Annotated in this window: 95 protein-coding genes (2 of these 95 only partly in view); 22 read left to right on the forward strand and 73 right to left on the reverse strand. The window is 54.5% G+C overall.

Annotated features, from left to right (window positions below; all coding sequences use genetic code 11):
• Positions 1-3179, reverse strand: partial view of an Ig-like domain-containing protein gene (locus tag V2154_RS13855; protein WP_353502746.1) — the start only. The gene continues 8074 nt to the left of window position 1, outside the view; only the first 3179 of its 11253 coding nucleotides appear in the window; the start codon lies at positions 3177-3179; the stop codon falls past the left edge of the window.
• Between the two features lie 678 nt (positions 3180-3857).
• On the opposite strand from V2154_RS13855, the gene V2154_RS13860 reads away from it, so the two are divergent.
• Genes V2154_RS13860 through rcsB form a run of 3 tightly spaced genes read left to right on the forward strand, consistent with a single transcriptional unit; the run spans position 3858 to position 8403 of the window.
• Complete coding sequence (locus V2154_RS13860) at positions 3858-5033, forward strand: MFS transporter (protein ID WP_353502747.1); 1176 nt, start codon at positions 3858-3860, stop codon at positions 5031-5033.
• 21 nt (positions 5034-5054) lie between these two features.
• Positions 5055-7748, forward strand: a complete 2694-nt coding sequence (gene rcsD, locus V2154_RS13865; RefSeq protein WP_353502748.1) for a phosphotransferase RcsD — start codon at positions 5055-5057, stop codon at positions 7746-7748.
• A 4-nt stretch (positions 7749-7752) separates the two neighbouring features.
• Positions 7753-8403, forward strand: coding sequence for a response regulator transcription factor RcsB (gene rcsB, locus V2154_RS13870; protein ID WP_034791695.1), 651 nt, complete (start codon positions 7753-7755; stop codon positions 8401-8403).
• 99 nt (positions 8404-8502) lie between these two features.
• On the opposite strand, the gene rcsC is transcribed toward rcsB, so the two are convergent.
• The gene (gene rcsC, locus V2154_RS13875; RefSeq protein ID WP_353502749.1) at positions 8503-11376 is read right to left on the reverse strand and encodes a two-component system sensor histidine kinase RcsC; all 2874 of its coding nucleotides are present in this window, start codon (positions 11374-11376) and stop codon (positions 8503-8505) included.
• Between the two features lie 133 nt (positions 11377-11509).
• Positions 11510-14185, reverse strand: a complete 2676-nt coding sequence (gene gyrA / locus V2154_RS13880) for a DNA topoisomerase (ATP-hydrolyzing) subunit A (protein ID WP_353502750.1) — start codon at positions 14183-14185, stop codon at positions 11510-11512.
• A gap of 281 nt (positions 14186-14466) precedes the next feature.
• On the opposite strand from gyrA, the gene ubiG reads away from it, so the two are divergent.
• The 4 genes from ubiG to yfaE all read left to right on the forward strand — a co-directional run bounded on the left by ubiG (position 14467) and on the right by yfaE (position 19443).
• Complete coding sequence (ubiG, locus tag V2154_RS13885; protein WP_353502751.1) at positions 14467-15204, forward strand: bifunctional 2-polyprenyl-6-hydroxyphenol methylase/3-demethylubiquinol 3-O-methyltransferase UbiG; 738 nt, start codon at positions 14467-14469, stop codon at positions 15202-15204.
• Between the two features lie 490 nt (positions 15205-15694).
• Complete coding sequence (gene nrdA, locus V2154_RS13890; RefSeq protein WP_353502752.1) at positions 15695-17977, forward strand: class 1a ribonucleoside-diphosphate reductase subunit alpha; 2283 nt, start codon at positions 15695-15697, stop codon at positions 17975-17977.
• 73 nt (positions 17978-18050) lie between these two features.
• Positions 18051-19181, forward strand: coding sequence for a class Ia ribonucleoside-diphosphate reductase subunit beta (nrdB, locus tag V2154_RS13895; protein ID WP_100935749.1), 1131 nt, complete (start codon positions 18051-18053; stop codon positions 19179-19181).
• Position 19182: 1 nt separating this feature from the next.
• On the forward strand, positions 19183-19443 hold the full coding sequence (gene yfaE, locus V2154_RS13900; protein WP_353502753.1) for a class I ribonucleotide reductase maintenance protein YfaE: 261 nt from the start codon (positions 19183-19185) through the stop codon (positions 19441-19443).
• Positions 19444-20187: 744 nt separating this feature from the next.
• Here yfaE and V2154_RS13905 read toward each other — a convergent pair.
• Positions 20188-21393 (reverse strand): nicotinamide mononucleotide deamidase-related protein YfaY, encoded by a 1206-nt coding sequence (locus V2154_RS13905; RefSeq protein WP_353502754.1) that lies wholly within the window; start codon positions 21391-21393, stop codon positions 20188-20190.
• A gap of 378 nt (positions 21394-21771) precedes the next feature.
• Positions 21772-22317 (reverse strand): YfaZ family outer membrane protein, encoded by a 546-nt coding sequence (locus V2154_RS13910; protein WP_353502755.1) that lies wholly within the window; start codon positions 22315-22317, stop codon positions 21772-21774.
• Positions 22318-22663: 346 nt separating this feature from the next.
• Here V2154_RS13910 and V2154_RS13915 point away from each other — a divergent pair, with 346 nt between their 5' ends.
• On the forward strand, positions 22664-24097 hold the full coding sequence (locus tag V2154_RS13915) for a catalase (protein ID WP_353502756.1): 1434 nt from the start codon (positions 22664-22666) through the stop codon (positions 24095-24097).
• A gap of 94 nt (positions 24098-24191) precedes the next feature.
• Here V2154_RS13915 and menE read toward each other — a convergent pair whose 3' ends face one another.
• From menE to lrhA, 22 genes are all read right to left on the reverse strand, one after another.
• A complete protein-coding gene (gene menE / locus V2154_RS13920) occupies positions 24192-25562 on the reverse strand; it encodes an o-succinylbenzoate--CoA ligase (RefSeq protein ID WP_353502757.1) in 1371 nt (456 codons plus the stop codon).
• A complete protein-coding gene (gene menC / locus V2154_RS13925) occupies positions 25550-26527 on the reverse strand; it encodes an o-succinylbenzoate synthase (RefSeq protein ID WP_353502758.1) in 978 nt (325 codons plus the stop codon). The genes menE and menC overlap by 13 nt, the downstream gene beginning before the upstream one ends.
• The gene (menB, locus tag V2154_RS13930; protein ID WP_034791738.1) at positions 26527-27384 is read right to left on the reverse strand and encodes a 1,4-dihydroxy-2-naphthoyl-CoA synthase; all 858 of its coding nucleotides are present in this window, start codon (positions 27382-27384) and stop codon (positions 26527-26529) included. Before menB ends, menC begins: the two co-directional genes overlap by 1 nt.
• Positions 27371-28165, reverse strand: a complete 795-nt coding sequence (gene menH, locus V2154_RS13935; RefSeq protein WP_353502759.1) for a 2-succinyl-6-hydroxy-2,4-cyclohexadiene-1-carboxylate synthase — start codon at positions 28163-28165, stop codon at positions 27371-27373. The genes menB and menH overlap by 14 nt, the downstream gene beginning before the upstream one ends.
• Positions 28165-29850: a 2-succinyl-5-enolpyruvyl-6-hydroxy-3-cyclohexene-1-carboxylic-acid synthase gene (gene menD / locus V2154_RS13940; RefSeq protein WP_353502760.1), complete on the reverse strand. Its 1686-nt coding sequence runs from the start codon at positions 29848-29850 to the stop codon at positions 28165-28167. Before menD ends, menH begins: the two co-directional genes overlap by 1 nt.
• A 23-nt stretch (positions 29851-29873) precedes the next feature.
• A complete protein-coding gene (gene menF, locus V2154_RS13945) occupies positions 29874-31247 on the reverse strand; it encodes an isochorismate synthase MenF (protein ID WP_353502761.1) in 1374 nt (457 codons plus the stop codon).
• 241 nt (positions 31248-31488) lie between these two features.
• Positions 31489-31797 (reverse strand): stress response protein ElaB, encoded by a 309-nt coding sequence (gene elaB, locus V2154_RS13950; protein WP_034791744.1) that lies wholly within the window; start codon positions 31795-31797, stop codon positions 31489-31491.
• A gap of 103 nt (positions 31798-31900) precedes the next feature.
• Positions 31901-32428 carry a DUF1097 domain-containing protein gene (locus V2154_RS13955; RefSeq protein ID WP_353502762.1) on the reverse strand — a complete coding sequence of 176 codons (528 nt, stop codon included), beginning with the start codon at positions 32426-32428 and terminating at the stop codon, positions 31901-31903.
• 217 nt (positions 32429-32645) lie between these two features.
• The gene (gene nuoN / locus V2154_RS13960) at positions 32646-34106 is read right to left on the reverse strand and encodes an NADH-quinone oxidoreductase subunit NuoN (RefSeq protein WP_353502763.1); all 1461 of its coding nucleotides are present in this window, start codon (positions 34104-34106) and stop codon (positions 32646-32648) included.
• Positions 34107-34112: 6 nt separating this feature from the next.
• On the reverse strand, positions 34113-35642 hold the full coding sequence (gene nuoM / locus V2154_RS13965; RefSeq protein WP_353502764.1) for an NADH-quinone oxidoreductase subunit M: 1530 nt from the start codon (positions 35640-35642) through the stop codon (positions 34113-34115).
• Positions 35643-35679: 37 nt separating this feature from the next.
• The gene (nuoL, locus tag V2154_RS13970; RefSeq protein ID WP_154146993.1) at positions 35680-37527 is read right to left on the reverse strand and encodes an NADH-quinone oxidoreductase subunit L; all 1848 of its coding nucleotides are present in this window, start codon (positions 37525-37527) and stop codon (positions 35680-35682) included.
• On the reverse strand, positions 37524-37826 hold the full coding sequence (gene nuoK / locus V2154_RS13975; RefSeq protein WP_004936014.1) for an NADH-quinone oxidoreductase subunit NuoK: 303 nt from the start codon (positions 37824-37826) through the stop codon (positions 37524-37526). Before nuoK ends, nuoL begins: the two co-directional genes overlap by 4 nt.
• A complete protein-coding gene (nuoJ, locus tag V2154_RS13980; protein WP_353502765.1) occupies positions 37823-38380 on the reverse strand; it encodes an NADH-quinone oxidoreductase subunit J in 558 nt (185 codons plus the stop codon). The genes nuoK and nuoJ overlap by 4 nt, the downstream gene beginning before the upstream one ends.
• A 12-nt stretch (positions 38381-38392) precedes the next feature.
• On the reverse strand, positions 38393-38935 hold the full coding sequence (nuoI, locus tag V2154_RS13985; RefSeq protein ID WP_034791754.1) for an NADH-quinone oxidoreductase subunit NuoI: 543 nt from the start codon (positions 38933-38935) through the stop codon (positions 38393-38395).
• A gap of 14 nt (positions 38936-38949) precedes the next feature.
• Positions 38950-39927 carry an NADH-quinone oxidoreductase subunit NuoH gene (gene nuoH / locus V2154_RS13990; protein ID WP_034791755.1) on the reverse strand — a complete coding sequence of 326 codons (978 nt, stop codon included), beginning with the start codon at positions 39925-39927 and terminating at the stop codon, positions 38950-38952.
• Positions 39924-42650 (reverse strand): NADH-quinone oxidoreductase subunit NuoG, encoded by a 2727-nt coding sequence (nuoG, locus tag V2154_RS13995; RefSeq protein ID WP_353502766.1) that lies wholly within the window; start codon positions 42648-42650, stop codon positions 39924-39926. The genes nuoH and nuoG overlap by 4 nt, the downstream gene beginning before the upstream one ends.
• Before the next feature lie 143 nt (positions 42651-42793).
• Complete coding sequence (gene nuoF, locus V2154_RS14000) at positions 42794-44164, reverse strand: NADH-quinone oxidoreductase subunit NuoF (protein ID WP_353502767.1); 1371 nt, start codon at positions 44162-44164, stop codon at positions 42794-42796.
• The gene (gene nuoE, locus V2154_RS14005) at positions 44161-44700 is read right to left on the reverse strand and encodes an NADH-quinone oxidoreductase subunit NuoE (RefSeq protein WP_154146995.1); all 540 of its coding nucleotides are present in this window, start codon (positions 44698-44700) and stop codon (positions 44161-44163) included. Before nuoE ends, nuoF begins: the two co-directional genes overlap by 4 nt.
• A gap of 2 nt (positions 44701-44702) precedes the next feature.
• Positions 44703-46502: an NADH-quinone oxidoreductase subunit C/D gene (gene nuoC, locus V2154_RS14010; protein ID WP_034791759.1), complete on the reverse strand. Its 1800-nt coding sequence runs from the start codon at positions 46500-46502 to the stop codon at positions 44703-44705.
• Between the two features lie 90 nt (positions 46503-46592).
• A complete protein-coding gene (locus V2154_RS14015) occupies positions 46593-47267 on the reverse strand; it encodes a NuoB/complex I 20 kDa subunit family protein (protein WP_140470293.1) in 675 nt (224 codons plus the stop codon).
• A 19-nt stretch (positions 47268-47286) separates the two neighbouring features.
• The gene (locus V2154_RS14020) at positions 47287-47724 is read right to left on the reverse strand and encodes an NADH-quinone oxidoreductase subunit A (protein ID WP_034791762.1); all 438 of its coding nucleotides are present in this window, start codon (positions 47722-47724) and stop codon (positions 47287-47289) included.
• 709 nt (positions 47725-48433) lie between these two features.
• Positions 48434-49378 carry a transcriptional regulator LrhA gene (gene lrhA / locus V2154_RS14025; protein WP_353502768.1) on the reverse strand — a complete coding sequence of 315 codons (945 nt, stop codon included), beginning with the start codon at positions 49376-49378 and terminating at the stop codon, positions 48434-48436.
• A gap of 982 nt (positions 49379-50360) precedes the next feature.
• Between lrhA and V2154_RS14030 the strand changes: the two genes are divergently transcribed.
• Both V2154_RS14030 and yfbR read left to right on the forward strand, forming a co-directional pair.
• A complete protein-coding gene (locus tag V2154_RS14030; protein WP_353502769.1) occupies positions 50361-51575 on the forward strand; it encodes a pyridoxal phosphate-dependent aminotransferase in 1215 nt (404 codons plus the stop codon).
• A gap of 130 nt (positions 51576-51705) precedes the next feature.
• Entirely contained in the window at positions 51706-52305 is a 600-nt protein-coding gene (gene yfbR, locus V2154_RS14035) for a 5'-deoxynucleotidase (RefSeq protein ID WP_353502770.1), read from the forward strand.
• Positions 52306-52309: 4 nt separating this feature from the next.
• Here the strand turns inward: yfbR and V2154_RS14040 are convergent, their stop codons facing one another.
• The 4 genes from V2154_RS14040 to yfbV all read right to left on the reverse strand — a co-directional run bounded on the left by V2154_RS14040 (position 52310) and on the right by yfbV (position 56148).
• Complete coding sequence (locus tag V2154_RS14040; RefSeq protein WP_353502771.1) at positions 52310-54142, reverse strand: SLC13 family permease; 1833 nt, start codon at positions 54140-54142, stop codon at positions 52310-52312.
• A gap of 133 nt (positions 54143-54275) precedes the next feature.
• A complete protein-coding gene (locus tag V2154_RS14045; RefSeq protein WP_353502772.1) occupies positions 54276-54929 on the reverse strand; it encodes a sugar phosphatase in 654 nt (217 codons plus the stop codon).
• Positions 54930-55002: 73 nt separating this feature from the next.
• On the reverse strand, positions 55003-55497 hold the full coding sequence (locus tag V2154_RS14050; protein WP_353502773.1) for a YfbU family protein: 495 nt from the start codon (positions 55495-55497) through the stop codon (positions 55003-55005).
• Positions 55498-55692: 195 nt separating this feature from the next.
• Positions 55693-56148 (reverse strand): terminus macrodomain insulation protein YfbV, encoded by a 456-nt coding sequence (yfbV, locus tag V2154_RS14055; RefSeq protein WP_353502774.1) that lies wholly within the window; start codon positions 56146-56148, stop codon positions 55693-55695.
• Positions 56149-56619: 471 nt separating this feature from the next.
• Between yfbV and ackA the strand changes: the two genes are divergently transcribed.
• Both ackA and pta read left to right on the forward strand, forming a co-directional pair.
• Positions 56620-57822 (forward strand): acetate kinase, encoded by a 1203-nt coding sequence (ackA, locus tag V2154_RS14060; RefSeq protein WP_353502775.1) that lies wholly within the window; start codon positions 56620-56622, stop codon positions 57820-57822.
• Between the two features lie 157 nt (positions 57823-57979).
• Positions 57980-60121 carry a phosphate acetyltransferase gene (pta, locus tag V2154_RS14065; RefSeq protein WP_353504000.1) on the forward strand — a complete coding sequence of 714 codons (2142 nt, stop codon included), beginning with the start codon at positions 57980-57982 and terminating at the stop codon, positions 60119-60121.
• A 64-nt stretch (positions 60122-60185) separates the two neighbouring features.
• Here the strand turns inward: pta and V2154_RS14070 are convergent, their stop codons facing one another.
• The 5 genes from V2154_RS14070 to V2154_RS14090 all read right to left on the reverse strand — a co-directional run bounded on the left by V2154_RS14070 (position 60186) and on the right by V2154_RS14090 (position 64307).
• Complete coding sequence (locus V2154_RS14070) at positions 60186-61139, reverse strand: transketolase family protein (protein ID WP_034791782.1); 954 nt, start codon at positions 61137-61139, stop codon at positions 60186-60188.
• Positions 61132-61965, reverse strand: a complete 834-nt coding sequence (locus tag V2154_RS14075) for a transketolase (RefSeq protein WP_353502776.1) — start codon at positions 61963-61965, stop codon at positions 61132-61134. Before V2154_RS14075 ends, V2154_RS14070 begins: the two co-directional genes overlap by 8 nt.
• 101 nt (positions 61966-62066) lie before the next feature.
• Positions 62067-63443 carry a PTS ascorbate transporter subunit IIC gene (locus V2154_RS14080; RefSeq protein ID WP_034791785.1) on the reverse strand — a complete coding sequence of 459 codons (1377 nt, stop codon included), beginning with the start codon at positions 63441-63443 and terminating at the stop codon, positions 62067-62069.
• Positions 63444-63476: 33 nt separating this feature from the next.
• Positions 63477-63755 carry a PTS sugar transporter subunit IIB gene (locus V2154_RS14085; RefSeq protein WP_353502777.1) on the reverse strand — a complete coding sequence of 93 codons (279 nt, stop codon included), beginning with the start codon at positions 63753-63755 and terminating at the stop codon, positions 63477-63479.
• Between the two features lie 108 nt (positions 63756-63863).
• Positions 63864-64307, reverse strand: coding sequence for a PTS sugar transporter subunit IIA (locus tag V2154_RS14090; RefSeq protein ID WP_353502778.1), 444 nt, complete (start codon positions 64305-64307; stop codon positions 63864-63866).
• A gap of 395 nt (positions 64308-64702) precedes the next feature.
• On the opposite strand from V2154_RS14090, the gene V2154_RS14095 reads away from it, so the two are divergent.
• Positions 64703-65719, forward strand: coding sequence for a LacI family DNA-binding transcriptional regulator (locus V2154_RS14095; protein WP_353502779.1), 1017 nt, complete (start codon positions 64703-64705; stop codon positions 65717-65719).
• Positions 65720-65785: 66 nt separating this feature from the next.
• Here V2154_RS14095 and yfcD read toward each other — a convergent pair whose 3' ends face one another.
• On the reverse strand, positions 65786-66427 hold the full coding sequence (yfcD, locus tag V2154_RS14100) for an NUDIX hydrolase YfcD (RefSeq protein ID WP_353502780.1): 642 nt from the start codon (positions 66425-66427) through the stop codon (positions 65786-65788).
• A 292-nt stretch (positions 66428-66719) separates the two neighbouring features.
• On the opposite strand from yfcD, the gene yfcG reads away from it, so the two are divergent.
• Positions 66720-67349, forward strand: coding sequence for a GSH-dependent disulfide bond oxidoreductase (gene yfcG / locus V2154_RS14105; RefSeq protein WP_353502781.1), 630 nt, complete (start codon positions 66720-66722; stop codon positions 67347-67349).
• Between the two features lie 185 nt (positions 67350-67534).
• Complete coding sequence (locus V2154_RS14110; RefSeq protein ID WP_353502782.1) at positions 67535-68434, forward strand: TIGR01777 family oxidoreductase; 900 nt, start codon at positions 67535-67537, stop codon at positions 68432-68434.
• A gap of 684 nt (positions 68435-69118) precedes the next feature.
• Here V2154_RS14110 and V2154_RS14115 read toward each other — a convergent pair.
• A complete protein-coding gene (locus V2154_RS14115; protein ID WP_353502783.1) occupies positions 69119-70714 on the reverse strand; it encodes an ABC transporter substrate-binding protein in 1596 nt (531 codons plus the stop codon).
• A 137-nt stretch (positions 70715-70851) separates the two neighbouring features.
• Here V2154_RS14115 and pepT point away from each other — a divergent pair, with 137 nt between their 5' ends.
• Positions 70852-72084 (forward strand): peptidase T, encoded by a 1233-nt coding sequence (gene pepT, locus V2154_RS14120; protein WP_100935735.1) that lies wholly within the window; start codon positions 70852-70854, stop codon positions 72082-72084.
• Between the two features lie 68 nt (positions 72085-72152).
• Here pepT and hisP read toward each other — a convergent pair whose 3' ends face one another.
• The 15 genes from hisP to V2154_RS14195 all read right to left on the reverse strand — a co-directional run bounded on the left by hisP (position 72153) and on the right by V2154_RS14195 (position 86716).
• Positions 72153-72926, reverse strand: coding sequence for a histidine ABC transporter ATP-binding protein HisP (gene hisP / locus V2154_RS14125; protein WP_353502784.1), 774 nt, complete (start codon positions 72924-72926; stop codon positions 72153-72155).
• A gap of 27 nt (positions 72927-72953) precedes the next feature.
• On the reverse strand, positions 72954-73667 hold the full coding sequence (locus V2154_RS14130; protein WP_034791809.1) for an ABC transporter permease: 714 nt from the start codon (positions 73665-73667) through the stop codon (positions 72954-72956).
• Positions 73664-74350: a histidine ABC transporter permease HisQ gene (locus tag V2154_RS14135; protein WP_034791811.1), complete on the reverse strand. Its 687-nt coding sequence runs from the start codon at positions 74348-74350 to the stop codon at positions 73664-73666. Before V2154_RS14135 ends, V2154_RS14130 begins: the two co-directional genes overlap by 4 nt.
• A 166-nt stretch (positions 74351-74516) precedes the next feature.
• The gene (argT, locus tag V2154_RS14140; protein WP_353502785.1) at positions 74517-75299 is read right to left on the reverse strand and encodes a lysine/arginine/ornithine ABC transporter substrate-binding protein ArgT; all 783 of its coding nucleotides are present in this window, start codon (positions 75297-75299) and stop codon (positions 74517-74519) included.
• 338 nt (positions 75300-75637) lie between these two features.
• Entirely contained in the window at positions 75638-76210 is a 573-nt protein-coding gene (locus V2154_RS14145; protein WP_353502786.1) for a UbiX family flavin prenyltransferase, read from the reverse strand.
• A 139-nt stretch (positions 76211-76349) separates the two neighbouring features.
• Positions 76350-77867: an amidophosphoribosyltransferase gene (gene purF / locus V2154_RS14150; RefSeq protein WP_034791819.1), complete on the reverse strand. Its 1518-nt coding sequence runs from the start codon at positions 77865-77867 to the stop codon at positions 76350-76352.
• 31 nt (positions 77868-77898) lie between these two features.
• Entirely contained in the window at positions 77899-78390 is a 492-nt protein-coding gene (cvpA, locus tag V2154_RS14155) for a colicin V production protein (RefSeq protein WP_034791821.1), read from the reverse strand.
• A 270-nt stretch (positions 78391-78660) separates the two neighbouring features.
• Positions 78661-79479, reverse strand: coding sequence for a cell division protein DedD (gene dedD, locus V2154_RS14160; protein WP_353502787.1), 819 nt, complete (start codon positions 79477-79479; stop codon positions 78661-78663).
• Positions 79472-80743 (reverse strand): bifunctional tetrahydrofolate synthase/dihydrofolate synthase, encoded by a 1272-nt coding sequence (folC, locus tag V2154_RS14165; RefSeq protein WP_353502788.1) that lies wholly within the window; start codon positions 80741-80743, stop codon positions 79472-79474. The genes dedD and folC overlap by 8 nt, the downstream gene beginning before the upstream one ends.
• Positions 80744-80901: 158 nt before the next feature.
• Positions 80902-81819 (reverse strand): acetyl-CoA carboxylase, carboxyltransferase subunit beta, encoded by a 918-nt coding sequence (gene accD / locus V2154_RS14170; protein ID WP_034791827.1) that lies wholly within the window; start codon positions 81817-81819, stop codon positions 80902-80904.
• Between the two features lie 254 nt (positions 81820-82073).
• On the reverse strand, positions 82074-82742 hold the full coding sequence (locus V2154_RS14175; RefSeq protein WP_034791829.1) for a DedA family protein: 669 nt from the start codon (positions 82740-82742) through the stop codon (positions 82074-82076).
• A 59-nt stretch (positions 82743-82801) separates the two neighbouring features.
• A complete protein-coding gene (truA, locus tag V2154_RS14180) occupies positions 82802-83617 on the reverse strand; it encodes a tRNA pseudouridine(38-40) synthase TruA (protein ID WP_353502789.1) in 816 nt (271 codons plus the stop codon).
• Positions 83617-84627, reverse strand: a complete 1011-nt coding sequence (locus V2154_RS14185) for an aspartate-semialdehyde dehydrogenase (RefSeq protein WP_353502790.1) — start codon at positions 84625-84627, stop codon at positions 83617-83619. The genes truA and V2154_RS14185 overlap by 1 nt, the downstream gene beginning before the upstream one ends.
• Before the next feature lie 84 nt (positions 84628-84711).
• Positions 84712-85839 carry a 4-phosphoerythronate dehydrogenase PdxB gene (pdxB, locus tag V2154_RS14190; RefSeq protein ID WP_353502791.1) on the reverse strand — a complete coding sequence of 376 codons (1128 nt, stop codon included), beginning with the start codon at positions 85837-85839 and terminating at the stop codon, positions 84712-84714.
• A 100-nt stretch (positions 85840-85939) separates the two neighbouring features.
• The gene (locus tag V2154_RS14195; RefSeq protein WP_353502792.1) at positions 85940-86716 is read right to left on the reverse strand and encodes a helix-turn-helix domain-containing protein; all 777 of its coding nucleotides are present in this window, start codon (positions 86714-86716) and stop codon (positions 85940-85942) included.
• A gap of 142 nt (positions 86717-86858) precedes the next feature.
• Between V2154_RS14195 and V2154_RS14200 the strand changes: the two genes are divergently transcribed.
• Both V2154_RS14200 and flk read left to right on the forward strand, forming a co-directional pair.
• Positions 86859-87767, forward strand: a complete 909-nt coding sequence (locus tag V2154_RS14200) for a DMT family transporter (protein WP_353502793.1) — start codon at positions 86859-86861, stop codon at positions 87765-87767.
• 208 nt (positions 87768-87975) lie between these two features.
• On the forward strand, positions 87976-89022 hold the full coding sequence (gene flk / locus V2154_RS14205) for a flagella biosynthesis regulator Flk (protein ID WP_353502794.1): 1047 nt from the start codon (positions 87976-87978) through the stop codon (positions 89020-89022).
• Between the two features lie 12 nt (positions 89023-89034).
• On the opposite strand, the gene V2154_RS14210 is transcribed toward flk, so the two are convergent.
• Positions 89035-89502 carry a rhodanese-like domain-containing protein gene (locus V2154_RS14210; protein ID WP_353502795.1) on the reverse strand — a complete coding sequence of 156 codons (468 nt, stop codon included), beginning with the start codon at positions 89500-89502 and terminating at the stop codon, positions 89035-89037.
• 125 nt (positions 89503-89627) lie between these two features.
• Here V2154_RS14210 and pdxR point away from each other — a divergent pair, with 125 nt between their 5' ends.
• Positions 89628-91109: a MocR-like pyridoxine biosynthesis transcription factor PdxR gene (gene pdxR / locus V2154_RS14215; protein WP_353502796.1), complete on the forward strand. Its 1482-nt coding sequence runs from the start codon at positions 89628-89630 to the stop codon at positions 91107-91109.
• On the opposite strand, the gene V2154_RS14220 is transcribed toward pdxR, so the two are convergent.
• From V2154_RS14220 to fabB, 4 genes are all read right to left on the reverse strand, one after another.
• Positions 91092-92213, reverse strand: a complete 1122-nt coding sequence (locus V2154_RS14220) for an SLC13 family permease (protein WP_353502797.1) — start codon at positions 92211-92213, stop codon at positions 91092-91094. The genes pdxR and V2154_RS14220 overlap by 18 nt on opposite strands.
• Before the next feature lie 214 nt (positions 92214-92427).
• A complete protein-coding gene (locus V2154_RS14225; RefSeq protein ID WP_353502798.1) occupies positions 92428-93888 on the reverse strand; it encodes a PepSY-associated TM helix domain-containing protein in 1461 nt (486 codons plus the stop codon).
• A gap of 93 nt (positions 93889-93981) precedes the next feature.
• Positions 93982-94422, reverse strand: coding sequence for a DUF2946 domain-containing protein (locus V2154_RS14230; protein ID WP_437342006.1), 441 nt, complete (start codon positions 94420-94422; stop codon positions 93982-93984).
• A gap of 229 nt (positions 94423-94651) precedes the next feature.
• Positions 94652-95872, reverse strand: coding sequence for a beta-ketoacyl-ACP synthase I (gene fabB, locus V2154_RS14235; protein WP_034791854.1), 1221 nt, complete (start codon positions 95870-95872; stop codon positions 94652-94654).
• A gap of 169 nt (positions 95873-96041) precedes the next feature.
• On the opposite strand from fabB, the gene mnmC reads away from it, so the two are divergent.
• Entirely contained in the window at positions 96042-98078 is a 2037-nt protein-coding gene (mnmC, locus tag V2154_RS14240) for a bifunctional tRNA (5-methylaminomethyl-2-thiouridine)(34)-methyltransferase MnmC2/FAD-dependent 5-carboxymethylaminomethyl-2-thiouridine(34) oxidoreductase MnmC1 (protein ID WP_353502800.1), read from the forward strand.
• Positions 98079-98129: 51 nt separating this feature from the next.
• Here mnmC and V2154_RS14245 read toward each other — a convergent pair whose 3' ends face one another.
• The 6 genes from V2154_RS14245 to prmB all read right to left on the reverse strand — a co-directional run bounded on the left by V2154_RS14245 (position 98130) and on the right by prmB (position 102928).
• A complete protein-coding gene (locus V2154_RS14245) occupies positions 98130-98414 on the reverse strand; it encodes a YfcL family protein (RefSeq protein ID WP_353502801.1) in 285 nt (94 codons plus the stop codon).
• A 32-nt stretch (positions 98415-98446) separates the two neighbouring features.
• Positions 98447-99004 (reverse strand): elongation factor P hydroxylase, encoded by a 558-nt coding sequence (locus V2154_RS14250; protein WP_353502802.1) that lies wholly within the window; start codon positions 99002-99004, stop codon positions 98447-98449.
• Positions 99005-99111: 107 nt separating this feature from the next.
• Positions 99112-99912 carry a sulfite exporter TauE/SafE family protein gene (locus V2154_RS14255; RefSeq protein WP_353502803.1) on the reverse strand — a complete coding sequence of 267 codons (801 nt, stop codon included), beginning with the start codon at positions 99910-99912 and terminating at the stop codon, positions 99112-99114.
• Between the two features lie 46 nt (positions 99913-99958).
• Positions 99959-100813 carry a penicillin-insensitive murein endopeptidase gene (mepA, locus tag V2154_RS14260; RefSeq protein WP_353502804.1) on the reverse strand — a complete coding sequence of 285 codons (855 nt, stop codon included), beginning with the start codon at positions 100811-100813 and terminating at the stop codon, positions 99959-99961.
• Positions 100814-100838: 25 nt separating this feature from the next.
• Positions 100839-101924: a chorismate synthase gene (gene aroC, locus V2154_RS14265; protein WP_353502805.1), complete on the reverse strand. Its 1086-nt coding sequence runs from the start codon at positions 101922-101924 to the stop codon at positions 100839-100841.
• A gap of 71 nt (positions 101925-101995) precedes the next feature.
• The gene (gene prmB, locus V2154_RS14270) at positions 101996-102928 is read right to left on the reverse strand and encodes a 50S ribosomal protein L3 N(5)-glutamine methyltransferase (RefSeq protein WP_353502806.1); all 933 of its coding nucleotides are present in this window, start codon (positions 102926-102928) and stop codon (positions 101996-101998) included.
• Positions 102929-103143: 215 nt separating this feature from the next.
• Between prmB and smrB the strand changes: the two genes are divergently transcribed.
• Positions 103144-103689, forward strand: coding sequence for an endonuclease SmrB (gene smrB, locus V2154_RS14275; RefSeq protein ID WP_353502807.1), 546 nt, complete (start codon positions 103144-103146; stop codon positions 103687-103689).
• A gap of 78 nt (positions 103690-103767) precedes the next feature.
• Here smrB and sixA read toward each other — a convergent pair whose 3' ends face one another.
• From sixA to V2154_RS14295, 4 genes are all read right to left on the reverse strand, one after another.
• On the reverse strand, positions 103768-104250 hold the full coding sequence (sixA, locus tag V2154_RS14280) for a phosphohistidine phosphatase SixA (protein ID WP_353502808.1): 483 nt from the start codon (positions 104248-104250) through the stop codon (positions 103768-103770).
• Between the two features lie 505 nt (positions 104251-104755).
• Complete coding sequence (gene fadJ / locus V2154_RS14285; RefSeq protein ID WP_353502809.1) at positions 104756-106906, reverse strand: fatty acid oxidation complex subunit alpha FadJ; 2151 nt, start codon at positions 106904-106906, stop codon at positions 104756-104758.
• Positions 106903-108216, reverse strand: coding sequence for an acetyl-CoA C-acyltransferase FadI (gene fadI / locus V2154_RS14290; RefSeq protein ID WP_353502810.1), 1314 nt, complete (start codon positions 108214-108216; stop codon positions 106903-106905). The genes fadJ and fadI overlap by 4 nt, the downstream gene beginning before the upstream one ends.
• Before the next feature lie 157 nt (positions 108217-108373).
• Complete coding sequence (locus tag V2154_RS14295) at positions 108374-108706, reverse strand: YfcZ/YiiS family protein (RefSeq protein WP_353502811.1); 333 nt, start codon at positions 108704-108706, stop codon at positions 108374-108376.
• A gap of 415 nt (positions 108707-109121) precedes the next feature.
• Here V2154_RS14295 and fadL point away from each other — a divergent pair, with 415 nt between their 5' ends.
• Positions 109122-110399: a long-chain fatty acid transporter FadL gene (fadL, locus tag V2154_RS14300; RefSeq protein WP_353502812.1), complete on the forward strand. Its 1278-nt coding sequence runs from the start codon at positions 109122-109124 to the stop codon at positions 110397-110399.
• 90 nt (positions 110400-110489) lie between these two features.
• Here fadL and mlaA read toward each other — a convergent pair whose 3' ends face one another.
• The 5 genes in view from mlaA to V2154_RS14325 are tightly spaced (at most 32 nt apart) and all read right to left on the reverse strand, a layout consistent with a single transcriptional unit that may run on beyond the window.
• Positions 110490-111254, reverse strand: coding sequence for a phospholipid-binding lipoprotein MlaA (gene mlaA / locus V2154_RS14305; RefSeq protein ID WP_353502813.1), 765 nt, complete (start codon positions 111252-111254; stop codon positions 110490-110492).
• Positions 111255-111286: 32 nt separating this feature from the next.
• Positions 111287-112498, reverse strand: coding sequence for a c-type cytochrome biogenesis protein CcmI (ccmI, locus tag V2154_RS14310; protein ID WP_353502814.1), 1212 nt, complete (start codon positions 112496-112498; stop codon positions 111287-111289).
• Positions 112495-113019: a cytochrome c-type biogenesis protein gene (locus V2154_RS14315; RefSeq protein ID WP_353502815.1), complete on the reverse strand. Its 525-nt coding sequence runs from the start codon at positions 113017-113019 to the stop codon at positions 112495-112497. Before V2154_RS14315 ends, ccmI begins: the two co-directional genes overlap by 4 nt.
• On the reverse strand, positions 113016-113567 hold the full coding sequence (locus V2154_RS14320; RefSeq protein ID WP_353502816.1) for a DsbE family thiol:disulfide interchange protein: 552 nt from the start codon (positions 113565-113567) through the stop codon (positions 113016-113018). The genes V2154_RS14315 and V2154_RS14320 overlap by 4 nt, the downstream gene beginning before the upstream one ends.
• Positions 113564-115343, reverse strand: the 3' portion of a protein-coding gene (locus tag V2154_RS14325) for a heme lyase CcmF/NrfE family subunit (RefSeq protein ID WP_353502817.1). Its footprint extends 194 nt past the window's final position; 1780 of the gene's 1974 nt are visible here — the last part of the coding sequence; its start codon lies off the right edge, out of view — the gene reads right to left on this strand; its stop codon occupies positions 113564-113566. Before V2154_RS14325 ends, V2154_RS14320 begins: the two co-directional genes overlap by 4 nt.

A 115343-nucleotide genomic window follows, 5' to 3' on the forward strand; every position in this document is an offset into this window, starting at 1 on the left:
CTGTCACTGACCGTCACGGCAAAGTCTGCCGGGCCATTGCCTGCATCGGACAGCGCCGAAGCTGGAATAGTCACGCTCCACGTGCCGTCTGCCCCCACGATACCGGTGTAGGTTTTGCCATCAAAAGTGACAGTAACCGTGTTGCCCGCCTCGACGTTTGTGGTGCTACCGGTCAGCTTCTGGTCAATCTGAATTTCTGCGCCGTCCACGATGTCATTGCCCGCAAAGGCGTTAACAGTCAGCGAAGGCTGAAGCGCCGGATCGGCGGCGACGTGAACGGTGTCAGTGGTGACGGTAGTGTTGCCCGCGGCGTCAGTCAGCGTAGCGGTGATAGTAATATCACCATTTATCCCGGTCAGCGTGCCGGCTGGCAGGTCAAAGGTCCATTTACCGTCTTCGCCAACAATGACGTTATGCGGCTCACCGTTTACATTGAGAACCAGCGTGCGGCCGGCTTCAGAAGCCGATGCCGTACCAGTAATGGTGATAACGCCAGCGGCTTCATTGAATGAAATTTTATTGTCAACGGCCACAGGATCGATAGTGACGTTTGGCGCAAGGGTATCCACATCGACCGCAATTGGGGTGCTAATACCGCTAGAGTTACCGGCAGCGTCTTTCACTTCGGTGGTCAGGCTGTGCGGGCCTTCGGCCAATGGCGTCGTTGGGGTATAAGACCAGTTACCCGTGCCATCAACGGTCACGGTTGCCAAGACGGTATCGCCATCACGAATAGTGACCGAACTGTTCGGCTCGGCCTTGCCGCTCAGGGTTGGCGTGGTGTCGTTTGTCGCGCCGGTGATTGGCAAATCATCGTTATTCACCAGTTTAACGTCGGTCGCAGCACCCGGCGCCGCGGTATCAATTTCCACAGCAATTGGAGCACTGATGCCGCTGGAGTTACCGGCCGCATCGCGCACTTCGGTGGTCAGTCCGTGTGGGCCTTCCGACAGCGGATCTTGCAGCGTAACGCTCCAGTTACCATTTTCATCAGCAATGGCGCTGCCCACGATGGTGTTCCCGTCGCGCACAATGACTTTGCTGCCCGCTTCGGCTTTGCCGCTAACGGTTGGCGTGGTGTCATTGGTGATGCCATCCACCGGCAGGCCGTCTCCATTAAGGATTTTCACCGCCGTGGCCGGCTCAGGATCGATAGTATCGATATTCACCACGATAGGGGTGCTAACGCCGCTGGTGTTGCCTGCGGCATCGGTGACTTCAGTGGTGATGCTGTGTGGGCCTTCGGACAGCGGCTGATCCAGAGTCAAACTCCAGTTGCCACTGCCATCAGCTTGTACGGTGCCAAGTACGGTGTCGCCATCACGAATAGTGACGATGCTGCCCGATTCGGCTTTACCGCTGATGGTTGGCTGGGTGTCATTGGTGCTGCCGTTAGTGCCGATCGGCGTGTTTTCACCATCGGTTATCTGCACGTCGGTGGCTGGCGAAGGCGAGCTGGCATCCACGACAACAGCAATTGGGGTAGTTGGCGGGCTAGCGTTACCCGCAGGGTCAGTAACCACCACGGTCAGGCTGTGATCGCCATCGCCCAGTGGTGGATTCGGTGTGAAGGTCCAGTTGCCGTTGCCATCCACCGGCGCGGTGCCAATCACCGTGCCACCGTCGCTGACGGTAACGGTGCTGCCCGGCTCGGCTTTACCACTCAGAGTTGGGGTGTTGTCGTTGGTGGTGCCGGTGATTGGCTCGTTGGCGTCATTGACCAGCGTGACGTCAGTTGCCGCACCCGGCGCGGTGGTGTCAATCTCAACCGCGATAGGTGCACTCACGCCGCTAGAGTTGCCCGCAGGATCCGTCACCTGCGTCGTAATGTTGTGAGTACCCTCGCTCAGCGGCTGGGTTGGCGTAACGCTCCAGTTGCCATTGCCGTCGACCACGGCGGTACCAATCACTGTATTACCGTCGCGAACGGTAACGGTACTGCCCGCTTCAGCCTTACCGGTAATGGTCGGCGTGGTGTCGTTTGTCGCGCCATTGATCGGCTGGTTAGCATCGTTAACCAACGTCACATCCGTCGCCTCGCCAGGCGCGGTGGTGTCGATAACCACCACGATCGGCGTACTCGGGGTACTGGTATTTCCGGCTGGGTCAGTGACTACGGCGGTCAGACTGTGGTCGCCATCGCCCAGTGGCGGGTTAGGTGTGAAGGTCCAGTTGCCGCTGCCATCCACCGGCGCGGTGCCGATCACCGTGCCGCCATCGCTGACGGTCACCGTGCTGCCCGGCTCGGCTTTACCACTGAGGGTTGGGGTACTGTCGTTGGTGGTGCCAGTGATAGGTTGGTTGGCATCGTTGACCAGCGTCACGTCAGTCGCCACACCCGGCGCGGTGGTGTCAACGCCAATGGTCACGCCCTTGGTGACGGTTTGCCCGTTGGAGCCGGTTACGCTGACGTTGGCCACATAGGTGCCGTCCGCCAGACCTTGCAGGTCGCCCGCGGGCAGAGTGATGCTCCATGAGCCATCTGCCGCCGTGGTGGTGGTGTAAGTTTTGCCATTGAGGCTCAAGGTCACGGTCTGCCCGGCGGTGACGTTAGCCGTCGTGCCGCTAAACACCTGTGAGCTACCGACTTCGGCTTTATTCAAAACATTATCGCCGGCGAAGGTTGCCAGCGTTAGGGTAGGAGCTGGGTTCGAACCGCCAGGCTGTCCTGGCTCTCCGCCATTGTTGCTACTGCCGCCACCGCCGCCACCGCCGCTACTCGCAGCAATGGCAATGCCCGCGCCTAATGCCACGACGCCAAGCACTGCGCCGAGAATGGCCGGATCGAAGTTGGAGCCGTCGAGGAGCAGCGCGCCGACGTCTGGCACAGTTTCATAACCCGGCACCACCGCCACGGCAGAGCCGGGAGCAACGCCGGTATCGACGAAGGTGGCATGTTCAATCGGGTGCACGCCGTCATCAAAGATCAGCTCGCTGTGGTGGCCTTTGCCATCGGTGGTGAAGAAGCCTTGATAGCGAACGGTGCTGCCATCCTGCATGTGCAGGATAAGATCGTTCCCCGCGCGCTCGTAGCTCGCAACCGCCGCGCGCGTAGCATGGACACGTACAATGCTGAGTTGGTTGAGATTGACGGTCTGGCTGGCGCCGGACACTTGGGAAATTACGCTGCCGTTAGTACGGGAAAGTACGTCGACGATGACATTGCCTTGTTGAGCCATGCTGTGTGCCCCTTAAACCCAGAGTAAGTAAATACGCACCACAAAAGTTCCTTTTCGACAGGGTCAAAAAGCGAACTGCGGTGAATTTTAAGATCATGAAAACAATGATTTACTTTCCAACTGGCGTGGGGTGCTGCATGTAAATCCAACAAAAAGGCAATAATATTTCCTGTTTTTCACAGGTTTTTTTAGAAAAAAGTCAGGCTTGAATTTGCCTTAACTCCAATAAGTTATATGCATGATTTAACCCAAATACATTAAAAAATTGTTATCAATACGATAAGAAAAATGAATCGAAACATTTTGAAATATAAGTTTGACGGCGTTATTTTTGTCGTCTACGCCATAGAATTTGACTTTAATTACTTGATGATCAAGAAATTTGACTTAAGAGAGAGTTTTAAGGATGTGCTACATTTTTGCTTAGTTAAGCTTTTTTCATCTTAAAAAAGCATAACTAAAACTTAACGATTGTGTGATCGACACTAAAATTTCACATTTTATTTACACAGCAAAAGCAGACAAATAGGATTATTGGTAGTAACACGATAAAAACTGGGCTGCTAAAATATGCCGCCTGAATTCAAAGGTTCAGTTGCCACCTTGTGTCGGGTATGTGATAAAGCACAGTCCTGTAACGCTTTTTTGTTTTCTTTATCTCAACGGACGTTCGATATCATGCCCAGCCACGACTGCCAACCAGCCTCTGCGCCGTCAGATTCTGCCCCTCTTCCCGGTGTTGCTCAGCAACACGCCACGCGGATCATTTTCTTCTTGTCTGGTTTTGCGATGGCGGCGTGGGCGCCATTGGTGCCTTTTGCCAAATTACGCTTAGATATCAGCGACGGGACGCTGGGTTTGCTGCTGCTGTGCATTGGTGCAGGTTCAACATTTTCCATGCCGTTGACCGGCTTTCTCACCGGTCGTTTAGGCTGTAAAAATGTTATTTTGCTTGCTGCAACAATGCTTTGCCTAGACCTGCCTTTCCTTACTCTGGCCGACGGCGTGGGCACAATGGCATTAGCGCTGCTGGTGTTTGGTGCCGCGATTGGCATGGTGGATGTGGCGATGAACGTGCACGCCGTGGTGGTAGAAAAAGCCAGCGGCCGCGCAATGATGTCGGGTTTTCACGGATTTTTCAGCCTGGGTAGTATTTTTGGCGCGCTGGCGGTGACACTTCTTCTGTACTTCGGACTGACGCCTTTTCAATCAATTTTACTTGTGGTCGCGCTGATGATTGTGGCGCTTATTCCCACCACGCCGCACTTCTGGCAGCACACCCGCAATAGCAGTGACGAACCGATGTTCGTCTTGCCGCGCGGCTGGGTGATTTTCCTTGGTCTGCTGTGCTTTGTGATGTTCATGACCGAAGGCGCCATGCTCGACTGGAGCGCGCTGTTCCTCGCCACTGAGCGCGGCGTCAGTAATCATCAGGCAGGAATTGGCTATGCTGTTTTCTCTGTCGCCATGACGGTGGGCCGCCTGACGGGAGATCGCATTATCAGCATCTTGGGACGGTTCAAGGTCCTGCTGCTGGGCAGCCTGTGCGCCAGCCTCGGCGTTATCCTGCTGGTCAACGTGGAAAGCTTGTGGGCTGCGGGAATTGGATTCATTATGACGGGGTTTGGCGCCTCTAATTTAGTGCCTATAATGTTCAGCGCAGCGGGCAATCAAACCTCCATGCCAGCGAATTTGGCGATTGCTTCTGTGACAACGCTTGGCTATGCCGGTATTCTTGCTGGCCCAGCCTTAATTGGTTTTATTGCTCAACTCAGCAGCTTATCGGTTGCACTAAGTTGCGTAGCCGTCTCGCTGCTGCTGGTTACAGCCAGCGCGCGCGCCGTGACTCGATAATCAAGGAAAAGCGTCACCCCTATGCCAAGTAAATATTTGTCGCTGACGTCGACTAACATTACGCGTTTTTTCTGGTTGTTCATCCTACTGCTGGCCATGGGCCTGGGGATGTATGGTTATAATTACACCAACGCCTATTTGCGAGATAAAGAGAGAACGCTGCAAACTACGGCAGAATTGATGCAAAAACGCATCGATCACTACCGTTATATGACTTACCAGATTTACGACGACTTTACCGGCACGGCCCTGACACCTGAAGCCACCGCCGGGCAGGAAGTGCGTCTGCGTCAGGACATGTACTTCATCAATAAGCCGCATAAAAAAACTGATGCGCTGATTTTTGGTACTCATGACAGCTCAACCCTCGACCTGACTCTCAAGATCTCCTCTTACCTTGACGATCAGTGGGGAGCCAAGAGCCAGCCCTATTCTATGTACTATCTGAATGGCCAGGATAACAGCATGATCCTGATCACCACTCAACAGCTACAGCAGCAGGATTCGCGCCTTAAAGAGAATTACTTCACTAATACTCTGCAAGCGCGCCGCGCCGAGATGCTCCAGCAGGCCAACACGCTGGATGAGCGCGAGAGTTACTCCAATCTGCGCCATTCGCGTCTGGCGAATGAGGCTTTCTTCTCACTGCGCACCACCTTTAACAACCCCGGCCATTTGGCGACGGTGATTGCTTTTGATCTGCCGATGACGGATCTCATCCCGCTGTCGATGGCGCGCGATAACTTCCAAATAACCAATAGCAGCGACGCCGTCAATGAAGGGGATCCGGAGCAAAGCACCGACACCAGCGGCAGTATTGCGCTGCAGGGTTGGTCGGTGAACTTCGCCGCGCCGCTGAGCAACTCGCCGCTGATCCTGACCTATCACGTGCCGGTGGTTAGCATCATCGTGGATTTGACCCGCAACAACTTCTGGCTGGTGTTGATCAATCTGCTGCTGCTGGCGCTGGCGATGACCGGCATCTACTTTATTCGCCACCAGTACATTCGCCCGAGCGAGAATATGGCGGCTCAGTTGCACACCCAGCAGGCACTCAATCAGGAAATTATCTCCAGCTTGCCGATTGGCTTACTGGTTTATAATTTCAGCAATCACAGCGTGGTGGTGAGCAATAAAATTGCCGACCAGCTGCTGCCGCACCTCAGCCTGAACAAAATTGCCAATATGGCCGAGCAGCACCACGGGGTGATCCAAGCCACTGTGAACAACGAAGTTTATGAAATTCGCATGCTGCGCAGCCAAATCTCGCCAGAGACTTATCTGTTCTTGCTGCATGACCAAGATAAAGAAGTGATGGTAAACAAGACGCTGCAACAGGCGCGCCGCGAGTTCGATAAGAACCTGCAGGCTCGCAAATTGATGCTGCATAACTTGGGTATTGAGCTGAATCAGCCGCTGAATGAGTTGAATGACTTAGTGCAGTCGCTGAGTGAAAGTCAGGACGACCGCGAGCGCCAAACCCTGCACGGCCGCCTGTTGAATGAGTCACGCAACGCGCTAACGCTGGTGGATAACATCACCCTGCTCACCCGCCTTGAGACACAGGACTGGCAGCCGTCGCATCAATCTTATGGCCTTTCGGCGCTGGTCGATGAACTTTTGCTGCAGGCGCTGCCTAAGGTTAATCAAAAGGGATTGATGATCCTCAATCACTACCATCCTGAACCTGATTTAAATTTACTGGGTGATGGTCAGGCCTTGAAGAAGGTGCTGTCGCTGCTGATTGATTACGCCATCGTCACCACCTCGGTGGGCAAAATCACCTTAACCACCGAGCATGATACTGAGCATCCGGGGCAGCTGATTTTCCACATCACTGATACCGGCAGCGGCATCTCTAAGGAAGAGTTGAGTAACCTGAATTATCCGTTCCTGAGTCAAACCATGGTCGATCGCTTTAACCACGGCTCGGGGCTGACCTTCTTCCTGTGCAATCAGTTGTGCAAGAAGCTGGGCGGCCAGTTGGAAATTCGCAGCAAGATTGATATCGGCACGCGCTACACCGTGCGTATCAAGCAGACGCTGGAAGAACAAGAAGATCAGGCAGCAGACGAAAAGCTGCTGGATGACGTGACGTTGCTGCTGGATATCACGTCTGAGGAAGTTCGCGGGATTGTGACGCGCGCGATGAATGCTTACGGTGCAGTGTGTATCGTGGCGGACGAGCGTCAGGTGACGCGCGAGTATGACGTTTTGCTGACAGATAACCCGCAAAACAGTGACAAATATACCCTGCTGCTGACCAGCGATGAAGCCGGTTTCCAGCAGTTGGAGAAGCATTATATCCGCGTCAATTACAACATCAGCAGTGCGCTGATCGACGCAACCCTACTGTTAATCGAACAGCAGTTTGCTGAATCTGATGACAGTATTTCATCCGAAGAACCCGGTGAAGACTCTCTCGAGTTTTATGAAAAACAGCTAAAATCAAGCGATTACTACCAGCTGTTTGTCGAGACAGTACCGGAAGACCTAGATAAACTGTACAATGAAAATGAACGTCGTGATTTTACATCGCTTTCCCAAACCGCGCATCGCCTTAAAGGGGTATTCGCCATGCTGAACTTAACCCCAGGCAAACACCTATGTGAAACGTTAGAACAACATATCGTCGCTGGCGACGTACTGATGATCACTGATAACATTAATCACATTGATTCTTTTGTCTCCAGACTGCTGCAGCAAGGTAGCTAATCACATGAATAATATGAACGTAATTATCGCTGATGACCATCCTATTGTCCTGTTTGGTATTCGTAAGTCACTTGAACAAATTGAATGGGTAAATGTGGTAGGTGAGTTCGAGGATTCTACTGCGCTTATCAATAGCCTGAGCAAATTGGATGCTCATGTTCTGATCACCGACCTGTCTATGCCAGGCGATAAGTACGGTGATGGCATTACGCTTATCAAATACATTAAGCGCCACTACCCACAATTGTCGATTATCGTCCTGACCATGAACAACAACCCGGCTATTCTTAGCTCGGTGTTGGATCTGGACATCGAGGGTATCGTACTAAAACAAGGCGCGCCGACCGACCTGCCAAAAGCACTGGCTGCTTTGCAGAAAGGGAAGAAATTCACGCCGGACAGCGTCGCCAAGTTGCTGGAAAAAATCAGCGCCAATGGCTACGGTGACAAGCGTCTTTCGCCGAAAGAGAGCGAAGTTCTGCGCCTGTTCGCAGAAGGTTTCCTGGTCACTGAGATTGCGAAGAAGCTTAACCGCAGTATCAAAACCATCAGTAGCCAGAAGAAATCCGCCATGCTGAAACTGGGCGTAGAGAACGATATCGCCCTGCTGAACTATCTCTCATCGGTGAGTTCTCAGCCGGTTGATAAAGAGTAAGTTCAATCAGTAATTGCAAGCTTCACGTATGAAAAAGGCACCCTTGAGGTGCCTTTTTTAATGCCTATTTTACCACTTTCGTGGTGCCCACGCGGGTAGCTAGACCTTAGTGTCACGCTGTCGGCGTACCGATTTGCTGTAGTAAGCCAGCGTATCGCGCAGGGTTTCCAGCGTAACAGGCTTCGACAGGCAGTTATCCATCCCAGCCTCCAGACAGCGCTGGCGCTGCTCGGCCAAGGCGTTGGCCGTCACGCCAATCACCGGCAAGGTGTAACCCAGCTCGCGCAGCTTCTGCGTCAGGCCATAACCGTCCAGCTTCGGCATGTTAACGTCGCTAAGCACGATATCAATTTGGTGGACGTTCATCGCATCCAGCGCATCCAGACCGTCATTGGCGGTGACCACCTGATAACCCATAGAACTGAGCTGATCGGCCAGCAAACGGCGGTTGATTGGATGGTCATCGACCACCAGCAGGTTGATATCGCTGTTGTCTTGGGTAGTCAGTGCGCCCAGAGCTGGCAGGTTCAATCCGCCCTCTTCCGACTCATCTTCCAACTGATAAATCCGGTTGAGCAACGCCGTCACTTCCAGCGGCGTCGAGGTGCTGTGCACCCAGTAGCCCGGGCGCGTTTCCAGCGGCAGTCCAATATGGTCGATGCTAAATTCAATCTGCGCGGCCAGCTCGCCGTTGTACATCAACAGGGTATCGGTGATGAGCACGTCTTCAGCCTGAAGAATGCAGTCAGGCTGCCAGCGCTGGACATTTGCTCCTTGATGGCGCAACAGCTGGGTCAGGTAGCTTTCGAGATGCGCGTTACGGATTTCCAGCCACAGGTTTTTACCCTGCCACGCATCAAGCGGCTTTTCACATGGGAAAGTGGCGTTATACAGCGGAATTCGCACGGTGAACTGGCTACCCAGCCCTGGCGCAGAGTCTACCGAGATATCGCCATCCATCAGGTTAATCAGCTTCTCACAGATAGCCAGCCCCAGCCCGGTACCCTGGAAGTGACGCTGCACGCCGCTGCCCACCTGGAAGAACGGGTCAAACAGACGGGTGATTTCGCGCTCAGGAATACCACAGCCGGTGTCGCGAACCTGGAACTCCATATAGTTACCACAGGTGCGCGCATGCAGCACGATACAGCCCGTATCGGTGAATTTAATCGCATTATTAAGGATGTTCGACAGCACCTGCTGCAAGCGCACTGGGTCGCCCAAGAACGACATCGGCACGTTGTGCTCGATAAAGCAGTACAGCCCAAGATGCTTCTTCACCACCAACGGCAAATAGTTACCGGCAATATGGGTGATCACTTCGCGGCAAGAGAACTCCTGCGGTTCAATTTTCAGCTGTTCGGACTCAATCTTTGAGAAATCGAGGATATCGCTAATAATTTTCAGCAGCAGCGCCGATGAGTTATTCATCGCGGTGACCAGACGATCAACGCCCTGCGGCAGGCCCTGAGTTTGCAGCAAATCGAGATTACCTATGATGCCGTAGAGCGGCGTACGTAACTCGTGGCTGACGGTCGCCAAGAACATGGATTTAGACTGGCTGGCCTGCTCGGCGGCGTTAGCCATCTCCTGCAATGACTCTTCCATTCTGACGCGCGCACTGACGTCGATCAGCACGCAAATTGCCACGTCTTCATTGCGATAGCGCGAATGCACAAAGCTCAGCTGAATGTTGTTATTGTCTTTGGTGATGACATCGACAAAGTTGACCTGCTGGTCACAGATAATCCGCGTGATGCGCTGGCGGTCTTCCGCCGTCAGCATGTTGATGTAGTTATGCGCCAGCTCGTTACTCAGGATATTCACGCCATCGCTGATACGCAGAATGGAAATCCCCACCGGCGCAGACGCCACTATCTTGTGGTTAAACTGCTCGTGCTCTTCAAGGCGGAAGGCGTTCTGCTCAGCGGGCAGGAAGATTTTCCGCTCGAAAACCCATGCCAGAATAAACAGCAGCAAGGCAGAGAAAATATTCAGCAGAACGGCGTTAAAGATAAGAATTTTAAAGCGTTCAATGACCGTGTTAAACGGCAATGAATAGACCACGCTGAGGCTCGACGGCGATAAGGACTTCTTATAAACCAAATCGTTATAGCCATTCATGTAGCCGAAATAGGTCGCCTCTGACGGGAATCCGCCCAGGATCGAAGGATTACGCCCGCTCTCAGAGAAACTGAGCAAAGGTTCGTTATCGGCATTGAGGATCGTCACCCCCGTGTGCAGCGATGATGGCGTCACCATATCTTCCTGGCGCAGCGTCTGCTGGATGCCCATCAGCGCTTCCAGCTTGTTTCCGACATAAATTGGCGTCAAAACATAGAGATAGCCTAAATCTTTATTTGGGCCGGGTGAAACCCAGTACAGGCTGTTCTCTTTATCCTGATTCTTACCATTGCGGTACTTGAGGATTTTCTCATGCAGCGATTTCAGAACGTTGCTGTTGTCGCGTTCAATGGGTTGGCTGTTGAGGCCGAAATCGACCATACACAGGCTTTCGCCACCGATGAAGAACACCCGGTTGAGATCGTAAGCATCGGAAAAATTGTCTTTCCAATAATGGATCATGTTACCGAGTGAATTGAGCGAATTGCGGTAGCTATCGTTAAGCTGGCTGCAATCAGATTCTGAATAGAGTGGATGATAAGTCGGCTGGATATTCTTACTGCTAATGACACCGTTGATGATGTCGAGGCCGTTCATCGAATCACTAAGGCGCTTTTCGGCCATGTATTTAACATCCCGCATAATATCTGCGGAATTCTTAATGTAACTCTGCGCCTGATCGTAATTGAGATTGTCCTCATCACGGATTTCCGACTCTTTGTTGTGGAAAATATTCAGGACATAGAATGTCGTCAGCAACGCGCCCAGCGACCACAGCATAAACGCCAATACCCTGAACAGGTAACGGGAGATGCGCAGCGTTGTTCTAAAAGAGGTTAAATATTTCAAAGGACTACCATCGACATTGCGGAGTCACCACAGGGCGGAAAACGACAGTTAGAATACACTATTGTCGCAGAGACTAAAAAGGGCACAACCTAAATAGGATGTGCCCTTATGTGCGTTTCAAAGCGACTGAAACTTACTCTTTTTCAGCGTCTTCGTCGTCAGCGTCAACATCATCTTCGACAGCTTCGTCGTCCGATTCTGTTTCATCTGGCAACTCAGCTTCCTGAGCAGCTTCCAGCTCACCTTCAACCGTTGCTACGCCATCCAACTCTTCGTCTTCAACTGGCTCGGCAACGCGTTGCAGACCAACCACGTTCTCATCTTCTGCGGTACGGATAAGCGTCACACCCTGGGTGTTACGGCCTACGGTACTCACTTCAGAAACGCGAGTACGCACCAGCGTGCCTGCATCGGTGATCATCATGATCTGGTCCGCTTCATCAACCTGAATCGCGCCAACAACTGGACCATTACGCTCGCTCACTTTGATGGAGATAACGCCCTGTGTTGCACGAGACTTAGTTGGGTACTGAGCAGACTCGGTACGCTTACCGAAACCATTCTGCGTTACGGTCAGGATACAACCGTCGCCGCGTGGAATGATCAGGGAAACAACGCTATCACCTTCGCCCAGACGAATACCGCGAACACCGGTCGCGGTACGGCCCATCTTACGCACGGCTTCTTCAGAGAAGCGCACCACTTTACCGGCCGCAGAGAACAGCATGACTTCATCTTTACCGTCAGTCAGGTCAACACCAATCAGCTCATCACCCTCGTTAAGGTTGATGGCGATGATGCCAGCGCTGCGTGGGCGGCTGAAATCAGTCAAAGCAGTTTTCTTCACGGTACCGCTGGCAGTTGCCATGAATACGTGACGCCCTTCTTCGTACTCGCGCACTGGAAGGATGGCGGTAATGCGCTCGTTCGGCTCAAGCGGCAACAAGTTGACGATTGGACGACCACGCGCACCACGGCTGGCTTCTGGCAATTGGTACACTTTCATCCAGTACAGACGACCACGGCTGGAGAACATCAGGATCGTGTCGTGTGTATTGGCGACCAGCAGGCGGTCGATGAAATCTTCTTCTTTAATACGTGCAGCAGACTTACCTTTACCACCGCGGCGTTGCGCTTCGTAGTCGGTCAGAGGCTGGTACTTCACATAGCCCTGATGCGACAGCGTCACTACAACGTCTTCCTGATTGATCAGGTCTTCGATGTTGATGTCGGAGGTATTAGCCGTGATTTCAGTACGACGCGGATCGTTGTACTGGTCACGAATCGCTTCCAGCTCTTCACGGATAACTTCCATCAGGCGATCTGGATTTTCCAGAATCAGGATCAGTTCCGCGATTTGCGTCAGCAAGTCTTTGTATTCATCCAGCAGTTTTTCGTGCTCAAGGCCGGTCAGTTTCTGCAAACGCAGATCCAGAATGGCTTGGGCTTGCTGCTCGGTCAGGAAGTATTTCCCGTCGTGAATACCAAATTCTGGCTCCAGCCACTCAGGGCGCGCTGCGTCGTCACCGGCACTTGCCAGCATCGCTGCGACGTTACCCAGATCCCATGAACGGGCAATCAATCCGGCTTTGGCTTCCGCAGGAGACTGGGCTGCGCGGATCAGTTCAATGATAGGATCGATGTTAGCCAGAGCGATGGCCAGTGCTTCGAGGATATGAGCACGGTCACGCGCTTTGCGCAGTTCGAAAATGGTACGGCGCGTCACCACTTCGCGGCGGTGGCGCACAAACGCGGACAGGATCTCTTTCAGGCCCAGAATCTTTGGCTGGCCCTGATGCAGAGCAACCATGTTGATACCGAAAGAAGTCTGCAGCTGCGTCAGAGAGTAGAGGTTGTTCAGAACCACTTCACCGACCGCATCGCGTTTGATTTCAATCACAATGCGCATGCCGTCTTTGTCAGACTCGTCGCGCAGTGCACTGATACCTTCAAGACGTTTTTCCTTCACCAGCTCGGCGATCTTTTCGATCAGACGGGCTTTGTTCACCTGATAAGGGATCTCGTGAACGATGATGGTTTCGCGACCGGTTTTGGCGTCAGCTTCCACTTCCGCGCGGGCACGAATTAGGATCTTGCCACGGCCGGTGCGATAGGCTTCTTCAATACCACGGCGACCATTGATGATGGCGGCGGTAGGGAAGTCAGGCCCTGGGATGTGTTCCATCAGCCCTTCAATGCTGATGTTTTCATCGTCGATATACGCCAGACAGCCGTTGATAACCTCGGTGAGGTTATGTGGCGGGATATTGGTCGCCATACCTACTGCGATACCTGACGCACCGTTAACCAACAGGTTAGGGATACGCGTCGGCATGACCGCAGGGATCTGCTCGGTACCATCGTAGTTCGGCACGAAGTCGACGGTTTCTTTTTCAAGGTCTGCCAACAGTTCGTGGGCAATTTTTGACATGCGAATTTCGGTATAACGCATGGCTGCAGCGGAGTCGCCGTCTACCGAACCAAAGTTACCCTGCCCGTCCACCAGCATATAGCGAAGTGAAAAAGGCTGAGCCATACGAACGATGGTGTCATAGACCGCGGTATCACCATGTGGGTGATATTTACCGATAACGTCACCGACCACACGGGCCGATTTCTTATAGGCTTTATTCCAGTCGTTACCCAGAACGTTCATTGCGAAAAGTACGCGGCGGTGCACCGGTTTCAAACCATCGCGCACATCTGGCAACGCACGCCCGACGATAACGGACATGGCGTAATCCAGGTAAGAGTTTTTCAACTCTTCTTCGATGTTTATCGGTGTGATTTCTCTGGCAAGGTCGCTCATGGAGCTGCTATCCCTCTACTGATTATTCATTGCCGGTGCCTGTATAGGCAAAGGTGTAAAACTATACCACAAAGCTGAGATCTGTGGAAAAGAACCTCCCTATTTCGCGCTATTTTAAATCCAAATTGTCGGCCTGATTCAAACCTTTGGCGCTGTTCCCTCTTCTTTGCACGGCAAACGCCAGCATTTCGCGCAAAGATTCGCCACACAGACAAAACTGAACCTCGGGGGAGGAATATGTATAATCCGCCCTATCAAGCTATAGGGAGTTCATCACGCTCATGAATACAGCATCGACTAATAACACGCAGAATATCGACCACGACGAAATCGCCAAGTTTGAAGCCGTGGCTTCGCGCTGGTGGGATTTGGAAGGCGAATTCAAGCCGCTGCATCGCATTAACCCACTGCGCCTTAACTATATCCTCGAACGCGCCGACGGCCTGTTTGAGAAAAACGTCCTCGACGTCGGCTGCGGCGGCGGCATCCTGAGTGAAAGCATGGCCGTCGCGGGTGCGCATGTAACGGGTCTGGATATGGGCGGTGAGCCTCTGCAGGTTGCTCGTTTGCACGCGTTAGAGAGCGGCGTCAATGTCAGTTATGTTCAGGAAACGGTAGAAGCCCACGCCGAAGCCAACCCACAAAAGTATGATGTGGTGACCTGCATGGAGATGCTCGAGCACGTCCCTGACCCGGCCTCGGTAGTGGCTGCCTGTGCCCGCCTGGTTAAACCAGGTGGCCACGTGTTTTTCTCCACCATTAACCGCAACAACAAAGCCTGGTTAATGGCTATTTTCGGCGCTGAATATGTTCTGAAAATGGTTCCAAAAGGCACGCACGACATTAAGAAATTCATCAAACCGTCCGAGCTGCTGGCGATGGTTGATCGCACTGATTTGGTCGAGCGCGGCATCATGGGCCTGCACTACAACCCGCTAACCGACCATTTCAAACTCGGCAAAAACGTTGATGTGAACTACATGATCCACACCCAAGCCCTGGCCGATGAGAAAAAATAAAGCACAGGTTTAGCCCTGTTGCTGGTATTAACGCGCAGAAAATGGTTTTTAAACCAGATTCTGCGCTTGTAACAAACAGTAAAATCTTAGTTTTTAGCAGTTTGGCGAGAAGTCTGTTAGCTACATCTTTTTTTAGAATAGTTAGCAACACTAATATAGCGTTTTTTCTAATGTTTAAGAAATCGGCAGTCGATCAAGTTTTCAAAAAATATAAGAAAATCGTATTGTAGATATTGACAGTTTAACCGCCCCAGCAACCACGTACACTCCAGCCCCACCCTGATAAATTCTCCCCAACTTATCCACAAAAATGGCCATTTTGTTCACTTGCAAAAGGCACATCCAACCACTATCTTGTCATCAGAAATTAACAAACCCACAATATATAGTGTTTATATCCTGAGCAGCACACAACGCGCAGATTAGACAGATTTCGCTGGGAATCTGCGTTTCGTCAGGCCCTTTATAAACCTCTAAGGTACAGCCCCTAATGAATCAGAGTCTTCTTGTTACTAAACGCGATGGCCGTAAAGAACGCATCAACCTTGATAAAATTCACCGAGTCATCGACTGGGCTGCCGAAGGGCTTCAAAACGTCTCTGTTTCGCAAGTAGAACTCCGTTCCCACATCCAGTTTTACGATGGGATTAAAACCGGCGACATCCACGAAACCATCATTAAAGCGGCTGCGGACCTGATCTCTAAAGATGCCCCGGATTATCAATATCTGGCTGCGCGTCTGGCGGTGTTCCATCTGCGTAAAAAAGCTTACGGCCAATTTGAGCCGCCAAAACTTATCGATCAGGTTAATCGTATGGTCGATATGGGTAAATATGACAAACATCTGCTGGAAGACTACACGGCTGAAGAGTTCGAGCAGATGGACAGTTTTATTGACCACTGGCGTGATATGAATTTCTCCTATGCCGCGGTGAAGCAGCTGGAAGGTAAATACCTGGCGCAAAACCGCGTGACGGGCGAAATTTATGAAAGTGCCCAGTTCCTCTATATTCTGGTCGCCGCCTGCCTGTTCTCTGGCTACCCGCGCGATACCCGTCTGGATTACGTTAAACGTTTCTATGACGCCATTTCGACCTTCAAAATCTCGCTGCCAACGCCAATCATGTCCGGCGTGCGTACCCCTACGCGCCAGTTCAGCTCTTGCGTGCTGATCGAATGTGGCGACAGCCTCGACTCCATCAACGCCACCTCAAGCGCTATCGTGAAATACGTTTCTCAGCGCGCAGGTATCGGGATTAACGCTGGCCGCATTCGCGCGCTAGGTAGCCCAATTCGCGGCGGTGAAGCTTTCCACACCGGCTGTATTCCTTTCTATAAGCACTTCCAGACCGCGGTGAAGTCCTGCTCTCAGGGCGGCGTGCGTGGTGGTGCTGCCACTCTGTTCTACCCAATGTGGCACTTGGAAGTTGAAAGCCTGTTGGTGCTGAAAAACAACCGTGGCGTCGAAGGCAACCGCGTTCGCCACATGGACTACGGCGTACAGATCAACAAGCTGATGTATCAGCGTCTGGTGAAAGGCGGCGACATCACCCTGTTCAGCCCGTCTGACGTCCCTGGCCTGTACGATGCGTTCTTCGCGGACCAAGACGAATTCGAGCGTCTGTACGAAAAATACGAGCAAGACGACAGCATCCGTAAGCAGAAAGTGAAAGCGGTTGAGCTGTTCTCCCTGATGATGCAAGAGCGCGCCTCCACTGGCCGTATCTACATTCAGCACGTTGACCACTGCAACACCCACAGCCCGTTTGACCCGGCTATCGCGCCAGTTCGCCAGTCCAACCTGTGTCTGGAAATCGCCCTGCCAACCAAGCCGCTGGACGATGTTAACGATGAAAACGGTGAAATCGCGCTCTGTACGCTGTCTGCCTTCAACCTCGGCGCAATTAACAGCCTCGACGATTTGGAAGAGCTGGCAACGCTGGCGGTTCGTGCCCTCGACGCCCTGCTCGACTATCAGGATTACCCAATCAAAGCCGCAAACCGTGGCGCGATGGGCCGCCGTACTCTGGGTATTGGCGTCATTAACTTCGCTTACTATCTGGCGAAGAACGGCGTGCGCTACTCCGACGGCAGCGCCAACAACCTGACGCACAAAACCTTCGAAGCCATTCAGTACTACCTGCTGAAAGCCTCTAACAATTTGGCGAAAGAGCAAGGTGCTTGCCCGTGGTTCAACGAAACCACTTATGCACAGGGCATCATGCCTATCGATACCTATAAAAAGGATCTCGATGCCATTTGTAATGAGCCACTGCACTTAGACTGGGACGCGCTGCGTAAAGACATTCAAGAGCACGGCCTGCGTAACTCCACGCTGTCTGCCCTGATGCCGTCTGAGACTTCTTCGCAAATCTCTAACGCCACCAACGGCATTGAGCCACCACGCGGCCACATCAGCATCAAAGCGTCGAAAGACGGGATTCTGCGTCAGGTTGTTCCTGAGTACGAAACCCTGAAAGACCAGTATGAGCTGCTGTGGGATATGCCGAACAACGACGGCTACCTGCAATTGGTGGGTCTGATGCAGAAATTTATCGACCAGGCGATTTCGTCTAACACCAACTACGACCCGGCGCGCTTCCCGAACAGCAAGGTGCCAATGAAACAGTTGCTGAAAGACCTGCTGACCGCCTATAAGTTCGGCGTGAAAACCCTGTACTACCAAAACACTCGTGACGGTGCTGACGACGTGCAGGAAGACATGAAAGCCGAAGCTGCGGACGATTGTGAAAGCGGCGCCTGCAAAATCTAATTGTCTGTTTTTAATTAAATAATTTATATAAAACCCCCGTCAGGGGGTTTTTACTGAGAATTCAGAGGACGTTATGGCCTATAGCACTTTCTCCCAGAACAAAAACAACCAACTTCTTGAGCCGATGTTCTTCGGTCAGTCTGTTAACGTCGCGCGTTTCGACCAGCAGAAGCATGAGATTTTTGAAAAGCTGATCGAAAAGCAGCTCTCCTTCTTCTGGCGTCCTGAAGAGATTGACGTTTCTCGCGACCGTATCGACTTTCAGGCGCTGCCAGAGCACGAGAAGCACATCTTCCTCAGCAACCTGAAATACCAGACCCTGCTGGACTCCATTCAAGGCCGCAGCCCGAACGTTGCGCTGCTGCCACTGATCTCGATTCCGGAACTGGAAACTTGGGTTGAAACCTGGGCGTTCTCTGAAACCATCCACTCGCGCTCTTACACCCACATCATCCGTAACATCGTGAATGATCCGGCGCTGGTGTTTGACGACATCGTCACCAACGAAGAGATCCTCAAGCGCGCCAAAGACATCTCTGGCTACTACGACACGCTGATTGAAATGACCAGCTACTACCACCTGCTGGGCGAAGGTACGCATCAGGTCAACGGTAAAACCGTGGTCGTCAACCTGCGTGAGTTGAAGAAGAAACTCTACGTCTGCCTGATGAGCGTCAACGCGCTGGAAGCCGTGCGTTTCTACGTCAGCTTCGCCTGCTCCTTCGCCTTCGCCGAGCGCGAACTGATGGAAGGTAACGCAAAAATCATCAAGATGATCGCCCGTGACGAAGCCCTGCACCTGACCGGTACTCAGCACGCGCTGAACCTGCTGCGCTCTGGTACTGATGACCCAGAAATGGCAGAAATCGCCAAAGAGTGCGAGCAAGAGTGCCACGACCTGTTCGTGCTGGCCGCGCAACAAGAGAAAGATTGGGCAGAATATCTGTTCCGCGACGGCTCTATGATTGGCCTGAACAAAGACATTCTGTGCCAGTACGTCGAGTACATCACCAACATCCGTATGCAAGCGGTTGGCCTGACTGCGCCATTCAAAACGCGCACTAACCCAATCCCATGGATCAACGCATGGCTGGTGTCTGACAACGTGCAGGTTGCGCCACAAGAAGTGGAAGTTAGCTCTTACCTGGTCGGTCAGATTGATTCAGAAATGAATGCTGACGATTTGAGCGATTTCGAGTTCTAAGATGAGTCAGCCAACCGTAACGCTTTCAGCCAACGGTAAGCGGCTGGCCTGTCTGGCCGGCCACAAAAACCTGCTGGAAGTGTTCGAACATCACGAAGTGCAAGTGGAATACCAATGCAGGGAAGGCTACTGCGGCTCCTGCCGCATGCGGCTGGTCAGCGGTGAAGTCACCTACAGTGAGAAACCCCTGGCATTCCTGCTGGAAGGCGACGTCCTGCCCTGTTGTTGCCTGCCGGTGGGGGACGTCGAACTGGAGTTTTGATGTGGGGGTGTGCGGCCCCCACTTGGCCGCTTTAAATTCAACTTCAACTTCAAGACCTTGCGTTGCCACGCAAACTGGCCCAAAGGGTTTTAAACGAAACCCTTTGGAATCCTGCGTTTTTTTGCTGCTGTAAGATCGAGGCTACGCAGGGTTGGAATGGACATGTTTCAGCAGCTACTGTGTTCGTCGCGAAGTGCCGCCGCTTAGGCGGTTCCCTCGCTGCGGGATTACAACCCGCGTAAAAAGACACGCGGTTTTCCACCTCTTGCTCGGCGTCACTTCTGAACGCGGCTTTCTGGCATTTCAACCGTGCCGTTTCATGTGGTTTTTGCTTTTGATTTTATCCCTCCCCTTTCAGGAGGGGAGGCTAGGTGGGGTGTGGGGTTGGCTGCATTGAGCGCGATGTAAAACCACTCCTCATCCCAGCCTTCTCCTCTGAGAGGAGAAGGAGCAGAGCAGCACTCCACTGAAACGGCACGGTCTAAATGCCTCAAAACCGCAGTCAAAAATGGCGCTGAGCGAATGGTTCGAGACCAAAGGCTCGAAGCCTGAAGCGAAGGCACCGCCTAAGCGGCGACATTTTGCAGTGGATAACGGAAGTACCTGAAACACGTCCGCCTAGCGAGCGGAGCGCGCAGTATAGAGCCGGGAATTCTCAAGGGGCGCGGCGATAGGCGCCCCTTGAGGCCGGTGTGGCGGCAGCGCACGACCTTGACCTCAAGTTTTCCCTAGCTTTTCTAAAAGCTAGATCTTAGCCACACGCTCCAACCACGGGTAGTCCGCCACCGGATCCCAGCCATTCAGATACCGCCGCAGCATATCCATTGCGACCATCGCGATAGTCTCTTGGCGCAGTGCTAAAGCATGGCGGCTGGCGGTATAGCGGATGGTGAGGCCACTGGTGCCAGCCGGTGTGTGCAGGGCGAGACTCAGCTCCTCGCCGGACATGGCGCCGACGGCTAAAGCCAGCTGAACCTGATTCTTCTCAGCCAGTTGCTGGGCGCGGGCCAGAATGCTCTCCAAAGATTTCTCCGGGGCCGGTTCGGCATCATCAGGCAACAACTCACCCGCCGCCAGTGGCACGTCGGCGCTTTGCAGACGCCAGTTGAGCAGGCCGCCGGTGAAGCTCTCGCTGACCGAAAGACGCAAGCCCTGCTCCAGCAAATGCTCGGCAAGACGCGCCGGCAGGCCGCCAAAACCTTCGAAAATAGTGCTTTCACCCGCCACTTCGCGCACGCGCTCGAAAGCCTTGTGCATCGCCGCTTCTTGCGAACGCGGGCCGGTGACTTTCAGCTCGATGATTGGCGAAGAAGAGCGATAGCCCAGGGTGACACCCTCCGGCAGCACCATCTGATCTAGCTCATTGGCAAGGTCACTTTCACCACGGCCAAAGGTGGTCAAACGCAGACACAGCGGGGCTTCCAGCGATGGGTGCTTCTTGTGTAAACGCGGAACGATTTGCTGCTCCACCATCACTTTGAATTCGGAGGGTACGCCGGGGGTGAAGAAAATCTGACAGCGGTTCAACGTCAGGCTGAATCCACAGGCGGTGCCTACGGGGTTATCCAGCACTTCGGCGTTGGCGGGAATTTGCGCCTGCTTGCGGTTGGACACCGCCATTGGGCGTCCGCGCTGCGCGAAGAAAGCTTCCATGGTGGCAATCCAGTCGGCATCCTCCACCAGCTCGACCCCACAGGCGATAGCCGCCGCCTGTGCGCTTAAATCATCACTGGTCGGCCCCAGACCGCCGTTGACGATCAGCACGTCGGCGATGTGGCTACGCTCTTTCAACACGCTCACCAGCTCATCCAGACTATCGCCAACCGTTTCGCGACTGGTCATCGGCAACCCCTGCTCGAACAGATAGTTCGCCAGCCACGCCGCGTTGCTATCTACTATTTGCCCATGCAGCACTTCTTCGCCCGTACTGAGCATCTCGACCCTAAGCATTCTTTTCTCCTCTTATTTGTCCTTCCACTGTAGAAAGCCTGAAGCCGAAAAACAATTGCCGGGGCACAAAGTGATATTCCAAACGAAAAAAAGCCTGCTATGCGCAGGCTTTTAAATTTAAAGCTGGATATCCCTAAAGATTTCGCTCTGTAACAAGGCGGCAACTGAGCAAATCCCCAGAAGCTTACATCAATAAGTGACTAGGGTGCGCGAAGGCAGCCAACACAGCTACAGCATGAAAGATGACGGGATATATCCCTAAAGATTTCGCTCTGTAACAAGGCGGCAACTGAGCAAATCCCCAGGAGCTTACATCAGTAAGTGACTGGGGTGCGTGAAGGCAGCCAACGCAGTTACAGTGCGAAAGATGACGGGATATTAGAAGTTAACAGCACCGCCGAGATATGCCCCATCCGCCAGGATGTTGTCACGCTTACCGTCTTTATTATCCAGCGCCAGATAGCGGTAACCCACGCTTACCGTCACCAGAGGGATGGCGGTCAAACGAATACCGGCGTCGCCTTCTTTGTAGTTAGAGATGCCGCTAGACAGGGAATCTGGAGAGTAGTAGTAGCTGCCGTACAGGCTGAACAGGCTACCTACTGGCAGCTGCAAGCCACCGCCGACTGCCGCCGCGTAACCTTCGTCGCCCTGTTTAGGATTGGTATACAAACCTTTGCCGCCAACGGTCGCCATGAATGGACCCAGTGGGATGTTGTAACCCAGACCCAGACCAGCTACGTCGCCGTCATCGTCGTTGTGGGTCCAATCGCCGCTCAGCGCGATACCCGGAGTGGTGGTACCGAGGCCCACACCGAAATTGGTGTAATGTTCGCCAATTTCACCGTTGACACTGATGGCGCTGGCAGAGGCCGCGACCAACATCAAACTGGCAGCAGCGCCAGCGACTAAAAGTTTTTTCATTTTCATTCCCGAATGTTCATTAAACGACAGATAAACCATCCCGCGAAGTCTAAAGCAAATCAGCGTCATGCAACAACCTTGAATGTTTTAAACCTCCGTTTTAAATAAAAAAAAATGTAAGAAATAGCCACAAAGTTTATGTGCGTAACGATCCTGATTGAAATGATAACTCCTGCCTATTTGCCCAGTATCAACATCAAGGCTAAAAGATGGGGGTAGAGTTTACTGACCTAAGGAAAGGCAAACTCGCGAAGGGAAGCCGTACCGCAATACCTTTTTGAGGAATGGGCACCGCCCTTTTTAGCTTTAAACACCCACCGATTAATTGACTGGAAGGATCTAACCAATGAGTAAAAGAGGACTTACAACCGCCGCTGGAGCACCGGTTGTAGATAATAATAACGTGATCACCGCAGGCCGCCGTGGCCCCTTGCTGCTACAAGACGTCTGGTTTCTGGAGAAGCTGGCGCATTTTGACCGCGAAGTGATCCCAGAGCGTCGCATGCACGCCAAGGGTTCAGGCGCTTACGGCACCTTTACCGTCACCCATGACATCACTCAATACACCCGCGCTAATATCTTTGCCGAAATCGGTAAGCAAACTCCGATGTTTATCCGTTTCTCCACCGTAGCGGGCGAGCGCGGCGCAGCGGACGCCGAGCGCGATATTCGTGGCTTCTCCATCAAGTTCTATACTGAGCAGGGTAACTGGGATTTGGTTGGCAACAACACCCCTATTTTCTACCTGCGCGACCCGCTGAAATTCCCAGATTTGAATCACGTGGTTAAACGTGACCCGCGCACTAACCTGCGCAATCCGGCTTACAAATGGGACTTCTTCTCCCATCTGCCTGAAGCACTTCACCAACTAACTATTGACGCCAGCGACCGCGGCCTGCCTAGCTCTTATCGCCATATTCACGGTTTTGGTAGTCACACCTTCAGCTTTATCAATGAGCAAAACGAGCGTTTTTGGGTGAAATTCCACTTCCGCTGCCAGCAGGGCATTCAAAACCTGATGGACGACGAAGCGGAGAAACTGGTGGGAAGCGATCGCGAAAGCTCGCAGCGCGACCTGTATGATGCCATTGAGCGCGGCGACTTCCCTCGCTGGAAACTCTTTGTTCAAGTCATGCCCGAAAAAGAAGCTTCCGAGCTACCTTACAACCCATTCGACCTGACCAAAGTTTGGTTACACAGTGACTACCCGCTGATTGAAGTGGGCGAATTTGAGCTGAACCGCAATCCAGAAAACTACTTTGCCGAAGTTGAACAAGTGGCGATGAGTCCGGCCAACGTGGTGCCGGGTATCGGCTTCTCCCCTGACCGTATGCTGCAAGGCCGTCTGTTCTCTTACGGCGACGCGCACCGCTACCGTCTGGGCGTGAACCATCATCAAATCCCAGTTAATGCACCAAAATGCCCGTTCCACAACTACCACCGCGACGGCGCGATGCGCGTTGATGGTAACAGCGGCAACGGCGTGACCTATGAGCCAAACAGCGCAGGTTTGTTCCAAGAGCAGCCGGACTTCAGCGAACCGCCGTTGACTATCGAAGGGGCGGCGGACCACTGGAATCACCGCGAAGATGATGATTACTTCACCCAGCCACGCCTGTTGTTCAACCTGCTGTCTGCAGATGAGCAAGCACGCCTGTGTGGCCGTATCGCCAGTGAGCTGAAACACGCTTCGCCAGACACGCAAAAACGCCAACTCGATCTGTTCTACAAGGTTGATCCGGCCTATAGCGCAGGTGTGGAACAAGGCCTTAAGCCGTAATACCTGACGCTTGGGTTTTAGATAAGCGTCATAAAACAAGGGCCGCCCTGTAATGCAGAGCGGCCCTTTTTATTAGCGATAATGAACTGAAAGCTCAGGCGGTTTGCTGTGAAAGCCACTCCTGAAGATGGCGACGCGAGATTTTAATTCCCCCCTGCGCAATGTCCGCAGGCAGGTCGAAATAGCGCACCGGCTGCTGGAAACGCGCCAGTTTGCCCTCCAGCCATTGGGAGAGCATCTCAAACGGCATCTCTGCTGAGCGATCAATCAGCGCCACCGGCCTCTGGCCAAATTCGGCGTCAGCCATCGGCAACACGAAAGCGCGCTCAACGCGCGGATGCGCCGCCAACACGCGCTCGATGTCCTCGGGCTGAATCCCCTCCCCGCCGCTGAAAAACAGATTATCCAGCCGCCCGGCGACGTGCAGCTCATCGGCCCGCCACGCGCCTCTGTCTCGAGTATGCAACCAGCCGTCGGCGTCGGTGAGCTGAGTCAGCTTGCCCTGCCACCAATAACCGGCTGCCAGACTTTCGCTGCGGATCAGGATTTCATCCTCGACGATCATCACTTCCCGCCCGGCCAGAGGCTCGCCGACGCCCGCCGAACCGTCGGCGCGTTTGGCCGTCACCGTCGACGCCGTTTCCGTCATGCCGTAACCACACCAGCAGCGAACTCCGGCGCGTTCGGCGCGCTGGGTTAACTCGAGGGGAATGTCCGCCCCGCCGAGCAGCACGTCGGTTAACGAGGCGGGCAACTGCTGCTGGTTGAGCAGCCGCCAGAGCTGGGTCGGCACCAGCGAGGCGTGACTGCAGTCTTGCAGCACCTCAGCGAGCGGCCGCTCTTCGGCCACCACCAGCTGGGCACCGGCGGTCAGCCAGCGCCAGACAATGCCCTGCCCGGAGACGTGAAACAGCGGCAGCGAAAGCAGCCAGGCGTTACCCGCGTTGAAAGGAATGAGGCCCAGCACCCCGCGCGCGCTGGCGAGATGCGCCGCGACGCCGTGCGCGGCGGCTTTAGGCAGCCCGCTCGAACCCGAGGTTAACGTCAGGGTGGCAATCCGCTGCGGCGGATAGTTTGGTGTCACCCCGCCATGGCCGTGGAACAGGCTCAGGGCAGGGATTTCAGTGACCAGCGGCTCATCGCTCAGGTCGAGAATAAAGTCGATATCCAACTGGGGTAATAATGGGTCACACAAGGCGGCAGGCAGCTGCGGGTTCAGCGGCAGAAGCCTGGCTCCGGCTTGAATCAGCGCCAGATAGCATAACAGCGCGTTAAGGCTATTTTTGCCACGCAGCGCCACGCCACGGCCTTCGGCCACGCCCTGCTGGACGAAACCGGCACACAGCGAGTCAACGCGCTGCTGCAAGTCTTGCCAGCACCAGGCTTTCCCCGCCGATTTAATGGCAATCGCAAAGGGCGTTTTGCTCGCCCAGGCGTGCCACGGCCACTGGGTCAATTCTGCCATACCACCTCCAGCGCGGATTCATCCAGCAGGGGTTGGTCGGCGTCAGGCCAAGGGCGGACCAGCTGCGACTGGATGAGATCCAGCGTGTCGAGGCCCGGCTGGGTGTCGGGCGTCAGCCACGCGGCCATGCGCGCCAGCTGGGTTAAACCGAGGCTGGACTCAATACTTGAGCTGATCACCGCCTCCAGCCCGGCGCGATGCGCTTTAGCAATCAGTTCGCGGCAGCGCGTCAGGCTGCCAGTCAGGGTCGGCTTGATAATAATCGCCGCCAGCCCCTGTTCGGCGCGAATTTCAAAGCCCGCCTCGCGCACGCTTTCATCCCAGGCAATGGCAATCCCGCTGGCGCGGGCAAACTCGCGCGACTGTTCGCGGGTCTGACAAGGCTCTTCAATAAAGGCGATGCGCGAACGCAGCGCGGGGGCCACGTAACGCGCAAAGGCGTCGGCCTTGGCGGGCGTCCAGCTGCGGTTGGCGTCCAACCGCAAACGCAGGTGCGGCAAGGCTTCGAGCAGCATGCTGACATTCAAACCATCCCCCACCGCCTCGTACAAACCGACTTTCACCTTGGCAATCGGCTGTTGGGCAAGGCGCTGATAAAGCGCGTCTGGGTCGCCGTGACACAGGGGCGCGCAGGCGTAATTCCCCGTCTGCGGCAGTGCGTCGCGCAGTTCGGCATCCGCCATGCTCAGACCAAAGGCCACCGACGGCATGGCATTGAAGGCCGATGCCAGCGCGCCGAGCGAAGCCCCTTGCAGCCACTGGGCCAGCGCGTGCTGCACCGAAGGCTGCGCCTGTTCCACGCTTTCCAGACTAAAGCCCGGCAGCGGCGCAATTTCCCCCCAGCCGCACTTTTCGTCCTGCCACAGCTGCACCAGCAGGCCGTCGCGGGTCTTCAGACGTTGATTTCTCAACACAATGCCCGCCTCCATCGGCAGGCTATAACGGTACAGCGTAGCGCGGCGCATTATGGATTACGCTTGAATTTGCTGAAGTCCGGCTGGCGTTTTTCGTTAAACGCGTTGCGGCCTTCCTGACCTTCGTCGGTCATGTAGAACAGCATGGTGGCGTTACCCGCCAGCTCCTGCAAACCGGCCTGCCCGTCGCAGTCGGCGTTAAGCGCGGCTTTCAGGCAGCGCAGCGCCATTGGGCTGTTTTGTAGGATTTCGCGGCACCAGCGCACGGTCTCTTTTTCCAAATCAGCCAGTGGCACCACGGTGTTGACCAAGCCCATGTCTAGCGCGGCGGCGGCGTCATACTGGCGGCAAAGGAACCAGATTTCGCGCGCCTTTTTCTGGCCGACGATGCGCGCCATATAAGAAGCGCCCCAGCCGCCGTCAAAGGAGCCGACCTTCGGCCCGGTCTGACCGAACACCGCGTTGTCTGCGGCAATGGTCAGGTCACACATCATGTGCAGCACGTGGCCGCCGCCGATGGAGAATCCGGCGACCATCGCCACTACTGGCTTCGGACAGGTACGGATTTGGCGCTGGAAGTCGAGCACGTTCAGGTGGTGAACGCCGCTGGCGTCCTGATAGCCGCCGTAGTCGCCGCGCACTTTCTGATCGCCACCGGCGCAGAAGGCTTTGTCGCCTTCGCCAGTCAGCACAATCACGCCAATGTTGTCGTCATAGCGCGCATCTTCCATCGCGCGGATCATCTCTTTGACGGTCAGCGGGCGGAAAGCGTTGCGCACCTGCGGGCGATTAATGGTGATTTTGGCGATGCCGTCCGCCGACTTGTGATAGCGAATATCTTCGAATTCGCCGCTGCAATCGAGCCACTCAATCGGGGCGTACAGCTCTTTTTCATCAGGATAAATCATGTTCAACTTCCTTTAAGACAGGTGAAGTAATGAATGCCAGCGCCTGACGGGCAAACTCAGTCGGATTCGCGCGATGGGCGTTATGCCCGGCATTGGCGATGGTGCGCAGCGGGAAACCGGCCTGCTGCGCGAGAAGGGTAAATTTCTGATCCAGCGCGCCGCATAGCCATACCACCGGCAGCGTGAGGCGCGACAAGGGCTGGCGCAGGTCGGGCTGCACCGCCAGAGAAGTCGCTCCCAGCATGGTGGCAATCGCCGGACCGTGGTTGCTGGCGCGTAAATCCACCAAGCGCTGGCGCTGGGCGTCGCTCAGGTCGCCAAATACCGGCTGGCGATACCAGAGTTGCAGCACCTGCTCGATGGGCTGGAAGCGAAAACGGGTGATCCACAGCTGGTCGTGATGACGGCGCTGCTGGCGATCGCGCAGGGTTTTCAGACCGGGATTGGCCCCTTCCACCAGCACGCCCCGCAGGCCACGGCTATCGCCATAGCAGGCGTGATAAAGGCTGATTCGCCCACCGAGTGAATAACCGAGCAACCAGTAATCGTCTATACCCAACTGCTGCAAGGTGGCGGTCAGCTGCTGGCTGACGTCGGCAAAACCGGCGGCGGTAATAGAGGCCGAGCGGCCGTGACCGGGCAAATCCACCAGCAAACAAGGCCACTCGCCGAGGTGCGGCAACAGGGATTGCCAATCCTCGCCGCTGCCCAACAGGCCGTGAAGCATAACCAACCAAGGGCGTCCGCTGAGATGAGTATTAACTTGCTGGCAATTGAGCATCAGAGCGCCCCCGCCTCAGCCACCAGCTTGCGCAGCATCGCCGCGCCGTCGCCGCTGGCCACTTTTAGCTCGACCAGCGTCGCGCCTTGGTGCTGCCAGCCGTTTTGCACCGCGTCGGTTAGCTCATCCATAGTGGTCGGGCTGGCGTAGTGCAGGCCGAACATCGCCGCCGCGTGGCTAAACTCCACGTCTTGCGGCATGCAGTAAAAACGCTGGCGCTGCTCCTCTGGCGTCGGCAACAAAGAGAAAATCTGCCCGCCGTTGTTGTTCACCACCACCATCACCGTTGGCGCGGAGCATTGGCGCAGCAGGGCCAGCGCGTTTAAATCGTACAGCGCAGAGAGATCGCCAATCAGGATGAGCGTCGGTTTCTGCGTGGCGCGTTGCACTCCGGCGGCGGTAGAAATCAGCCCGTCGATGCCGCTGGCCCCGCGATTGGCAAACAGTGGATAACCCGCCGGAAGCTGCGCCAGCGAGTCCACCAGCCTGACCACCAGACTGTTGCCGACAAACAGCTGGCCGTTGGCTGGCAGCAAGGCCGGTAAATGGCGCGCCAGAGAAGCTTCGCCAAAATGGCTCGCCAGACGGCTTTCGACCAGAGCCATCACGCGTTGAGAAAGAGAATTTAGCGTCCTGGCCCAAGGCTGTTGAGGCTCGGCGGGGTGCAGCTTCAGCCATTCGCTGACGGCGATTTGGATCCGCCGCCCCTGATGCTGCGCCGGGTCGAGGCGGCCGGGCATGGAGTCTATCAGCCAATATTCCTGCGGCTGGCAGGCGGCCTGCCATTGCAACAGGCGTTTGCCGGTCAGGCTGCCGCCAAACTGAATCACTAATTCCGCCTGAGCCAATGTCTGTCGGGCCTCTGGGTGCGCCAGCCACAGGTCGGCACAGGGCAGCGGGTTGCCGGTTTGCGATTGCACGTCGCTGATTAGCGGCCAGCCGAGGGTTTTAGCCCACCGCGCCAGCTGTTCGCCCTCTTCGGCGGCGATGCGCCCGGCGATAATCACTCCGCGCTTTTGCCGCCACTGCGCCCAGTCGGCTTCAACCGGCTGACGCAGAGTTTGAGGCGTGCGCAGCCAAGGCTGGCAGCCCTGCCACCATTCGCCCAGCGCCTGCGACCAGTCGAGATAGTCATCCCCCTCCTCGCCGTACAGCGGCTCGGCGAACGGACAGTTGATGTGCATGGCACCGTGCTCCAGCGCTGACAGGCCGTTGTCGATAGCCGATACCAGCCAGCGCGCACTGATGTCCGGCGTCGGTCGCGGTAGATTGAGGTTTTGTCGTGGGTGGCTGGCAAACAGTTCTGGCTGGCGAATGGCCTGATTGGCGCCGCAGTCGATAAGCTCCGGCGGGCGATCGGCGGTGAGCATGATCAGCCGTTCGCCGGTCAGCCCGGCTTCGATAATCGCCGGATAGAGATTCGCCACCGCCGTGCCGGAAGTGACAATCACCGCCACCGGCTGGCCGCTGGCCTTGGCTAAGCCGAGGGCGAGATGCCCCAGGCCGCGCTCATCAAAATGGGTGTGGCAAATCAGCTTGGAGTTGCTCGCCGCCGCCAGCGTCAGTGGGGTTGAGCGCGAGCCGGGCGCGATGCAGACGTGCTGCACCTGATGGCGGGTTAAGGCTTCTAATATCAGCGTGGCCCAGCGGCGATTAAACATGGCGGTAGCTTGTGTTGATGGCATGGATTGACTCCGGCGAACCCGATTCAGCCCGCCCTAACGGCAGGCAATTCATGGTACTGCTGTCCGGCGGACTCGGCCGAGTGCGCCCCCTCGTCTAACAGGGTGCGCAGCCCTGCGGCTTTATTTTCTATCTCCTGCCACTCCTGCGCGGCGTCTGAACCGGCGACAATTCCCGCCCCGGCAAACAGCTCGAGCTGGCTGCCTTTCACGGCGGCCGAGCGCAGCGCCACGGTGAATTCGCTGCGCGTCAGGCTGAGATAGCCCGCCGAACCGGCGTACCACTGGCGATCAAAAGGTTCGTGGCGAGCAATAAATTCGCGCGCGGCCTGACGCGGCAAGCCTGCCACGGCGGCGGTGGGTTGCAGGCGTTGCAGGCAGTCGGCGTCGTCAGCTTTCGCCAGCACGGCCTGAATGCTGCGACGCAGATGCTGCACTTTGCGCAGGCGAAGGATTTCGGCGGGCATCACGTCCAAAGAGCGCGCCCCGCCCTGCAATCGCTGGCAAATGTCGTCAACCACCAGCATATTTTCACGCTGGTTTTTAGGGTCGTTGAGCAGCCACTGGCCAAGGGCGCGGGCTTGCTGATGGTCATCGGCGGCGGCCACGGTTCCGGCCAGCGCTTCGGTAAAGAGTTGGCGCTTTTCGCGCAGGAACAGCCGCTCAGGGCTGGAGCCGAGGAATGCCTGCTGCGGCGCAAACGCCAGCATGAAGTGGTAGCAGTGGTGATTCACCGCGCGGCTGGCGGCCAGGAAAGAGGCCGGATTCAGCGGCTGGCTGAGGGCCAGCGTGGTTTTGCGCGCCAGCACCACTTTGTCGAACTGGTTATGCTTAATCCCCCTGAGCACGGCGTCGATCATTCGCGCCCACTGCGGCTGAGTGGGCAGATGCTGGTAGCGCACCACCTGAGATTTCAGCGCCGGTAAGGCGCGAGCGCTGACCAAGGTGCGGAGAAAGACGCGCACTCTATGGGCTTCTTCGCGCAGAGAAACCGGGCTATAAAGCTGGCAACGCAAAATGCACTGGCCGTCGCGACGGCTGATTTCAATACGCGGCAGAAACAGCGCGTGGCTGGCCTGTGCGCCGCCCATGCCGTCGTTGAAGGCGTTCAGCCCCCAAATGCGCAGTTCAGGAAAGTCCGGATATTGCTTTAAGAAGTGCTGGGCGGAAGGCATGTCATCGAAGTTTGCCGCGTCGCCGCACAGCACCACTTCTTCGGCGTCGTCGCGCTGCTGCCAGTAGAATTTTGGGTAACAAGGCTGGGCGTCGAGCCATTCCAGCATGCCGCCGTGGGGTTGTTCAGGGAGTCGATAAGTGAACTGCCGGAGGCCAGCCGTGTCGGGAAAAATCCCTAACAGCGCCGAATCCAACTGGTCAAGAATTGCTGAAATCTGTTTCACCGCCACCTCAGCCGCATCCGAATGGTTTGATGTCAGGCAGAATGCCCTTCTGGATCAAAAAACGGGTTAGATCAAGTACGGGTGAATTATGCGGCGTTAGCGGGATTTAAAATATGCGGCAGATCAAGGCAGAGCCAGAGCCTGTAGATATGAAGGGGTAGTGACTCATTCAGAGGGGTTATAAGGCAGAAAACAGAGAGGCAGCCGAAGCTGCCTCTGGGACGATATTGCCGAGCTTAGCTTAGCGACGCAGCAGTAAGCCGATCACCAACCCCACGGCTGCACCGGCACCTACGCCGTGCCACGGGTTTTCGCGCACGTAGCTGTCGGTTTGCTCAGCCACCTGACGCGCCTTAGCGCAGTAAGAGTTCGCGCCGTTGCTCAGGCGAGATTTTACCTCTTCCAACGCCTGCTCCGCGCGGCTTTTAATCTCGATATATTTTTCATCTGCTTTGTCACCGGAGGATTTCAGCACCTCTTCAAGCGTTTCGGAAAGCATTCTTAAATCATCGTCCAGTGACGCCTGCTGCGGTTCAAATTGGTTCGACATGGTTATCTCCTTATTTTGTGATTATCACGATACCCATTAACCCTAGCGCAGATTTGCCATAAACGCAGGATCAAAAACGGAGAGAGCCGCTGTCGACGGTCTTTTAAGAACCTTCTGACCGCGTCACCGGCGGGAATGGCGGCTTATCGCTCGCCGATTGTTGAGCCGAAGCACGCTGCTTTTCACGGCGCTCCGCCAGCCACAGGCCGCTATTTTTCATCGCATAGCCAAACAGCAGGCCGACCAGCAGGGATAACACCACCTGACGCCAGTCGCCTTGGGCAGCGAAAGTGGCACAGGCGCCGATGAAAGTCCCCGGCACGAAGGCCAGCCACTGTTGCCAGGCTTGGATACACATCAGGAAGGCGACCACGCCGGTGAGCATGTAGCCCAGCAGCGTCCACTCAGGGCGCAGCGAGCTGCCAGCAATAATCACTTCGGCCCAGAACACGCCACTCAGGCAGGTCAGCGTGCTGATGACCAGACCGCGCAACCCGCCCTTCGGGCAGGCGAAATAAGCCGTACAGCCGAGAAAGCCAGCCCAGCTAATCAGTCCCAGACTAATAGCCACCCAGCCCCAGATGCCGGAGAGAATGCCGGTGGTAATGGCGATCATCACCAATACGTTCATGATGTGTAAATCCTGTGCGATTCTGAACAAGCGCGCAGTTTACGCATCGGCAAAAATAATGGAATGGGTTAGATCACAATATCGATGTAATTTATTGCTGAACGTACATACAAACGTGACTTGCATCACATTATTGCAATGGATTGTACAAATAGCGCCCATAAAAAAACCGCCCATCGAAATGAGCGGTTTTCAGTTTTGCTACTGCGTCAGGCTATCAGAACAGCGGTTGCGCCATCTGAACCAGCGTGATCAGCGGCTGTGGATAGATACCGAGCAGCAGAACCAAGATCGCCGAAATCAGCACAACCACACCACCCGCAGTCAACGCCCAGTTGTTTGGCGTATCGCGAACCAGCTTGTCAGGTGCGCTCAGGTACAAGCTCACGGTCACGCGCAGGTAGTAGTAAAGACCAATCGCCGAACCCACCACCACGGCACCGGTCAGCCACCACAGATGCGCGGTCACGCCGGTCGCAATCACGTAGAACTTACCGATAAAGCCTAAGGTCATTGGGATACCGGCCAGTGACAGCATCATCACGGTCATTACCGCAGACAGGATTGGCTTGTGCCAGAACAGACCACGGTAAGAGAACAGTGATTCTGCGTCCGGGCCTTTGTACGGGCTAGACATCAGGCTAACCACGCCGAAGGCGCCCAAGCTGCTGAACAGGTAACCAGCCAGATAAACGCCGACGGTTTCCATCGACAACTGGTGAGTCTGTACTGCAATCAGTGCCACCAGCAGGTAACCCAAGTGCGCGATTGAGGAGTAACCCAACAGGCGCTTGATGTTGCTCTGGCTGATAGCCATCAGGTTACCGACCAGAATCGAGCAGAAGGCAATGATGCCCAGCACGACGCGAATCGCTTCGCTGTCGGCCACCGGTGCGTACAGGAATAAACGCATAACCACGGCGAAGATAGCAATCTTGCTGGCAGTCGCCAGGAAGGTTGAAACCGGAGCCGGCGCGCCCTGATACACGTCTGGTGTCCACAGGTGGAAAGGAACCAGTGACAGTTTGAAGCCCAGACCCACAATCATCATGCCCAGACCTGCCAGCAGCAGCGGCTGGTGCAGCATCACGCCGTCGGCCAGGTTTTTACCCAGCGCGACGAAGCTCAGATCACCAGACTGCGCGTAAATCAGCGCCATGCCGAACAGCAGGAATGACGACGCCCCAGCGGAGAGCAGCATGTATTTGATGCTGGCTTCAAGCGAACGTTTTTGACGGTAGGCATAACCAATCAGGCCGAACAGTGGCAACGAAATCAGTTCGATTCCGAGGAACATTGACGCCAGATGGTTAGAGCATGCCAGCAGAATGCCACCCAGTGCGGCAATCAGCACCAACAGGTAGAACTCTTCCCGGTTGTCCGGATAACCGGCCAGCCAAGGATAGGCAAAGGTGCTGGTAGCCAAGCTCGCCAGCAATACCAACCCAATGTAGAACATTGAGTAACCGTCAACACGAAGCAGTGGAGTGACGTCCTGCGGCCCGACCTGCCCTACATAGTAGAGGGAAAGCAGAGCCACGTTCAGACCGATAACTGTCAGTGTGGCATTCAGGAAATGGTCGCGTCGCCACGCAATGGACAGCATCACCACCACCACTGTCAATCCGACGATCATCAGCGGTAACAGTGCGATCAGATTTTGAAGTGTAAATGTCATGGCGAGTTACGGCCTTGTCGTTGAAATTGTTGAAACTGATGATCCGAACCAGTGCTGCACGTTAGCCATCGCCGCGCTAGAGGTATCGAGGATTGGCTGAGGATAAACACCCAACGCCACCAGCAGTACCACCAACAGCAGAATGATAGACAGTTCGCGTGCGGTCATGCCCTGCAGCGGCTCTTCTGATTTTGCTTTGCCGTAGTAAGCGCGCTGCATCATCACCAAAGAGTAAACCGAAGCAAAGACCAGACCGAAGGTCGAGATGACAGTGATCACCGGAACAATCGGGAAGCTGCCAAACAGGATCATGAATTCACCGACGAAGTTACCGGTGCCCGGCATACCCAGTGTTGCCACTGCGAAGAACAGCGACAGCGCAGGCAGGTACTTAATCCGCCCCCACAGTCCGCCCATCAGACGCATATCGCGAGTATGCAGACGCTCGTACAACTGGCCGCAGATGATGAACATACCTGCCGCAGACAGGCCGTGAGCAATCATCTGAATCACAGCGCCCTGGTAAGCCAGTTGGCTGCCGGTGAAGATAGCAATCAGTACAAAGCCCATGTGCGAAACAGAGGTGTAAGCAATCAGACGCTTGATATCGGTCTGAGAGAACGCCATCCACGCGCCGTAGAAGATACCGATAACGCCCAGCCACATAGCTATTGGCGCAAACTCATGCGACGCATTCGGGAAGAATGGCAACATGAAGCGCAACATGCCGTAGGCCGCGGTTTTCAGCAAGATACCCGCCAGGTCAACAGAACCCGCCGTTGGTGCCTGGCTGTGTGCATCTGGCAACCAGCCGTGCAATGGCACGACCGGCATTTTCACCGCGAAAGCGATGAAGAAGCCCAGCATCAGCAGGTATTCAACGTTGTGCGACATCGGAGTCTTCAGCAAGTCAGCGTAGTTGAAGGTCCAGGTGCCGGTCGCGTTGTAGTGCACGAAGACTAGACCGAGGATCGCAATCAACATCACCAGACCGCTGGACTGGGTATAGATGAAGAACTTGGTTGCTGCGCTGATACGTGTTTTACCGTCTGACGCTTTGTGTCCCCACAAGGCAATCAGGAAGTACATCGGCACCAACATCATTTCCCAGAAGAAGAAGAACAGGAACATGTCGATAGCCAAGAACACGCCGATCACGCCGCCGAGGATCCACAGTAAGTTCAGGTGGAAGAAACCCTGATACTTCTGGATTTCACGCCATGAACAGAGGATAGCCAAGACGCCGAGTAACCCGGTCAGCACCACCATCAGCAAGGACAGACCGTCCAGTGCCAAGTGGAAGCTGATACCAAAGCGCGGGATCCACGGCACAGAGAACTCTGACTGCCATTGTGGAATGCCGGTCGGGCTAGTTAATGAATAACCACCCTGCAACCACAGTTGCAGGGACAGTGCTAAGGTCAACCCCATCGAGATCAGCGCAATCCAGCGCGGTACTTTGCTGCCGAAACGCTCAGTCTGCCAACACAGCAGCCCGCCGATAAAGGGGATAAGAATTAGCCAAGGAAGTAGCATGGCGTTTTGTGTCCCTATTTGTTCGTACTATCTGTTCTTAAAGAATCAGCAACAGTGCCAAAACAACCACTGCTCCCAAACCCATGGACGCGACATACCAGCGTGTCTGACCGTTTTCACTTAGCGTCAAGCCACGGTTCCCCAAACGGGAGAACACAGCAGGCAGATTCATCAGTGAATTCAGTGGATCACGTTGCAGCAGCTTAGCGATGGCCAGATACGGCTTGACGAAAATCATGTCGTATAACCAGTCGAAGCCCCACGCGTGGAACCACCAGACCGTGAAGAAGCGGCCAATGGCGCTTTTCGCGATGCTGTTTACCAGTGAGCGTTTGCCAAGGTACAGCGCGGCTGCCAGCAAGATGCCAACAATCGCCACAACGCCCGAGGTGATTTCCAGGGTCAGTACACTGCCGTGCGCCAGCTCAGTCGTCTCAGGCAGTACGCCTTTCAACGGTGGCACGATCATCGCACCGATGAAGGTGGACAATACCAACAGCACCAGCAGTGGCAGATGGTGAGTAATGCCTTTGCCCGCATGCGCTTTAATCTTCTCTTCGCCGTGGAACACGATGAAGATCATGCGGAAGGTATATAGGGAAGTCATAAACGCCCCGACCAGACCTGCAATCATCAGATTGAGATGGCCGTTTGCCCATGCACCCGCCAGAATTTCATCCTTACTGAAGAAGCCCGCGGTGATAAGTGGCAAGGCAGACAGGGCTGCACCACCGACCAGGAAGCAGACATACACCAGAGGAATCGATTTACGCAGGCCACCCATCTTGAAGATGTTCTGTTCGTGGTGGCAGGCCAAAATGACCGAACCAGACGAAAGGAACAGCAGCGCTTTGAAGAACGCGTGCGTCATCAGGTGGAAGATGGCGGCATCCCACGCCTGCACGCCCAATGCCAAGAACATGTAGCCAATCTGGCTCATGGTGGAGTAAGCGAGAACACGTTTGATGTCGGTCTGAACCAGTGCGGCAAAACCTGCCAGAACCAGCGTCACTGCGCCAACAATACCTACCAGGTGCAGCACTTCAGGCGCCATCAGGAACAGGCCATGAGTACGTGCAATCAGGTAAACACCGGCGGTAACCATGGTCGCGGCGTGGATCAACGCAGATACCGGCGTTGGACCAGCCATGGCGTCAGCCAACCAGGTTTGCAGCGGAAGCTGTGCAGATTTACCCACTGCCCCACCGAGCAACATCAGCGTCGCCCAAGTGATAGCGGTGTCGCCAACGGCCAGTTTCTGCGGAGCCAGTACCATCAGCTCGCGGAAGTTCAGCGTACCCAGTTCGCGGTACAGGATGAACAGTGCGAAGGCTAAGAACACGTCACCAACGCGGGTCACGATGAAAGCTTTCATCGCAGCAGCGCCGTTGGCTGGGTGGGTGTAGTAGAAACCGATCAGCAAGTAGCTGCACAGGCCCACGCCTTCCCAACCGAGGTACATCAGCAACAGGTTATCTGCCAGTACCAGAATCACCATGCTGGCGATAAACAGGTTGGTGTAAGCGAAGAAGCGCGAGTAGCCCTCTTCACCGCGCATGTACCAAGACGCGAACATGTGGATGAAGAAGCCAACGCCGGTCACCACGGACAGCATGGTCATCGACAAGCCATCCAGCGTCAGGGTAGCGGCGATGTTGAAGTCGCCCACTTGCATCCAGTTCCACAGGTTCTGGTTGAAAACTTCATGGCCAGCAGCGCGCTGTGTCATGAAATCAATACCGACATACAGGGTCGTCAGCGCAGCCAGACCAATAGAACCCACACCTACGGTGGCGGAAGTATTCTCAGACCAGCGACCGCGTGAGAAGGCCAGCAGAACGAAGCCAATCAGCGGGAACAGAATTGTTAAATATAATAGGTTCATCCGCGCATCTCACTGACAGTGTCGATATTCAGGGTGTGGCGACGGCGATAGAGTTGCAACAGCAACGCCAGACCGATACTGGCCTCAGCCGCTGCCAGACTGATTGCCAGGATGTACATCACCTGACCATCAGCTTGCCCCCAATAGCTCCCAGCCACGATGAACGCCAACGCCGCTGCGTTGATCATCACTTCCAGACTGATCAGCATAAACAGCAGGTTGCGACGGACAAGCAGCCCGGTCAGCCCCAAAACAAACAGAATTGCGGCCAGGATCAGGCCATGCTGTAGAGGGATCATGCTCTCTCCTCCGTTTTTCTTTTCGCCATCTCAGTGGTCGCTGGTGCGTCACCGAACACTTCGCCCGGCTTGCTTTCGCGGCCAATGTGGAAGGCAACAACCAAACCGGCGAGCAGCAACATAGATGCCAATTCAACCGCCAGAACGTAAGGACCAAACAGCGCGATGCCGACTGCCTTCGCGTCTACCATGGTGCCTTCGATGCCGTGAGTGTGCAGACCAAGAATCGAGGTGATCATCACGCCCAGCAGGACCAGCGACAGGATGGAAGGCCCAATCCAGGTCGCCGGTTTCAGCCATGCACGTTCTTGTTCTTCGACATTGCCCAAGTTCAGCATCATCACCACGAACACGAACAGCACCATAATGGCACCGGCATAAACGATGATTTCCAACGCACCGGCGAAGTACGCGCCCAGCGAGAAGAACACCGCGGCGATCGCCAGAAGCGAGACGATCAGATACAGCAATGCGTGAACCGGGTTGGTGTGCGTGATAACACGCAACGTCGCCAACACGGCCACCACGGCTGCAATGTAAAATGCAAATTCCATGCTTGCGGCTCCTTAAGGCAACAGACCTTTGACGTTGATCGGTTTGGCTTCGTTTTCAGCTTCGCCTTTCGACTTGCCGTCAACTGCCATACCGGCCATCCGGTAGAAGTTATATTCCGGATATTTACCCGGACCCGAGATCAACAGATCTTCTTTCTCATACACCAGATCCTGACGTTTGAACTCACCGAGCTCAAAGTCTGGCGTCAACTGAATGGCCGTAGTCGGGCAAGCTTCTTCACACAAACCGCAGAAAATGCAGCGCGAGAAGTTGATGCGGAAGAACTCCGGATACCAACGACCGTCTTTATGTTCAGCTTTTTGCAGCGAAATACAGCCTACTGGACAGGCTACCGCACACAGGTTACAAGCAACGCAACGCTCTTCGCCGTCCGGATCGCGCGTCAGCACGATACGTCCGCGATAGCGCGCAGGTACGTTAACTTTCTCTTCCGGGTACATCTGGGTTTCGCGCTTGGCGAAGGCATGCATGCCTATCATCCACAAGCTGCGAACCTGGGTGCCGAACCCGACAACTATCTCTTTCAATGTCATGGCTAAATCACCCCTTATTGCGCGTTGTACAAGATGACCGCAGCGGTCGCCAACAGGTTAAGCAAGGTCAATGGCAGGCAAACTTTCCAGCCGAAAGACATCACCTGGTCGTAGCGGGGACGCGGCAAAGCAGCACGGATCAAAATGAACATCACCATGAAGAAAGCGGTTTTCAGCGCAAACCAGATAAACGGCGGCAGGAATGGACCCTGCCAGCCACCGAAGAACAGCGTCACAATCAGCGCTGACACGGTAACGATACCGATATATTCGCCCACGAAGAATAGACCGAATTTCATACCGGAATATTCAATGTGGTAACCGTCGGCCAGCTCTTGCTCAGCTTCCGGTTGGTCGAATGGGTGACGGTGACATACCGCAACGCCGGCAATCGCAAAGGTCACAAAGCCGAAGAACTGCGGAATGATGTTCCACATGTGGGCCTGTGAGTTAACGATGTCCTGCATATTGAAGGAACCCGCCTGTGCTACCACGCCCATCAGAGACAGGCCGAGGAACACTTCGTAGCTCAGGGTCTGGGCCGACGCACGCATTGCCCCCAACAGGGAGTATTTGTTGTTACTGGACCAGCCAGCGAACAGCACGGCGTAGACGGTCAAACCCGCCATCATCAGGAAGAACAGGATGCCGATGTTCAAGTCAGCGGCGAACCACGTTGAGCTCACTGGCACGATAGCGAAAGAGATCAGCATCGAACTGAACGCAATCATTGGAGCCAAAGTGAAGATCGCACGGTCGGTGAAGCGCGGAACCCAGTCTTCTTTAAAGAACATTTTGATCATGTCAGCAACGAGCTGCAAAGAGCCGCCCCAGCCAACACGGTTCGGTCCGTAACGGTTCTGGAACAGACCGAGCAGACGACGTTCGCCGAAGCTCATGAATGCGCCACACACCACCACGACCAGCAAGATCACGACGGCTTTCAGAACCGCAATCAGCACCTCAATCACTTCAGGTGTAAACCAGCTCATCGTGTTGCCTCCCGCAGATTTTCAACCGTTGCGCCCACCAGAACCGGAGAAATTCCCGGCAAGCCCAGTGGCAGACCAACCTGTCCCTGATGCAAGGTTTCGCTTAGACGAACTGGCAGAGTCAGGGTCTGGCCGCCGCAGGTGAATTCCACCTGAGCACCGGCGTTAACGCCCAACTGCGCCGCATCGGCTGGGTTAACCATCACGTAAGGCTGTGGCATACGCTGCTGGATCACGTGCGAACGCTGGCTCATCTCTTCACTACCAAACAGGTGGTAGTAAGGAGCAACGCGCCATTGGTTGCTTTCCGCCGCGAAGGCCGCAGGAATGGTGGTGAAGTAGTCAAGGCTGCCCTCGCCTGCTTCAATCATACGCACGCCCGGATCGCCAAAACGCAGACTGCCACCGACTTCGCTCTGGAACTTGTTCCAGGCTTGTGGTGAGTTCCAACCCGGCGCCCAGGCAAACGGCACCTGATTACGTTCAGCTAACGGGTTGTTGTTCCCTTCCATCGAGAAGGCAAACATGGTGTCTTTATCTTGCGGCTGACGTGGTTCATGCACGCTGATGTTAGCGCGCATCGCAGTACGGCCACTCGAACGGTGCGGAGAACGCGCCAGTTTCTGACCGCGAATGCGGAAGCTGGCGTTTGGTGCAGCTTCAACCATGCCTTTCAGCTGTGGCAGAGCGGCGACGCAGGCTTCGATCACGTGGTCTAACTGAGTCCAGTCAACGTGACGGCTGTTAAGGGTTGAGTGCAGCGAGTGCATCCAACGCCAGCTTTCCAGCATCGCAACGGAAGTGTCGTAGTAAGCCGGGTCATAAACCTGGAAGAAGCGCTGGGCGCGGCCTTCCTGGTTAACCACGGTACCGTCACTTTCTGCGAAGCTGGCCGCAGGCAGGATAAGCGTCGCTTTGTCCATGATGCGGGTACGCTGATGGTCAACAACCAGCAGGTTTTCAACTTTAGCTAATGCTGCATCAACTTTGGCTTCTGGCGCCTGACGGTAAAGGTCATTTTCCATCACGATTGCGCTGTCTGCGCCGCCGTTAGCCAGCAGTTCGAGCGCGGCATCCAAAGTACCGCCGCCAATCATTGACAGACCGATGCTGTTAGAAGAAGTCGCAACGAAGGTGATACCCACATCGCTGCCGCGCACTTTCAAAGCTTTCGCCACGTTGGCTGCCGCTTCGATGATGGCGTCGCTACCCGCATTGCTGCCGGTAATGATCAGCGGTTTACGTGCTCCTGCCAATGCCTGCACGATCACGTCGATTTTCTTGTCGAGGCCTTCAGCCAGGTCGGTGACAGCCGGAGCAGACTCGTCCAACCCGTGGGCGATAGCGAAGCCGAAGCGGGCTTGCTCATCCACCGGCGCGCGGTAGTTGTATGCCGCGATGTCATCGAGTTTAGTGTTATCAACGTTGGTGATGAACAGCGGGTGCTTAGCATGCTGACCGATGTTCTGCACCGCCGCGATTTGCCAGTCGGCAACGCGCTGTGCCGCAGCCATTGCGCGAGCTTTGCCTTTTACTGCCTGACGAACAGACAGGGCAATGCGCGCGCCGGTTTGGGTTAAATCTTCACCCAGCACCAGTACGGCGTCGTAGTCTTCGATTTCACGCAGGGCTGGCGTGTGAACGCCGCTGTTGCGCAGAACGTTGAGCATCAGCTCAAGGCGGCCTTGTTCGGCTGCGTTGATACCGGTGTAGAAGTTCTCTGCGCCGACCAGCTCGCGCAGCGCGAAGTTGCTTTCGAGGCTTGCGCGCGGAGAACCAATACCGATGGCTTTTTTCGACTGACGCAGAATATCTGCCGCGCCCTGCATCGCTTGTTCAGCGTTCAGTTCGATCCAGTCGTTGCCACGCAGCTGCTGTGGTTTCTTCGGACGGTCTTTGGCATTGACATAGCCATAGCCGAAACGACCACGGTCGCAGAGGAAGTAGTGGTTCACGGTGCCGTTATAACGGTTTTCGATACGACGCAGTTCGCCATAGCGCTCACCCGGGCTGGTGTTACAACCGACGGAACACTGTTGGCAGATGCTTGGCGCAAACTGCATGTCCCATTTACGGTTATAACGCTCGGAGTGCGTTTTGTCGGTGAACACGCCGGTCGGGCAGACTTCTACCAGGTTACCGGAGAACTCGCTTTCCAGCGGGCCATCTTCCGGGCGACCGAAGTAGACGTTGTCATGTGCGCCGTAAACGCCCAAGTCTTTACCATCCGCGTAGTCCTTGTAGTAACGGACACAACGGTAGCAAGCGATACAGCGGTTCATTTCGTGAGAGATGAACGGGCCGAGATCTTGGTTGTTATGAGTACGTTTGGTGAAGCGATAGCGACGCATGCTATGACCGGTCATGACCGTCATATCCTGCAAGTGGCAGTTGCCGCCCTCTTCACACACCGGACAGTCGTGTGGGTGGTTAGTCATCAACCACTCAACCACGCTCTCACGGAACTCTTTGGCTTCGCCGTCATTGATGGAGATAAACGTGCCATCGGATGCCGGTGTCATACAAGACATCACCAAACGACCGCGCGTATCTTCCGCGTTTTGGTATTGCTTAACCGCACATTGGCGGCAAGCGCCGACGCTTCCCAGCGCCGGATGCCAGCAAAAATAAGGAATATCGAGGCCAAGAGAGAGGCAAGCCTGCAACAGGTTGTCCGCTCCATTTACATCGTATTCTTTGCCGTCTACATGAATCGTAGCCATAGTCAGCATGCTTCCACGTGGCCCACCTTTCAGCGGGCGTTAATCAAAAATTCTTGCCGGGTTGGCGTATATCGTTCGACAGCGCGTCCCTTGTTCTGGGATTTCGCGCGCAGCGGGCTCACGTCCGCCGCTTGGTGCCTTCACTACCAGCGCTGTTTGAGCAGGTTGTTTGGCTGAATACCGCCAATCGCCCGCGCATTGCTGTAATGCTGCTTGGCGATGCCCGCCTCAAACTCGTCCCGGAAATATTTAATCGCACTCTGCAGTGGCTCCACGGCACCCGGCGCGTGTGCGCAGAAGGTTTTGCCCGGACCAAGCTGGCGGCAAAGCTGCTCGAGCGTTTCGATATCGCCCGGTTGGCCTTCGCCACGTTCCAGCGCGCGGAGGATCTTAACGCTCCACGGCAAACCGTCACGGCATGGCGTACACCAGCCGCAAGATTCACGAGCGAAGAACTCTTCCAGGTTACGCACCAGGGAAACCATGCCAATTTCGTGGTCAACGGCCATTGCCAGCGCAGTACCCATACGGCTACCCGCTTTGCCGATGCTTTCGAAATCCATTGGCAGGTCGAGGTGGTTGCCGGTCAGGAAGTCCGTCCCTGCCCCACCCGGTTGCCAGGCTTTGAATTTCAGACCATCGCGCATGCCACCGGCATAATCTTCGAGGATTTCACGTGCGGTGATACCAAACGGCAGCTCCCAAACGCCCGGATTTTTCACCCGACCGGAGAAGCCCATCATTTTGGTACCGGCATCATTACTTTTTCCTGCGGAAATACCTTTGTACCAATCCACGCCGTGCTCAACGATAGCCGGCACGTTGCACAGGGTTTCAACGTTGTTTACACACGTTGGTTTGCCCCATACGCCAGACGATGCTGGGAAAGGTGGTTTGGAACGCGGGTTAGCACGGCGGCCTTCAAGGGAGTTAATCAGCGCGGTTTCTTCACCACAGATGTAACGCCCTGCGCCGGTGTGCACCACCAGTTCAAAGTCAAAACCGGTACCGAGGATGTTTTTCCCCAGGAACCCAGCGGCTTTGGCTTCTTCAATGGCTTTACGCAAGTTCACTGCTGCTTCGATGTACTCGCCGCGCAGGAAGATGTAACCACGGTAGGCTTTCAACGCGAATGCGGCGATCAGCATGCCTTCCACCAGCAGGTGTGGCATTTGCTCCATCAGCATACGGTCTTTATACGTGCCCGGTTCCATCTCATCGGCGTTACAAAGCAGATAGCGGATATTCATGCTTTCGTCTTTCGGCATCAGGCTCCACTTCAAACCGGTGGAGAAGCCTGCGCCGCCGCGGCCTTTCAGACCTGCGTCTTTGACCAGCGTGACCACGTCATCCTGAGCCATACCTTTCAGCGCTTTCTCAGCACCGGCGTAGCCATTTTTGCTACGGTATTCGTCGAGGAAAACCGGCTGCTTGTCATCGCGCATACGCCAGGTCAGCGGATGCATCTCTGGCGTGCGGATAATCTGTTTTGGCGTAAATCCCTGGAATGTCATGAGTAACGCTCCAATAATTCACCAATGTTTTCCGGCTTCAGGTAGCTGTGAGTGTCCTCGTCGATCATCATCGTCGGGCCTTTGTCACAGTTACCCAAACAGCAGGTCGGCAGCAGAGTGAAGCGACCATCTTCGGTCGTTTGGCCCGGCTTGATGTGCAGCTGTTCTTCGATTGCCGCCTGAATGCCTTGGTAACCGGTGATGTGGCACACCACGCTGTCACAATAGCGAATCACGTGGCGACCCACCGGCTGGCGGAAGATTTGGCTATAAAACGTTGCCACGCCTTCAACGTCACTGGCAGGAATATCGAGGATTTCAGCGATCGCGTAAATGGCACCATCTGGCACCCAGCCACGGTGTTTTTGCACGATTTTCAACGCTTCGATAGAGACCGCGCGGGCATCTTCGTAGTGGTGTTTTTCGTGCTCAATCGCTTCACGCTCAGCGTCATTAAGCTCGAACGCAGCAGGTTTTGCGGTCGGCTCGGAGACGTTGATGTACTGAACCTCTGAGTCTTTATTGATATCTGTCATCGTTAGCGGTCCACATCTGACATTACAAAATCGATACTGCCCAGGTAGACGATCAAATCGGATACCAGGCTGCCACGGATAACTGACGGGATCTGCTGCAAATGCGGGAAGCTAGGCGTACGAACGCGGGTACGGTAGCTCATGGTGCTGCCGTCGCTCGTCAGGTAGTAGCTGTTGATCCCCTTGGTCGCTTCAATCATCTGGAAAGATTCTTGCGCAGGCATGACAGGACCCCAAGACACTTGCAGGAAGTGCGTGATCAGCGTCTCGATATGCTGCAGCGTGCGTTCTTTCGGTGGCGGCGTGGTCAGCGGGTGATCGGCCTTGAACGGGCCTGCTGGCATATTAGCGTAGCACTGTTCCAGAATGCGCAGACTCTGACGCAGCTCTTCTACTTTCAGCATCACGCGCGAGTAGCAGTCGCTGACGCCGTCGCCCACTGGCACTTCAAACTCGAAGTTTTCGTAACCAGAATATGGACGCCATTTACGCACATCGAAATCAATACCGGTCGCGCGCAGACCTGCACCCGTGGTGCCCCATGCCAACGCGTCTTCCGCGTTGTAAGCCGCAACGCCTTTCGAACGACCAATCAGAATGGTGTTTTTCAGGGCAGCTTTAACATAAGAGTCCAGACGCGCAGGCATCCAGTCGAGGAATTCGCGCAGCAGGCGTTCCCAGCCTTTCGGCAGGTCGTGTGCAACACCGCCGATACGGAACCAGGCCGGGTGCATACGGAAGCCGGTGATGGCTTCGATCAAATCGTAGATTTTCTGACGGTCGGTGAACGCGAAGAAGACTGGCGTCATCGCACCGACGTCCTGAATGAACGTACTGATGTACAACAGGTGGCTGTTGATACGGAACAGTTCAGACAGCATCACGCGGATGGTGTTAACGCGATCGCCTACGGTAATACCAGCCAGTTTTTCAACTGCCAGCACGTAAGGCATTTCGTTAACGCAGCCGCCGAGGTATTCGATACGGTCGGTGTACGGAATGTAGCTGTGCCATGACTGGCGTTCGCCCATTTTTTCCGCACCGCGGTGGTGGTAACCCACGTCCGGCACGCAGTCGACAATCTCTTCGCCATCAAGCTGCAAGATGATGCGGAACGCACCGTGCGCAGACGGGTGGTTTGGACCGAGGTTGAGGAACATGAAGTCCTCGTTTTCGGTACCGCGCTTCATGCCCCAGTCTTCAGGCTTGAAAGTCAGTGACTCCATCTCCAGATCTTCTTTCTGCTTAGTCAGCTCGAAAGGATCGAATTCGGTAGCACGGGCCGGATAGTCTTTACGCAGCGGGTGCCCTTCCCACGTCTGAGGCATCATGATGCGCGTCAGGTGCGGGTGGCCGTCGAAGGTAATGCCGAACATTTCCCACGTTTCGCGCTCATACCAGTTGGCGTTCGGGAACACCTTGGTGATGGTCGGAAGGTGCAGGTCGTTTTCTGACAACGCCACCTTGAGCATAATGTCGCGATTACGCTCAACGGAAATCAGGTGATAGAAAACGGAAAAATCCGCGGCCGGTAAACCGTCGCGGTGAGTACGTAAACGCTCATCTACGCCATGCAGGTCGAACAGCATGACATAAGGCTTTGGCTGTTTTCGTAAAAAGGTGATCGCTTCCAGTATCTGTTCGCGCTTGATCCACACCACGGGTATACCGGTACGGGTCGGTTGAACAGTAAAGGCCTCAGGCCCAAAACGGTTACGCAATTCGCCGATGACCGGATCATCAAGATGATCTCGGGTTTGCCATGCTGGCTGAGCGGTGTCTTGCGTCGTCAAATCTGTCATTTTATTTTCACCACACTAAATGGTCATTTATGCCGTAAGGGGGTGTATCGCTACCAACCGCCCCTCAGGGTTGACTCTCAGACCGCAGTGTTAAATCTCGTCAGGAGACTTCAGATTCGTCACGGCGATACGCTCTGCGCGTTTACGCTCTTTCTCAGATTGCATATTCGCGCGGTAAACGCCCTGATCCCCAACAACCCACGACAGCGGGCGACGTTCTTTGCCGATAGATTCTTGCAGCAGTAACAGGGCCTGCATGTAAGCTTCCGGGCGCGGCGGGCAACCTGGGATATACACATCAACCGGTAAGAACTTATCTACACCCTGAACCACGGAGTAGATGTCGTACATACCACCGGAGTTAGCACATGCGCCCATCGAGATAACCCATTTCGGCTCAAGCATTTGGTCATACAAACGCTGAATAACCGGGGCCATCTTGGTAAAACAGGTTCCTGCTACTACCATGAAATCGGCCTGGCGCGGAGAAGCACGGAGAACTTCAGCACCAAAACGAGCAACGTCGTGTACCGCAGTAAACGACGTCACCATTTCAACGTAGCAGCACGAAAGGCCGAAGTTATACGGCCAAAGGGAGTTTTTGCGACCCCAGTTCACCATCCCATGCATCGCCTCTTCGAGGTTCCCCATGAAGACGCTGCGCTTTACCTGTTCTTGCAGAGGATCACCGACGATCTCTTGCTTTTGCAGGGGGTAACGGTCGTTCTCACCGTCCGGGTCTATGCGGGTGAGCGTATAGTCCATCTTATTGCCTCGCTATTACTTACTGCGGATGACTGTTGGTGTTAATCGCTGGGCTCGGTTTAACAGGTCCTTTCGAACGTGTTGGTGTCCAGTCCAATGCGCCAATACGCACCAGATAAAACAGACCGGCTAACAGGACTAAAATGAAAATGGCGGCTTCGACGAACCCGACCCACCCGCTTTCACGGATAGAGGTTGACCATGCATAGAGATACAGGGCTTCCACGTCGAAAATGACGAAAAACATCGCGACTAGATAGAATTTGGCGGAAAGACGCATGCGGGCGGTACCCACGGATGCGATACCAGATTCGAAAGGCGTGTTTTTGTATCGCGCTCTGGCTCTCCCGCCAAGGAACGCTGCGCCCAGTAACATGAGGCAACAAAGACCTATTGCGACGATCAGAAATACCGCGAACGCCCAGTGTTGAGCGATAACTTCAGTGGCTGTTGACATACTCTTAGCTTACTCATCAAAAGCGGCGCAATTGCATCTGCTCTTTAACGGCAGCTTGCACACCACATCGATTCAAGGGAAGGATTAATAACCACACCGTTTCACGGCTTATAAACGGTTTAAGCCAGTGATTTACTGTGGGCTTTTTACTCCTTTCTATAACCTTTTGTCAACTTAGACAAAAGTATCTCCACATTAATTTACATGCTTATCATTTTATTAACATATCATGCGACGTCGATGTGCTAAATCGAGTCAGTAAAATAGTTTGATAGAACAAAGGCATGTTCTCGGGATTTAATGCTTCGAGCCAAACAATAGCATTGTCGCAGGAATAAGCGTTTCTTCCACTCACTAAACAAGGCTATTTTTTTGATCCAGGACACAGTTTGGGCAAGTTTGATGGTAAAAAGCGCAGCGATTTAACAACTTTTTTTGAAAAACTTAAATTCCAAAGCAGTTTTTCGCTAAGGATTAGGATCGAAAACAGAGGCGTTTTAGCGCGTTTTTAGGCTTTCTGGATCGAAGAAAAGAGAGGCATTCTGGCAGGGGAGTGCTGAGGTTTAGCGAGAAAAATACGCATCAGCATTAAAAAATTCGACAAAGCCTTTATTTTGGTTACTTTGACTACCTCTTTATAAGCACAACACTTTACCCCCCATCCCCGATAAGCTTCAGGGGTGGGGGTAAAGTGGCGCAGAAGATCTGCTTAAAGTTTAGGCTCGGCAACCACGCTGCGGTCATCGTCAGCCACTGAGCTTTGAGCATAGGCGCTCAAAGAGTAAGGGTCATTCCCCTGCTCCACGGCATTAAAAATCGCCATCGCTAACTCGTTTTCACTGTGTGAGTTCTTATACAGCACGTACTGAGTGTCAGGCAGGCGCGGTAGGCCCTCCTGCTCGCCCAAAACGCGCAGTTCAGGACTCATCATCTCAATTGGCCGTGCCGTCACCCCTAAACCTGCTCTTACCGCCGCACGAATGGCAGACAGCGTAGAAGCCACGTAAGCAATACGCCATGGAATACCGGCTTGGTTCAGGTAATCGATTGCCATGGTACGGTAAGGGCTAGGTTCATCGAGCACAACTAAGGGCACGCTGTCGCCAGATGGGTATGAGAAGTCAGCGGAGCAATACCAAAGCGTTGGCGATGTACGCAACACAATATGCGGATGATCGGTGCTGGTCACCGTGGTGATCGCTAAGTCAATTTCTTCATTTTCGAGCATAGACAGCATAAACGGACTACGCTGTACTCTGACGTCGATAGATAACTTGGGATAAATCGATGTCACCCGGCTCAGCAAAAACGGCAATATGGTGTCAGCAGTGTCGTCTGATGCGCCAATGGTGATGCCACCCTGTACATTGCTGTACATAAGGGAGGTACAGGCTTCATCGTTGAAGCGCAGAATTTTCCGAGCATAGCCAAGCAGTTGAATACCGTGTTCGGTCAATAACTTATTACGTCCGTGTCTGGCAAACAGCTCTTTACCTACCAGTTGTTCGAGACGCTGCATTTGTTGACTGACGGCTGATTGTGTACGGCATACGGCGGCTGCGGCTGCGGCAAACGTATTTAAATCAGCAACTGCAACAAAAGTCCTCAGCAGATCAAGGTCAAGATTGAGGATTGGACGATTTGCATTTGTCATAGTTTTTCTTCACTTTTAAAATCTAATAACAAGCTACCCTGATTGATGCGGCAAAGTTCCCGCAAAATGCAGAATACCAGATATGACGCATACTCACTCATTAGATAAGCGGAAATGAGAAATATTTCTGCAATACGAATCCATTTTATAGGAACAATTCCCTTTTTTATGCTCTAAATGACCAATTATCTGCTCAACCTAAATTAATAAAAATGATTAGAACAACTAAATTGAGATTTTTTAGTCATATTTATCTGAGAGTTTTTATTGCGTCACAGAGCCGCAGACAGCAAGCCCTGCGGGGACAAACCGCATTAAACTCACACAGAAATATAAGCATTATTAATTAATGTATTTGACCCAAAGAAATATAATTCAATAAATTCATTGATTCACACTCGAAGACATACTTTGTATGGGTCTAATGAGTTAAACCAACCTTAAGAATTTTCCCACAAATTTTAGAATGAAGTTTGTATCTCAATAGAAATATATTCGTTAGCTGAACTTACAGAGTACTGACAAAAGCATTGGCAGAAAATGCGAATCAGCTCTGTTAATTTATCCAGTCTCAGTAAACAATACATTGAGGTCTATTAGGATATCTTTTATACACTAAAGAGACACCTAAGAACCCAACTCAGTTCAATTTTTTAAATTTCTCTTATTATCCGGTGACTTACAAAGTGATCTTTGAGCATTAATTGCTCTTTCTGTACTCCATGCATTACGCCTATGGGCAGTAAGTGCAATCCACACAGAGCATCCATCTAGAAAAAAGTGAAAATGTAGTGTTTAACTCCACGTTAAAAATACAACGCCTCTACTTACTTCACTAACCACAGGGTGAGTAATGTTTTGCACCAAAGCTGGGCACTGCCCTTCAAAAGAGGTCTGAGTGAGAGTAAATTGGCTGCTTCGCTTTGTTCCACGGCATTGGCGCCAAGGAAGAACAGGCTTTACATAAAAGGCTCACCATTACATGTCCCCGATTGAAAAATCCCGCAAACTGGACAACGTCTGCTACGACATTCGCGGCCCGGTACTCAAAGAAGCAAAACGTCTGGAAGAAGAAGGTAATAAGGTCCTCAAACTGAACATCGGCAACCCTGCCCCGTTCGGTTTTGACGCGCCTGATGAGATTCTGGTCGACGTTATCCGAAACTTACCGACCGCTCAGGGTTATTGTGACTCGAAAGGCCTTTTTTCTGCCCGTAAAGCCATCATGCAGCATTATCAGGCGCGCGAAATGCGTGATATCACCGTTGAAGATATCTATATCGGCAACGGCGTGTCTGAACTGATCGTGCAATCAATGCAGGCGCTGTTGAATACCGGCGACGAAATGCTGGTTCCGGCTCCTGATTACCCACTGTGGACCGCCGCAGTTTCGCTGTCCGGCGGTAATGCCGTTCACTATCTTTGCGACGAAGGAGCAGACTGGTTCCCGGACCTCGACGACATTCGCGCCAAAATCACCCCGCGCACTCGCGGGATTGTGATCATCAACCCGAACAACCCGACGGGCGCGGTTTATAGCAAAGAGCTGCTGCTGGAGATCGTCAAGATAGCTCGCGAGCACAACCTGATCATCTTCTCTGATGAAATCTACGACAAGATTCTGTATGACGACGCCGAGCACATTTCTATCGCTTCGCTGGCGCCGGACCTGTTGACCGTTACCTTTAACGGCCTGTCGAAAACCTACCGCGTGGCGGGTTTCCGTCAGGGCTGGATGGTGCTGAACGGGCCGAAAAAACACGCCAAAGGCTATATCGAAGGTTTGGAAATGCTGGCGTCGATGCGCCTGTGCGCCAACGTGCCGATGCAGCACGCCATTCAAACCGCGCTGGGCGGCTACCAAAGTATCAGCGAGTTTATTCAGCCGGGCGGCCGCCTGTATGAACAGCGGGACAGAGCCTGGGAGTTGATCAATCAGATCCCGGGGGTCTCCTGCGTCAAGCCGAAAGGCGCGCTGTACATGTTCCCGAAAATCGACGCCAAGCGTTTTAATATTCACGATGACCAGAAGATGGTGCTGGATCTGCTGTTACAGCAAAAAGTCCTGCTGGTTCAAGGCTCGGCGTTCAACTGGCCGTATCCTGACCACGTGCGCATCGTCACCCTGCCGCGCGTCGACGAGCTGGAAATGGCCGTGGGTAAACTCGGTCGCTTCCTCGAAACCTATCGTCAGTAAGTTCGTCCATCAAGGGCGTCGCGCCGCCGACGCCCTGCTCCTTCCCAATGATTTTTGTTGTTATCAGGGTGACACAGCCCCATTCCATGCTCACAATAGTGTTCATTCGCCGTAGATATTTGAGAGTGTTATGAGCCAAAGCCACTTCTTTGCCCACCTGTCTCGTTTGAAATTGATTGGCCGCTGGCCGCTGATGCGCAATGTGCGTACTGAGAACGTCTCTGAGCACAGCCTGCAGGTGGCTTTCGTCGCCCACGCCCTGGCCCTGATCAAAAACCGCAAGTTTAATGGCAACCTCAATGCCGAGCGCGTCGCTCTGCTGGCGATGTACCACGACGCCAGCGAGGTGCTGACCGGCGACATGCCGACGCCCATCAAGTATTACAACCCGCAGATCGCCCACGAATACAAAAAGATAGAGAAAATTGCTCAGCAGAAGCTGATCGAGATGCTGCCGCTGGAGCTGCAGGATGATTTCCGTTCATTGATTGACGAGCACTATTACAGTGAAGAGGAAAAACTGACGGTGAAACAGGCGGATGCCCTATGCGCCTATTTGAAATGTCTGGAAGAGTTGTCGGCGGGTAATAACGAATTCAAGCTGGCGAAGGCCCGTCTGGAGAAGACGCTGGCGCTGCGCCAAAGCCCGGAAATGGACTACTTTATGGAGGTCTTCATTCCGAGCTTTAGTCTGTCACTGGATGAAATCAGCCTCGACTCCCCGCTCTGAGTGCTTAAAACGGAAACAGCAGCGGTACCAGAAACACGCTGATGGCCATCACCATCAGCGTAAAAGGCACGCCAATGCGAATAAAGTCGCTGAAACTGTAATTGCCCGGCACCATTACCAGCGTATTCACCGGTGAAGAAACCGGCGTCATAAAGGCCGCCGAGGCCGCAATCGCAATGATCATGGTGAAGGGATAAGGCGACAGCCCCATCTGCTGGGCCGTGGCAATGGCAATCGGCGCCATCAGCACCGCCGTGGCGGTATTGGAAATAAACAGGCCAATGGTCGCGCAGAGCACAAACAGGCTGAGCAGCATGATATGCGGGCCATAGCCGCCACTGACGTCCATCAGCCCTTTGACAATCAGCGCCACCCCACCGGTCTTCTGCAATGCCAGCGCAAAGGGCATCATCCCCACGATAAGCAGCAGGCTCGGCCAGTGAATGGATTTATAAGCCCCTTCCATGGTGATACAGCGGAATTTGCCCATCAGCAGGCAGGCAACAATGGCGGCAATCACGTTCGGCACTTCATCCGTCAGCATCAGCGCCACCATCAGCGCCAAGCAGAACAACGCGTGCGGGGCCTGACTGACGGCGGGCGCGACGTCATCCACCTCGGCGGGCAGATTCAAGACAATAAAATGATGAGTTTGCTGCTGAAGCTGGCGGATAAGCTTCCAGTCGCCGATAACCAGCAAGGTATCGCCCAGCTGAAGTTCTTCGTCGATAAGCTTGCCTTCGAGGGCTTCGCCGTTGCGGCGAATGCCAACCACGTTAAGCCCGTAACGCGAGCGGAAACTCACCTGCTGCAAGCTTTTGCCCAGCAGCTCGGAATCGGGAATCAGTGACACTTCCGCCATACCTACGTCGCGCGACTGCTCGGAGAAGTAGTCGCCGCGCAGCACCATCGGCTCGAGTTTTTCATCGGTCAGAAATTGCCTGACCGAAATTTCACTGTCCGCCATATCAATCAGCAGCACGTCTCTGGCCCGCAGCTCAGTGCTGCCGGTGGCGCTGACCATAATGCGGCGGAATTTGCGCCAGCGCTCAATCCCCACCACGTTGGCGCTGTAGCGCGAACGCAGGTGCACATCATCCAGCGTTTTACCCACCAGCGGAGAATCCGGGCGGATCGCCATGCGCCTTGCCCTGCCGGTTAAGCGATAATCGCGGATCAGGTCACGGAAAGTACGGCGCTGCCAGTCCTCTTTTTTAGCGCCGCTGTTTTCGCCAGAAAGCCAGCGGCGGGCGATAAGCATGTAGCCAACGCCCATAATCAACACCACCAGGCCAATCGGCGTCACGCCAAAAAAGCCAAAGCCGTCAAAGCCTTCGCGCAGTAACTCGCTGTTAACCACCATGTTAGGCGGCGTCGCGACCAGCGTCATCATGCCGCTGATCAGCCCGGCGAAGCTCAGCGGCATCATCAGGCGGGCGGGAGAGGTTTTCATTTTAGCGGCGACGCTTAACACCACCGGGATGAAAATCGCCACCACGCCGGTCGAGCTCATAAAGGCCCCCAGCCCGGCGACGGTGATCATCAGCAGCACCAGCATGCGCGTTTCGCTGTTGCCCGCGACCTTCATCAGCCATTCGCCAACCTGATAAGCCACGCCGGTTCGCACCAGCCCGTGACCAATGACAAAGAGTGCGGCAATCAAAATAACGTTCGGATCGCTAAACCCGGCCATGGCCTCATGCAGCGTCAGAGTGCCACTCATCACGAAGGCGACAATCACGAGTAAAGCCACGACGTCCATGCGCAATTTATTGCTGGCGAACAGCACCATTGCGACAATTAAAAGCAACAACACCCATATCAGTTCACTGGTCAAAACAAGGCTCCGTTTGTGATGAAAAGTAAAAGGCCGCAAGCTGAGACACCATGCCTGAAAGCATGCCATAAAAAAACCCCGCCGAAGCGGGGTTCATATCAACGAAATCGTCGTTTTTATCAGCAATATGCTATTAACGCAGGCCAACCATCACTTTATGGCTGTCAGCTTCCACCACGATAACTTCAAGGGTGCTCAGATCCATATCGACCTCTTCGATCCCCGGCGTGTCCGACGGCGCATTGACTGCAATCACTTTGCAGCCTGCGGCCAATCCGGCCATCACGCCGGCTGCGGCGTCCTCCACTACCACGCAATCTTCTGGCGCTAAACCCAGAAGCTCGGCGCCCAGCAGGTAAGCATCAGGCTGTGGCTTGCCGTGTTTGACTTGTTCCGCCGTGACAAACACTTCTGGCTTCGGCAAATTCGCCGCCGCGTGGCGGGCATGAGCCACCGCCACGGTGCCAGAGGTCACAATCGCCCAAGGAATATTGTGGCGATTCAACTCGCTAAGCAGCAAATGCGCCCCCGGCAGCGCGGTCACGCCTTCAGTATCCGTGGCTTCAATCTGCTCGAGCTTTTGGAATTCGCGCTGGATGTTCTCTTCACTTTCGCCCGGCATAAAATGACGCAAAGAAGTGATCGCCTGCTTGCCATGAATAAACGCCAGCACCTCTTGCGGACTGATGCCGCGACTCAATGCCCAGTTAATCCAAGCGCGTTCTACCGCAGGCAGTGAATCGACTAACGTTCCATCCAGGTCGAACAAGAAACCTTTACACTCCACAATCAACTCCTTATCCCCTTTATGCGTGAAGCCGCAGCTTTATTGGCTACGGCTTCTTCATTCGGGTTGCAATTTAGGCATTAATAATCTGCGCGATCTCGACCGCGCTTAGATGATATTGGCGTGGACATGCTTGCCAGACGGCGAGCATACGCTGGTATTTTTCCCACATTTTAGTCTGTGAGTTGAACCCGTGAGTTCCTGAATCGAAGTCAGTATAGCGGCCTTCGGTGTTCACCATAAAGCGAACATAGCTCAAATAGCGGGATTCTGTTGCAGCGTCGAAGCCAAGGAAGTCCAGACGGCGGCGATCCAGACCTTGAGTGTCTTTAAGATTGGTCCATGAAACCTGCATCGCGTGGTGCATTTCCATGACGTTGATGACAGTACGGCAGGTTTCTTCCGACAGTTCTCCAAAGTCGCGATCCAGCTCGCGCATTTGCAGACCAAAGCCGCGCTCAATTACCGTTTGTAACCGGCGATAGCGATCGGCATTTTCCGGGTCCAGCATGGTCATCATTTTATATTGATTGGATAAAATCAGGCGTTGGGCGTTGGTCATTTCCATCGTGAATTTCCTCAAGTATGCATAATGAACAAAGCATGACACAGGGCAAACTAGCGTGAAATCTCAAGCTGACCATTCTTTGATTTAGACACATAAACTGAGTGGAAATGAAGTGGATTCACTATTGATGGCTACAATGGATGACAGCGCGTTAAGACAAAAAATGGGCAAAGTAAAACGGATGCCCGGCATCCGTTAAATATCATCGAGGAAGGTTTTGTCCAACTGCTTGAAGGCGCGTTTTAACACGTCGGCCAGAGACTGATAGGTCGGGGTACCTTCTACCGGCGCCAGCGCCTGCCCTGCTTCGGCCAGCTTATTACGCACATCGTGGAACCAGCTCAGCAGCGTTGGTGGCAGCGGCGTTAAAGAGCGGCGTCCTAACCACCACAGACCTTGCATCGGCAAGCTACAGGCAAAGATAGAGGTGGCCACCGCCGGGCCGAGCTGGCCGCCGAGAGCGATTTGCCAGGTTAAGGTGAAGACGGCCAAAGGCGGCATAAAGCGCACAGCAAAACGCGTCGCCGTCGAAATTCGGTTCTCGGGGAATACCGGCGCCAGACGCTTATCGGCTGGCCAGGTCTTCATATAATGTTGCCCGCGCTGGAATACCTGAAACCAACTGACTGAACCTGATGGCTTACTGGTCATGGGTGCACCTCAACTTCACATATAATAATTAAAAAATAGTTGTAAATAACAAACGGGATTTTAGCACGATTAAATATATTTTGTTTTTGCAGGCACCAGTGGGTATCCTGTCCCCGCAAATTCGGGGCGTTGCTTCATCTTGCCTCCGCTTGGTGCCTTTTGTAATTAATTATTGTCTTATTTGTTAGCGTTTTTACCGATTAAAGCCCTAATAAGTAGCATTCTGAGGGGTCTGACGCACTCATTGAGAGATGTATTGTCAGCATAAGAGGTGATTAATCACCGCCCGGTTTCGGCCGTTGGCTGAAGATTCCCCAGCTTTATCACTGTCATGCCGCTTTTCTTCGTTGGCATGATGTTAATCATAATTGTCACCGCCATTATGCGCTACGCTTGATGTCAGATTGACGATTTATTAACCACGTGTTTTGTTTTTATCTTAAACAGCACCAACAATAAATAGGTACTTCCATGTCGAGTAAGCTAGTTCTGGTTCTTAACTGTGGTAGCTCTTCCCTTAAGTTCGCCATCATTGATGCTGCGAATGGTGAAGAGTACATCTCAGGTTTAGCCGAATGTTTCCATCTGCCAGAAGCCCGCATCAAATGGAAAATGGACGGTGGTAAAGAAGAAGCCGCACTTGGCGCTGGCGCTGCGCACAGTGAAGCTCTGAAGTTCATTGTTGACAATATCCTGTCCAAAAAACCTGAACTCTCTGCTGAGCTGGTGGCTATCGGTCACCGTATCGTTCACGGCGGCGAAAAACTGACCAAATCAATGCTTATCGATGATGCAGTCATTCAGGGTATCAAAGAATCTATCCCGTTTGCACCGCTGCATAACCCAGCACACCTGATTGGTATCGCCGAAGCGTTGAAATCCTTCCCGAAACTGGCTGACAAAAACGTGGCAGTGTTCGACACGGCGTTCCACCAGACCATGCCGGAAGAGTCTTACCTCTACGCTCTGCCGTACAGCCTGTACAAAGATCACCACGTTCGTCGCTACGGCGCACACGGCACCAGCCACTTCTACGTGACGCAAGAAGCCGCGAAAATGCTGAATAAGCCAGTGGAAGAAGTGAACTTGATCACCTGCCACCTGGGCAACGGCGGTTCTGTTAGCGCGATCCGTAACGGTAAATGCGTGGATACTTCCATGGGTCTGACCCCGCTGGAAGGTCTGGTGATGGGTACCCGCAGTGGTGACATCGACCCGGCTATCATCTTCCACCTGCACGACGCACTGGGCATGAGTGTTGACCAGATCAACAAAATGCTGACTAAAGAATCCGGTCTGCTCGGCCTGACTGAAGTCACCAGCGACTGCCGCTATGTAGAAGATAACTATGCGACCAAAGCCGATGCTAAACGCGCCATGGACGTCTTCTGCCACCGTCTGGCCAAGTACATCGGTTCTTATGCAGCCCTGATGGAAGGTCGTCTGGACGCCGTGGTCTTCACCGGCGGTATCGGTGAAAACGCCGCGATGGTTCGTGAATTCGCACTCGATAAACTGGGCCTGCTGGGCTTTGAAATCGACCACGAACGTAACCTCGCAGCCCGCTTTGGCAAGTCTGGCGCTATCAACAAAGAAGGCACGCGTACCGCGCTGGTCATCCCGACCAACGAAGAGCTGGTTATCGCTCAAGATGCGGCTCGCCTGACCGCATAACATGCATCCCACTGCCAGCGCCTGCTGGCAGTTTTCTTTAATTAGGCGAGCGTAGCCAGTCTGGAAGCAGCCGCGTTAAGCAGTCATCGCACCTTCCTTACTCAAGTTCTACGTCCGTCTGGCATTCCAGAGAGGTTTAGCCGTGTCCCGTACAATTATGTTGATCCCTACAGGCACCAGCGTCGGTCTGACCAGCGTCAGCCTTGGCGTGATCCGTGCCATGGAACAAAAAGGCGTTAGCCTAAGCATCTTCAAGCCTATCGCCCAGCCGCGCACCGGCGGTGATTCGCCAGACCAAACCACCACCATTATCCGCGCCAACTCCAGCGTACCTGCTGCTGAGCCGCTGAAAATGAGCCACGTGGAAAACCTGTTGAGCTCTAACCAACAGGACGTGCTGATGGAAGAGATCATCGCCCGTTACCACGAAAACACCAAAGACGCAGAAGTCGTGCTGGTTGAAGGCTTGGTGCCAACCCGTAAACATCAGTTCGCTAACGCCCTGAACTACGAAATTGCCAAAACCCTGAATGCCGAAATCGTCTTCGTCATCGCGCTGGGCAATGACTCTCCGGCTCAGCTGAAAGAGCGCATTGAGCTGGCACGTAGCAGCTTCGGCGGCAGCAAAAACAAAAATATCACCGGCGTTATCATCAACAAACTGAACGCCCCGGTTGATGATCAAGGCCGTACGCGCCCTGACCTGTCTGAAATCTTCGACGACTCCACCAAGGCAAGCGTTGCTAACGTTGACCCAAGCCAGCTGTTCGCTAACAGCCCGCTGCCGGTGCTGGGCTGCATTCCTTGGAGCTTCGAGCTGATCGCCACTCGCGCCATCGACATGGCAAAACACCTGAATGCCCGCGTTATCAATGAAGGTGACATCCAGACTCGCCGCGTGAAATCCGTAACCTTCTGCGCGCGCAGCATTCCGCACATGCTGGAGCACTTCCGCCCGGGTTCACTGCTGGTGACCTCTGCTGATCGTCCAGACGTACTGGTTTCAGCCTGTCTGGCAGCGATGAACGGCGTGGAAATCGGCGCTATCTTGCTGACTGGCGGCTATGACATCGACGATCGCATCAACACCCTGTGCGAGCGCGCATTCAAAACTGGCCTGCCGGTCTTCATGGTGGATACCAACACGTGGCAGACCTCCCTCAGCCTGCAAAGCTTCAACCTTGAAGTGCCTGCTGATGACCACCAGCGCGTTGAGAAGCTGCAACAGTACGTGGCTTCCCACATCAACAGCGACTGGATCAACTCCCTGAGCGCCCACTCCGAGCGTTCACGCCGCCTGTCTCCCCCGGCGTTCCGCTATCAGCTGACCGAACTGGCGCGTAATGCGAAAAAACGTATCGTGCTGCCAGAAGGCGACGAGCCGCGTACCGTAAAAGCCGCGTCGCTGTGTGCTGAACGTGGTATCGCAGAATGCGTGCTGCTGGGTAATCCAGAAGAGATCCAACGCGTTGCCGCTGCTCAGGGTATCGAACTGGGCAAAGGCATCCAGATTGTTGACCCGGTTGTGGTGCGTGAAGAGTACGTGGCCCGCCTGGTTGAGCTGCGTAAAAGCAAAGGCATGACCGAAGTGGTTGCCCGTGAGCAGTTGGAAGACAACGTGGTTCTCGGCACCCTGATGCTGGAAAAAGGCGAAGTTGACGGTCTGGTATCCGGCGCGGTTCACACCACGGCGAACACCATCCGCCCACCGTTGCAGCTGATCAAAACGGCGCCGGGCAGCTCGCTGGTTTCTTCTGTGTTCTTCATGCTGCTGCCTGACCAAGTGCTGGTTTACGGCGACTGCGCCATCAACCCAGACCCAACGGCTGAACAGCTGTCTGAAATCGCTATCCAATCTGCGGATTCCGCCGCGGCCTTCGGTATCGAACCGCGGGTGGCAATGATCTCCTACTCCACCGGTAACTCGGGTGCAGGTAGCGACGTTGAGAAAGTGCGTGAAGCGACTCGTCTGGCGCAGGAAAAACGCCCGGACCTGATCATCGACGGTCCACTGCAATATGACGCCGCAATCATGGCTGACGTGGCGAAGTCCAAAGCGCCAAACTCGCCGGTAGCGGGTAAAGCAACCGTGTTCATCTTCCCAGACCTGAACACCGGTAACACCACTTATAAAGCAGTTCAGCGTTCGGCTGATTTGGTCTCAATCGGGCCAATGCTGCAAGGCATGCGTAAGCCAGTCAACGACCTGTCTCGCGGCGCGCTGGTTGACGATATCGTCTACACCGTGGCACTGACTGCGATTCAATCTGCACAGGCTGAAGCAGCAGCTAAAGCTTAATTTCCTGCCTGCTCAGAATGCAAAACGCCGACATCAAGTCGGCGTTTTTTTTGGCTCAATTCCGTTACAGCAGCTGTTTCGCTGCTTCGAGAATGTGCTCGGCGGTCAGGCCGTACTCCTGCTGCAAGAAGTCCTGCGTGCCGACCTGTCCATAGCGCTCCTTCACGCCCACGCGGCGCATCGGCACCGGCGTATGCTCGACCAGCACTTCGGCCACCGCCGAACCCAGCCCGTTATGGATACTGTGGTTCTCACAGGTAACGATTTTGCCGGTTTTGGCGGCGTACTGCTGAATGATTTCTTTATCGATAGGTTTCAGGGTGAACATGTCGATAACCGCCGCGCTGATGCCGTCACGCGCCAGAATCTCCGCCGCTTTTAGCGCCTCTGCCACCATAATACCGTTTGCAATCAGGGTGATATCATCGCCGTCGCGCAGCAGGTTAGCTTTACCGATGGTGAAGGTGGAACCTTCTTTATACACCTGAGTCGCCTGTTTACGGATGGTGCGCACCCAGTAGAAGCCCTTCAGATCCACCAGCTGCTGCAAGATATCGCGGAACATCACGGCGTCGGTGACTTCCAATACAATCGAGTTCGCCAAGCCGCGCACAATGCCCATGTCCTCGAAAGACATGTGAGTGCCGCCATTGTGGCAGGCGGTGACACCCGCGTCAGAGGCGATCACCTTGACGTTATTCTTCTGATAATCCAAAGACATAAACAGCTGATCGAAGCAGCGACGGCTGGCGAAAGCGGTGAAAGTATGGACAAACGGCACGCGCCCGGTCAGTGACAGGCCAGCGGCGACGCCAATCACGTTAGCTTCCATGATGCCGCAGTTAATCACGTGCTGCGGATGGTCGCGGTGTACGCCGTCCATCGCCATGGCGCTCATCAGGTCAGCTTCGAGAGCAATAATTGGCGTGTTCTCGACGATTTTTTCCCGCACCACGTTGCCGTAGACTTTACGCATTTCAATGTTGTCGGGTTTCAGTTCCAGCGTGACTTCAAACATGGGCGGCCTCCAGTTCAGCAATGGCGTTTTCGATTTCCAGTTTCACTTCCGGGGTTAATCGCAGATGGTGCGAGTTAGCCAGTGATTCCAGATACTTCACGCCCTGTCCTTTCACGCTGTCGAGCACGATGGCCAGCGGGCGCTGCTCGCCCTGACGCACCGGCGTGAGCGCATTCTGCAAGGCCACAATGTCATCGCCTTTGATGGTCAACACGTCGAAGCCAAAGGCGCTGAACTTACCGGCTAAATCAAACGGCTTGATCACTTCATCCAGCAAACCGTCGAGCTGCTGCTTGTTGTAGTCGATAAATACCGTCAGGTTGTTGAGGTTGTGGTGAGCAATAAACTGGAAAGCCTCCCAGCACTGGCCCTCATTCAACTCACCGTCGCCCACCACGCAGAACACGCGATTATCGCGTTTCGCCAGTTTGTGCGACAGCGCCATGCCGGTGGCAATGGACACGCCCTGTCCCAGAGATCCGGTGGTTGCATCCACGCCAACGGTGCGCAGGCGATCAGGATGGCTCGGCAACTTGGTGCCATTCTGGTTTAGCGTTTTCAAATCGTCCTGCGGGAAGTAGCCTTTCAGCGCCAGCGTGGCATACAGCGCCGGGCCAGCGTGGCCTTTCGACAGAACAAAATAATCACGCTCTTGCCAGTCTGGCTTGGTCGGGTCGATACGCATCACGTCGCTATACAGCACCGCCAGCGTTTCGACCACCGACATGCTGCCGCCGTAGTGACCAAAGCCTAATCCGGTGAGCATTTTTAGGGTCTCAATACGGATTTGACGAGCAAACTCACGAACCTCTTGGACATCTTTCATGTTTATTGGTCCTTATTTTAGTTAGCACTTGGATCGGCCTGTTAATGACTAACAGGCCTTACCTTGTGCTTTCCCGGATGGTTAGTGGTACTTAGGAAGAATTACTTTTCGCTTACTGCTTTTTCTGCGGCGGGCTTTTTCGCCAGATAGTTGTAGGCCACCAGCGCGGCGAAGATAGCCACGATCAGCGCCATAATGGCTTCTTTCGACATGAAGCGAGCCAGATTGCCGAGCAGGATACCAATGACGCCGAAGTCAGCATCAGAGAAGGTAGCGTTGGCGAAGCCCAGCGCACCCAGTACCGGCAGCAGCAGAACTGGCAGGAAGGTGATCAGCACGCCGTTGGCAAATGCCCCGACCATGGCGCCGCGACGACCACCAGTGGCGTTACCGAACACGCCAGCGGTAGCACCGGTGAAGAAGTGCGGAACTACGCCCGGCAGAATTAACACCAGATTGAACTGACCCAGCAGGAACAGGCCAACCAGACCGCCGAGGAAGCTGAACAGAAAGCCAATCAGCACGGCATTTGGCGCGTAAGGGTACACCACCGGGCAGTCCAGCGCCGGGCGAGCATTTGGCACCAGCTTCTCAGAAAAGCCGACGAACGCCGGGACGATTTCCGCCAGAATCAGACGCACGCCTTGCAGGATGATGAACACGCCCGCTGCAAAGGTGATAGCCATGATGATGGAGTACACCAAGTAGTTCTGGCCCGCGCTGTAAGTCTGCTCAACGAATACTTGGCCCGCGAACACCGCGAGGATCAGGTAGATGATGATCATGGTCAGCGAGATAGAAATCGAGCTATCGCGCAGGAAGCTGAGGTTCTTCGGCAGGTTCATCTCTTCGGTTGAGCGCGAACCTTTACCGACCTTGCTACCAATCCAGCCGGACAGCACATAACCGATAGTGCCGAAATGGCCGAATGCCACGTCGTCATTGCCGGTGATGCGACGCATATAGCGCTGCGCCAGTGCCGGGAAGAACGCCATGATAAGACCCAGCGTCAGGGAACCGGTGAACACCAGACCCACGCCTTCAAAACCAGCAACGGTGAGGATAACGCTGATCATACAGGCCATGTAGAAGGTGTGGTGACCAGTCAGGAACACGTATTTCAGGCGAGTGAAACGCGCGACGATCAAGTTAGCCACCATGCCGAACGCCATGATCAAGGCAGTAGGCGCACCGAATTTCTCCAAAGCGATAGAGACAATCGCTTCGTTATTTGGAATGATCCCCTGAATGCTGAAAGCATGTTCAAACATGCCGCCTAAAGGATTTAATGCCCCGACTAATACCGTGGCACCGCCCGCCAATACCAGAAAGCCTAATATTGTTTTTACCGTGCCTTTCACCACATCGGAAAAGTTTTTCTTTTGTGCGACCAGACCGATCAACGCAATAAGACCGACCAAAATAGAAGGCACTTTTAATATATCAACCACAAACTTGAGCGTTTCCTGGATAAACATATACACCTCTTTATTTTTAGAATAATCGTCTTATCACACAGGATATTTTTCGAAGTGGGCGACTAACTTGGTTTCCAGCTCATTAATATCCACAATGTTAGTAATGACCACTAACTGATTCTCTGGAACGCCTGCGCTGGCGGCGATATCTTTCGCCATCACGAACAGGTCCGCTGCGCCCGGAGTGGCAGAGGAGAGATCGGAGTGTTCAACGTCGGCCTGAATATTCAACTTTTTCAGCACTTTCTTGATGTTCATTTCCACCATAAAGCTGCTGCCTAAACCTGAACCACAAATCGCCATAATTTTCATGTTATTTACCTGTGTTTTAAAGTTTGTAGGGTAATTCACCAGTATTAGCCTGATGTATACCGTATTACGCATCCATGATGAACTGACGTTATTCCATTGGTTCAGGAATTAGAATTTAGAGATAATGTCCTGAATAGTTTTAATGTCTTTCGCTGCAAATATTTTTTGCATTTCATCTTCGCTGGAAAATAACTCAGCCAGCTCGGAAATTAATTCGATATGGCTGTGTTTATCCGGTGCCGCTAACATCACTACGCTATACACCGGATCATTATCTTCTGAATTGAATTTCACGCCGTGAGGCAGTGTCAGCAAAGATAATCCTAGCCCCTTGGCACCCTCTTCAGGACGGGCATGCGGCATGGCAATACCCGGTGCCAAAACGTAGTACGGACCCAACTTCTCATGCTGGGCAAAAATCGCCTCAACGTAATCAGCGGTGATGGTGCCATTCGCCAGTAAAGGTTCAGCACTGGCTTTCACGGCGTCGCGCCAGTCAGTGATGTCGTGTCTAATGTGAATCGTATCTGGTGTCAGCCAATCATTAAGCATTGCAACTCCTGACTCTTATTTTAGGAATTCTTACTTGGTGTGTCAGTGGGCCTAAAGGTCGCCATAGTTAAAAGTATTAACAACCTCCCCCGATCCCATTAACGATCCAGACTCTACTCAGCGATAGCGTTAACATCTGTGATGCAAATCACAAAGGTAGCGCTACCAAATTTCTATGATTTGATTCTGTGATAGCGCTATCAAAAATAATCACCCTCGGGTATCAGACAACATTGGAGATGAGAAATAAGGATATACTTTGTCCACGATTTGCCGATAATTCATCACATCTGCCGCTGTTAACCCTGCCGTTCTTGCGGGAACCCTCAGGTTTGCGGCCCATTTTAGATTGCGATGCCCTGCGCGAGATGCGCAGTTGAGAGTCAGGATAGTGAATGTCGATTAACAAAAAACGACGCAGTACCGGAAGAGTGACGCTGGCCGATGTCGCGCAACTCGCGGGTGTCGGGAGTATGACCGTGTCCCGGGCGCTAAGAACGCCGGAGCAGGTTTCGGATAAACTGCGTGAAAAAATTGAAGAAGCCGTCAGCCAGCTCGGCTATTTACCCAATCAGGCCGCCAGCTCGCTCGCTTCCGCCTCTTCCTACACTATTGCGATGATTGTCCCAAGCCTGTCAGAGCCGGGTTGTGCCGAGATGTTCGCCGGGTTGCAAAAAATCCTGCAACCCGCCGGCTACCAAATCATGCTGGCGGAGTCGCAGCATCGTCTCGATCGCGAAGAGAAGCTGCTCGAAACCCTCCTGTCTTACAACCTCGCCGCCGCCATTTTGCTCAGCGTCGAGCACTCGCCGAATGTGCGCAATTGGCTGGATAATACCTCGATCCCGGTGCTGGAGATTGGCGCGCTGACCGAGTCGCCCATTGATATGAATATTGGCATCGACAATGTCGAAGCCATGTATCAACTGACCAAAACGGTGATCGACCGCGGCTATAAAAACATTGGCATGCTGTGCGCCAATCAGGAGCAGTGGATTTTCCAGCAGCATCTGCAAGGCTGGCATAAAGCCATGCTTAAGGCCCACATGTCGGTGCATCGGGTGATCAATTCAGCCGAACCGGCCAGCTTCACCACTGGCGCGCACCAGCTGCCGGAGTTCTTGCTGGCGTGGCCTGAAATCGACGCGCTGGTGTGCGTTTCCGACGAGCTGGCCTGCGGCGTGCTGTACGAATGCCAGCGCCGGAGAGTGAAAGTACCGGATGATTTAGCGGTGGTGGGTTTTGGTAACAGTGACGTGAGCAAGGTGTGCCAGCCGCCCTTGACCACCATTGCCATTCCACACAAAGAGATTGGCATCCGCGCGGCGCAGGCCCTGCTGGCGCGCATTAATGATGAAGAGTGGGAAGAGGTCGCGATTGCCTCATCACTTTGCCGTCGCGATAGCTGTTAAAACATGATTTATCCGCAAAATGCAGAGGGCGGCCTAAGCCGCCCTCTGCATTTTACTCAGAAGCCGTTAAGCTCCGTCAGCGTTTTTGCTTTCCTGAACGTCACCCAGCGAGAAGGAAGAGGTTTCAACCGGCAGCGGATCGCCCGGTAAGATTTTCTCTTCGCGAACCAACGGCTTACCGTGTTCTTTCTCATTATTGCGGGTCATCCACAGCGACAGCGCTTTCAGCGAGTCTGGGGTGAATTCGTCACAACGGGCAGTGATCTCTTCTGGCGTCATCCAACTGACTTCGTCGATCTCTTCTTCCTGCAAGGCAAAAGGACCGTGGGAAACACAGCTAAACAACGCGCCCCACACGCGGCACTTGTTTGGCTCTTCGAAGTAGAACATGCCGTGCTCAGCAAAAGGCACGCCGGCAATACCCAGCTCCTCTTCTGCTTCGCGACGGGCGGAATCCAGCACAATCTCCCCACTCTGCACCACGCCGCCGGCGGTGGCATCTAACCAACCAGGGAAGAAATCTTTGGTCTCGGTGCGTCTTTGCACCAGGATTTTACCCATGCCGTCGTGAACCACGATGTAGCTGGCACGATGGCGCAGGCACTGAGCTCGCATCTGTTGACGGCTAGCCTGGGCTATAACTTCGTTATCTTCGTTGACGATATCAACCCATTCGCCGGTGCCGGTGTTCTGCTCTTGTTCCGCCATCCTATGAAACCTTCTAAGGGTAAAATTGAGTATCCGCTGATTCTATCTGTCTCTGCGGGGGCGCTTCAATAGCCAGAGTGGCATTGTTCCACGCTTAAAGCTAAGACAGTCCGGGCCGGAAACCATCAGACTAGTCTCACAGTGCCAACCAAGCTTAACTGATATGTTAACCTAAAGTTGATAGTTTGCGGATGTTGCACCCGAGTCAGTAAGAATTCAACGCTATTCTTTGATTATCAGAATCCCGCTCTGCCGCATGTCGGCCACAAAATCTAATAACGCAGGAGGCATTATGATTGATTTATATTACGCGCCAACACCCAACGGACACAAAATCACGCTCTTTCTGGAAGAAGCCGAAATACCCTACCGAATTCAACGCATTAACATCAGTTCCGGCGACCAGTTCAAGCCCGAGTTTCTCGCCATCTCGCCCAATAATAAAATTCCTGCCATTGTTGATGACCAGCCAGTTGATAACGGCGCGCCGATTAGCGTGTTCGAATCCGGCGCCATCTTGCAGTATCTCGCCGACAAAACCGGCAAACTGCTCAGCCAAGAGCTACGCGAACGTACCCTGACCCTCCAGTGGCTCTACTGGCAAGTCGGCGGATTCGGCCCGATGCTGGGGCAAAACCACCATTTCACCCACTTCGCCCCGCAGCCCGTCCCTTACGCCATCGAGCGTTATTTGCAAGAAACCCAACGCCTGTACAACGTGCTCAATACCCAGCTGGAGAAAAACGCCTATATTGCGGGCGAAAACTACAGCATTGCCGATATCGCAACCTACCCGTGGGCAGTTTCACACGAGCGGCAACGGATTGATCTGGCGGACTACCCTGCCGTGCGCAACTGGTTTGAACGCATCAAGAACCGCCCTGCGACGCAAAAAGCCTACGCCGTGGCCGACAACAAGTAGTTCACGCTCAGCCGTTCTTATCCCCAATGCGGTGAGTTTTGCCGATACCCGCGCGGGTTATCGACGCATTGGGGATAAAAATATTTCACTCAGGATGTGCTCCATATCGCGTGTTTAGTGCGAGGAGTAACCTATGCTAAAAAGAAGCCTTCCAACGGGCATTCAATAAGTTAAGGAGCCAGCCTATGAAAATCTTGATAACCGGAGCCACCGGCCTTATCGGACGCCGACTCACAGAACGTCTGCTCGGCCAGTCGCACCATATCACGGCGCTGACTCGCTCCCCCTCTCGCGCCGCCAAAGTGCTCGGCCCGCAGGTATTGCTGTGGGAGTCGCTGGAAGATAAAACCTCTTTAGACGGCTTCGACGCGGTGATCAATCTTGCCGGAGAGCCAATCGCCGATAAGCGCTGGACCAAAGATCAGAAACAGAAGTTATGCGATAGCCGCTGGCAGGTCACCGAGCGACTCGCCACCCTGATTAACGCCAGCCAGAAGCCGCCGTCAGTCTTCATTTCCGGTTCCGCCGTGGGCTATTACGGCGACCAAGGTCAGGCGTTAGTGCCCGAAGATGAGCCGCCAAATAAGCAGTTCACCTGGCAGCTCTGCGCCCGTTGGGAAGCCCTGGCTTTAGCCGCAGAGAGCGACCGCACTAGAGTCTGCCTGCTACGCACCGGCGTGGTGTTAGCCCGTAAAGGCGGCGCGCTGGCGAAAATGGTGCTGCCCTTCCGCGCCGGTCTCGGCGGCCCGTTCGGCGACGGCCAGCAATATATGCCGTGGATCCACATCGACGACATGGTCAATGGCATCATTTTCCTGCTAATGCACGAAACCCTGAGTGGCCCTTTCAACATGGTTTCCCCTTACCCCGCCCGCAACGAACAGTTCAGCGCGTTGCTGGGTGAAGTGCTCCACCGCCCGGCCTTTATGCGCGTGCCTGCGGGCGTTGTGCGCCTGTTGATGGGGGAATCAGCGGTTCTGGTGCTGGGCGGCCAGCGAGCCGTGCCGAGGAGATTGGAAGATGCAGGGTTTACGTTTGGGCATCAGGAGTTGAAGGAGGCGCTGGAGAACGTTCTGAAGGGGTGATTGGGATGGGCTTCCCAAGCGAGCCTTTTAAGGTCAAGGTCGTGCGCTGCCGCCACACCGGCCTTGAAGGGCGCCTATCGCCGCGCCCCTCAAGACTCCCCGGCTCTTTACTGCGCGCTCCGCTCGCTGGACGGACGTGTTTCAGGTACTTCCGTTCTCCACCGCAAAATGTCGCCGCTTAGGCGGTGCCTTCGCTTCAGGCTTCGAGCCTTTGGTCTCGAACCATTCGCTCAGCGCCATTTTTGACTGCGGTTTTGGGGCTTCTCAACCGTGCCGTTTCAGGAGTTTGACTTACTCCCTCCCAGCCTCCCTCTTATCAGGGGGGAGCAAACCAACCCCAAACCACTGAAAAGGTTCGGTGTAAATGCCGGTAGGCCGCGTTCAGAAGTGACGCCGAGGGAGTGGTTCGAGACCAAAGGCTCGAAACCCGAACTGAGGGAACCGCCTAAGCGGCGGCATTTCGCGGCGAACACCGTGGCCGCTGGAACACGTCCATTCCAACCCTGCGAAGCCTCTATTTTACAGCAGGAAAAAACGCAGGGTTCCAAGGGAGGCGCGTTTACGCCTCCCTTGGTCGGTGTGGGCCGACGCCCACGGTTTTGAAGTTGAATTTGAATTTAAAGATTTAAAAAGCAGGTTAGGGCAGCAGCCCAAAAGTTAGCGGCCCGAAAGCCGCCCTCTTTCCTACTCCTTGATGTCCGTCTGGTAGAAAATATGTTTCCCAAACGGGTCGACTTCATACCCGGTCACTTCTTTGCGAACGGGTTCGAAAATCGTCGAGTGGGCGATAAACACTGCCGGAGCCTGATCGTGCATCACTTGCTGCGCCTCTTCGTACAGCGCGACGCGTTTGTCGTGATCGGTGGTTTCTTTAGCTTCGGTGATTAACTTATCGAATGGCGGATAGCACCACTTGGCCGAGTTAGAACCGCCTTTAGCTGCGTTACAGGTGTACAGCGGGCCGAAGAAGTTGTCCGGGTCGCCGTTGGCGGTGGTCCAGCCCATCAGCGCGGCCATGTGCTCGCCGTTGCGGATTCGGGTCTGATACTCGCCCCACTCATAGCTCACAATGTGCGCCTTCACGCCAATTTTCGCCCAATCGGACTGAATCATCTCGGCCATGCGGCGGGCATTGGGGTTGTATGGACGCTGAACCGGCATCGCCCACAGATCGATATCAAAACCATTCGGGAAACCGGCTTCGGCTAATAGCGCTTTGGCTTTTTCTGGTGAGAAATCGTAATCCACCACTTTATCGTTATAGCCCCAGACGCCGGTCGGCAGCAGCGTTTTGGCTACTGTCCCGGTGCCCTGAAACACGGCTTCGATGATTTGCGGCTTGTTGATCGCCATGCTCAGCGCCTGGCGCACTTTCACATTATCCAACGGCGGTTTTTGAGTATTGAAGGACAGGAAGCCGGTATTCAACCCGGACTTGCTCATCAAATTAATGTCTTTATTGGCGCGCATACGGTCCAAGTCAGCCGGATTCGGGAATGGCATCACCTGACACTCGTTCTTCTCCAGCTTGGCGAGGCGCATCGAGGCATCAGGCGTGATGGTGTACACCAGACGGTCGATTTTCGACTTGCCCTGCCAGTATTCCGGGAAAGCTTTGTACAGCAGACGGGTGTCTTTCTGGTACTGCACCAGCTCGAAGGGGCCGGTGCCGATAGGATTCATATCCACTTTTTCTGGCGTACCGGCTTTCAGCATCTGGTCGGCATATTCCGCCGAGAGGATTGAGGCGAAATACCATGCCAAATCAGCCACAAACGGGGCTTCAGGGCGCGTCAGATTGAAGCGAACCGTGTAATCATCCACCTTGTCGATGCTGCCAATCAGGTCCCCCATCTTCAGGCTATCGAAGTTGAGATAAGTCCCGCCCGACACCTTGTGGTAGGGGTTGTTTTCGTCTTTTTGGCGCATGAAGGAGAAAATCACGTCGTCAGCGTTGAAGTCACGGGTTGGCGTGAAAATCTTGCTGCTCTGGAATTTCACCCCTTTGCGCAGATGAAAAGTGTAGGTTTTGCCGTCCGGGCTGATGTCCCAGCTTTCGGCAAGGCTCGGCACTAAATCAGTGGTGCCAGCTTTGAAATCGACCAGACGGTTATAGATAGGCACCGCGCTGGCGTCTACCGAGGTTCCCGAGGTGTAGAGCTGCGGGTTGAACTGCTCTGGCGAGCCTTCGGAGCAATAGACTAAGGTCTTGGCGGACACGCCGCCCGTCACCGCCAAGGCCAGTAAACCGGCACTTATTTTGAGGATGTTGTGTTTCATGGTTTTCCCTGTCGTTGTGTTTAATAACGCTTATTCTTCGTGGTGCATCTTTTAAAAACAGATTAACATTCAAGCAACAGTTAGTAATACTCTGTTATATATGAAAATCTTGTATGTAAGCAAACTTAGGGGTCATAATGTCGACAACAATCGAAAAACAGCTTACCGAACGTTTCTTTCGTTACCTGTCAGTGAGCACGCAAAGTGATGCCCACGCTACTACCCTTCCAAGCACGCCGGGCCAGCACACACTGGCGAAACTACTCGCCGACGAACTCAAAACGCTGGGCCTGCAAAACATTCAAATTGATGAACACGCTACAGTCACCGCCGTGAAGCCAGGTACCAAGCAAGGCGGACCGCGCATTGGCTTCATCACCCATATTGATACCGTGGACGTCGGCCTCAGCCCTGACATTCACCCGCAAACCCTGACTTTCACCGGCGATGATGTCTGTCTGAATAAAGAAAAAGATATCTGGCTGCGCCCGTCTGAGCGCCCGGAGATTTTGCCGTACAAAGGTCAGGAGATTATTTTTAGCGACGGCACCAGCGTGCTCGGCGCGGACAATAAAGCCGCCGTCACTGTGGTAATGACCCTGCTAGAAAACCTGCGCGACGACCAGCAGTATGGCGATATCGTTGTGGCCTTCGTGCCCGATGAGGAGATTGGCCTGCGCGGCGCGAAGGCGCTGGATCTGGCGCGTTTCGACGTGGATTTCGCCTACACCATCGACTGCTGCGAATTGGGCGAAGTGGTGTATGAGAACTTCAACGCGGCGGCGGTAGATATCAGCTTCACCGGCGTGACCGCCCACCCCATGTCCGCCAAAGGCGTACTGGTCAACCCGCTGCTAATGGCCCATGACTTCATCAGCCAGTTTGACCGCGCCGAAACGCCGGAAAACACCGAAGGCCGCGAAGGCTATGTCTGGTTCAACGGCATGAGCGCCACCCAGCAAGGCGCAGAGCTTAAAGCCTCTATTCGCGACTTCGACAGTGACAGCTTTGCAGCGCGCAAAGTCAAAATTCAGCAAGTGGCGAAAGAGATTCAGGCCAAGTACCCAACGGCCAAAGTCTCGGTGGAAATCAGCGATACCTACAGCAATATCAGCAGCGCCATTGGTGAAGACCGTCGGGCGATTGACCTGATTTTCGCGGGTTTACAGCAGATTGGCGTGGAGCCGAAGGTGATCCCAATGCGCGGCGGCACCGACGGCGCGGCGCTGTCGGCGAAAGGCTTGCTGACGCCAAACTACTTCACCGGCGCGCACAACTTCCACTCTAAGTATGAGTTCCTGCCCGTCAGCTCCTTCGTGAAGTCTTATGAACTGACCGTGCAGCTCTGTCTGCTGGCCGCCAAGGGCTAATGCAGTAACGTCCTCCCCTTCAGCCGGGGAGGACGCTTTTCTTACTTCTTTTTTCTTACTTCCAGCTCTTACTTTAAAGCACCTGACAAGAACTGCTGCAAACGCGCTGATTTCGGGCTGCCGAACACTTCTGCCGGATTGCCCTGCTCTTCAATCACACCCTGATGCAGGAAGATCACATGGCTGGAAACGTGACGAGCAAACTCCATCTCGTGCGTCACCACCACCATAGTTTTGCCCTCTTCCGCCAGCTTCTGCATGATGCGCAGGACTTCGCCCACCAACTCGGGGTCCAGCGCCGAGGTCGGCTCATCGAACAGCAATACTTCAGGTTCCATCGCCAGCGCGCGGGCGATAGACACGCGCTGCTGCTGGCCGCCCGAAAGGTTAACCGGGTATTTACCCTGAGCGCGGGCGTCGATACCCACTTTGTCGAGATACTTCACCGCGCGCTCGCGGGCTTCGGCTTTGCTCAGCCCCAGCACCTGAATCGGCGCTTCCATGACGTTTTCCAGCACCGTCATGTGGCTCCACAGATTGAAGTGCTGAAACACCATGGTCAGCTTGGTGCGCAGCAGTTGAAGCTGCTTCTTATCAAATACTTTCAGCTGGCCGTCGGTGTCGCGCACCATCCGGATATCCTGATTATTAACGCTGATCGAGCCTTCGCTCGGCTTCTCAAGGAAGTTAATGCAGCGCAGGAAAGTACTTTTACCGGAACCTGAAGATCCAATAATGCTGATGACGTCACCGGCGTTGGCGGAGAGCGACACGCCTTTCAAGACTTCATGTTCGCCGTAGCGTTTGTGCAGGTCGATAACCGCTAATTTGTTGTCTGGCATAGTGTTATATCCGCAAAATAATACTTATTAGTGAGCTTGAGGCTTAACGTGCGCCAGCCAGCGTCTTTCCGCCAAACGGAACAGACCAATCAATACGAAGGAGATGCACAGGTAAATCACCGCCGCGATGCCGAAGGCGTAAAACGGCTGATAGGTCGCCGAGTTAATGTCGCGGGCAATCTTCAAGACATCCGGGACAGTGGCGGTAAACGCCAGCGCCGTGGAGTGCAGCATCAGGATCACTTCGTTACTGTAAGCAGGCAGAGCCGTGCGCAGCGCCGAAGGCAAAATGATGCAGGTGTAGAGCTTGAAGCGTGAGAAGCCGTAAGCATTGGCAGCCTCAATCTCACCGTGCGGCACTGCGCGAATGGCACCGGCGAAAATCTCGGTGGTGTAGGCGCAGGTGTTGAGAGTCAGCGCTAAAATCGTACAGTTCAGGCCGCTACGGAAGAAGGCGTTGAGGAAGTCCGTCCCGCGCACGATCTCCAGACTGTACATGCCGGAGTAAAACACCAGCAGCTGCACATAGAGCGGCGTGCCGCGAAACACATAGGTGTAGAGCCAGATAGGCAGACGAATAAATTTATTCGACGACACGCGCCCGACGGCCATCGGCACCGCCAGCAGCCCGCCCATCACCACTGAGCTAATCAGCAGCCACAGCGTCACCGCCAGCCCGGTAAAACGGTAGCCATCGCTGTAGAGCAGCGACATGCCATATTGTTGCAGGATCTCAATCATAGGTCCGCCCTCTTCACACCCAGCGAATAGCGGCGTTCCAGCCAGAGCAGCACACCGTTAGAAACCGTGGTAAACACCAGATAAATCACCCCGGCAACGATGGCGAAATAGAAAGGTTGATAGGTGCCCTTGCCCGCCAGCACCGTGGCTTTCACCACGTCATTCAGGCCAAGCAGGGAAACCAGCGCGGTAGCCTTGAGGATAACCTGCCAGTTGTTGCCAATGCCCGGTAAGGCAAAGCGCATCATGGCGGGGAACAGGATCCGGCGAAAAATCTGCCCGCCGCTGAAGCCAAAGGCGGTGGCGGCTTCAATTTGCCCGCGCGGCACGGCCATAAAGGCCCCACGGAAGGTTTCGGTGAAGTAAGCGCCATAGATAAAGCCGAGCGTGATGATACCGGCGCTGAGCGGATCGATATCAATCTGCGCCATGCCCAGTGATTCCGTCAGGCTGTTGAGGACGATTTGTAACCCGTAGAAAATTAATAACATCAGAACCAAGTCCGGCACACCGCGGATGAGCGTGGTATAGCAGCCGAAGATCCCGGAAATCAGACGACTTTTTGAGAGCTTGCCACCGGCACCGATAAGGCCGATAACCACCGCCAGCAGAACTGAGGAGATCGCCAGCTCAAGCGTAACTAAAGTGCCCTGAATGATGACTTGGGAATACCCATATAGCATGCTTTTTTCCTGTCTTTGACCGACATCTGTCGCAGGTTATCGTTATGCTGACACTGTTACGCAGACAACTGTTATACAGACAACGTTGATACAGACCAAGAGTTCAATGTGACGACTAAATGCGGCCCACCGTGACGGCAGGCCGCGAGCGTCATCAGGCTAAGAGTTAGTCACCATAGACGTTGAAGTCGAAGTATTTCTTCGCCAGTTTGTCGTAAGTCCCGTCTTTACGCATTGAGTCAAAGGCTTTGTTCAACGCGGCTTTCAGTTCGCCATCGTCTTTACGCAGGCCCATACCGGTACCCACGCCAAAGAATTTGTCATCTTTCACTGATGGGCCAGCGAACACGTAATTTTTGCCCGGAGCCTGTTTCAGGAAGCCTTCGCTGCCCGCCACTTCGTCCTGGAATGCGGCGTCAAGACGGCCTGAAGCCAAGTCTGCATAGATCAGGTCTTGGTTCTGGTAAGCCACCACGTTCACGCCTTTTGGCTGCCACTCGGCGTTAGCATAGGCTTCCTGCGTTGAACCCTGTAGCACGCCGACGTTTTTGCCTTTCAGCGCGTCCAGAGTAGGAACCAGCTTGGTGCCTTTTGGCGCGATCAGACGCGCGTTAGCCGCGTAGAGTTTCTCGGTGAAGTCGATCTCCAGTTGGCGTTTTTCGGTAATCGACAGAGAAGAGATGATGGCGTCGATTTTCTTCGCTTTCAGCGACGGGATCAGCGCATCAAAATCGCTTTCTACGTAAGTACATTTGATTTGTGCGCGTTTACACATCTCATTGGCTAAATCGATGTCGAAGCCAACCAGTTTGCCGCTAGAGTCTTTGGATTCAAACGGGGCATAAGTCGGGTCTGTGCCGATCTTAATTGCTGTCGGAGCAGCTGCGAAAGCGCTACTTGCGCTGGCTAAAACCAAAACCAGAGGAAGAACTTTGAACAACTTTTTCATACATTACCCTCAGTCATTAATCGTCTGTTGTGGTTGGTCGTTTCTGTTGTGATTGAACGTCTTTTTATTATGTTTGCAGCTTATTTATCAGGCGGGGAATATGAATCCCCTGATTTTACTATGCAGTTTTCATGCCTATTGTGTCTCGGCTGGGTTAACCGGTCATTGCTCGCCCGATGCGATTAAAAATGCATCAAGATAGTTCTGCAAATCAGCAAGATGAATAAAGCACAGGAACAGATTGCAATAAAAATGCACCAAAATGAAACAGGCAATGTTTGATTTTGGTGCAATGTTATCAATTTGTGCAAAAGGTGGGCGTAAATGGTGAAGAACGACTAGCGACTGCCCTGCCATCGAACAAAAAGATCTTCCGGCAGCTCTATGTCAAATTGATCAATGACCCGATTCACGGTCTGATTGATGATGTCATCGACGCTGGTTGGGCGATGATAAAATGCGGGCACCGGCGGCATGATCACCGCGCCAAGCTCGGCGGCTTGGGTCATCAAGCGTAAATGCCCAAGGTGCAGCGGGGTTTCTCGCACGCAGAGCACCAGACGGCGGCTCTCTTTGAGCACCACGTCGGCGGCGCGGGTCAGCAGGCCGTCGGTATAGCCATTAACGATGCCAGACAGGGTTTTGATCGAACACGGCAGGATAACCATCCCCCCGGTGCGAAATGAGCCAGAAGAGATGCTGGCGGCAATATCACGGGAATCATGGACGACGTCGGCCAGTTGCTGCACGTCGCGCAGCGTCAAATCGGTTTCCAGCGTTAAAGTCTGGCGGGCGGCATTGCTCATCACCAGATGGGTTTCGATCTCCGGCACGCTTTGCAGCACCTGAAGAAGTCGAACACCAAAAATTGCGCCACTCGCGCCGGAAATGCCGACAATAAGTCGTTTCATGAGACTGCCTCTGAAAAGTTGCACTGAATTCAGCGCCAATACTGACATAAAAAAACGCACCCGCCCAAGATGAATTGGACGGGTGCGTGATAGCGGCGACAACTTGGCGTGGCTCAGTAAGCGCTTACCTTGGCGAAACTTAGCCTTCGTTGTGCATTTCCAGATTTTCAGCTTCCTGCTGGCCGCGTAACGCCTGGGCGTCGTCGTTGCGCAGGGCTTCGAGATATTCGAGGTAGTTCTGATCCACGTCTTTGGTAACGTAAACGCCGTCAAACACGGAACATTCGAACTGCTCGATATCCACGTTATCTTCTTTCACTGCCGCAATCAGGTCGCTCAGGTCCTGGAAGATTAACGCGTCGGCGCCAATCATCTGGTTGATTTCACTGACTTCGCGACCGTGAGCAATCAGCTCGTTGGCACTTGGCATGTCGATACCGTAAACGTTCGGGAAACGAATCTCAGGTGCCGCAGAGGCCAGATAAACGCGTTTCGCCCCGGCTTCGCGCGCCATCTCAACGATTTGCTGAGAAGTAGTACCACGCACGATGGAGTCATCCACCAGCAGCACGTTTTTATCGCGGAACTCAGCGCGGTTGGCGTTGAGCTTGCGGCGCACCGACTTACGGCGCTCCTGCTGGCCCGGCATGATAAAGGTACGGCCGACGTAACGGTTCTTCACAAAGCCCTGACGATAGGGCTTGTCGAGGATACGGGCGATTTCCAGCGCGATATCGCAAGAGGTTTCCGGGATAGGAATGACCACGTCGATATCCAAGTCTTCCCACTCACGAGCAATTTTCGCGCCCAGCTTCTCGCCCATGCGAACACGTGCGCTGTAAACGGAAATCTTGTCGATGAAGGAGTCCGGACGCGCGAAATAGACGTATTCGAACAGGCATGGGTTGTACTGAGGGTTTTCAGCACACAGGCGGGTGAACAGCTGGCCTTTCTCGGTGATGTACACCGCTTCGCCTGGCGCGACGTCGCGCAGGAACTCAAAACCTAAGGTGTCGAGCGCCACGCTCTCCGATGCCACCATGTACTCATTGCGGCCATCTTCCAGAGTGCGTTTACCGATAACCAGCGGGCGGATCCCGTGCGGGTCGCGGAACGCCAGCATGCCGTGACCGATGATCATCGCGACGCATGCATAAGCACCGCGGATTTTCAGGTTCATGGCGGATACGGCAGCGAACACGTTGTCAGCTTCCAGCGGGTAGTGCTGGAAACGGTCGAGTTCACTGGCCAGAATATTGAGCAGAATTTCAGAATCAGAAGTGGTGTTAACGTGGCGGCGTTGGCCTTCGAACAGGTTACTTCTCAATTCGTGAGCGTTGGTCAGGTTACCATTGTGGGCCAAAGTGATGCCGAACGGTGAGTTGACGTAGAAAGGTTGAGCTTCCGAAGCGCTAGAACTGCCAGCCGTAGGGTAGCGAACATGCCCAATACCCATGTTGCCCTGCAAGCGTTGCATATGGCGTGCTTCGAATACATCTCTCACCAGACCATTGGCTTTCCGTAAACGGAAGTTGTTATTAGCATCAATGGTGACGATGCCCGCAGCATCTTGCCCACGGTGTTGTAACACCGTTAACGCATCATAAATCGACTGGTTTACCGGCGCAAAACCGGCGATACCGACAATACCGCACATGTTGTCTTTTCCTCATCAGCGCTGCCAAAAACTAGAGATGTTTTGGCAAGAAACTCGACGTGCTCTGCAGGTAGTCAAAGAACCACCTGATGATATAACTGAACTGTGGGATCAACTGAGACTGTTTCCAGTCCTCACTTTGTGAAAAGCCGGTAAAGGTATCCAGGAAGAACAGCATCGCGGAAACAATCAGTACGCCACGCAGTGCGCCGAAACACACGCCTAGCACTCTGTCTGTGCCGGATAACCCGGTTCGCTCAACCAGTGAACCAATCACATAGTTGACAATTGCACCTACGATCAACGTCGCGATGAACAAGATGGCAATTGCGATCCCGTTTCGAACTAATTCATCTTCGAAACGTGTGAAATAGATGGCGAGATAGGGGTAATAATGGCTGGCAACGAAGAAGGCGCAAGCCCAGGTTACCAGTGATAAGGCCTCGCGAACAAAACCCCGGATCAGGCTAACTAAAGCAGAAAACCCAATTACCGCAATAATGACGTAATCAATCCAGACCATTAACGTATTCCAATGTATAGACCAGTAAAACCCGTCTCCTATCCATTTCGCGGCGAATTCTAACAGAAAAAGAAAACGTTTGCGTAGGGGAAATCTGCGGGTTAGGAAAATTATTAACAGCGATGAAAAAAACCTCAATCATCGCAGAAACCTATAAAATTCCGACCTCAGAATCTTATAGAAAAAGGGCACAAAACGCGTGCCCTTTCCGATTATTTCTTAAGATTTAAACCCAGTTATTGGCGCAACCACAGCGCCAACAATGCAGGTTTATTTGCCTGCGCTATAGGAGCGCACCTGCCCGCTTAACCCACTGATCTGGTTTAGCTGCGGCAGAGAAGCCTCGAGTTTTTGCTTCGAAGCATCTGGCCCGACGAAGACGCGCGTGATCTGCCCCTGCACCGGCGTGCTTGGCACAGTGTAAGCGCGGTAGCCCGACAGGCGCAGGTTAGCGACAATCTCGCTGGCCTTGGCGGCATTCTTCAACGCACCGAGCTGGACAATATAAGCCTGACCGCTTGGCGCTTTCTCTTCCGCCTGCGGCTTGCTTTCAGCTTTCGGCGCTTCCGCCGCTTTTGGCTGCTCAACCGCCTTCGGCTGCTCTACCGGTTTGGTTTCAACCGGTTTTGGTTTCGGCTTTTCGACCGGCTTTGGTTTCTCAACCGGTTTCGCTTCCACCATTGGCTTCGGCTCAATGGCCTTCGGCTTGGTTTGGGTCTGATGCGTCGGCTGCGTCACTTTCGGCTGCTCAGGGCGCTTGGTGACTGGCGTGACTACCGGCTCGTCCGGCTGGGCATCAGTGTCATCAGGCAGTTCCTGACCGCTATTAGCAGGCTGCGAGGCGATATTCCCCTGCCCCTTCACGGCTTCGCTCGCGCCTTCCGGCGGCTGGGCTGGCAGAGATTGCGTCACCGGCGGCGGCACGTCCCCCTGTTCCGGCGCGTCACCCGGCTTTGGTACCAGCGGAATGGACGCAAATTCATCTTCATAATGCTTTTTCTTGCCATCGAGCAGGCCGGGCAAAATGATCACGCCGAGCGCCACCAAAATAACCGTTCCGACCAGACGATTTTGAAACTTACTAGCCACTGGTTTTCCCCGCGTCTAAAGCAGCCATCACGTGCGCTACGGTATGAAATGATCCGCAGACAATCACAATATCCTGACTATCAGCATCCTGCATCGCCTGCTGCCAGGCGGAAACCACATCCGTGAACTGATACGCTTGCGTCAGATGCACAGAGAGTTCTTCTACACTGGCACCGCGCGGCCCTTCGAGCGGCGCGCAGTACCAAAAATCAATTTGTGGCGAGAGGCAAGCCAGGGTACCCGCAATATCTTTATCATGCAGCATACCGACTACCGCGCGCACTTTCCCGCCGTTGCGTGGCAATTCGGACAAACGCCCGGCCAGATAAGCCGCGGCGTGTGGGTTATGGGCGACATCCAAAATCAGACGCGGCGACTCGCTCACTGTCTGAAAGCGCCCCGGCAACTGCGCCTGCTGCAAACCACGGCGAATCGCCTCTTCGGCAATCTCTAACGCACTAAAATGCAAAGCCGCCAGCGCCGTTGCGGCATTGGCGAGCGGAACATTAGGAATTGGCAAATTCGCCAGCGTCTTGCCCTCTGTGGCCTGCCAGCTCCAGCTATCACCTTGCACGGCGTAACGCCAGTTCTCACCCACGCGATACAGCTGGGAACCCTTCTCTGCGGCCACGTCAGCAATGGACTGCGGCATATCCGGCTCGCCAACCACGGCGGGGGTTTGACCACGGAACACGCCGGCTTTTTCACGGCCAATACTTTCGCGGTCTGACCCTAACCAGTCAGTGTGGTCCAACGCAATACTGGTTACGACAGCCACATTGGCATCCACGATATTGGTGGCGTCAAGACGGCCGCCAAGACCCACTTCGAGAATAACCACGTCCAGTTTGGCATTCTTAAACAGCTGCAAAGCAGAGACGGTGCCGTACTCGAAATAGGTCAGAGAAATATCACCTCGACCGGCTTCAAGCGTAGCAAAAGATTGGCAATGTGCTTGTTCTGGCAGCTCTTCGCCCTGAATTCTGACCCGCTCGGTGTAGCGAACCAAATGAGGAGAGCTGTAGACCCCAACGCGCAACCCCGCAGCCATTAAGATAGCTTCCAGCGTGCGGCAGGTGGTGCCCTTGCCATTGGTGCCAGCGACGGTGATGACAAAAGGCGCGGGTTGCAGCAAGTCGAGCTTGGCGGCAACCGCTTTGACACGCTTGAGACCCAGCTCTATCGCTTGAGAATGGAGGTTTTCGAGATAATAAAGCCACGCGGCCAAAGGCGACGTGGCTTGGGGAATAGGTAGATTCTGCATGAGTCTCGTTCAGCCAATGTTAGGTCCACTTCGACACTATACCCAAAGTCATTGAAGTTGCAGCAAGACTACAAACCAGATGAAACACGGCCCCTTGACCAAAGCGTGCGAGAGCTCCCGCACGCTCGAGATGACTGACCGGTTTCATCTCAGACTAATCAGGCATCCTGATGGTTGTCAGCCGCGTTGCCGCTGACTGCCGCCTGAACCACGTCCACTTTAGGCTCAGGTTGACCGGTTAATTTGGCCAGCACGCTGCCCAATTTAGGTCGCAGATCAGGACGGCGAACGATCATGTCGATAGCGCCCTTCTCAATCAGGAACTCACTGCGCTGGAAGCCCGGCGGCAGTTTTTCACGAACGGTTTGTTCGATAACGCGTGGGCCAGCAAAGCCGATCAGCGCTTTTGGCTCAGCCACGTTGATATCACCCAGCATTGCCAGACTCGCCGACACGCCACCCATGGTTGGGTCAGTCATTACAGAAATGTACGGCAGGCCGCGTTCCTGTAATTTTGCCAGAGCAGCACTGGTTTTCGCCATCTGCATCAGGGACATCAGCGCTTCTTGCATACGCGCACCGCCACTGGCTGAGAAACAGACCAGCGGGCAATTATCTTCCAACGCCTGCTCTACCGCACGAACGAAACGTGCGCCAACAACAGAAGCCATTGAACCGCCCATGAAGGCAAATTCAAAAGCAGCAACGACGATTGGCATGCCGTACAGGGTGCCTTTCATGACAACCATGGCATCTTTTTCGTCAGTTTCTTTCTGCGCTGCAACCAGACGGTCTTTATATTTTTTGGAATCTTTAAACTTCAGAACATCTTTAGGCTCAAGCTCGCTGCCTAATTCAACCTCGCTGCCTTCATCCATAAAGGTGAAGAGGCGCATACGCGCAGACATGCGCATGTGATGGTCGCACTTTGGGCAAACCATGAGATTGCGTTCCAACTCGGCGCGGTAAAGTACCTGACCGCAGCTGTCACACTTAGTCCAGACACCCTCAGGAATGCTTGCCTTACGGGTTTGCGAGACGTTGCTCTTATTAAGAATTCGTTCAATCCAGCTCATCGATAACCTTTCTGTTTGAACCCGGCCGAAGCCAGTCCGCTGTTCATGCTGTAACAAGTCCCCTGAAACCTACCCAAAATCACCCGCCAGCACTGATGCCCAGTGGCATTCACCATGCAAAACGGAAGGGTTGTTCGCAGGAACAGACCATAAATGTCGCTCATTAAACCATAACGGCCCGACGCTGTGGATAAAAAACTGGTCGAACCCTCTGGTTTAATCTCTTTATATTTCCCAGCTTTGCTGCCTTAAGGCTAGCCTTGCTGACGCTTTTCCTTGGCTGCCGCACGTTTGTGCCGCCAAATTTCGATCACGCCCGGCAAAATCGAAAGCACAATGATCGCCACGATCAATAATTTCAGATTTTCCTGAACCACCGGCACGTTGCCGAAAAGGTAGCCAGCATAGGTAAATAACAGCACCCAAACTAGCGCACCAATCACGTTATAGGCCGCAAAGTGGCGATACGACATGCGCCCCATACCCGCAACGAAGGGTGCAAAAGTTCGTACGATTGGGACAAAGCGCGCAAGAATAATCGTTTTGCCGCCATGTTTCTCGTAAAACTTGTGTGTTTGATCCAAATAACTGCGACGGAAAATCTTCGAATTCGGGTTGCTGAACAAACGTTCACCAAACAGGCGGCCAATCGTATAGTTAATCGCATCACCCAGAATCGCCGCCACCACCATCAGGAACACCATCAGATGGACATTCAGATCATTGCCCGGCAAGGCCGCCAGCGCGCCAGCCACGAACAGTAAAGAATCGCCCGGCAGGAACGGCGTGACCACCAGCCCCGTCTCACAGAATAAGATCAGGAACAGGATACCGTAGACCCAAACACCATACTGAGCAACCAGCTCGGCCAAGTGCACATCGATATGTAAAATGAAATCAATAACAAGGTGGATGAAATCCATTTGATTTATCGCCTTTTTTAAGCGCCCGATGCGCAATGTTAATCAATAGAAAACCGTCTTCAGTCTTCTAAGAACAGCGGCCCCATATTCATTTTGGGTAAGCCAAACTTCTCCGGGTAATCCACTGAGACTAAGTACAACCCCTCAGCACGCGCGGTGGCAGCCGCCAAATTGCGGTCTTTGGCTGCTAACAGCTCGCCCATCCAGCTTTCCGGCTGGATCCCGGCACCGATATCAATCAAGCTGCCGACGATATTGCGCACCATGTGGTGAACAAAGGCGTTGGCTTTGACATCCACCACCACATAGTTACCGTGGCGCGCGACGTTCAGGTGCATCATGTAACGCCACGGCGTGCGCGACTGACACTGGGAGGCGCGAAACGACGTGAAGTCATTCTCACCCAACAGTGCCTGACCGGCACGCTGCATTTTGTCGACGTCCAGCGGCATATGCACATGGGTGATTCCACTGTGCAGAATGGCCGAACGGTAGCGATGATTATAGATAACGTAACGATAACGGCGCGCGGTGGCGCTAAAGCGCGCGTGGAAATCCTCCGGCACCTCGTGCATCCAGCGCACGGCGATGTTTTTCGGCAAATGGGTATTCACCCCCATGGTCCACGCCGCCTCTTTACGCATTACCGGCGTCTCGAAATGCACCACTTGCCCGGTGGCGCTGACGCCCGCGTCAGTACGCCCCGCGCAAAACACCACAATCGGCGCATCCGCCACGCGGCTCAAGGCCTTTTCCAGACAGGCCTGAACGCTGGCCGCCTCTTGCTGGCGCTGCCAGCCATAATAGGCGCTACCGTCGTACTCAATTCCTAATGCAATGCGTCCGGCAACGGGCGCAGCAGGCAATTCAGACATTAATACCAATACTCCCCAATCAGCTTCTCGGCAGTTTCTACCGCCATCAGCGCGCCGCCGAAGCGCACGTTGTCAGCCACAGACCAGAACTGCACCACTTCAGGAATACCGTAATCATTGCGCAGACAGCCGATGCTCAGGTTGGCGTTGCCCGAGGCGTCGCTGACCTGTGTCGGGAAATCATCTTCTTCGCTCAGATTAATATCATCAATGCGTTCAAGCTCGGTGCGGGCTTCTTCGGCAGACAGCGGGCGCAAGCCTTCCATATGCACCACCTGCGCGTGGCCGTAAAACACCGGCGACTGCACGCAGCTGACAGAAATCGGTAAGCCGTCGTTTTGCAACACTTTGCGCACTTGGTCAACCAGACGGCGCTCTTCGCGCACGCTGCCCTCTTCGTCATTCAACAGCGGCAACAGGTTGAAAGCCAACTGCTTGCTGAAAATGCCCTCTTCGGCAGGAATGCCGTTGAGCAGGCGCGCGCTCTGCCCGGCCAAATCGTCCACCGCCGCTTTGCCCAAGGCAGAAACCGAGAGCAGAGAAGTCACGTGCAGACGCGCCAAACCAGCCTGATCGGTTAAAGGCTTGATGGCGGTTAACAGCTGGCTGGTCAGGCTATCGGCGACCGCCACGATGTTGCGGTTGCGATAGTGCGCCAGCGCGTCAGGGTTAACCCCCGGCACCACCAGCGGAATGTCGTGTTCCATAGCAAACAGGCCGCTGCTGTCGATAACCAGACAGCCCTGATTGGCGGCTTCTTCGGCAAACTGCGCAGAAGCTTCGTGACCGGCTACAAAGAAAGCCAGTTGCACCTGCGACCAGTCGAACTCGGCGACGTTTTGCACGCGCAGGCTTTTGCCATTGAAGCGCACGGTTTGACCCGCGCTGCGTTCGCTGGCTAACGGAAAGAGTTCACCAACCGGGAACTGGCGATCGGCCAGCAGCTCCAGTAACGCATCACCGACTGCGCCCGTGGCGCCAAGCAGCGCAATATTCCAGCCATCAGACATGTTGGTCTTCTCCAAAAAATGAATCGTACAGAAATACAAAGGGGCGGTAGTTCACCGCCCTCAAGTCGAAAATTGCGCCGGGCCTTAGCCCTGAACGGCAGTAAAACCGAGTTTATTGAGCAACTCGACGGTCGCCGGATTATCGCAAATTACTTTCAGCGATGACCACTCGCGGCGCTCTTCATAGAATTTGCGCAGTTTGTCGAACTCCCCGGCTTTGCCCGCCACGCGGCGTAACGGCGCGTCATCGCGGCGCACATCATACACTAAGTGAATAAGTCGCAGCAGTCTGGCTTCGTTCAGTTCCCCTGAGAATGAGACAACCGGGAACTCTGGCGCAGGCAGCAGCTCTTCCAACGGTACTTTTTGCGGCTGGCCGATAAACTGGCTGAATGCTTCGAACACCTGAGTGGTGCCGCGCGCCTTGCCTTCAAGGCTGTATCCGGCAATGTGCGCCGTGCCAATCGCCACTTTATCCAGCAATGCCAGAGAAAGATCCGGCTCCGGCTCCCATACGTCCAGCACGGCGGTGAGTTTTTTCGCGCCGTTGAGCGCGTCGAGCAGCGCGGCGTTATCTACCACTTCGCCACGACAGGCGTTAATCAAAATACGGTCAGCAGGCAGGCGTGCCAACAGGTCGGCGTCCACCAGATGGTGCGTGCTATAAGGCCCGGACATGTTCAACGGCGTGTGAAAGGTCAAGATATCGGCTTCTGCTACCAGTTGGTCCAGCGAAGAGAAAGTCTCTTCGTCACCTCGATCGGCGCGCGGCGGGTCGCACAGCAGAGTGCGGATGCCCAAGGCACGCAGGCGCGCATTCAGACGCGATCCCACATTGCCTACCCCAACAATGCCGACCGTTTTGTCGCGCAGCTGGAAGCCATCGCGCTGGGCCAAAATCAGCAGCGAGGAGAACACATATTCCACTACCGCAATGGCGTTACAGCCCGGCGCGGCGGAGAAACCAATCCCCTGCTGTTGCAGCCAGGCGTCATCCACGTGGTCAGTCCCCGCCGTCGCGGTACCCACGAATTTCACCGGCTTTCCTGCCAGCAGTGCCTCATTCACCTTGGTCACCGAGCGCACCATCAGGGCATCGGCGTCATTGAGTGCATCTTGCGGAATCGGCCGGCCCGGAACGGCCTGCACATTGCCCAGTCGGCTAAATAGCTCGACGGCATAAGGCATATTTTCATCAACCAGGATTTTCACGTGTGTCTCCGGCAGGCAGTGCCATTGAAAAAACAGACTATAAAGAGGAGGAAGATTTTGCCACGAACTGCGGCAGATCCCAATGCCAGCTTGTCACGGCTTACCGTTCATTACGAAAACGTTGAGGCGTGGTCCCAGATATTTGCTGGAACATGGCAATAAACGCTGATGATGAACTGTAGCCAACTTCCAGCGCCACGTCTTGCACCGTTTTGCCCTGCTCGAGCAGAGAAATCGAATGGAGGAAGCGCAGACGCTGACGCCATTCGGCAAAGCCCATGCCCAAATCCTGTTGGCAGCGGCGTGAAAGCGTGCGTTCGGTGGTGTAAACCCGCGCCGCCCACTCCGCCAGCGAGGTGTTATCCGCCGGGTTCTTCTCCAGCGCGTTTAACACCTGCGACAACAGCTTATTGTCGGACGTGGGTAAATAGGTGTTTTGCCGCGGGGCCTGACAGATTTGGTCCAACAGCACCAATGCCATACGCATATCGCGATCGGTCTCTGGCTCTGAAAGATCACGCAGCGCGAAGTCGTTGGCGATGGCGTTAAAAATCGGTGTCAGAGTGAGCAGGCAGGGCTTTTCAGGCAGGCCGTCATCCCACTCGGGCGCGATGTCGATGGCGCAAAAACGGGTCGTCCGGCGGTTATAGCTAGAGTGCTTCACTCCGGCGGGTATCCAGATAGCAAACTCGCGCGGCGCAAGGTAGCGCTCACCTTCAACCTTCATCGCCATCACGCCTGATTTGATGGTAATAATCTGGCTCCACGGGTGCGAATGGCAAACATATTCCGAGTTAGCCAGAATGGTTTCTCCGCGAAAGAGCAGCGTATTGGGGATCTGTTCAGGAAGCGGAGGATAAAAACGAGGCTGTGGCATAAAACCCCTTGTCAATTGTGGTCATCACAAATTCGGGATCAAGTTGTCCGAATTACGCAAAGCGTTGTCTGGTTATCGTTATATATAACAAACACGACAAACGTACACTAGCGCAACGATTTAACTACGGACGTATTTTTTCATGAATGCTCTCTTCCCATTACTGGCGGTGTTGATCTGGTCGATTAACGCCGTGGTCAGCAAGGCCTCTGCGACCGCCATCGATCCTGCGGCGATCTCCTTCTACCGCTGGTTTCTAGCGCTTATCACGCTCACACCCTTTGTCTTGCCGGGTGTAGTGCGCAATTTCAAAGAGATTAAGCAGTATTGGTGGAAATTGCTGATCCTCGGCCTGCTGGGAATGGTGCTTTTCCAAAGCCTGGCCTATTACGCCGCCCACACCGTGAGCGCGCTGTATATCGGCATCATCACCTCCTTTATTCCGTTGCTGACGGTGCTGATCAGCCTGTTTGTGTTGAGCGTGGTGCCAACCGTGGGTCTGGCGCTGGGCGGCGTGCTCTCTTTGATCGGCCTGGTGTGGCTGGTCAGCGCGGGCAACCCGGGCCAGCTGCTAGAGCACGGCATTGGTAGCGGCGAAATCATGATGTTTGTCGCCTCAATCTCCTACGCCCTGTATGGCGTGTTGACCAAACGCTGGGCGATCCCGCTGCCTAATTGGCAATCGCTTTACATGCAGATCTTGTTTGGGGTGCTGCTCCTGCTGCCAAATTTCCTGATGACGGAAAATGTGCAGCTAAACGCTCATAACATTCCCTTGGTGGCCTTTGCAGGCATTGCGGCGTCAATCATTGCGCCTTTCCTCTGGATTCAGGGGGTTATTCGACTGGGTGCAAACAAAACCTCTATTTTCATGAATTTGGCCCCCATCTTCACCGCCGTGATTGCCGTGATTTTCCTGCGCGAGCAGTTGCACAGTTACCACTTGATTGGGGGTGGTATCACCCTGCTCGGGGTAATTCTGGCCCAACGCCTGCGCCGTCCGCTCTTTGGCACTAAGCCAGAAGTGAAGGAAGATAAACCCGCCGTTTAATGATGTTATCGCCGCCTGTAACTCCACAGGCGGCATTATTTATCCTGCCTTTTATCGCTTTCGCGCCCCACTCGTCGTTTTCTGCAAAAAATAAGCGTAAGAATATTATTTCCATACCCATTCACAGTGTTGATTGATTTCGTTTGCAGGTATGATGTTGCGCTTGCGCGCTTTGCGCCGTTTTAACTCGCAGCGAAGGACTGGTGATATGCAACCTTTAAGTGGCCCGGGCGCGCCAATTGGCGACAACAGGATGCAACCGAATAACTCAGTTCCCGCGGGCTCTGGTGATAATCAGCAGCTTACCCCTGCGCAGCGCACTACCCTCGAAAAACTCATCGTCAAATTGATGGCGCTGACCCCCATGAAGTCCGCCGAAATTTGGGCTGGCTTACGCCACGAGCTGTCTCTCCCTCATGATGCTGAACTGACCGCCGCAATCTACCCGCGCGCGGAAGGCATCCTGCAAGGCAAATTGACGCAGGCACAGGACAGCCACGCCACGCGCCAGCTGTTCCAGCAGCTCACCGAATTATTGCCACAGGGCAATAACCGTCAGGCGGTGAGCGACTTCATTCGCCAAAATTTCGGCCATACCGTGCTCAGCCAGCTGAGCCACGAGCAGCTACAGCAGGTGTTTTTGCTGGTCCAAACTGGCGAAATGACCATTCCGAAACCGCAGCAAACGCCGATCACCGATCGCGCCCTGCTGCCTGCCGAACATAACAGTTTGCAGCAGCTGGTGACGCGTCTCAGCGCCGCCACGGGCGAAGCACCGGCCAAACTGTGGCAGCAACTGTTTAACTTAGTCGGCGTAAAAGTGGGCGAACCTATCCCGGCGCGCCATTTTCAGCTGTTAAGCCAGTTTATGCAGGTCAAAGCGGCGCTGAGCCAACCGACAGCGCCGCCGACGCTAACCACCTTGCTCAGCGTGTTGAAACAGCCAGCGACGCTGCAAGAAGTCCAGCAGCTGACGGAATATGTCGAAAGCCGGTTCAACGCCACGCCCAACACGCCGCTGAACGTCGCGCAGCTTAACGATCTGGTCGGCGTGCTGTTCAGCCAGCGCGTTGAACGCTCACCGCGACCGGAGAAAGTGGATGATAACTTTACGGTGGTGACCCGTACCGAGCCTCAGCCAATCATCAATCCGTTCGTCGCCATGCTGCCGCAGTCGATGCAATCCATGGGCGGCAAGCCGCTGGCTTTCATCGCCTTTGTGGTGGTGGTTATTCTGCTCTGGCTGCTGTTTTAAGCCGCACATTTACTAGCAACCGCACTCTTCCACGCTAAAATCGGCAGGATACTCGCCGCACTCAGCACCGGTCGCCAACGGATGGCGATCGCGAGTCCAGAAATCTAAGCCCCCTATCAACTCTTTGACGCGAAAACCCAGTTTCGCCAGCTTATAGGCCCCATTGGTCGAGCCGTTGCAGCCAATGCCATCGCAATAAGTTACATACACTTGCTCTCTATTAAGATGCCGCGTTGACTCTTCGGTCATCAAACGATGCGGAAAGCTGATTGCGCCCGGAATATGTCCGCGCTGATAGTGCGACTCAGCACGAGTATCCACCACCACAATGCCTGAAATACGGTTTTTCAAATCTTCGGCGACATCAGCGGCATCGGTGTAAAAACTCAATTTATTGAAGAGATAGGCTTCGCTCACCGCCTGAGCCGGTGGCGCAAACTGTAATACGGCTGACGTCTGGCTTTGCTGTTTTTGACTCATTTTGCCTCTCTCTTTCAATCAGGTAATAGGAACGCAGCGCATAAGGCGCAGCATGACAACGGTTGTATCATCCGCTATTTTGGTCTTATTCATAATGCCAATTCCCCAATATCTATAAGACCCATATGCGCACTTACACTGGCTCCTCGACCTTACTTACCCTGTTTGAGAATAGCCTCGAACCAGGACTCAATTTACGCGAGAGGCTTTGCGCTACGCTGCGTAAGGCGATTAACAGTGGCGCTTTAAGCAATGGACAGCGACTGCCTTCTTCACGCCAACTCGCCGCCGACTTGCGTATTTCGCGCATCACGGTTGAGGCCGCCTACGCGCAAATCGAAGCCGAGGGCTATTTGCGCCGCGAGATAGGCAAAGGCACCTTTGTCAGTATCGCCATGCCGCCGGAAACGACCTTTAAAAAGAGCCACAGACTGACACCAAGGCTGGCGACTCTTTCAGCTCGCGGCCAGCAAATTGTCGCGACCGGCGGCTGCCAAGACCCTCAGTCACCTCTGCCCTTCGCCGCGGGTAGCCCGGACTTACGCGTCTTCCCGCTGAAAATTTGGCAGCAGTTGATCAACAAGCATCTACGCATCGGGGGCACAACGCTGCTCGGCTATGGCGATCCGCAGGGTTTTGCTCCCCTGCGCGAAGCCATTTGTGCTTACCTCCAGCAATCTCGCGGCGTGCAGTGCAGCCCGCAGCAAATCATGATCACCACCAGCTCGCAGCAGGCTTTGCAGCTCTTGGCAACTCTGCTGCTCGATCGGGGTGATAGCGTCTGGCTAGAACAGCCGGGCTATCTCGGCGCAAGAAATGCCTTTACCAGCGCGGGCGGCAAGATATACCCGGTGGGAGTGGATGAAGAAGGCATGAACCCAGTCGGCCAAACCGTTCAGCCTAAAGTTATCTATCTCACGCCTTCCCACCACTACCCTTCCGGCGTTAGTCTTAGCCTGCCACGCCGACTGGCGCTACTGGGGCTGGCGCGGAAATATCAGTCGTGGATCATCGAGGATGATTACGACAGCGAGCTACATTATGATGGCCGCCCTTTGCCCGCCATGCAGGGGCTGGATAAACACCTGCAGGTGATTTATCTTGGCACCTTTTCCAAAGTGCTCTTTCCTTCCTTACGTCTGGCCTACGCTGTGCTGCCCGAGACGCTGGTCGAGCCTATGACCACGCTGCGCACGGTATATGACGGCCATTCGTCTCAGTTGATGCAGGCGGTGACGGCTGATTTTATTCAGTCTGGCCATTTCGCCGCGCACTTGCGTTTTTCACGCCAGCTTTACCATAGCCGCCGCAATCATTTGCTGGAGGAGATCCAGCAAAAGCTCGCAAACTGGCTGATTCCGCAACCCGCCGCCGGAGGCTTACAGCTGGCGGCTCGCCTGCCCGCTGGCTCCGAAAAGAGGCTGACTCAGCTGGCCTTGCAACAGGGTGTCGTCACGCCACGCCTTTCGCCGCTGTGGCTGCCCGAAGCTGGCGCGCAGGAGCAAATACCTGATGGCTGGCTGCTCGGCTTCTCGGCATTAACGCCGGGAGAGATAACCTCAGCGGTTAATCGATTAGCCAAGCTGCCCTTAGATCCAAGCCAGTAATAGCCAGCCGCTCAGGCCACTTAAAATAAGGAATGGGAAGGAGAAATAGTGGAACTTGAGCCAGATCTTGCGATCGTTGGCCATGCGCAGGGCAATGAGGTTAGCCAGTGAACCAATCGCAAGGCCGAAACCGCCAGCGTTAACGGCGTAAGCCAGCAAGGCGTTAGGTGGCACGTAGTTAATCATCAAAATGGTGGCTGGTACGTTGCTAATGACCTGCGACAGCCCGATACCAAGGGCGTAAACGCCCGCCGGGCTTAGGTGTGCAATCTGGTTCACCGCGTCACGCACGGCGTCTAAACCGACAATCAACCGCACGTCGATAAACATGGCGATAAACACCAGAATCAACGGCCAGTCGATGCGCAACAGCACCTGCCGCGCCAGCAAAAGAAAGCACAGCAGCACGGCAATCAGGCCATATAGCGCCACACCGAAATCCACACAGCCAATGAACACCACATACATCACCAGACAGCTAAAAAGCAGTTTTTTCTTGTATGGATAGCCCTGATTATTCTCCAGCCTTTTCAGTTTTATCGCGGGGAAACTCAGCCAAGTCACTATCAATAATGCCGCAAAACTGACGAATGCCAGCGGGCTCATTTGGGCTATAAACCCCAAAAATGACAGGCCGGATTTGTTCCACAACAAGATATTTTGCGGATTACCGATAGGCGTAAGTAAGGAGCCCGCGTTCACCGCCAACGCCTCAAAGATGATCAGTCGCGTGACGGGCAGCGTAGAGAGCTTTTTTAGGGTGATCGTGAGTGGAATGACGATAAACAGCGCCACGTCATTGGTCATAAAGGTAGAAAGCAGCGCGGCGGCACAAACCAAAAACAGCGCCAAATAGCGCTCATTGTTGATGCTGTTGATCATCTTACGGCCAACAAAATCAAAGTAGCCGCTCACCTCAACGCCCTTGGTCAGCATCAGCAACCCAATCAGCGTGACGATAGTTGACCAATCTACAAATTGTGCAAATTGGTGGATTTTCTCCGGCTGGAAAAGAGTCAGTACCACACCCAGTAGCAATAAGACGTGCAAAAAACGGTCACGTAAGAAGGGCTTGAGTAATGTTGTGAAGAAAGTTGCCAGCATAGTTTTCCGCAATGAGTGACCCTGTCAATTGCGCTGACGTTACCCGAAGACGTTGCGGCCCGCTACTGCAAAAATGAGTTTTCCAGCAAACCTCGTAATAAAAAACGAGGCCGCTGAGGGCCTCGTCAATAATTTGCGAGAAGGCTCGCAATCCCTTATTTCCGCTCGCTTTTCAGCTTGTTATTTGCACGCTGCGAGCTAAAGTCGGCGCTCATTAATTCACCGCAACAGCTTGGAGCCGGTTTCTATGTCGCAGCCAACGGAGCACATCAATCAGCAAGAAGATAAGCAGGCTTACCCCCATCACTGGCAGGCTGATGGAGAGAGCCAGTGCTATCAGCCCAATTGGCCATTGCAGGCTGGCAGGAAGTTGGCGCCACGTTTGAATCAGGGTTACCACCGGATGCGGGCCGCTGTTCATCGCCGGACGGCGCAGCCACCACATGCGGTAGCCCCAGCCAATCATCACGCACAGCCCAATGCCGAACAGCACCAGAATAGCCTGATTCCAGAAGCCAAACAGAATACCCATATGGGCATCAACGCCCCAGCGAGTGAGCTTCGCCAGCAGCGGGAAATGGGCAAACTCGGTATGGTCAATAATCGCCATTGTCTGAGGGTTAACCGATACGGCATCAACCTGCGTCGGCCAGCTTCGGTCCACTTCCGTCACCGTCCAGGCCTTATCCGCCGTATAAGCCGGGCGAATTTCTATTTTGTTAGCCGTGATCCCTGCATGACGCGCGGCGGCGATGACCTGATCGAAAGTGATCGGCAAAACATTAACCGGCTCAACTTTTGCTGGCATGTGATGAGCTGCCATATCGGGCATGTCAGGCATATCTGCCATGCTCATATCACTCATCTGGTGCTCGGCATGTTCACCCGCAGGAGCCGATTTTTCGCCTGCCAGAGTGGTCGCGACCGAAGGGGTCATCCAGCCCATATGTTCACGCAGGATGCTGATATTGCTCCCGGCCCACTGTGACCATGTCAGGCCGGTTACCGACAGAAACAGCATGCCGACCAACAGCGTGATGCCAAGCCAGGTATGCCAGCGGCGGCTAATGTGCTGCTTGGCAGCCGTGCCGGTAAGCTTACGGTTGCCACGGGTTTTCTGCCGGCTGGTTGCCCATAGAAGAATGCCGCCCAGTGCCGCAACCCACAGCCATGAAGCGGCGAGTTCGCTGTAATTACGGCCAATATCGCCTAGCAGCAGCTCGCGGTGAAGCTCATCGAGCCAGGTGCGTAAAGGCAGGATGCCGCTGGTGCCATAGACGGTCTCTTCGCCTTTAATATCCAGCGTCACGGGGTCAACAAATATTGCCTTGGTTTTGGACGCGCCGAGGCTTGGGTCGGACAGCATGACCCGCGTGGTTTCCCCCAGCGCAGGGGCTGGACGAATCGCAGCGATCTTCGCCTGATCGCCAGCAATGGCCAGCGCAGCTTCAATTTGCCGAGAGATCGGCTGCACGTCGCCTTTCGCGGAAGTAAAAAGCTCGTTGGCGTACAAGTGGTTTTCAAGCTGAGGGGTAAGTACATACAGCGTGCCGGTCAACGCGGCGACAAAGATAAAAGGCCCGACGAACAGACCGATATAGAAATGGATACGCTTGAGTAACGCAATGGACGCGGCTTTGGCCGTCATTTTGGTCGAGCTTGCAGGATGGCTCATCAAGAATGTTTCCTGAGTGTTCAAATAGCAGGTGCAGAACAGCAAAGCCAGGTCGGCACTGTTCAGACGATGTTTAATAGATGAAACAAAAAGCTATTTAAAAGCAGGAGGGGCGCGAGGCTGAGAGTCAGGGTAGAAAGCAGTGGGAACAGGACGAACGGCTGCGAGGCGCGGCGGTGCGCGGCTGGAGGTGTTAGACACCCACAGCATCGGCAGCGCTAACATATGCAACAGCGGCAGGTGGACCAAAAGTACGCAGTAACCACAGGCTGCGTCACTCATGTCGCCGGGCATCATCACTCCCAGCCCCATATCGTGCATGGGCATAGAGTTTTGATGAGCCGCAGTATCAGCCTGTTCAGCCATCTCGCCATGCGACATCGGTATGTCGGACTCTGACATCTCTGACATATCCATCGATGCCATAGGCATTTCTGCCATCGACATCTCTGTCATCGCCATGCCAGGCATCATCGAATGCGACATGCCAGCAGCCACCAGTGATTTTGACACCACCGGCGCGATAAATAACATCAGGATGGCCAGAATCCCAAGCCAGGCAGGAAAAAGAGTGTGCCTGTGCTTTATCTGGCTAAGTGAGAGCATTGCATCTTAGTTATAAAAGTATCTATTGAGTGAAAAGAAAGCGGCGGAATTGTACCTGAATAGTTAAGTCGTTTGTAGCTGTTGAGGCATTGGGGAGTGTGACGGCGAGCATAAAAAAACCCGCACGATGGCGGGTTTTTCAAAGAGAACGACGAGATTACTTGTCGTTTTTCAGCTTACGCATAACCAGCGTGGCGTTAGTACCGCCGAAGCCGAAGCTGTTAGACATCACGGTAGTCAGCTCGCGCTGAGTTGGCTTAGTGATGATGTCCATACCTTCAGCCTGCTCATCGAGGTTTTCGATGTTGATGCTTGGCGCGATGAAGTTATTTTCAGCCATCAGCAGGGTGTAGATTGCTTCCTGCACGCCCGCAGCACCCAGTGAGTGGCCGGTCATGGCTTTAGTAGAAGACAGAGCTGGTGTTGTAGCGCCGAACACTTCGCGGATTGCGCCGAGTTCTTTCACATCGCCTACTGGAGTAGAAGTACCGTGTACGTTGACGTAGTCAATCGGGGTGTCCACACCCTGCATTGCCATCTTCATACAGCGCACTGCGCCTTCGCCTGATGGAGCAACCATGTCTGCGCCGTCAGATGTTGCGCCGTAGCCCACGATTTCTGCATAGATGTGCGCGCCACGTGCCAGAGCGTGTTCCAGCTCTTCCACAACAACCATACCGCCGCCGCCAGCAATGACGAAACCGTCACGGGCTTTATCGTAAGTACGGGAAGCTTTATCTGGAGTGTCGTTGTAGCTGGTAGACAGTGCGCCCATAGCGTCGAACTCACAGGCCATTTCCCAGCACAGCTCTTCGCCGCCACCGGCGAAGACCACGTCTTGTTTACCGAGCTGAATCATCTCTACCGCGTTACCGATGCAGTGAGCAGAAGTCGCACAAGCAGAGCTGATGGAATAGTTAACGCCACGAATTTTGAAAGGAGTCGCGAGGCAAGCAGAAACGCCAGACGCCATCGCCTTAGTCACCATGTATGGACCTACGCCGCGCAGACCTTTAGCACGCATGCCGTCAGAACCCGCAACCTGGTTACGTGGTGAACCGCCGCCGGAACCTGCGATCAGGCCGGTACGTTCGTTAGAAACCATCTCAGGCGTCAGGCCAGAATCCTCGATAGCCTGCTGCATGGACAGATAAGCGTAGATAGAAGCATCACTCATGAAACGCACGACCTTACGATCGATAAGCCCTGCGGTGTCTAACTTAACATCACCCCAGACATGGCTACGCATTCCGGCATCTTTCAACTCTTGCGAGAAGGTGATCCCTGAGCGCCCTTCTTGCAGGGAGTTAAGTACTTCCTGCTTGTTGTTACCGATGCTCGAGATGATACCCAGGCCAGTAATGACTGCACGTTTCATTTAATACCTCTTGTACTATTAACTATTCGGGATTTCGTGACGCACTCTAGCGTACAGTTGTACGCCGAACAAGTCCGATCAGCAATTCCTTGTGTAAATCGCAGTAAATTTGCGCGAGGTCAAACTGGCCGTTAAACTTCGGCATCGCCTTGAACTGAGGGAGTTTCATGTGAGCCACACCCCAATCCAGCCCGCCGAATTAAGTTGGAACGAACAGGGTACACCTGTTTCCCGACATTTTGATGACGTCTATTTTTCCAACCAAAATGGCCTGCTGGAAACCCGCCACGTCTTTCTAAACGGTAATGGATTCCCACAACGCTTTGCCGAACATCCGCGCTCGGTCTGCGTTATTGCAGAAACCGGATTTGGCACCGGCCTGAACTTTCTCACTCTGTGGCAAGCCTTTGATGACTTTACCCAGCAGCAGCCCGAAGCTCGTCTAAAACGCCTGCATTTCATTAGCTTCGAGAAATTTCCACTGTCCGTAAATGACCTGACTGCCGCCTTAAACCAGTGGCCTGAACTTGCCGACTATGCCAGACAACTTGTTGCCCAATGGCCGCTGCCTTTTTCCGGCTGCCATCGCCTGCTGCTGGACGACGGGCGCATCACTCTCGACCTATGGTTCGGCGATGTTACTACCCTGCTTCCGGCTTGTGACAGCAGTATGAATCAACAGGTTGACGCCTGGTTTTTAGACGGTTTTGCCCCTTCTAAAAACCCCGATATGTGGACTCCCGAGCTGTTCGCCAATATGGCGCGGCTTTCACGCTCGCAAGGTACGCTGGCAACCTTTACCGTGGCCGGTTTTGTCCGTCGCGGTTTACTCGATGCAGGCTTTGACGTCGAGAAAGTGAAAGGGTTCGGTCAAAAGAAACATATGCTTAGCGGCGTGATGAATAATCCGCTAAATCTGCCACATTCGGCTCCGTGGTATCAGAGACCGGCGGCGGAAAACACCCAAAACATTGCCATAATCGGCGGTGGCGTCGCCAGTGCCGTGCTGGCACTGGCGCTGCTGCGGCGTGATTTTAACGTCACTCTTTATTGTGCCGATGACCAACCGGCTCAGGGAGCTTCGGGGAATCGTCAGGGCGCGGTTTACCCCTTACTTAATGGTAAAGGCGACGCGCTGGAGCGATTTTTCTCCCACGCATTCACCTTCGCCCGTCGCCAGTATCAGGCTTTAGCAGCAAGTGGCGTGGCCTTCGACCATCAGTGGTGCGGCGTAAGCCAGATTGGCTATGACGCCAAGAGTCAGGGGAAAATTGATAAGATCCTCGCAGGCGAACTGCCAGCCGAGCTAGCCACCGCCCTCACTCAGCAGCAGCTGACCGAAGCTTGCGGCTTAGCGTGTCATCACGGCGGGATCAGCTATGGGCTGGGGGGCTGGCTCTGCCCCGCTCAACTCACCACGGAGTTAATCCGACTGGCCGAGACGCGCGGGCTAAAGGCACATTTCAACCAGCCGGTCACGGCGTTACGACAGACCGAGGACAGCCTCTGGGCGCTGACCTTCGCCAATGGCGAAACCCTAGTGCATGACAGCCTGGTGCTGGCAAACGGGGCGAATATTACTGATTTCCAGCAAACCGAGAAGCTGCCGGTCTACGCCGTCGGCGGTCAGGTTTCACATATTCCCACCACGCCTGAGCTGCAAAAGCTTAAACAGGTGCTGTGCTATGACGGCTACCTCACCCCGGTTAACCCGGCGAATCAGCATCACTGTATCGGCGCGAGCTATCACCGCGCTGACAGGTCGACGGCTTATCGCGAAGACGATCAGCAGCAGAACCGCCAGCGGCTGATTGACTGCTTGCCGCAAGCCGGCTGGGCACGAGCAGTCGACGTGAGTAGCGGCGAGGCGCGAAACGGCGTGCGCTGTGCAACACGCGACCATCTCCCGATGGTGGGCGCAGTAGCCGATTATGACGCTATGCTGGAAACCTACAAGAAACTGGATATTGCCGTAAAACGCGGCCAGCCGGTGGCCGATGCGCCTTATCATCGCAACCTGTTCCTGCTTGGGGCGCTGGGTTCGCGTGGGCTAAGCTCGGCCCCGCTGGCGGCGGAAGTGCTGGCGGCGCAAATTTCAGGGGAGCCGATGCCGCTCGATAGCGAAACGCTGGCGGCGCTTAATCCACATCGCATGTGGGTAAGAAAGCTGCTGAAAGGCAAGCCGGTGGTGAGTGAAGAGAACTGACAGAATTGACAAAGGGCCTGGCGGCCCTTTGTTTTTACAAGGTATGACTGATTATTTGGCTTCTGGCAGAGACGCCTGATAGAGATTTTCCCACATGCCGAGCACCAGAACCTGATCGCGCGGGGAGAGCTCTCCGGCCTGAATAGCCTTATCCAGACTGTGTCGGACACGAATTTTCAATGCTTCGGCAGTGTGTTCGCCGTTTTCTTCCGCGTCGGCAACCGCCACGGTCAGATGGCCTCGCAGATAGCCACTGGCGAACAGCTCATCATCGCTGGCGCTTTCAACCATGTCGTCAATCAGCGTCAAAATACGCGCTTCAAATTCTGCGATCATCAATCATCCTCAATTATTCAATATTCAGAAATTCATTCTAGCGGTTGCAGCGCAGGGAAATCTGCCGCCGTCAAAGGTGCCGTATTGTAAAACGATTGTAACGCTTTTATAAAGCGCGCCGGTCTTTCTGGGACGCCTTGTTGCAAGATCCGCAGCACTTCTTCGCGGACCTTATTGTGGAAAGCCACGCGGTCCGGCTCACAATCGCCGCTCAGATTGTCACAACTGACGTTAAAGCGGAACCCGGCGGCGGCGCAAAATAGCCACTCATAGGACTGGGGCTTAATTTCCACCTTCTCGAATTCACTTTGCGTTTGCGCGTCACGGCCGTCCGGGCAGTACCAGTAACCAAAATCCACCAGCTTGCGGCGCTCGGCCCCCGCCACGCACCAGTGGGAGATTTCATGCAATCCGCTGGCGTAGTAGCCGTGAGCAAAAACGATGCGATTGAAATCTTCCTGTTCATCGGCGGGCAGGTAAATTGGCTCGTCATCACCTTTAATCAGCCGGGTGTTGAATTCCTCATAGAAGCAGGAATCAAAAATCTGGATTAATTGATGATAATTATGGGTTTCTGTTGAATCGGACATAGTTGCTGCGAAACTCTATCAAGTGAAATTAGGGGCAAATACTCCCCTATTTGAATATTGTTTTTACTGATGTTGATCAGTGATTTGCGCCGGTTAACCGCCGATGACTACAGGTGCAGACTGAGCCACTGATAGATCTCCGCCCCGTGGCTGTCATAAATCAGCTTACAGCTCATCACCGTTGACACACAAACCACCATCGGACGGATCATCTTCTGCCCTTTAGATAACACCATGCGAGCACCGAGGCGCGCGCCGATAAACTGCCCGGTCAGCATCACCAAGCCAATACTCCAAATCACTTTGTGGCCCATGATGAAAAACAGCAGGCCACCAAAGTTAGAGGTGAAGTTCAGCACTTTGGCGTGTGCCGTGGCTTTGGCAAGATTAAAGCCGCACAGCGTCACAAAGCCCAGCGCGTAGAAAGAGCCCGCCCCCGGCCCGAAGAAGCCGTCATAAAAGCCGACGCAGCCACCGCCGACTAATGCATATGGCAGCGCGGATAAGCGGCGCTGACGGTCGCTTTCGCCCAATCTTGGCGTCAGCAGAAAATAGAGACCAATGCAGATGATCAGCAGCGGCAGGATCTGCCGGAGCATGTCTGCGCGCAGGTGCTGAATCAAAATCGCGCCCAATACCGAGCCAACAAAGGTGCAGGCAATATTGAGCTTTTGGTCGTTAAGGTTCACCACCCCACGGCGCACAAAGTACAGGCTAGCGGAGAAAGATCCCCCTACCGCCGACAGCTTATTGGTGGCAATCGCCTGAGCGGGAGACACACCCGCCGCCAGCAGTGCCGGCAAGCTGAGTAGCCCACCGCCACCGGCTATTGAATCAATAAACCCCGCTAAAACAGCCACTAAAAACAGAACGCCTACTACCCAAGGGGCAACAATCAACCAATCCATTTTTCTTTTTGTCTCGCTCTATAAAGCGGGGAATGTTCAATAGCGATTAGAGCACGTGTTTATCCAGCAGCGCCTGACAAGACGGCGGCAACGGAGGTGGCTCTTTTTTCACTGGTGTACCGGTGCCCGGTTTCGGTGGCAGGAACCAACTTTGCAGTTCCGCGCCGCAACCATCTCCCGGCGGAGGTGGCGCCTGATCTTCACATTCCAGGCTGCCCGCAGGGCAACGCAGACGGACATGCATGTGCGCACGATGGCCAAACCACGGACGAACTTTATGCAGCCACGCGTGATCCGTTCCCGCATCGGCACACAGCTGCTGTTTGATGGCCGGGTTGACGAAGATGCGCGTCACGTCGCTGTCCTGCGCGGCCAGCTTGATCAGCGTTTCAATGCGTGGTTGCCACTGTCGCTGATTGACGGTTTTACCGTCAGCATTGACCAAATCAATAGGCTGCGGCTTGAGCAGCATCTGCTCGCTCCAGCGCTGACGCGGCAGTTGCAGCCAGATATCAACATCCAAACCCGACTGGTGGCTGGCATGTCCGCTGCTGAAACGACCACCGGCTGGCATCGCCATATCGCCAATCAGCATGGTGCCAAGGCCTTTATCCGTCGCCTGGAGTCCCAGACGTTTGATAAAAGCCAGCAGGTCAGGCTGGCCGAAATAGCGGCGCTGGTCAGTGCGCATCACCTGGTAATTAGGCGAATTCAGCGGCAGAGGCTGGGCGCCAATCTGGCAGCCGTTGGCGAAACCGCCGATGGCCTGCGGCGACCCGGCCACCGGATGGGTGATTTTCTGCCAAGGCGTCACCGCCAGAGCGGGCGCGCAAAACGCCAGCGCCAGCAGACCCGCGCAGGCCGTTTTAAACAAATTTGCCGTCATGAAAGCAGGTTTCATCGGTTTACCACCTTTGATTCGCCAATCACCAGCGCGGAACGCTTGAGTTCACATCACCGTTTTGCGCACGTTGGCGCAGCAAGTGGTCCATCAGCACGATAGCCATCATCGCTTCAGCGATTGGCACGGCGCGGATGCCCACACAAGGGTCATGGCGACCTTTGGTGATCATCTCCACCTGCTCCCCTTGGCGGTTAATGGTGCGCCCAGGCACGGTAATGCTGGAGGTCGGTTTCAGCGCGATATGCGCGATAACCGGCTGGCCGCTGCTGATACCGCCGAGAATGCCGCCTGCGTGGTTGCTTTCAAACCCATTTGGCGTGATTTCGTCACGGTTTTCGCTACCGCGCTTAGTCACCACGGCAAAACCGTCGCCGATTTCCACGCCTTTCACCGCGTTGATGCTCATCAGCGCGTGAGCCAAATCAGCGTCAAGACGGTCGAAGACCGGCTCGCCGAGGCCCGCTGGCAGGTTTTCCGCCATCACGGTAATTTTCGCGCCGATAGAGTCACCGGCCTTTTTCAACTCGCGCATCAGTTCGTCCAGCGCCTCCAGCTTGGACTCATCCGGGCAGAAGAAGGGGTTGGTTTCTACTAAGTCCCAATCTTTCAGCTCACAGCTGACGTCGCCAATCTGTGCCAGATAGCCACGGACTTTAACGCCAAATTTTTGCGCCAAATATTTCTTGGCGACGGCACCGGCGGCAACGCGCATCGCGGTTTCACGGGCAGAAGAACGACCGCCGCCGCGGTAGTCGCGCACGCCATATTTCTGCTCATAGGTGTAGTCAGCGTGTCCCGGACGGAAAACGTCTTTAATTGCGCTGTAATCCTGAGAGCGCTGGTCAGTATTCTCGATGATCAGGCCGATGCTGGTGCCAGTAGTCACCCCTTCGAACACGCCGGAGAGGATCTTCACCTGATCCGGTTCGCGGCGCTGAGTGGTGTAACGCGACGTGCCCGGACGGCGGCGATCGAGATCGTGCTGCAAATCTGCTTCGGTCAGCGGAATGCCCGGTGGCACGCCGTCGATGATGCAACCCAAGGCCACGCCGTGGGATTCGCCAAAAGTGGTGACGCGGAAAAACTGCCCAATACTGTTCCCTGCCATCACGGCTCCTTAACCATTATGTTGTTTATTTGATGAGGTGACCGGCTGCGAGGCCCGTCACCCAAAATTTTTTAGTCGCGGTAAGCAGTGAAATACTCAGCGCAATCCAGCAACTGCTGCTTGGTCAGCATAAATACGCCGTCGCCGCCGTTTTCGAATTCCAGCCAGGTAAATGGAATATCTGGGTACTGTTCCATCAGATGTACCATGCTGTTACCCACTTCACAAATCAGCACGCCCTGCTCTGTCAGGTAGTCTGGCGCGCAGGCCAGAATGCGGCGAGTCAGCTTCAGACCGTCGGTGCCGGAAGCCAAGCCCAGCTCAGGCTCGTGGCGATATTCCTGCGGCAGGTCTGACATATCTTCTTCGTCAACGTATGGCGGGTTGGTGACGATGAGGTCGTACTGCAATGACACCAGCTCGCGGAACAGGTCGGAGCGAATCGGGGTGACCCAATTCTCCACGCCGTGGGCTTCGATATTGCGTTCGGCCACCGCCAGCGCGTCGGCAGAGATATCTACCGCGTCGACTTCCGTTTCCGGGAAGGCATAGGCACAGGCGATGGCAATACAGCCGCTGCCAGTACACATGTCGAGAATGTGCTGCGGCTTGTCGCGCAGAATGCCGGAGAAGCGATTGTCGATCAGCTCGCCAATCGGTGAGCGTGGCACCAGCACGCGTTCGTCAACGTAGAACTCCATGCCGCAGAACCAGGCTTTGTTAGTCAGATAGGCGACCGGAACACGCTCGTTAACGCGGCGGATCACGCGCTCAACGATGCGATGGCGCTCACTGGAGGTCAGGCGCGCGGTGTGCATGTCTTCTGGAATGTCGAGCGGCAGGAACACGCTTGGCAGCACCAGCTGCACGGCTTCATCCCACGGGTTATCGGTACCATGGCCATAATAAACATTAGCGGCGTTCAGGCGGCTTACTGTCCAACGCAGCATGTCCTGAATGGTGTGAAGCTCGCCTACGGCTTCATCTACGAATATTTTGTCCAATTTTCTCTCCTGACGGCAGGCTGGCTTTTAACAGCCCTTTAACCGTGGGTTTACAGTACCTAATTTGCCGCATAGTTTGCCACGAAGCCGGGGACAAATCAGCAGCTATAGGAAGTTGTTGCGAGAAGTGATGGGAATTTAAGTCTGAGTTTTTGTTAACCCTCGACTAATGCGCAGGTACACTGTGAAAATGTGCTAAGAATGATGACGAATCCATGAAGAAAAAACATGCGCTAAGCCCGGAGGAAAAGCTGCTTTTCCGTGAAGCCGTGCCGGGGATTAAACGCCTGCAAAATGACACTATTACTCATCGTCCGGTGCGTAAAAAAGTGACCGAAGTATCGCCAAAAAAGCTGTTGCAAGAACAGGTTGACGCGACTTACTACTTCTCCGATGAATTCCAGCCGATGTTGCAGGAAGAAGGCCCGGTGCGCCACCTGCGCCCTGATGTCAGCCATTTCGAATTAAAGAAGCTGCGCCGCGGCGACTACTCGCCGGAGCTGTTTCTCGATTTGCACGGCCTGACTCAGCGCGAAGCCAAGCAGGAGCTGGGCGCGCTGATTGCCGCCTGCCGCCGCGAGCACGTACACTGCGCCTGCGTGATGCACGGTCACGGCAAGCACATCCTCAAGCAACAGACGCCGCTGTGGCTGGCGCAGCACCCTGACGTGTTAGCCTTCCATCAGGCACCCAAAGAGCTGGGCGGAACCGCCGCGCTGCTTGTGCTGATTGAGCTGGACGATAAGCAGCATGAGCTGTAACCGCCGCTGACTCGCAAAAGCAGAAAGCAAAAAAGCACAGCCTGAGCTGTGCTTTTTCATTTTTAGCGGAGCAACGTTTTAGACCTTCGCCATCACCTGACAAGGGCTGAACTGCCAGTCAAAGGTGCCTTTGCCGGTTTCAGCGTCTAACTCTACGCTGGCCATCGCAGAAGTGGCGAACATCGGCGGGCAAACGCCCGGGCACAACTCGGCGACCAGATACCCAACCAGCGGCAGGTGTGAAACCACCAGCACGCTGCTCACACCTTCCAGCGCCAGCGCATGGAGTTCTTGCGCGACGACGGCAGGATCGCCCCCCGGAGTCAGTTCTTTCAGAACTTCCACCTCATCGGGCAGACCGATGGCCTGTTTCACTTTTTCCAGCGTCTGCTGCGCACGTAGATACGGGCTAACCAAAACACGCTGAATATTGATTGCGCGACCTTTCAGCCACGCCGCCATATGTACTGATTCGTCACATCCGCACTCGGTAAGAGGTCTTGCCGAATCACTGGCTGCTTCAAGAGCTGCCTCACCGTGACGCATAATCACAACTTGCATATTGCACCGCTTTTGTTAACAAAAATAGCGCTATACAGAAACGCCTTGCGTGCTGTATCACCCTTTGCCCGATGCTTTCGTTGAAAGCCTGAAGGGCAAACCACAGCCACCTAACGCGCCGTCTCTCTATGGCGGCCGGGCATTTTGCCTGAAACTTCACGTAAAGAAAACGCTGTTTTTTACATCAACTGATTCCACTTGTAAACTAGTTTGCCTACTTATTAATCATATCGGATGTATTTCAAACGCTTGCTGCAAATCTCGCCAGTTTGCCTACGGCTAACAATATTTCTTTTCGATTTCTTTTCGCACAGATGCATTATCTAACTCATCACCGTATCTGGAAACAGACCCTGCCAGATTCCCGCGAAAACGCGACATAAGCCGTGATCGTTGTCACAGGATGATGAGCTTTCATGCGCGCTGAAATAATTCCGGCATGAAAGCTTTTCATCATCAGTCGATCAATCGCTTTTTACCGCGAACAGCATCATGACCAACCACATCATGAATAGAAGCGGCTGCCCTCTTGCGCTCGGCGTATCAGGCCAGGGCATGGCGCGAAGTGCTCGCCATAATGCTGTTGCAGGCCCTGCAAGGTTTTCAGTACCTCCGCCGCGCCAAGCTGGTCAATGTAGCGGAACGGGCCGCCGAGGAACGGCGGGAAGCCGATGCCAAACACCGCGCCAATGTCGCCATCGCGGGCGCTGCGAATAACATTTTCGTCCAGACAGCGCACCGCCTCGTTGAGCATCAGCATCACGCAGCGGCGGGCGATCAACTCCCCGCCCTGCTGCTGTTTTGGCGACAGGTTAAGCAGCCGATAAATTGCCGGATCAGCCTGTTTCTTCTTCGCCGGTCGGCCTTTATCCGCATAGAGATAGAAGCCTTTGCCGTTTTTGCGCCCTTTACGGTCGTCCTCCAGCACGGCGTCCAGCGCGCGCGGCGCGGCAAAACGCGGGCCTAAAGCATTCACCAGAATCGGAATGATTTTAGTACCGACGTCGATCCCTACCTCGTCCAGTAATTGCAACGGCCCGACCGGGAAACCGAAATCAACCAGAGCCTTATCAATGTGTTCAATCGGCTCCCCTTCTAGTAAGCAGCGCGCCGCTTCATTAATGTAAGGAGCGAGAATGCGGTTTACATAGAACCCGGCGCTATCACCCACCACAATCGCCGTTTTCCCCTGTTTCTTCGCCAGCGCGACGGTGGTGGAAATGGCCTGCTCACTGGTTCCTGCGTGCGGGATCACTTCCACCAGCGGCATTTTGTCTACCGGGCTGAAATAGTGCAGCCCAATCACGTTCTGCGGCCTACTGGCCGTGGCTGCAATGTCGTGAATCGGCAAAGAAGAGGTGTTTGAAGCAAAAACCGTATGCTCAGAGGCATTTTGTTCTATCTCGGCGACCATTTTTTGCTTCAGCGCTAAATCCTCAAACACGGCTTCGACCACCAGATCGACGCGCTCAAAGCCGCTGTAATCCGTGGTGCCGGAGATCAGCATCATCTGGCGCTGCTGCTCGGCCTTTTTCAGTCGACCACGGCGAACGCGCTTCTCCAGCAGGTCCCAGCTGTATTTCAACGCGTGGCGAATGCCTTCCTGATTGATGTCTTTGATTCTCACCGGCAGGCCCGCGCGCGTGGCGGTGACATTGGCGATACCGCCGCCCATTAGCCCGCCGCCGAGAATGCCGACTCGGCGCAGTGGCAGAGGGTCGGCGTCTGCGCCACGCTCTTTTTTCAGCGCCGTGGAGGCAAAGAACAAGCCGCGCAGCGCCGCCGACTGTGGCGTCATCACCAGCTCGCCAAAGGCTTCGGCCTCGGCCTGATAACCACTGGTACGCCCGCTATCCAGCCCCTGTTTCACCACGTCGATGATCTTTTCGGTAGCGGGATAGTTACCGTGGGTTTTAGCCCGGGTCTTCTTGCGAACTACCGAGAATAGGAGTGCCTTGCCCAAGGGACCGCCCGCCAAACGCGCCTGCCAGGGCAGAGGTGCACGGGTTTTGCGCCCTTGCAGCACGCGATCGATGGCGGTTTGCAGCAAAATGGATTGCGGCACGGCGTCGTCCACCAGCCCCATTCGCTGAGCCTGCTTGGCGCGAATGCTGCGCCCGGTGAGCATCATATCCAGCGCTTTCGGCGCGCCAATCAGCCTTGGCAGTCGCTGCGTGCCGCCGGAACCCGGCAACAGGCCAAGCTGCACTTCAGGCAGGCCAAGCTGGGTTTTATCGTCCAGTGAGCAGATTCGCGCGTGGCAGGCCAGCGCCAACTCTAGCCCGCCGCCGAGGCAGGCTCCGTGAATGGCGGCCACCACCGGCACCGGGAATGCCGAAATGTGCGACATCACCGTCTGGCCTTTGGTGGCTAACTCACTGGCCTCGCGGGCCGTTTTGCAGCCGCTGATCATGCTGATATCAGCCCCGGCAATAAAAGAGTCGGTTTTGCCGGAAATCAGTACCAGCCCTTTCAACTGTGAATATTGCTGGGCTTTCTGCAAAATCGTGCCGATTTGTTCAACAAATTCAGCCTTTAAGGTATTCACCTTTTCATTCGGCACGTCGATGGTGATGATGCCAACGTGCTGGTTGGTAAAGGTCAGTTTGAATGCAGAATCGGGCTGGTTCTCCAGTAAGAACAGATCGTCGGTCATTCGGCTGCCTCCAGAATCATTGCGGCACCTAAACCACCCGCCGCACAGGCAGTGGTCAGCCCGTAACGCCCGCCGCGACGGCGAAGCTCGTGTAATGTTTGGGTGATCATGCGCGCCCCGGTGGCGGCAAAAGGATGGCCATAGGCCAGTGAACCGCCGAGCACGTTGAATCTCTCCCAGTCTATTTCGCCGATGGATTGTTCACGGCCCAGCTTCTCACGGGCGAACGTCTCACTGGCGAACATTTTGATGTTTGCCAGCGTTTGCGCGGCGAAAGCCTCGTGCATCTCAATTAAGTCTAAATCGCCGAGCGTCAGCCCTGCCCTGTCCAGCGCAATCGGCGTGGCATAGGCTGGCCCAAGAAGCATGTCTTCCCAAACGTCGATGGCGGCGAAGGCAAAACTTTTCAGATAACCCAGAGGTTTTAGGCCAAGTTCGCGCGCGCGGGATTCACTCATCATCAGCACCGCCGCAGCGCCGTCGGTTAATGGCGTGCTGGTCGCGGCAGTGACCGTGCCGTGGCGGCGGTCAAACGCCGGGCGAAGTTTGGTGTACTGGCTCAGTTCTGACTGAGTGCGGATGTTGTTGTCTTTTTGCAAAACGTCGCGGTACGGCGGCACTTGGGCGGCCATCACCTGCGAATCGAGATAGCCGTTCTCCCACGCCTGAGTCGCTAAAGTGTGGGAACGGTGCGCCAGTTCGTCCTGCTGCTGGCGGGAAATACCGTGGGTTTTCGCCATCTGTTCGGCGGTGTCACCCATGCGCAGGCCGGTGGAGTACTCGGCCACGGCGGGCGGCACCGGCAGCAAGTCGCGGAATTTCAATTTGCTAAACAGCGCCAGGCGCTGTGACAGCGTGCGGGCTTTATTCACATCGACTAAAGTGCGAGCCAGCCGTTTGCTGACCCCAATCGGCAAGACCGAAGAGGAGTCCGCGCCCCCGGCGATGCCGATACTGACCGAGCCGCTAATGATGCTTTCCGCCACATTGGCCACGGCCTGAAAACTGGTGGCGCAGGCGCGGGAGACGCTATAGGCGTCGGTCGAGACGCTCATGCCGGTGCCGAGCACGATTTCGCGCGCAATATTCGGTGCTTCGGGCATTTGCACCACCTGCCCAAACACCAGCTGATCAATGATTTGGGGGTCAATGCCGCTTTTCGCCAGCAGCTCACTGACCACCATCTTACCTAAATCCACCGCCGGAATGCCGTGGTACGCCGTGGCCTGCTTAGCGAATGGCGTGCGTAAACCATCGACAATCGCAATGCGATCGCCTTCACGCGTCACCAGCGGGATAACCTTATTCATACGGACTCCAAATTAAGAGGTCAGACCTGATAAGTCAGTTTTAACCATATGTTTACATTTAGCAAATGCCTAAAGGAGGGAACTGCGAGCGACTGCAAAAAAAAACCGCGACACAGGGGTCGCGGCTTGAAGAACTGGCTCATTTTTGTGACGGGGATTAGCGCAATCCCAGCTGGAAGATCATGGTTTCGGCTTGGCAAGAGAATGTGAAGTCGATATTCAGCTCGACGCCGCCTTCAACCTTTTCAATTCGGCTATCAATGACGCAAGGCTCAGATTCCACCGCGCGCGCTTTGGCGGTCAGGCTATTTAACATCTCATTGGCCTGGGCTTCGTTGGCAAAAACGTGACTGTAGGAGGCGGTGCAGTCGGTGTTGTCCATGATAGTACCGACGTCAACGCAACAGCAGGCCGCCGTTTCTTCCGCGCCGCATTTGTTAATGGAGTGCAGAGGCTGGGTGGATTTCGATGACAAAGTTGCTTCGGACATAATCTTCTCCTGGGCCAAATTTACGCCTTGGCGGTCGGCCCTGTTGGTCATTCAAAGGTGTATTTTCATCCACTATTTTACGCCTGCTCAGCCGCTACGCCTAGCACTTACTTTTTGTGTGTCTTTTAAGTGACTAATATCACAGAAATAAATTCAAAAGGTTATAAATGTCACCAATTTTTATCTTCCAAGTTATTAAGTTCCGCCGGAGCTGTATGTTTTTTGTTAAGCGGATCTAATTTCTGGCATCAAATTGGAAATATCCATGAAACATCATTGCAACATGTGTACAGGTCGGACCTATACTTCGCTCACTGGTCTGATTTGTCAGACTGAGAACGAACCCTACAATCCCGCGCTCATTGTTACTTGATGTAACATTGTTTGATAAAAACATAAAATTGAGGTTTTGGTCATGAACCAGAAAAACCTGTTGAAAAGATCAGCTCTGGCAGCTGCAGTGGCAATTGTTTCCTCAAACGTGTATGCGGCCGGTTTTCAGTTAAATGAATACACCGCAGCCGGTCTTGGCCGTTCGTTTTCAGGTGAAGGGGCCATTGCTGATACCGCAGCATCTGGCAGCCGAAACCCGGCAACCATGACCATGTTTGATCGCCCTTCTTTCTCCGGCGGTGCGATTTACGTCGCCCCTGACGTCAACATTACGGGTCGCTCGCCAATCACCGGCAACAGCACTGACGCCGATAACATCGCGCCAAACCAGTGGGTGCCGAACCTGCACTTCATTCTGCCATTGAACGACAAGTGGGCGTTGGGCGCATCTTCCACCTCCAACTACGGTCTGGCGACCGAGTTCAATGACAACTACGCGGCAGGTCCTTTAGGCGGCAAAACCGACCTGATCACCATCAACAACAACTTAAGCGCCGCGTACCGTGTTAACGAGCACTTCAGCTTAGGTTTAGGCTTCGACGCCGTGTGGGCCAAAGCGAAAATCAGCCGTACCGCGGGTGAACTTGGTCCAATTCAGTCTCGCGGCCAGCTCCCGGCAAAAACCGAGATTGCTCACCTGAAAGGTGACGAATGGGGTTATGGCTGGAACGCCGGTATCCTGTATGAAGTGGATGAAAATAACCGCTACGGTTTCACCTACCGTTCCAAAGTGGATATCGACTTTAAAGGCGATTACCGCAACAGCGTCCCAGTTCAGGCGGGCGGCACCGGTGGCAGCACTATTCCTGGCTCTTTGACACTGAACTTGCCGGAAATGTGGGAAATCTCTGGTTATAACAAAGTGGCACCGAAATGGGCGATTCACTATAGCCTGGCTTACACCAGCTGGAGCGAATTCCAGGAGCTGAAAGCCACCGGCAACAACGGCCAGACGCTGTTCCAAAAAGAAGAAAACTATCACGATGCCTACCGCATCGCGCTGGGTACCACCTATTACTATGACGATAACTGGACTTTCCGTACCGGTATCGCCTTCGACGATAGCCCGGTTCCAGCAGACAACCGCACCATCTCTATTCCTGACCAAGACCGTTTCTGGATAAGCGCCGGTACCACTTATGCGTTTAACAAAGATGCGTCTGTTGACCTGGGTGTGTCTTACATGCACGGCCAGACGGTTAACATCAGCGAGAAAGTGGCGAATGGCGTGCCGAACTATGAGTTCCAGGCCAAAGGTACCGCGATGCTGTACGGCGCTAACTTCAACTACAGTTTCTAATGTGACAGCTTGCAATAGCTGGCTTAGATTGTTGATTGCCAGACACAAAAAAAGCGCCGAAAGGCGCTTTTTTCATAGGCAGTATCTGAATCAGTTAGCTGAGTCGATGCTTTGCAGATCATCCTGAATCGCCGCGGCGTTCGGGTTGTTCTGCGGCGTTAACTTGCCGCCGCTTGCCAGGAAGTCGTGACGCTGGAAGTAAGCTTCACGCACCATCAGGTAAGGGTCAGACGAGTTACGCAAGATAGCATCGGAGTCGAGCAATTCGGCACGGGTTTCAACACCTTCAAGCACGAACTTACCGGCCGACATCCAGAAGGTCAGGTAGCTGAGCATCGGGTAGAGGTAATCGACAGTGTCGCCGCCTTCGTCACGCAGAGTGAAGCTGCCGTAAGCCGGAAGCTGCACGTAAGGGCCATAACCTACGCCATAGTGTGCCAAAGTCGTGCCGAAGCCGCGCTTCTCTTCTTTCGCCAGTTTCGGGTTAGCCATTGACGCCACGTCAATCAGGCCGCCCATCCCCAGCAGGGTGTTAAGGAAGAAACGGTTAAAGTGGATCATCGCACGGTAAGGATCACCCTGTGCGAAGGCGTTCACCATGCTGGCTGGCTCATCGAGGTTATCGAAGAAGTTGGTCATCCCGTTACGCGCTGGCATCGGGACATAGTTTCTCCACGCCACAGCAACAGGACGAAGCACATAAGGGTCCATGATGTTGTAGTTGAAGTCGAACATTGTCCGGTTGAAACCTTCAAGCGGATCAGAACGTCCCTGCGGTTCGCTGTCCGATGATGTACCGGCACAACCCACCAGCAGCGCGGTCGCAAACGCCAGCCCAGTCAGGCGTAAGTTCATGGATATCTCCCTATTTTTCTTCAGTTCCGCTGTCAGGGAACCTGCTGATTAATCTCAATGCTGACCTGTCCATTGCCGGAAAAATCAGTCAGCGGACTGTCGCCGTACCAGTCACCTGCGGCTGGCTTCGCCAGTCCGTTTTGTGAAATTCGAACGCGTACTTTTAACTGATGCAGCGAAGAAAGCAATCTTTCCGGCATCATGGCATTGGAATCATCCATTGTCATGGCAAGCGGGAAGCGGCTCAGAGGCAGTTTCTTCACGGCAATCGGCACCGGGCTACTGCCATCGGTGACCGAAATAAACACCGTGCCTTGCTGCGGAATACTCTTCGCGGCGTTATCAGATAGCGTCACGTTAACCGCCAATTTAGCGGAGTTCTGCCCCGATTTGGCCTTCGCCTGCTCAATACTGGCGCGAACCATTTCAGCGCGTTTATCCCCGGCCGGCAGAATCTTCAGCATTAGCTCCCAGGCACCAATGGCCTGCGGATAATGCCCCTGCTCAAATTCATTGTAGGCTAGCAAACTCAGGACGCGTAGGTTGCCCTGATTTTGTTCCAGCATACTGCGCAACAGTTTGCCGCCGCTAATGTTATCTTGCGGATCGCCGGAGCGAGTTAACACTTCCGCATATCCGAGCTTGATGTCCATATTGTTCGGCGAAAGCTGGTAAGCATGGGCAAAAGCCTGCGTCGCGGTATTGGCATTATCCAGCGCCATACCCACGCGGCCGAGCATCATCCAGTCTTGCGCATTGTTCGGGTCGCGCTGCAATTCGGTACGCAGCCCTAAGCCGAGATCCTGCACGTCATTCATGGTTAAGGCTGGCGCATTGTCATCGGCCACGCGGTGGCGTAAATCTGGCATGCGCTGCATGACATTATTCCACGCGCTGACCTGGGTTAAACCGCCGGAATAGAGGTAGAACCCCAGCGTGACCAGCACGAGTAACAGTGCGCCCGGCACCAGCGTCCAGCGGCCAATTGGCTGCGCGGCGCGCTGCTGTTCTTCGGGAATATCACTCAGCAGGTTTTCCTGCAATTCGCGAATATGCTGCGGGCGCTCGTCAACCACGCCCTGCTCTTCGTCTTGCTCAAGCTCGCTCAGACGATGTTGGTAAAAAGCTTTGTTCAGCGCATCGCGCGACGTGTGTTCTGCCCTGTCGCGACGCATCACCGGCACCAAAAACAGTGCCAGCGCGATAATAAGCATCACTACAATAGTCAGCCAAAAAATACTCATGATCCTTTCCCGTCGCTCTCTGTCTTCGTGACATCAGTCAGTAACTGCGCCAGCCGCTGTTGTTCTTTTATTGAAAGCTCTGACGCTGACACGCCCTGTTTCACCGATGTTTCTGACCCTGTTTGTCCATTCTGGCGACGCGCGCGCATGACAATCACCGACGCGCCGATCAGTACAAACAGCAGAGGACCCAGCCATAAAATAAGCGTGGAAGGCGTAACTGGCGGTTCGTAGGTCACAAAGTTACCGTATCGCGCCACCATATACTGCACAATCTGCTCGCGCGTTTGGCCTTCATTAAGTAATTGATAAACCTTGGTACGCATATCGGCCGCTATGATCGAATCCGAGGCCGCGATGCTGGTGTTCTGGCACTTCGGGCAGCGAAGTTGCTCGGTGATTTGCCGATACTGCTGCTCCTGCGCCTCCGACTTGAACTGGTAAGTATCAATGGCGGCAAAGGCCGCCCAACTCAGACTCAGACCGAGGATCAGTGCGCAAAGTGAAGTAACGGCTCTCATGCGTCACCGCCATATTTTTTGTACAGCGGCAGGACTTCGTTTTGCCACACTTTAGCATTCATATCACCGGCATGGCGGTAGCGGATGATGCCCTGACCGTCGATCAGGAAAGTCTCCGGCGCGCCGTACACGCCGAGATCAAGGCCCAGCATGCCGTCGCCGTCGTACAGGCTCAGCGCGTAGGGATTACCCAGCGTATTCAGCCAGTTAACTGCTTTCTGCCGGTCATCTTTATAGTTCAGCCCCACCACGCGGATGCCTTTCACCGCCAGCGTATTGAGATATTCATGCTCGGCGCGGCAAGTCGGGCACCAGGTCGCCCAGACATTCAGCAGAATCGGCTTGCCGTCGCGCAGCACCGACTGGTCGTAGGTTTTGCCCGGCTGCGACAGCGATTCCAGCTTAAATACCGGCACCGGTTTGCCGATCAACGCCGACTCCAGCAGGGTCGGGTCATCGCCGTTGGCGTTACGGGTCAGTTGCACCATAAAGGCCGCGGCCAGCGCCAAAAACAGCACCAGGGGGATAAATAGCAGTTTGCGACTCATGCCTCTTCAGCCTCCGCTTTGCCCTGACGCTTGAGTTTTTTGCTCATGCGATAACGCGGGTCGAGAATACAGAGCACGCCGCCAAAGGCCATAAAGATGCCGCCGAGCCAGATCCAGCGCACGAAAGGTTTGTAGTACAGGCGCACGGCCCACGAGCCGTCATCCATCTCTTCACCCAGTGCGGCATAGAGGTCTCGCGCCAGATTCCCGTGAATTGCCGCTTCGGTCATCATGGTGTGCGCCACGCTGTAATAGCGTTTTTCAGCATGCAAGGTGGTGACAGGCTTGCCATTACGGGTGACGTCGATATTGGCTTCGCCACCGGAATAGTTGGAGCCTTGGATGTCGCGCATATCGCGGAAAACAAAGTGATAATCGTGGATATCCACGCTGTCGCCCGCTTTCATTCGCACATCGCGCTCGACGCTGTAGTTCTGGCTAAAGGCGATACCAATCACCGTGACGGCGACGCCGAGATGCCCCAGCACCATACCCCAATGACTACGGGAAAGATGGGTCAAGCCGCGCCAGAAGGTGTGACGATGGGTGGCGCGCTCGTGCAGCTCCATCAGAGTGAGGACAATCACCCACACTGACATCAGCAGGCCGACCACCGTCATACCGACAATTTTGTCCTGCAGTAGCCAAGGCAGCAGAATCGACAGCAGCAGCGTCACCACTAAAGCCACGCCAAGACGACGCCACAGCTTGCTTGGCTCGTCGCGACGCCAGCGCACCAGTGGGCCGATGCCCAACAGCAGGGCCAGCGGGGCCATCAACCAAGTAAACATGGTATTAAAGAAGGGTTCTCCAATGGAGATACTGCCCATGCCGAGCTGTTTGTGGATCAACGGCAGCAGCGTGCCAAGCAGCACCACCAGCATGGCGGCCACCAGCAGCACGTTATTGCCTAATAGGTAGCTTTCGCGCGAGTGCAGTTCGTGGCGACTTGGCGCACGCACCGAGTTCCCTTTGATGGCATACAGCAGCAACGAGCCGCCGATGATGATCACCAGATAGGCCAGAATAAACATGCCGCGCGCCGGGTCAGAGGCGAAGGAGTGAACCGACACCAGCACGCCCGAGCGCACCAGGAAGGTCCCCAGCAGGCAGAGTGAGAAACAGGTAATGGCCAGCAGCACGGTCCAGGCTTTGAAGGTGCCGCGTTTTTCAGTCACCGCCAGCGAGTGGATCAGCGCCGTGCCTGCCAGCCAAGGCATAAACGAGGCGTTTTCTACCGGATCCCAGAACCACCAGCCGCCCCAGCCTAATTCGTAATAAGCCCATGCCGAGCCAAGCACGATGCCCATGGTCAGGAACACCCATGCCGCCGTCGTCCAAGGTCGCGACCAGCGCGCCCACGCGGTATCCAGTCGGCCCGCTATCAGCGAGGCAATGGCAAACGCGAAGGCCACGGAGAAGCCGACATATCCCATATACAGCAATGGCGGGTGGAAAATCAGCCCAATATCTTGCAGCACGGGGTTAAGGTCGCTGCCGTCCACCGGGAAGCCCGGCAAAGTGCGAATAAACGGGTTAGAAGTCAGCAGGATAAACACCAGGAAGCCGGCGGTGATCATCCCCATGACGGCCAGCACGCGGGCCACGGCGTCTTGCGGCATGCGGCGGCTAAACAGCGCCACCGCCAGCGTCCAGCAGCTGAGCAGTAACACCCATAGCAGCAGCGAGCCTTCGTGCGCGCCCCAGGTGGCGGCCATGCGGTAATAGAGCGGCAGGCGGGTGTTGGAGTTATTCGCCACATAGGCAACGGTAAAG

It is taken from the genome of Ewingella sp. CoE-038-23, assembly GCF_040419245.1.
Classification (GTDB): domain Bacteria; phylum Pseudomonadota; class Gammaproteobacteria; order Enterobacterales; family Enterobacteriaceae; genus Ewingella; species Ewingella allii.

Coding starts and splice junctions, on each gene's coding strand:
- yfcD (WP_353502780.1), bottom strand. CDS start 66,427: ATGGCGGAACAAGAGCAGAACACCGGCACCGGCGAATGGGTTGATATC.
- V2154_RS14015 (WP_140470293.1), bottom strand. CDS start 47,267: ATGGACTATACGCTCACCCGCATAGACCCGGACGGTGAGAACGACCGT.
- yfaE (WP_353502753.1), top strand. CDS start 19,183: ATGAGTCAGCCAACCGTAACGCTTTCAGCCAACGGTAAGCGGCTGGCC.
- nuoM (WP_353502764.1), bottom strand. CDS start 35,642: ATGCTACTTCCTTGGCTAATTCTTATCCCCTTTATCGGCGGGCTGCTG.
- V2154_RS14070 (WP_034791782.1), bottom strand. CDS start 61,139: ATGTTTGAAGTCACGCTGGAACTGAAACCCGACAACATTGAAATGCGT.
- fadI (WP_353502810.1), bottom strand. CDS start 108,216: ATGAATAAGGTTATCCCGCTGGTGACGCGTGAAGGCGATCGCATTGCG.
- menH (WP_353502759.1), bottom strand. CDS start 28,165: ATGCTCAATTGCCAGCAAGTTAATACTCATCTCAGCGGACGCCCTTGG.
- nuoN (WP_353502763.1), bottom strand. CDS start 34,106: ATGACATTTACACTTCAAAATCTGATCGCACTGTTACCGCTGATGATC.
- V2154_RS14030 (WP_353502769.1), top strand. CDS start 50,361: ATGTCCCCGATTGAAAAATCCCGCAAACTGGACAACGTCTGCTACGAC.
- V2154_RS14110 (WP_353502782.1), top strand. CDS start 67,535: ATGAAAATCTTGATAACCGGAGCCACCGGCCTTATCGGACGCCGACTC.
- V2154_RS14080 (WP_034791785.1), bottom strand. CDS start 63,443: ATGTTTATCCAGGAAACGCTCAAGTTTGTGGTTGATATATTAAAAGTG.
- nuoF (WP_353502767.1), bottom strand. CDS start 44,164: ATGACATTCCAGGGATTTACGCCAAAACAGATTATCCGCACGCCAGAG.
- folC (WP_353502788.1), bottom strand. CDS start 80,743: ATGCAGAATCTACCTATTCCCCAAGCCACGTCGCCTTTGGCCGCGTGG.
- V2154_RS14220 (WP_353502797.1), bottom strand. CDS start 92,213: ATGCTGGCAACTTTCTTCACAACATTACTCAAGCCCTTCTTACGTGAC.
- menD (WP_353502760.1), bottom strand. CDS start 29,850: ATGCCATCAACACAAGCTACCGCCATGTTTAATCGCCGCTGGGCCACG.
- V2154_RS14115 (WP_353502783.1), bottom strand. CDS start 70,714: ATGAAACACAACATCCTCAAAATAAGTGCCGGTTTACTGGCCTTGGCG.
- V2154_RS14255 (WP_353502803.1), bottom strand. CDS start 99,912: ATGGATTGGTTGATTGTTGCCCCTTGGGTAGTAGGCGTTCTGTTTTTA.
- hisP (WP_353502784.1), bottom strand. CDS start 72,926: ATGCCAGACAACAAATTAGCGGTTATCGACCTGCACAAACGCTACGGC.
- aroC (WP_353502805.1), bottom strand. CDS start 101,924: ATGGCAGGGAACAGTATTGGGCAGTTTTTCCGCGTCACCACTTTTGGC.
- rcsB (WP_034791695.1), top strand. CDS start 7,753: ATGAATAATATGAACGTAATTATCGCTGATGACCATCCTATTGTCCTG.
- mlaA (WP_353502813.1), bottom strand. CDS start 111,254: ATGAACTTACGCCTGACTGGGCTGGCGTTTGCGACCGCGCTGCTGGTG.
- truA (WP_353502789.1), bottom strand. CDS start 83,617: ATGTCTGAATTGCCTGCTGCGCCCGTTGCCGGACGCATTGCATTAGGA.
- menE (WP_353502757.1), bottom strand. CDS start 25,562: ATGGCAGAATTGACCCAGTGGCCGTGGCACGCCTGGGCGAGCAAAACG.
- purF (WP_034791819.1), bottom strand. CDS start 77,867: ATGTGCGGTATTGTCGGTATCGCCGGTTTTGCGCCGGTAAACCAGTCG.
- yfbV (WP_353502774.1), bottom strand. CDS start 56,148: ATGACCAGTAAGCCATCAGGTTCAGTCAGTTGGTTTCAGGTATTCCAG.
- V2154_RS14175 (WP_034791829.1), bottom strand. CDS start 82,742: ATGGATTTCATCCACCTTGTTATTGATTTCATTTTACATATCGATGTG.
- fadJ (WP_353502809.1), bottom strand. CDS start 106,906: ATGACCGACGATCTGTTCTTACTGGAGAACCAGCCCGATTCTGCATTC.
- yfcG (WP_353502781.1), top strand. CDS start 66,720: ATGATTGATTTATATTACGCGCCAACACCCAACGGACACAAAATCACG.
- argT (WP_353502785.1), bottom strand. CDS start 75,299: ATGAAAAAGTTGTTCAAAGTTCTTCCTCTGGTTTTGGTTTTAGCCAGC.
- fadL (WP_353502812.1), top strand. CDS start 109,122: ATGAACCAGAAAAACCTGTTGAAAAGATCAGCTCTGGCAGCTGCAGTG.
- V2154_RS14230 (WP_437342006.1), bottom strand. CDS start 94,422: ATGTTATTTATCGCGCCGGTGGTGTCAAAATCACTGGTGGCTGCTGGC.
- nuoK (WP_004936014.1), bottom strand. CDS start 37,826: ATGATCCCTCTACAGCATGGCCTGATCCTGGCCGCAATTCTGTTTGTT.
- V2154_RS14020 (WP_034791762.1), bottom strand. CDS start 47,724: ATGTCAACAGCCACTGAAGTTATCGCTCAACACTGGGCGTTCGCGGTA.
- V2154_RS14320 (WP_353502816.1), bottom strand. CDS start 113,567: ATGAGTCGCAAACTGCTATTTATCCCCCTGGTGCTGTTTTTGGCGCTG.
- V2154_RS14200 (WP_353502793.1), top strand. CDS start 86,859: ATGAATGCTCTCTTCCCATTACTGGCGGTGTTGATCTGGTCGATTAAC.
- V2154_RS14245 (WP_353502801.1), bottom strand. CDS start 98,414: ATGATCGCAGAATTTGAAGCGCGTATTTTGACGCTGATTGACGACATG.
- menB (WP_034791738.1), bottom strand. CDS start 27,384: ATGATTTATCCTGATGAAAAAGAGCTGTACGCCCCGATTGAGTGGCTC.
- gyrA (WP_353502750.1), bottom strand. CDS start 14,185: ATGAGCGACCTTGCCAGAGAAATCACACCGATAAACATCGAAGAAGAG.
- V2154_RS14210 (WP_353502795.1), bottom strand. CDS start 89,502: ATGAGTCAAAAACAGCAAAGCCAGACGTCAGCCGTATTACAGTTTGCG.
- V2154_RS13955 (WP_353502762.1), bottom strand. CDS start 32,428: ATGAACGTATTGGTGATGATCGCCATTACCACCGGCATTCTCTCCGGC.
- V2154_RS14085 (WP_353502777.1), bottom strand. CDS start 63,755: ATGAAAATTATGGCGATTTGTGGTTCAGGTTTAGGCAGCAGCTTTATG.
- smrB (WP_353502807.1), top strand. CDS start 103,144: ATGAAGAAAAAACATGCGCTAAGCCCGGAGGAAAAGCTGCTTTTCCGT.
- pdxR (WP_353502796.1), top strand. CDS start 89,628: ATGCGCACTTACACTGGCTCCTCGACCTTACTTACCCTGTTTGAGAAT.
- pepT (WP_100935735.1), top strand. CDS start 70,852: ATGTCGACAACAATCGAAAAACAGCTTACCGAACGTTTCTTTCGTTAC.
- V2154_RS14250 (WP_353502802.1), bottom strand. CDS start 99,004: ATGTCCGATTCAACAGAAACCCATAATTATCATCAATTAATCCAGATT.
- ubiG (WP_353502751.1), top strand. CDS start 14,467: ATGAATACAGCATCGACTAATAACACGCAGAATATCGACCACGACGAA.
- nuoG (WP_353502766.1), bottom strand. CDS start 42,650: ATGGCTACGATTCATGTAGACGGCAAAGAATACGATGTAAATGGAGCG.
- V2154_RS13860 (WP_353502747.1), top strand. CDS start 3,858: ATGCCCAGCCACGACTGCCAACCAGCCTCTGCGCCGTCAGATTCTGCC.
- V2154_RS14315 (WP_353502815.1), bottom strand. CDS start 113,019: ATGAGAGCCGTTACTTCACTTTGCGCACTGATCCTCGGTCTGAGTCTG.
- nrdA (WP_353502752.1), top strand. CDS start 15,695: ATGAATCAGAGTCTTCTTGTTACTAAACGCGATGGCCGTAAAGAACGC.
- menC (WP_353502758.1), bottom strand. CDS start 26,527: ATGCGCCGCGCTACGCTGTACCGTTATAGCCTGCCGATGGAGGCGGGC.
- nuoC (WP_034791759.1), bottom strand. CDS start 46,502: ATGACAGATTTGACGACGCAAGACACCGCTCAGCCAGCATGGCAAACC.
- V2154_RS13915 (WP_353502756.1), top strand. CDS start 22,664: ATGAGTAAAAGAGGACTTACAACCGCCGCTGGAGCACCGGTTGTAGAT.
- rcsD (WP_353502748.1), top strand. CDS start 5,055: ATGCCAAGTAAATATTTGTCGCTGACGTCGACTAACATTACGCGTTTT.
- V2154_RS14090 (WP_353502778.1), bottom strand. CDS start 64,307: ATGCTTAATGATTGGCTGACACCAGATACGATTCACATTAGACACGAC.
- V2154_RS14195 (WP_353502792.1), bottom strand. CDS start 86,716: ATGCCACAGCCTCGTTTTTATCCTCCGCTTCCTGAACAGATCCCCAAT.
- yfbR (WP_353502770.1), top strand. CDS start 51,706: ATGAGCCAAAGCCACTTCTTTGCCCACCTGTCTCGTTTGAAATTGATT.
- cvpA (WP_034791821.1), bottom strand. CDS start 78,390: ATGGTCTGGATTGATTACGTCATTATTGCGGTAATTGGGTTTTCTGCT.
- nrdB (WP_100935749.1), top strand. CDS start 18,051: ATGGCCTATAGCACTTTCTCCCAGAACAAAAACAACCAACTTCTTGAG.
- mepA (WP_353502804.1), bottom strand. CDS start 100,813: ATGAAACCTGCTTTCATGACGGCAAATTTGTTTAAAACGGCCTGCGCG.
- V2154_RS14075 (WP_353502776.1), bottom strand. CDS start 61,965: ATGAAAGATGTCCAAGAGGTTCGTGAGTTTGCTCGTCAAATCCGTATT.
- ackA (WP_353502775.1), top strand. CDS start 56,620: ATGTCGAGTAAGCTAGTTCTGGTTCTTAACTGTGGTAGCTCTTCCCTT.
- fabB (WP_034791854.1), bottom strand. CDS start 95,872: ATGAAACGTGCAGTCATTACTGGCCTGGGTATCATCTCGAGCATCGGT.
- nuoI (WP_034791754.1), bottom strand. CDS start 38,935: ATGACATTGAAAGAGATAGTTGTCGGGTTCGGCACCCAGGTTCGCAGC.
- V2154_RS13910 (WP_353502755.1), bottom strand. CDS start 22,317: ATGAAAAAACTTTTAGTCGCTGGCGCTGCTGCCAGTTTGATGTTGGTC.
- nuoH (WP_034791755.1), bottom strand. CDS start 39,927: ATGAGCTGGTTTACACCTGAAGTGATTGAGGTGCTGATTGCGGTTCTG.
- V2154_RS14130 (WP_034791809.1), bottom strand. CDS start 73,667: ATGATTGAGATCCTGCAACAATATGGCATGTCGCTGCTCTACAGCGAT.
- sixA (WP_353502808.1), bottom strand. CDS start 104,250: ATGCAAGTTGTGATTATGCGTCACGGTGAGGCAGCTCTTGAAGCAGCC.
- V2154_RS14225 (WP_353502798.1), bottom strand. CDS start 93,888: ATGAGCCATCCTGCAAGCTCGACCAAAATGACGGCCAAAGCCGCGTCC.
- elaB (WP_034791744.1), bottom strand. CDS start 31,797: ATGTCGAACCAATTTGAACCGCAGCAGGCGTCACTGGACGATGATTTA.
- nuoE (WP_154146995.1), bottom strand. CDS start 44,700: ATGACAGATATCAATAAAGACTCAGAGGTTCAGTACATCAACGTCTCC.
- V2154_RS13905 (WP_353502754.1), bottom strand. CDS start 21,393: ATGCTTAGGGTCGAGATGCTCAGTACGGGCGAAGAAGTGCTGCATGGG.
- nuoL (WP_154146993.1), bottom strand. CDS start 37,527: ATGAACCTATTATATTTAACAATTCTGTTCCCGCTGATTGGCTTCGTT.
- V2154_RS14145 (WP_353502786.1), bottom strand. CDS start 76,210: ATGAAACGACTTATTGTCGGCATTTCCGGCGCGAGTGGCGCAATTTTT.
- V2154_RS14295 (WP_353502811.1), bottom strand. CDS start 108,706: ATGTCCGAAGCAACTTTGTCATCGAAATCCACCCAGCCTCTGCACTCC.
- V2154_RS14185 (WP_353502790.1), bottom strand. CDS start 84,627: ATGTCTGATGGCTGGAATATTGCGCTGCTTGGCGCCACGGGCGCAGTC.
- lrhA (WP_353502768.1), bottom strand. CDS start 49,378: ATGACAAATGCAAATCGTCCAATCCTCAATCTTGACCTTGATCTGCTG.
- flk (WP_353502794.1), top strand. CDS start 87,976: ATGCAACCTTTAAGTGGCCCGGGCGCGCCAATTGGCGACAACAGGATG.
- V2154_RS14050 (WP_353502773.1), bottom strand. CDS start 55,497: ATGGAAATGACCAACGCCCAACGCCTGATTTTATCCAATCAATATAAA.
- V2154_RS14135 (WP_034791811.1), bottom strand. CDS start 74,350: ATGCTATATGGGTATTCCCAAGTCATCATTCAGGGCACTTTAGTTACG.
- nuoJ (WP_353502765.1), bottom strand. CDS start 38,380: ATGGAATTTGCATTTTACATTGCAGCCGTGGTGGCCGTGTTGGCGACG.
- accD (WP_034791827.1), bottom strand. CDS start 81,819: ATGAGCTGGATTGAACGAATTCTTAATAAGAGCAACGTCTCGCAAACC.
- ccmI (WP_353502814.1), bottom strand. CDS start 112,498: ATGAGTATTTTTTGGCTGACTATTGTAGTGATGCTTATTATCGCGCTG.
- V2154_RS14095 (WP_353502779.1), top strand. CDS start 64,703: ATGTCGATTAACAAAAAACGACGCAGTACCGGAAGAGTGACGCTGGCC.
- pta (WP_353504000.1), top strand. CDS start 57,980: ATGTTGATCCCTACAGGCACCAGCGTCGGTCTGACCAGCGTCAGCCTT.